The sequence below is a fragment of the [Erwinia] mediterraneensis genome (assembly GCF_900604315.1).
GTDB lineage: Bacteria > Pseudomonadota > Gammaproteobacteria > Enterobacterales > Enterobacteriaceae > Pantoea > Pantoea mediterraneensis_A.
The window spans coordinates 669,642-784,984 of record NZ_LR026978.1 but is presented as its reverse complement, the minus strand read 5'-3'; the positions used below and the strand labels follow the sequence as shown (position 1 = coordinate 784,984).

Genomic DNA, 115,343 nt, shown 5'->3' with positions numbered 1-115,343 from the left:
AGGACATCCAGCCACTGCCGATTGCCCCCACGGCGGCACCAAACATCATTGAGCTGACGATCCACTCCTGTTCATGCGCAGTCACGTTAAAATCTTTTGCAATAAAGGGCAGGGCACCGGCGATAACACCGATATCCAGTCCGAACAGCAGGCCAGCGAGCGCCGCCAGAAAGCAGACAAAGAAGGTCATCGCCTTGTTTGACGTCCTGCTTTTATGAGTATTGCCGGGCATTTTGCCTCCGAAATAGCCATCGTTGTTGTTATCAATGTTAAAAACCTGCTAACGGGTAAAAAGTGATCGCGATCACCTTGGTGTAATCGTTTACACACGCTGAAACCCTGAAATTCAGCATTTTTAGCCCGAGAAGGTTAAATAACCAGTGAGGTGTAGCACCTGAGAAGTGTCCGATAAGACATAACGCAGCCGCCATCAGACGACGCTGAAAATAACGCAATTTTATAAAAATAACTACGCAGTTATCTTTATAAGTCACAGAAAAATAGAAAGTTTCAAATTGTAAACGTTATCAGCCAGATGCCACTGTACGCGGATGAATTGTAGTTGATAAATTAAAAATTGCTTTTTTAAGCACGAGACAAAGACGCAAAACAGAACCCTGTGTGGTTATTTAATGTGATGTAGATCACATTAAATTTCGGGCAATGCTTTTTAGTGCGAAAATATATTTTCCGCTGGTGATTATCAGCAGACCATTTTGTTGCCAGCGCGGGTAACTCTTAATTGCACTTCTGGCATCAGGTCCTCAGCCTGGAAAGCTAAAACTCATTAATGATTATGGAGTATTGAAGATGGCGGCGGCAGAAATGTCTCAGGCACGCCAGAAAAGGCTGAGAAGTAAAAATCCGTCTTCATAGAAGGCGGCTTTGATTGCACCCCATAGGGGGTACCAAAAACCTTAAAAAGAAGTCTCTGCCTGTTCCGTAAGATTCAAATCCAGAGACGATAAGGCAGAGCCAAAACGTATTGATGACCACGCCCGCAGGACGTGGTTTTAAGCTGGCAATAAAAAGGGAGCCCTTGCGGGCTCCCTGATAAATAACCGGGTAGCGTCACGCCCGACGCTGCATTAAGCGCCGGGCAGAACCTTACTGCAGGCCAGCCGCATCGCGCAGCTGCTGCGCTTTATCGGTTTTCTCCCACGGGAAGTGCTCACGGCCAAAGTGTCCGTACGCTGCTGTCTCGCGGTAGATCGGCTGCAGCAGATCCAGCATCTGAATCAGGCCATAAGGACGCAGGTCAAAGAACTCACGCACCAGCAGCGTCAACTGCTCAGTAGCGATTTTCTCGGTGCCGAAAGTTTCCACCATGATGGAGGTCGGCTCTGCCACGCCGATAGCGTAGGAAACCTGAATCTCACAGCGGTCAGCCAGGCCCGCCGCCACGATGTTTTTCGCCACGTAACGCGCAGCGTAAGCGGCAGAACGGTCAACTTTCGAGGGATCCTTACCGGAGAACGCGCCGCCGCCGTGACGTGCCATACCGCCGTAGGTATCTACGATGATTTTACGACCGGTCAGGCCGCAGTCGCCCATCGGGCCACCGATCACGAAACGACCTGTGGGGTTAATGAAATATTTGGTGCTGCTGTTCAGCCATTCGGTCGGCAGTACCGGCTTGATGATGGTTTCCATCACCGCTTCCTGCAGATCTTTCTGCGCGATATCTTCAGCGTGCTGCGTTGACAGCACTACCGCGTCGATGCCGACGATTTTGCCATCGTCATACTGGAAAGTGACCTGGCTTTTCGCATCGGGGCGCAGCCACGGCAGGGTGCCGTTTTTACGCACTTCAGACTGACGCTGCACCAGACGGTGTGCGTAAGTAATTGGAGCCGGCATCAGCACATCTGTTTCGTTTGTCGCATAACCAAACATCAGGCCTTGATCGCCCGCGCCCTGTTCCAGCGGATCGGTGCGGTCAACGCCCTGGTTGATATCGGGAGACTGTTTACCGATAGCGCTCAGTACTGCACAGGAATTCGCATCAAAACCCATATCGGAATGGACATAACCGATATCACGTACGGTATTACGGGTAATCTCTTCAATATCTACCCATGCGCTGGTGGTGATCTCACCGCCTACCAGCACCATACCGGTTTTCACGTAAGTTTCGCAGGCCACACGCGCTTTCGGATCCTGCTCAAGGATAGCATCCAGTACGGCGTCAGAAATCTGGTCAGCGATTTTATCAGGATGTCCTTCCGATACAGATTCGGAAGTAAAAAGGTGTTTTGCCATTCTATTCTTTACCTTACTAAAATGGTTTAAATTCGACTGCATAGCGTAAGAGAGAGACATTGCCTGTCCCGACGCCCCTTCAGGCAAAGCCGCGAGCAGTTAAGAAAGTGCGAGCACATAAAGGCTGACGCAGCCTGGAAGTTAACCAGTTTAGATGGAAAACCATCTGGACGGCTATTTTAGGTTACACCTGAAATGAATTACCAGCCCTTTTTCTGTTACAGCATTTTAATGCAACTCTGCGGTGGAAAATTTTCCTGACAGTGTGGCACGGCGTCAGGAAACTTTTTGCTTTTTTCCCGGACAGAAGGTATAAAACGCCGCGGCATGTTTCATGCTGCAAAGGATAGCGCCACCGCGCGTTGCGCTCGTCAGTCAGGTAAGTTGCTTATCTGATTTTCACCCATGTCATTTATCCATATGCTCAGGCATAGGTGGAGGTGATAAGAGTAATGAACCACGTACAGGTCTTCTGTTCTCTGCGCTGTTCAGGCGCGCTGGCGATCCTTCCTCTCTCTTTACCTGTCTCTCTGTTCTGCCGAAGTTTGCCTTGTTACGGTCATGATCCCGTGACGAGTGCCGACTAATTTTTCACGACCATTCTGACCACGTATGATCTTTGCCTGCCGTTTGGGGGGAAAGATTCAGGCTATTTTTGTTCCGTAAAGCGGAGTCCGGCCAGGTGTTTTACACTTATAGCTTTGCAATAACCGCTCAGGCGGAGAGATCAGGGTTAGCGTTGGCGGCGAACAGGGTGAGGGAGTTCCTTCTCAGTTTAACTATGGCCAGGCCAGACAACTGTTTCATATCTCAACGGAAAATAGAGGTTCGCGATGTCTGACGACATGAAGAATATCAAGGGTTCGTCAGCAGGCGAACAGGGTGTACTCCGCTCCATGCAGGAGGTAGCGATGAACGATCAGGACGCCAGCAAAATGCTGCGGACATACAATATTGCCTGGTGGGGCAACAACTATTACGACGTAAACGAACTGGGGCATATCAGCGTCTGTCCGGATCCCGATATGCCGGACGTGCGCGTTGATCTGGCGAAGCTGGTGAAAGAGCGCGAAGCGGAAGGTCAACGCCTGCCTGCGCTGTTCTGTTTCCCGCAGATCCTGCAGCACCGTTTGCGTTCCATCAACGCAGCGTTCAAGCGTGCCCGTGAGTCTTATGGCTACAAAGGGGGCTACTTCCTCGTTTATCCGATCAAAGTGAACCAGCACAAGCGTGTGATCGAGTCCCTGATCCATTCGGGCGAGCCGCTGGGTCTGGAAGCGGGATCCAAGGCGGAGCTGATGGCGGTGCTGGCACACGCCGGACAGACCCGTTCGGTGATCGTCTGTAACGGCTATAAAGATCGTGAGTATATCCGTCTGGCGCTGATCGGCGAAAAGCTTGGTCACAAAGTGTATCTGGTGATCGAAAAAATGACCGAGGTGCGCCTGGTGCTGGAAGAGGCGGAACGTCTGAATGTGGTGCCTCGTCTGGGGATTCGTGCGCGTCTGGCGTCACAGGGCTCCGGTAAATGGCAATCCAGCGGCGGCGAAAAGTCGAAGTTTGGCCTGTCAGCGACCCAGGTGCTGCAACTGGTGGATATCATGCGCAAAGCGGATCGCCTCGACAGTCTGCAGCTGCTGCATTTCCATCTCGGTTCCCAGATGGCGAATATTCGCGATATCGCCACTGGCGTGCGCGAATCGGCGCGTTTCTATGTCGAACTGGCGAAGCTGGGCGTCAATATCAAATGTTTTGACGTGGGCGGCGGTCTCGGCGTGGACTATGAAGGCACCCGTTCACAGTCTGACTGCTCGGTGAACTATGGCCTGAACGAATATGCCAATAACGTTATCTGGGCGATTGGCGATGCCTGTGATGAGCACGGTCTGGAGCATCCTACGGTTATTACCGAGTCGGGACGTGCGGTTACGGCGCACCATACGGTACTGGTTTCCAATATCATTGGCGTTGAGCGTAACGAGTTCAGTACGCCGGAAGAGCCCGATGCCGAAGCGCCACGTCCTATCCTCAGCCTGTGGGAAACCTGGCAGGAGATGCATGAGCCGGGAAATCGCCGCTCACTGCGCGAATGGCTGCATGACAGCCAGATGGATCTGTTTGATATCCATACTGGTTACTCATCAGGGACTTATGATCTGAAACAGCGCGCCTGGGCTGAGCAGCTGTATCTGAGCATCTGTCACTATATTCAGCAGCATCTCGATCCGAGCAACCGCGCCCACCGTCCGATTATTGACGAACTGCAGGAGCGCATGGCAGATAAGATTTACGTCAACTTCTCGCTGTTCCAGTCGATGCCGGATGCCTGGGGTATCGATCAGCTTTTCCCGGTCTTGCCGCTGGAAGGGCTGCATCAGTCACCGCAACGTCGCGCCGTGCTGCTGGACATTACCTGTGACTCCGACGGCACCATCGACCACTACGTAGATGGCGATGGTATCGCCACCACCATGCCGATGCCGGAATATGATGTGGATAATCCGCCGATGCTTGGCTTCTTTATGGTCGGCGCCTATCAGGAGATCCTCGGCAACATGCATAACCTGTTCGGTGATACCGAAGCGGTCGATGTGTATGCGCGCCCGAACGGTAAGGTAGAAGTGCAGCTCTCGGATGAGGGCGACACCGTGGCGGATATGCTGCAATACGTGCAGCTGAACCCGGATGAACTGATGACGCTGTTCCGCAACCAGGTAAAAGAGACCGATCTGGACGAAGAGCTGCGCGCGCAATTCCTTGCCGAGTTTGAAAGCGGCCTGTACGGTTATACTTATCTTGAAGATGAGTAATGCCCGGTAAGTAGTAACAAAGCTGAGCGCCGGTGCGGTGCTCAGCTTTTTTTACACCGTTTTATGGAGCCACCCGGATTTACAGTTTTACCGCGTCCCCGACGCAGCGCACCGATGTCCAGCAGCTGTGTACATAATCGGTATCCGCATTTTTCTGGCACAGCGTGTTGACGACGCTGTCAGCATTCACCAGCGCGGCACGCATTTTCACCCCCTGAATAGCTTCACTGGCATCAATATCGGGTTCCTGATATTTGTTCCTGTTGCAGCTTAGCCCGGAAACGCTACTGAGCCGCCGCGCCTGGGGCCAGGGATTATTTTCGTGAACAGTAATGGTAGAGACTTTAGCGCGTTGTTCGGGCGTCAGACTTTCCACCGGTGGATTAAGCCCGCAACTGGCCAGAAAAAGTGCGCAGAAGGGAAGGATGAGTTTCTTCATAGTTTGCACCAGAACAGGCAGTGAGTCCGTTAAGTCTGGTTGGCCCGGATCAGAACAGCAATTTTCTCCGCTCATCAAAGGGATCTGCGTCATGCAATTTTTTCCGGGGCAGGGCTGAGCCAGCCAGAGATAAAGCGCTGCAGCGCGCAACGCTGTGCGGATCGGCCTACGGATAAGTGACGTCTGCCCGTTGCGGAGTAACGCTTTCTTCGCGATAATCAATGCCATCAATCCCTTCCTCGTCGGGTTCAACGACGCGGAGGGGATTTTTTTCATCTATACCTTAACAGGCATGCGGGCCTGGCCCGACTCTCAGACAGCAAGAGGATGATTTATGTATAACACCCTGGGCAATCAGTATGATAATTCCCTGGTCTCTAACGCCTTCGGTTTCATGCGTTTTCCGGTTAACTTTCAGCCCTACGACAGCGATGCTGAGTGGGTGATCACCGGGGTGCCTTTTGACGCAGCAACCTCAGGCCGTCCGGGCAGCCGTCTGGGGCCGGGCGCCATCCGTCAGATCTCTACTAACCTGGCGTGGGAAGGTTGCCGCTGGCCGTGGAACTTCGATCTGCGTCAGTGCCTGAATGTGGTGGACTGTGGCGATCTGGTATACGCCTTTGGCGACTCGCAGGATCTCTCTGACAAGCTGCAGGCACACGCAGAAAAACTGCTGGCGAACGGTAAACGTATGATGACCTTTGGTGGCGACCACTACGTGACGCTGCCGCTGCTGCGCGCGCACGCGAAACATTTCGGTAAGATGGCGCTGGTCCACTTTGATGCTCATACCGACACCTATTCCAACGGTCCGACATTCGACCACGGCACCATGTTCCATCATGCACCGGCGGAAGGGTTGATCGATCCGCAGCACTCTGTACAGATCGGGATTCGTACCGAGTTTGATGCCAGCCTGGGCTTTAACGTGCTGGATGCGGCGCAGGTTAACGATCGCAGCGTGGACGATATCCTCGCCCAGGTGAAACAGATCGTAGGCGATCTGCCGGTTTATCTGACCTTCGATATCGACTGTCTGGATCCAGCCCATGCGCCGGGTACCGGCACGCCGGTGATTGGCGGCCTGACCACTGACAAAGCCAGCAAACTGGTGCGCGGCCTGCAGGGAATGAATATTGTCGGCATGGATCTGGTGGAAGTGGCGCCGGGCTACGATCACGCCGATCTCACGGCACTGGCGGCCGCCAGCCTGGCGCTGGATATGCTGCATGTGCAGGCGGTTAACAAAAGCAACGCCTGAAGCCAATGAGCACGGGGAGTGGCGGCGCGCGTCGCATTACAGCGATTTAACGTGGATCTCTTCCTCTCCCCGATCGTTAATCAGGGCGTAACGGATCTGCACCGGTTTCTCGTCCAGCGCCTGTGGCAGAGGAAAAGAGTGGCTCGTAAAAGGGGCCACTATATCCATCTCTGCCAGCGGCACCGCTTTCCCTTTCTCTCCGATCACTTCGGCACCTGAGTAACTGATATAAAACGGTGTAGGGTTGGTGACCCGGAGTCGGCTTATCCCTGGCGCAAATTCAATACTGAATTGTTGCGCAGCTGCCTGACTACCCGCGCGCTTTTGCAGGCTGGCGGGGCGGTAGAACAACTTAAGCTGAATACGCACTTTCACTTTCAACAGCGCCTGCGCTTCTGGCGTGGAAGCGCCAGCAGGTACTTCCACCAGGTTCAGCCAGTAGAGCGATTCGCGATCCTGCGGCTGAGGAAGGTGCGTCGCCAGCAGGCGCAGGTAGCGGGTACGGGCAGCGTCAATACGAAACAGGGAAGGGATCGGGATCACCGGCGTCTCGCCAGCGGTTTCGGGTGTCCCTTGCGGCGCGCCATCATCGATCCAGGCCTGCACCACTATCGGCAGGTCACTGGCGTTCAGCAGGCGCAGCGTCGCTTCCTGCTGATCATCGGGAAAGATAATGCGCGAGCCTTCGATCGTCAGGGCAGCGTCGCAAGGCGAAACGGAAAGGACGCTTAGCAGTAAAAAAGAAAAGAGCTTTTTCATCACAGCACCTTGATCACCACCTGCAGGGTGGCGTGGTAGCGTCCTGCCGTCGCCTGTTTACCCGGCAGCTGCGCCAGCGTGGCGTAGTAGCGCGCATGATAATGCGTCAGACGCTGGCTGTTGCCCGCCTGGGTGGCGTTGGTCAACACCGGTAACCAGAAGGAGCCCGCGCCGCCTGTGGCATTGAAGTTACTGAACAGCGACAGGGCAGGACCTTGCGGAGCGGTGGAGATCTTAACCCCGACACCCGTGGGCGCGGCGGGATCGACGCCATAACCCTCTGACAGCAGCCAGTTTGAGCTGTCACCCTGGTTGCCCACTCCCTCTTTGATTGCCGTACTGAGACTGGCAGGGCCGATCACAAAGCCGATGGCCGTTTGCCCTGTCAGGTTGCCACTTATAAAGCCGCTGTAACCCTTATCGCCGGATACCGGCTGGCAGGAAAAATTAATATCCACAGGCTGGGTAAATTGCTCGCCCTGCCTCAGTTGCGCCACCGTTACCGTCGGGAAAATCACCTGCGGCGTGGACCAGGTTAAGCGGCAGGTATTAATCTTCGTTAAGGTCACGCGGTTATATAAATTAATCGCGCCCGGCCAGTATTCAGGCCAGCCGCTGGCATTCGCCGCGTGATCGGCGCCATCATATAACCCGCGACTGTATCCCCCGCCCTTAAAAGCGATATAACCCAGTGGCTGGCTACGCGAGTAGTTGCCGAGGCTCCTTCCTCCTTTAGACGCACTGTTTTTAAACAGCTCAATTTTCGTCTCTGAGAAGTTTTTGGCTTTTACCAGCAGCCAGCCTCTGGAATCCCGATCGAGCCCGGTGAGAGGGCGGCTTTTCCAGTAGCGGCTGTAATATTCGCCGGTGGCTAAGTTGGTCAGGCGCGAGGAGACCCCGCTAAACCAGGTCTGATAAACCTCATTTTTGCCGATAGCGCTGCCAACCTGGTTGCGGCCTGAATAAACATCGTCACCGTTGGTGGAGTAAAATTCAAACAGCTTGCCCGCCTCATCCGGGCTACAGCGGAACAGGATAGTTTCTGGCGTATATTTGACGCGCCCCATCTCCACAAACTGGACGCTGCTGCTGGCAAGCAGGCTACCGTCAGCCTGAAACGCGCCGCCATTACTCAGGACATCTTCCGCCGGAAGATTAATGCTGCCGGAAAGCGAGCCTGCGCTGCCTGAGGTATCCACCGCGCCGCCGGTCCAGTTGGCAATATCGCCTTTACCCGACTCGGTATACAGGGGGCTGGTTGGGGTATTGTTGAATTTTGTAATTTTATGGCAGGACGCCCAGCTGGCTGGCTGCCATAAAATAACCGTGAGAGTGCCCGTAAAATAATAAAACAGGATTTTCATGGCATATCCTTTGCGCTAATCACGCTGACAGGAAGCTTCCAGACGGTATAAAGGCTGCTTGTCGTGCCCGAGTTCCAGTGAATAAGGGATCCTGCAGGTACGATCTTTGCCTGCCCACAATATGCCGCGTGGCTGACTGACCCTGGCGTATATTTGATAACTTTGTCCTACCAGTCCGACCACGTTATCGTTTTCATCGATAACATCTGCATTCAGCGCGACCGCGTCACTATTACGCAGTTTAATTAACAGCGGATAACCGCGACGGGTTTTGAAACGGACTTTCAGCATGGCGCCAGCATAGCCCGCCACTTTTTTCTGGTTTTCATTGAGTTCACGGTATGGATCGCGCATCGTTTTAGCCTCTAAAGCAATATCGTTATAGCTGTAAGGGATCACGGAGGGGTAGATGGCATAGCCAGCGCGGTCGACTGTGGCGCCCATGCCGCTGGCCAGCGTGGCGCCTTCAGCCCCTTGCGCTTCAATCAGCGCAAAAGTTTCACTGGTATAAGGACCAAAAGTCAGGCCGCCGGCATGGGCCACCATACTGCCGCGCAGGCTGACGCTGCTCTGCAAAAAGGCCCGGTTCAGCGACAGGGTGCTGCTGGCGGTGGCAGCAGGAAACTGATGTGAGATCGCGGCGCCGATACTGTTGCCCTGCTGCTGACCATCCCAGCTGGCATTCAGGCTATAGGAGGAACGATACTGATCGCCCAGTACGCCGCTCACGCTGCTTTGCATCGCTGTCGTGCCCCCGGCATCGGGACGGTAATAGAGGCTGCTGGCAATGGCAGGGGCTGCAGTGCTGTTGCCCAGCGGCAGGCTGAACGAGAGCAGGAAGCGATTCTCCGCGCCAGGGCGGTTGTAGTCACTATCGCTGTTTAATCCGTAGTGGCGTGCTCCCTGATACTGACGACTGAACGAAAAGTCGTAGCTCAGCTGACGCCAGTGATGACTGTAACCCAGTTGCAACTGCAACTGACGAGCATCCTGCTGGTAAAACGTGCGCGAGCCTGCAACCCATAAGTTACCGTAGTCATGCAGTGATTGATTCAAGCTCAGGGTAAGCTGGCTGCTTTGTTGATAGCTATGCGAATACCACGTCTTGCTCTTTCGGGCTGCTTCTCTTAAACCCAGCACATCACTGAATTCACGGTAGCCGCCGCCAGAGTAGCGATAGCCAGCCAGGGCAACGCTGGTGGCACCCGCATTAAAGGTGCGACTCCAGCTGCTGCCCAGCCGCCAGCCGGTAAACGGCTGCGCGGCGATACTGGCCGTAGACCAGGCCGCCTCAAAGCCAAAAGCGCCAGCCGCACTGCTGTAAACCCCGCCGACAGGCAGCGATAAATAGCCAGGCGACAAACGCAATCCGCTGCTCACTGTGGTCTGATTCGTCAAACCGGAGCGCCAGATAAGATCGGTAAAAAAGGCGTTTGATGCGGAAAAATTGCGCGTTTTACCCGCCACAAAACTGTACCTGGTATCGCCCATGCGCAGCGAATCGGGTACGGATGAGAAGGGAACCGTAAAAGAAGTATGGCGGCCATCCGCCTCGTCCACGGTGACATCAATATCGCCCTGATAATTTGTCGCAGGCAGATCGTCGACAGAGAAGTTTCCTGGCGAAACAGTGGTCTGGTAAATGATTTTGCCGACCTGTCTCAGTGTCACCTTTGCCGTCGTGGCCGCCATTCCACGAATCACGGGCGCATAGCCGCGTTGTGGACTCGCTTTCATGCGCTGATCTGTTTCCAGTCGGATGCCGTTCAGGCCAAGGCCGCTGAAGAATTTACCGGAGGTAAAAATTTCTCCCAGCGTCAGTTGACTACCGAGCGTGACCAGAGGGCGTTGAACATAAGTCTGGAGCGGTTGCCAGCGCACACGATTAATGCCGTTCTTTTGCTGATACCAGCTGGCATTCCCCTGATGCCGCCACTGCCAGAGGCCAAAATTGATACCGCTGCTGAATGAGAACCAGGCGGCGTGGCTGGTGTGATATTTTGCATCACTGAAATAATAGTTGGCATCATAGTTAGTAAATAACGCCGTTTCTCCCGCTGACAGGTTATTTAACGCCGCCCCATTTTTATCAGCGCGCGCTATCAGCGCCTGGGGAATTAAAATAGCCAGCTTCTGGCTACTGACGTCGAATTCGGTACGACTATCTTTTAAATGCTGCTGCACGAAAAAACAGTCGCCGTGGTTTTTATCACGCCACGCCTCCGGTTTCAGCACGATAGCGCCAGCGTTAAACAGATCGGCAGGCAGGCAGGGTAGAACGGCACCGGTCTGGGTGGTCATAAACCGGACCGGGCGTCGTGTCAGGTAACTTTCGTTGACAAAAATATCGCTAATATAGTTACCGGGCGAGAACGCGTTTTTCTGGCTAAACCGCTTCAGGCTCTTTTTTTTACTGGCGGTTCCCACCAGTAATTCACTGTCAAATTCATAAAATTCATCGTCAACTTTCGCGGCTTTGACTGCGCGCTGGATATCCGACCTGACAACAGCGGGTTCGGCATAAAGCGTTTCCAGAGGAAAAATCGCCAGGCAGAGCAATAGATCGCTTTTTCTGATTCTGAATATGTCGTTAACGGTTGAAAAACGTTCCATGTTGCATGTTAACTTCATCATTTTATCCCTGATGTTGACTTACTGGCTTCCCTTTACAGGAAAGCTTATAAAGTTATCTGGTGTTTTATTTTCCTCCCGCTGTCGTTGATTAACGTATATTCTATTTCTAACGGTGCGCTGCTTTGCTGCGGTAGATGTTTCAGGGATAGCGACTGCCTGCTTTGCGGGGCGATCATATCAATTTCCACCGGCCAGCTGTTATCCGGGCCTTTAATCACCATGTGCGCAAAAGAGGCATAATAGCTGGCGCTGTTTTTAATCTGTAAAATCGCGTTCCCTTTTTCCCATGTGAGCTGGAATGTGAGGTGGTGGTCAATATCTGCCGGGCTGCCTTTAATACCCGGCGGCCGATAGAAGATTTTCACCCGACTTTTCAGGATAAGCAGTAGCTTATTGGTTTCTCCTCCGATATTGCCGGGAGGGATCTGGGTAAAGTTCAGATAGAACAGCGATTCACGATCCGGCGGCAATGCTTTACCAATATAGTGAAGTCGGGCTGATTGACCGGAGTGCGGTTCAATACGAAAAATAACCGGCGCAACAATAAAAGGCGCATCCGCATCATCCGGCGTGGAATCCGGATTACTGGTGTCAGTCCAGAGCTGCATGACATAAGGCACATTATCCTGATTGGAAAACTGAATAGTTTTGAACGGTTCAGTGGCCGGAAAGATAATACGGGTATTGGTCATGACTACGCTTGCGTTAACCGACGCAGATAATAACGCCGCCAGGGCGAAACAAAACCTTTTCATCACGGAAAATTCGCACAGGGCACCGGGCGATGATAGTCACCCCCGGTGCGCATAGAGTCAGAAACTTAACGGTAAGAAAGGGCGTACTGTACGCTTCCCGCTACCGAACCGGCCGTAGCGGCCCCTTCAGCGTAGTAACGCACCCCATAATCGTAAGCGGCTTCTGTGGCACCCGCAGGCAAAAACAATCCTGGCGCTGGCGTTATGCCGGTGTGATCGATGGTAACCGCGGCATTCCGGGGATCAAAAATTTCCAGCGATACATTACTGGCATCCCCGGTATTACCAATACGTTTTGAGGCCGTAAGATGATTAGCAATAAAACGCGCCTTGATCGCCTGATCATCGGGTTCCGCAGCGCAACCGGTGACTTTAATGGTAAAGCTGGCCGCGCCTGCCGTTTTGGCAGCTGAATTTAATTCAGATTTACTGACGGTGGGGAGTAAAACAACCGGTGAGTCATGGCTGCCATTTACCGAGACATTACAGGTCTGGTCGGCAATTTCGCCGATAAACTGAATCGTATTTGCGGAGAAGGCCTGAACAGCGCCAGAAAAAAACAGGCCAGCATAAAGCGCGGAGATGCTTACAGACGATAGCTTCATCAATATAATCCTTTATTTAATGAGGTAACGTAATTAATTAACGCTAACAATAACCAATAATAATTTTACTTCTGTCGGGAGAAGCGGGTTATGGTTTGTTTTAAAATGGAAGAGCAGGTTAACCCTCTCAGTATTCCTTTTTTGGCGTTATTTACGTGCGAATAAAACTCTTCCCTGGTGTCAGTGAGTGGAATAGTAACATCTAATAGTGCCAAGTCAATAAGCTGTGAATGATTTAAATGGCGTAATCTCTTGCGCTTTACTTGATGGTTACATGTTCAATGATTTTATCTTTAATTTGCTTCTCTTAGTGGGGAGGGTAAAAGAAAAGTTTTTCAGGGATTATTCTTCAGTAATAAAAATAATCGGGGGTTATTTTTTGAAAAGCTAATGTAAAGGCCAGAAACGGACCTGGCGTTTCAGATAAAAAGTCCGGGTTAATCGTTTTCGTTACGACCCGGGCGGCTTATTCGGACCTGCTTTCAGTCCCGACGCAGTGCCGTACGCCAGATAAAATAGGGATGTTTTAAAGAATATTATAACAGGGCCGGGTAATGCTGCCGCTTCCGGTGGTAAAAACAGTACGGCTGAAAAGGTTAGGTATAAAAATTAATGCGTTAATGATTGTTTTTAAAATTATTAAAATAAATTAAAGCAGAGGCTCAGGCCAGATAAAGCCGGATGAAGAAAAAACAGGACGAGCGGGGGAGGAAGAAGCCTGAGCCCCGCTGCGTTGACAGACAGGGCTCAGGAAAAGACTATTTCTGATCGGCAGCGATACGCTCACGAATATGTTGCGCACGTGCCTGAGAAGCGGGGTGGGAGTCGAACATTGAACTCTGACGACCCTCTTCCAGCTGCGCCAGCTTCTCAAAGCTGGTGACCAGACCGTTCGGACTGATGTTGCGTTTTTTCAGCAGATCGTAAGAGTAGTCATCCGCCTGTGATTCCTGCGTCTGCGAGAACTGGGCGTTCACCAGCGTCTCACCTAATTCGCCGAGCTGCGACTGCGATAAGGAACCGATAATGCCCCCTACTGAAGCCGCAGCCGTGCGGGCAGCGGTGGTCGCAAAAGCCACCTGCATCGCTTTGCGCGTATGGCCGAGCGCCACATGGCCCATTTCGTGGCCCAGTACACCCTCCACTTCCTCATCGTTCATCATGTCCATCAGCCCGCTGTAGACGCGGATACAGCCGTTAGCCATCGCCCAGGCGTTGACGTCTTTCGTCTGATAGACCTTATAGTTGGCTGGCGTGCCGTTAATGTTATCCCCCAGCGCGGCGGCAATTTTATTCAGCCGCTGCTGATAGTCGCTGTTGGCGGGGGCGATAGCGTTTTCTTTATCCATCTGCTGGCAGGACTGGTCGCTCAGCTGTTTCACCTGTTCATCACTGAGGGTGTAAGCCTGAAAAGCCTGAGTGCCAGATTGCAGTAGCGCGTTATTGTCAATGCCCTGACAGCCGCTGAGGAAAGCCGCCATGCTCAGGGCGAGTACGCGAGTTGGGATCTTCATTCCATTCATCCTGTTCAGTCATAAGGTAAATAAAGCTGGCACCTGCCATCACAGCCAGGTGCGCAAGTTTCTGGTTATAACGATTTGCCTGGCGCTTGCCTAGCAGACAACGCTGGTTTTGCAACCTTTTACTGACGATTTCCCATCGTACAGCATGTACTTTTGCCATGATTTTCATGTACATTGATGAGCAACTTTTTTCCGGCTTTGCCTGATAACTGATTAATTACAATAAGTTAGGGATGGCGAAGCCTTAATCCGACCTGGAGTAGAAAATGCCCTCTCGTAAAGAGCTTGCCAACGCCGTACGGGCGTTAAGTATGGATGCAGTACAGAAAGCCAAATCGGGACATCCGGGTGCCCCGATGGGCATGGCGGACATCGCTGAAGTGCTGTGGCGTGATTATCTGAACCACAGCCCCACCAATCCGCAGTGGGCCGATCGTGACCGTTTTATCCTGTCTAACGGCCACGGCTCGATGCTGATTTACAGCCTGCTGCATCTCACCGGTTACGATCTGCCGATGAGCGAGCTGCAAAACTTTCGTCAGCTGCACTCCAAAACTCCAGGCCATCCGGAATATGGCTACACCGTCGGCGTAGAAACTACCACCGGCCCGCTGGGGCAGGGCATCGCTAACGCCGTCGGCTTCGCCCTCGCTGAGCGCACCCTTGCGGCCCAGTTCAACCGTCCTGGTCATGAAATCGTAGACCACAATACGTATGTCTTCATGGGTGACGGCTGCATGATGGAAGGGATTTCCCACGAAGTCTGTTCACTGGCCGGCACCCTGAAGCTGGGCAAACTGGTTGCCTTCTACGACGATAACGGCATCTCCATTGATGGTCATATTGACGGCTGGTTCACCGATGACACTGCCGCGCGCTTTGAAGCTTACGGCTGGCACGTGGTGCGCGGCGTGGATGGTCACGACGCAGACGCCATCAAAAAAGCGATCGAAGAAGCCAAAGCGGTTTCTGACAAGCCTTCGCTGCTGATGTGCAAAACCGTGATCGGTTTCGGTTCGCCGAACAAAGCGGGCACCCATGATTCGCACGGCGCACCGCTGGGCGATGATGAAATCGCGCTGACCCGTAAGCAGCTGGGCTGGGAGCATGCACCTTTTGTCATTCCGCAGGAGATCTATGCCGAGTGGGACGCAAAAGAGCAGGGCAAAGCGAAAGAGTCCGCCTGGGATGAGAAATTTGCGGCCTATGCGCAGGCTTATCCGGAACTGGCTGCTGAGTTCAAGCGTCGTATGAGCAATGAGCTGCCAGCGAACTGGCAGGAAGAGTCACAGAAATTTATCGAACAGCTGCAAGCTAACCCGGCGAAAATCGCCAGTCGTAAAGCGTCTCAGAATGCGATTGAAGCTTTTGGTAAACTGCTGCCGGAGTATCTGGGCGGCTCTGCTGACCTGGCGCCGAGCAACCTGACTATGTGGTCCGGCTCTACGCCGATCAATGTCGACGCGGCTGGAAACTACATCCACTACGGCGTGCGCGAGTTCGGTATGACCGCTATTGCCAACGGTATTGCACTGCACGGCGGCTTCCTGCCATACACCGCGACCTTCCTGATGTTCGTGGAATATGCTCGTAACGCGGCGCGTATGGCGGCACTGATGAAGATCCGTCAGGTGATGGTATATACCCACGACTCCATCGGTCTGGGCGAAGATGGCCCGACGCACCAGCCGGTAGAACAGCTGGCCAGCCTGCGCACTACGCCAAACATGAGCACCTGGCGTCCCTGTGACCAGGTAGAATCTGCGGTAGCCTGGAAATACGCTATCGAGCGTAAAGATGGCCCGACGGCGTTGATCTTCTCCCGTCAGAATCTGGCTCAGCAGGATCGCAGCGCGGAGCAGCTGGCGAATGTGGCGCGTGGTGGTTATGTGCTGAAAGATTGCGACGGTACGCCTGAGCTGATCCTGATCGCTACCGGTTCTGAAGTAGAGCTGGCGGTGGCGGCGTATGATCGTCTCTCCAGCGAAGGACGTAAAGTGCGTGTGGTTTCTATGCCTTCTACCGACGCCTTCGACAAGCAGGACGCGGCGTATCGCGAATCCGTGTTGCCGAAAGCGGTAGCCGCGCGCGTGGCTATCGAAGCGGGTATCGCTGACTACTGGTACAAATACACCGGTCTGAACGGGGCGATTGTCGGCATGACTACCTTTGGTGAGTCAGCACCGGCAGAGAAACTGTTTGAGCTGTTTGGCTTCACCGTCGATAACGTGGTCAACACCGCCAAATCGATTCTTTAATTCTGTTGCACCGTCTGTCCGCCCTGGTGCGGGCAGGATGGGAAAACCTGAAGGGCGAGCTGTTCGCCCTTTTTTATTGCTGGCATTCAAGTTATTCCAGCAGTAATAATAGAATTTCAGCTTAAAATGTGACAAAGATCTAATTATTGGCAGCACAGTTGATTACCATTATTTCTGTTATTCCTGAGTTGTTTTATTCTGGCTGAAGCGTTTCAGTTAAGATCCTGACGGCAACGGGCCGCCCGCCAGCGTACAAGAATTTCCTGTACAAATTCTGGCGAAACGCTCAGGCTATTGGCATGTTTTATCAGGCAGTTACCGCAGGAGAAATATGACCGTTCGGGTTGCGATAAATGGTTTTGGCCGCATTGGACGCAACGTATTGCGTGCGCTGTACGAAACCGGCCGCCGGGCTGAAATCACCGTGGTGGCCATCAACGAACTGGCAAATGCCGCTGGCATCGCCCATCTGTTGAAATATGACACCAGCCATGGCCGCTTCGCCTTTGAGGTGCGTCAGGAGCGCGATCTGCTGCGTGTCGGCGATGATACCATTCGTCTGTTGCATCAGGCGGCGATCAGCGCGTTGCCCTGGCGTGAACTGAACGTGGATATCGTTCTCGACTGTACCGGCGTCTATGGCAGCCGCGTCGATGGCGTCGCCCATCTGCAGGCGGGTGCGAAGAAAGTGTTGTTTTCCCATCCGGGCGACAGCGATCTGGATGCAACTGTGGTGTTTGGCGTCAACGACCAGACGCTGAAACCCGCTGACCGCATTGTCTCCAACGCCTCCTGCACCACCAACTGTATTATCCCGATTATCAAGCTGCTGGATGACGCCTTTGGCATCGAAAACGGCACCGTTACCACTATTCATTCCGCGATGCACGACCAGCAGGTGATTGACGCCTACCACAGCGACTTGCGCCGTACGCGCGCCGCCAGCCAGTCGATCATCCCGGTAGATACCCGCCTTGCCGCTGGCATTGCACGCATTTTTCCGAAATTTCATGACCGCTTTGAAGCCATTGCTGTACGCGTTCCTACCATCAACGTCACCGCCATTGATCTCAGCGTCTCGGTGCGCCAGGCGGTGAAGGCGAGCGAGGTCAACGCCTTGTTGCAAAACGCGTCAGAGGGGGCATTTAGTGGTATAGTTGACTATACGGAATTACCGTTAGTCTCAGTCGATTTTAACCATGATCCGCACAGTGCCATAGTGGACGGCACGCAGACGCGGGTCAGCGGTCAGCACCTGATCAAGACCCTGGTCTGGTGTGACAACGAATGGGGCTTTGCTAACCGAATGCTCGATACGACGTTAGCCATGGCCGCACGCGGTTTCAGGTAAGACGCAGTTTGCGTCTGACAAAACTTATGAGAATCAACGAGAGGGTTCACCATGTCTGCAATTAAGATGACCGATCTGGATCTAGCTGGTAAACGTGTTTTGATCCGCGCCGATCTCAACGTGCCAGTGAAAGAAGGGAAAGTGACGTCAGACGCACGTATTCGTGCTTCTCTGCCTACCATCGAAGCGGCGTTAAAACAGGGCGCGAAAGTGATGGTTACCTCCCACCTGGGTCGTCCCACTGAAGGTGAATATAACGAAGAGTTCTCTCTGCTGCCGGTGGTTAACTACCTGAAAGAGAAGCTGAACGGCACTAACGTGACGCTGGCAAAAGATTATCTCGACGGCGTTGATGTGAATGCTGGCGAGCTGGTGGTGCTGGAGAACGTCCGCTTCAATAAGGGCGAGAAAAAAGACGATGAAACCCTCGCGAAGAAATATGCTGCGCTGTGCGACGTGTTTGTAATGGACGCGTTCGGTACTGCGCATCGCGCGCAGGCCTCTACCCATGGTGTTGGCAAGTTTGCGCCGATCGCCTGTGCCGGTCCGCTGCTTTCCGCTGAGCTGGAAGCGCTGGGCAAAGTGATGAGCAACCCGGAACGTCCGCTGGTGGCGGTGGTTGGCGGCTCCAAAGTTTCAACCAAATTTGACGTGCTGCAGTCGCTGGTGAAAATCGCCGACACCGTGATTGTTGGCGGCGGCATCGCCAATACCTTTGTGGCTATCGACAACAACGTCGGTAAATCTCTTTATGAGCCGGACTTTGTCGAAGCCGCGAAAAAACTGCGTGACGAGTACGGTATTCCGGTTCCGGTGGATTCGCGTGTCGGCACGGAATTCTCTGAAACTGCGCCAGCTACGGTGAAAAAAGCTTCCGAAGTAGCGGATAACGAAGAAATTATGGACTTCGGTGATGAAACCGCACAGGCGATGGCGAAACTGCTGAAAGAAGCAAAAACCATCCTCTGGAACGGTCCGGTTGGCGTGTTTGAGTTCCCGAATTTCCGTAAGGGTACTGAAATTATCGCCAACGCGATTGCTGACAGCGACGCCTTTTCCGTAGCGGGCGGCGGCGACACGCTGGCCGCAATCGACCTGTTTGGCATTGAAGATAAAATCTCTTACATCTCCACCGGTGGCGGTGCATTCCTGGAGTTCGTGGAAGGCAAAAAACTGCCCGCGGTAGCGATGCTGGAAGAGCGTGCCAAACAGTAATCTTTTGAGGGCGACGCGCAGCGTGTCGCCTGAAAAATTGCCCGGTGAAGGGCGTTGAATCCGTTATGCGGCCAACGAAACAGGACAAACAGGACTCAATCATGTCTAAAATTTTCGATTTCGTAAAACCCGGCGTTGTAACCGGTGATGATGTACAGAAAGTCTTCAAAGTGGCGAAAGAGAACAAATTCGCCCTGCCAGCAGTTAACTGCGTTGGTACTGATTCCATCAACGCCGTGCTGGAAGCGGCCGCAAAAGCCAAAGCGCCAGTCATCGTACAGTTCTCCAACGGTGGCGCTTCCTTTATCGCTGGTAAAGGCTTCAAAACTGACAAGCCGCAGGGCGCAGCCATTTTCGGCGCGATTTCTGGCGCGCAGCACGTTCATCTGATGGCTGAGCAGTATGGCGTGCCGGTGATCCTGCACACTGACCACTGTGCGAAAAAATTGCTGCCGTGGATCGATGGCTTGCTGGAAGCCGGTGAAGCACACTTCCAGAAAACTGGTAAACCGCTGTTCTCTTCACACATGATCGACCTCTCTGAAGAGTCGCTGGAAGAGAACATCGAACTGTGCGCTAAATACCTGGAGCGCATGTCCAAAATCAACATGACGCTGGAAATTGAACTGGGCGTCACCGGTGGTGAAGAAGATGGCGTGGACAACTCTGACGTTGACAGTTCAGCCCTCTACACTCAGCCGGAAGATGTGGATTACGCGTATACCAAACTGAGCGCTATCAGCCATCGTTTCACCATCGCTGCTTCCTTTGGTAACGTTCACGGCGTGTATAAGCCAGGTAACGTGAAGCTGACTCCGGTAATCCTGAAAAACTCTCAGGAATATGTCAGCAAAAAACATGGCCTGCCGCATAACGCTCTGGACTTCGTGTTCCATGGCGGTTCCGGCTCATCTGCTGCCGAGATCGAAGAATCTATCGGTTACGGCGTAGTGAAAATGAACATCGATACCGATACCCAGTGGGCAACCTGGGACGGTATCCTGCAGTATTACAAAAAGAACGAAGGCTACCTGCAGGCACAGCTGGGTAACCCGGAAGGCGATGATAAACCGAACAAAAAATACTACGATCCGCGCGTCTGGCTGCGTTCTGCTCAGTCGTCCATGGTGACGCGTCTGGAGCAGGCGTTTAAGGAACTGAACGCTATCGACGTACTGTAATTTTTTGTTACAGCATGCTAAAGGCCCTGCGGGGCCTTTTTTTATGCGGTTTTTCCGGGAAAAGCCAGCACATTCGAGGTTGTTAATAGCATTCTTCCACATTCTGTCTTAACCTTCTCTGAGCATTTGTTGGAACTTCCCGGACGATGCCGGGTCCTTTTCCTTGGGTAAAACAACACAGGGTTAACGAATGGAAGATTTAAACGTGGTTGATGGGATCAATAATGCCGGTAACTGGCTGGTGCGTAATCAGGCGCTGCTGCTCAGCTATGCCGTGAATATTGTGGCAGCCATTGCGATTATTATTATCGGGATGATAGCGGCGCGCGCCGTTTCTAACGGGATAAACCGTCTGCTGGTGACGCGGCATATCGATGCTACCGTCGCCGATTTTCTCTCGGCGCTGGTGCGCTACGGTATTATTGGCTTTACGCTGATTGCGGCGCTGGGCCGCGTCGGGGTGCAGACGGCGTCGGTGATCGCGGTACTGGGTGCCGCCGGTCTGGCGGTGGGCCTGGCCCTGCAGGGCTCGCTTTCCAACCTCGCCGCTGGCGTGCTGCTGGTCACTTTCCGTCCATTCCGCGCCGGTGAGTTTGTTGATCTGGGCGGTGTGATGGGCACCGTGCAGAGCGTGCAGATTTTCTCTACCACGCTGAAAACCGGTGATGGCAAAATCGTCATTGTGCCGAACGGTAAAATTATCGCCGGTAATATTGTTAACTTCTCGCGTGAACCGGTGCGTCGTAATGAGTTTATCGTCGGCGTCGCGTATGAGGCGGATGTCGATGAGGTTATTCAGCTGCTGCGTGAAGTGGTGGATGCTGACCCGCGTGTTCTGCAGGACCGGGGCGTGCAGATTGGCCTGAATGAACTGGGCGCCTCCTCACTGAACTTTGTGGTGCGCTGCTGGAGTCAAAGCAGCGTCCTGCAGGATGTGTACTGGGATCTGCTGAAAAACTTCAAGCGGGCGCTGGATGCGCGCGGCATCGGCATTCCTTATCCCCAGATGGATGTGCATCTGCATCAGGTCAAACAGCCCGACAACGACGCGCCAAAAATCGCACAACCAGAGTAACAGGGTGACAGCCAGGGCGGACTTTTCCGCCCTGTTTTATGCTTCCCATCATCAAGCTTGCTAATGACCAATTAGTTTTTCCCATTTCCGCTTATGATCCCCCTCCGTTACACTTAGCCTGTTCAATCAATGCTGAGGGTTAACCAGTGTTATCTGTTTATTTACAAGGGCTTGCCCTTGGCGCGGCGCTTATCCTGCCGCTGGGACCACAAAACGCCTTCGTGATGAATCAGGGCGTCAGGCGGCAGTACCATCTGATGACCGCCTCGCTCTGTACGCTCAGCGATATCCTGCTGATTTGTGCCGGTATCTTCGGCGGCAGCGCGCTGCTGAGTCAGTCGCCGTTGCTGCTGATGCTGATCACCTGGGCGGGTGTCGCATTCCTGCTCTGGTACGGCTGGGGCGCGCTGCGTACGGCGTTCAGCGGTAATATCGATCTGGCGGCCGCTGAAGATATGAAACAGGGACGCTGGCGTATTGTCGCTACCATGATGGCAGTTACCTGGCTCAATCCCCACGTTTATCTCGATACCTTTGTGGTGCTCGGCAGCCTGGGTGGCCAGATGACGCAAGAAGCACGCCCCTGGTTTGCGCTCGGATCAGTCAGCGCCTCGCTGATCTGGTTTTACGGGCTGGCGCTGCTCGCCGCCTGGCTCTCGCCCCTGTTACGCACGCGTAAAGCGCAGCGCCTCATTAACCTGCTGGTGGGGGCGGTGATGTGGTTTATTGCGTTGCAGCTGGCGTGGCAGGGCATTTCCGGTTTTCACTGATGATGCTGGTTTCCTGCTGACCGGGCTGGCAGGATGCGCCTGGTCAGTGGTGAAACGCCGGTTGTGCGGAAAATTCAGCGAACTTTTGCCAGAATCAACACTCAGAGCTACACGCATAGTAATCTGTTCCAGGCTTCGTCATAGTGGCAGCCGCTGAATTTAAATTTTCAAGGAGGACTTACCTGATGATGAAACCGCTGGCGCTGGCTGCAATGATGGGCATAGGCGCGTTTTCTTGCGCTGCACAGGCAGGTGAGGTGCCCAATGGCCCGCACGTTGTGACCTCTGGTCAGGCGACGGTTGATGCCCGCCCCGATATTGCGACTTTATCCATTATGGTCAACGTCTCGTCAAAAGATGCGGCGGATGCCAAGAAGCAGGCTGACGATCGTGTAGCGCAATATTTTGATTTTCTGCAGAAAAATGGCATTGAGAAGAAAGATATTGATGCTGCCAATCTGAGCACTCAGCCAGAATACGATTACACTAAAGAGGGCAAATCGGTTCTGAAAGGCTATCGTGCGGTGCGTCAGGTGCAGGTAACGTTACGCCAGCTGGATAAGCTTAATGAACTACTGGATGGCGCATTAAAATCGGGGCTGAACGAGATCCGCGCCGTGGAGCTGGGCGTGACGAATCCGGATCAGTACAAGGAGCAGGCGCGCAAAGCGGCGATGGATAATGCCACCAAACAGGCTTCCGCGCTGGCGGCAGGTTTTAATGCCTCACTGGGACCGGTGTACAGCATTCGTTACCACGTCGCTAACTATCAGCCGATGCCGATGGCGCGCATGTATAAAGCTGCAGGTGCAGCGGCAGAGACCTCAGCGCAACAAACCTATGAGCAGCAAAGCATTCACTTCGACGATCAGGTGGATGTGGTGTTTGAAATCAAACCCAACACGCCGTAAAAACGTAGGGTTGCCAGCCAGCAGCGGCTGGCAACCTGTTCCTCAGGCCGCCAGCGTATCCTGACGCAGCACGCGATGCCCATGTGCCAGCAGCGCATCGGTTACACGACGCATCAGCCGGCTCTCTGGCGCAAAACGGTGCCAGTAGAGCATACGGCGCTGATAAAGCCCCGGCGTTAAGTCGATCAGCTCCCCACTCGCCAGCTCGCGCTCAATCTGCAGATGCGGGATCATACAGCAGGTCGAGCCCTGACGCGCCATCTGCACAAAGGCTTCTGATGAGTTAACGATATGACAGGGGACGCTGCCTGGGGAGAGGTCAAAGTTCTGCTGCAAAAACGCCTGATGCATATCATCCAGATGGTCAAACGCCACGGCAGGCGCTTTCAGCAGGGCAGAACGCGTTACGCCGTTGGGGAAATAGCGGTCGGCGAATTCGCGTGACGCCACAAACAGGTAATCCAGCGCCCCCAGTTGATCCACCAGACAGCTGGGCAGCGGTTGCGGCTGAATACTCACCGCGCCGACAACCTCACCGCGCCGCAAGCGCTCCTGGGTACGGGTTTCATCCTCGACCTGCAGATTCAGACGCACCGGTGAGTCGGCCAGCACATCTTTCAGCGCGGGCAGCAGCCAGGTTGCGAGACTGTCGGCGTTCACCGCCAGCGACAGCAGGAGCGGCGTCGTCCCGCCGTTTTCATCGCCCAGCCACTCCTCTTCCAGTAACTCCACCTGATGCAACAGCGCCAGCAGCTTCTGTCCCTGCTCGGTTGGACGCGGCGGCACGGTGCGCACCAGCAACGGCTGGCCGAACAGGTTTTCCAGCTGCTTAATACGCTGAGAGACCGCCGACTGCGTGATACAGAGCTTCTGGGCGGCACGTTCAAAACCGCGTTCACGGATCACGGCATCCAGCGCCTGAAGCGTGCGATAGTCCGGGCGTTTCATTCTTTCTTACTCTCCTCAGAGGACATCAGGTTGCCCTTACCCTCAGCCCCGCATGCCAGAAAACGGGATGGGCAATGGTGCGTTTGTTTTGTGGGCTGGCTTCCAAAGCAGCGAAACCGCAATTAACACACGCGCTTTTTGCCAAAGCCTTGCTTTATACTACGCGCATTCCGTCGCAGCACAGGTTGTAAACATACCATGACCCAGGATGAACTGAAAAAAGCCGTTGGCTGGGCCGCACTGAAATATGTGCAGCCAGGCACCGTGGTGGGCGTTGGCACCGGCTCCACCGCCGCGCATTTTATCGATGCGTTAGCCACCATGAAGCAGCAAATTGAAGGTGCCGTTTCAAGTTCGGAAGCCTCGACGCTGAAGCTGAAAAGCCTCGGCATTCCGGTTTTCGATCTGAATGAGATCGACTCGCTGGCGATCTACGTGGACGGGGCCGATGAGATCAATCCGCAGATGCAGATGATCAAGGGCGGCGGCGCGGCCTTAACGCGGGAAAAAATCGTGGCGGCCGTGGCCGGGAAATTTATCTGTATCGCCGATGCCAGCAAAGAAGTGGATGTGCTGGGGCGTTTCCCGTTACCGGTCGAAGTTATCCCGATGGCGCGTGCCTACGTCGCCCGTGAGCTGGTTAAACTCGGCGGCCTGCCGGAGTATCGTCAGAATGTGGTTACCGACAACGGCAATATCATTCTCGACGTGCATAATCTGCGTATTCTTGACCCTGTCGCGCTGGAGAAAAGCATCAATGCCTTGCCCGGCGTGGTGACTGTTGGCCTGTTTGCTGCGCGCGGCGCCGATATCGCGTTGATCGGCACGGCGGACGGGGTGAAAACTATTGAGAAATGATCTCGCTGGCGTCCTCAGGACGCCCGTGATTTCTCTGATAAACCTGCTTTTCTTGTCGGGGCGAAATTCAGTGACTTATGTCACATAACTGTCGTCCGCTACCAGATCGTTCTTTTTGCGCTGCGCATATCCCGATTTTGTAGGGGAATGCACAGCCTGACAGCGGGCCCGTGCTGACAAGCGGGCAATCGTTTGTATTGATGCGCGCGTAATTTTTGATATTTTGACAGAAGACTGCCTTATGGCAGCCCTCGTTGAATTCTGAATAGGGTCGGGAAATGGCAAAGGTATCACTGGAAAAAGAAAAGATTAAGTTCCTGCTGGTGGAAGGTGTCCATCAGAGCGCGCTGGATAACCTGCACGCGGCAGGTTACACCAATATCGAATTCCACAAGGGTGCGCTGGATACGGAGACGTTAAAAGCGTCGATCCGTGATGCGCACTTTATTGGTATCCGCTCCCGTACCCATCTCACCGAAGAGGTGTTGGCTGTTGCTGAGAAGCTGGTCGCGATTGGCTGTTTCTGTATTGGTACCAACCAGGTGGATCTCAATGCGGCGGCGAAACGTGGCATTCCGGTATTTAACGCGCCGTTTTCCAACACCCGCTCTGTGGCGGAGCTGGTGATCGGCGAAATGCTGCTGATGCTGCGCGGTATCCCGGAAGCGAACGCCAAAGCCCACCGCGGTATCTGGAATAAAAATGCCCAGGGATCCTTTGAAGCGCGCGGTAAAAAACTGGGCATCATTGGTTACGGCCATATCGGAATGCAGCTGGGCGTGCTGGCAGAAAGCCTCGGGATGCACGTTTACTTTTACGATATCGAAAACAAGTTGCCGCTGGGTAACGCCACCCAGGTGCGTCATCTTTCCGACCTGTTGAACATGAGTGATGTGGTCAGCCTGCACGTGCCGGAAACCGCCTCTACGCAGAATATGATTGGTGCCGAAGAACTGGCGCTGATGAAGCCGGGATCGCTGCTGATTAACGCCTCACGCGGCACCGTGGTCGATATTCCTGCGCTGTGCGATGTGCTGGCTAACAAACATCTGGCGGGGGCGGCCATTGACGTCTTCCCGGTTGAGCCTGCTACCAACAGCGATCCTTTCATGTCGCCGCTGTGTGAATTCGATAACGTTATCCTGACGCCGCATATCGGGGGATCTACCCAGGAAGCGCAGGAAAACATCGGCCTGGAAGTCTCCGGCAAGCTGGTGAAATATTCGGATAACGGCTCAACGCTGTCTGCCGTGAACTTCCCGGAAGTGTCGCTGCCCATGCATGCAGCCAGCGCCAGCCGTCTGCTGCATATTCATGAAAACCGCCCGGGCATTCTGACCGCTATCAACCAGATTTTTGCCGAGCAGGGCATTAACATCGCTGCGCAGTATCTGCAGACTTCCCCTTATATGGGCTATGTGGTTATCGATATTGATGCTGAGCAGGATGTGGCCAATAAAGCGCTGCAGCTGATGAAGGCCATCCCGGGCACTATCCGCGCACGTTTGCTGTACTGACCGCGATGCGCGCCTGACCGCAGAAGCTTGTCAGGGCGCGCATCAGACGGGAGAGCGATTTGCTCTCCCGCTCTCCAACCGCCAACTTCTTACCATTGCCATAGCTTTGAGGGCGTCATTACCGCAGGTAACGGCACATCCCAGGCTGCGACAGGCAGCTTATCCACTAGCTGACAGTCATGCGCCACTCCTACCGGCAGAAAATCATGCTGCTGCCAGTGCTGCAAAGTGCGGTCATAAAACCCGCCTCCCATGCCCAGACGCTGTCCTTCACAGTCAAACGCCACCAGCGGCACCATCATCACGTCCAGATCGTCAAGGGTCGCCAGATGCCGGATATCCAGTGGCGGTTCGGGAATACGCAGTTTATTCGGCGTCAGCACGGTATCCGGGGTATAGCGTATAAAAAGCAGGTTTCCCGGCGAAAAAGGGTGCAGAATCGGCAAAAAGACGCGTTTTTTCTGCTGCCAGAGTTTGGCAATAAGCGGCCGGGTATTGAGTTCGCCATCCACAGACAGAAACAGCGCAATGTTTTCTGCAGCTGAGATGGGGGCGAAATTGACAGCATGTTCGGCCAGCAGATCGGCGGCCTGTTCCTGTTGTGTAGCACTCAGTGCCCGGCGTAAATGGCGGACGTGCTGACGAATCTCGTGGCGTTCAGGTAAAGAGGGAAGTGTCATGATATCCCCGTAAGGAGCCTGCTCAGAGCAGGGACTATATCATGCAGAAAAACAAACGAAAGGGGAGATCTCCGAGATGCCGCCGTAGGCTGTAACCCTTGAACCCTTGGTTCAAGGTGAGTATGCCGTCGCAACCATCAGGCTTCTCGGACGAACCGAGCATGCTCACAGGTTACGGAGCGTCACACTCTGTTTGTTTGAAATATCGGCTCAGGGGACTGGCCCACTTGCAAACATCTCAGAGAAAATTTGCTTCACCGTTACTTTAGCACAGTAACCATAAAGCGTTATTCAAACTTCGGACCCTGGCGTTCAGTAATACGACCTTGTTCGACTAATGCCTGTTCAATGGTCTGCTGCAGGATACGGATACGTTGTTCCATGTTAGCAGCATAATCGCGCGTTTTCACTTTCTCTTGCGCCAGTTCGTGGCAGATGTTTAACGCGGCGATGAACACCAGTTGTTCTGTATTTGTGACTCTAGTGCGAACTTTTAAATCTTGCAACCGTTGATTAAGATCTTCTGCCGCCGCATTCAGCGCATCCTGCTGTTCAGGCGGACAATTTACTCTTAATGAACGACCAAAAATTTGTATATCTACCGGTTGTGCAGACATGCCACCTTCCTGACTTATTCCTGCGCCCGCATCGCCCTTATCAGCCAAAGGTTCGGGAGGCGGGCAACTATATCGACCAGCGTAATAACTTACAACCCCTTTTCTGGAAACCTTGAGGCACCTGGTGGTAGCATAACACGAACTTATTCTGCCAACGATGATGAATGCTTATGTCTTTACAGAACGCAACCCCCGACTACAACGTGCTGGCTTCGGCGCTCTCACAGCAGGGTGTTGGAATGACGCCAGCAGAGATGCATGGCTTGCTCAGCGGAATCATCTGTGGCGGAAATCAGGATCACAGCTGGACCCGTCTGGTGCATGATCTGACCAACGAAGGCCTGGCGTTTTCGCAGAGCCTGGCGCAGCCGCTGCAGGCGCTGCATGAAAATATTATGACGACGCTGGAAGATGAAGGATTTATGTTCCAGCTGATGCTGCCGGACGATGAAGACATCACGGTCTTTGATCGCGCGGATGCCCTGGCGGGCTGGGTAAATCATTTTCTGCTTGGCCTCGGCGTCACGCAGCCGAAGCTCGACAAAGTCACCGGCGAAACCGGGGAAGCGATTGACGATCTGCGTACGATTGCCCAGCTGGGTTATGACGAAGATGAGGATCAGGAAGAGCTTGAGCAGTCGCTGGAAGAAGTTATTGAGTATGTACGCGTTGCAGCCTTGCTCTGCCATGACACTTTCACCCCGTCGCAGCCTGCCGCTCCCGAAGTCAGGAAACCCACGTTACACTAAGGGGAGCGCGTCTATCATTGCAGGGGCACTGAGATGCCTTCTTTAACAGGGAGTGAGCAACATGATCACACTGGATACCTTCCAGCAACGTCGCCAGGCGCTGTTAGCGCGTATGGCTCCCGGAAGTGCGGCGCTGATCTTCGCCGCGCCGGAAGTGACGCGCAGCAACGATACGGAATATCCGTTTCGCCAGAACAGTGATTTTTGGTACTTCACCGGTTTCAATGAGCCGCAGGCGCTGTTAGTGCTGATCAAAAGCGACGAGCATCACAACCACAGCGTGTTGTTTAATCGCGTGCGCGACCTGACGGCAGAGATCTGGTTTGGCCGCCGCCTGGGTCAGGAAGCGGCACCGGCGAAGCTGGGTGTCGATCGCGCTTTGCCCTGGGATGACATTGCTGAGCAGCTTTATCAGCTCCTGAACGGCCTGGATGTGATTTATCATGCGCAGGGGCTGTTTGCCGAGGCGGATACGCTGGTCTTCAGCGCGCTGGAGCGTTTGCGTCATGGCTTCCGCCAGAATCTGAGCGCACCCGATACCCTGACCGACTGGCGTCCCTGGGTGCATGAGATGCGTCTGTTTAAAGGGCCGGAAGAGATCGACCTTTTACGGCGCGCGGGCCGCATCAGTGCGCTGGCGCATACCCGGGCGATGCGGCTCTGTCGGCCCGGCATGTTTGAGTATCAGCTGGAAGGGGAAATTCATCATGAATTTAACCGTCACGGCGCGCGTTTTCCCGCCTACAACACCATCGTGGGCTCCGGTGAAAACGGCTGCATTCTGCATTACACGGAAAACGAGAGCGAACTGCGCGACGGAGATTTAGTGCTGATCGACGCGGGCTGCGAATTTCATGGCTACGCGGGCGATATTACACGCACCTTTCCGGTGAACGGCAAATTCAGCACGCCGCAGCGGGCCATTTATGACATCGTGCTGGCGTCGCTCTACAAAGCGCTGGCGCTGTTCCGCCCCGGCATCAGCATTCGCGCCGTGAACGATGAAGTGGTGCGTATCATGGTGAGTGGTCTGGTGGAACTGGGCATTCTGCAGGGCGAGGTGGACACCTTGATCGCCGAAGAGGCCCATCGTCAGTTCTATATGCATGGCCTGGGTCACTGGCTGGGACTCGATGTTCATGATGTAGGTCATTACGGTACGCCGAGCCGGGATCGTATACTGGAACCGGGCATGGTACTCACTGTGGAACCGGGCCTCTATATCGCGCCGGATGCGGATGTGCCCGCCGAGTATCGGGGCATCGGGATCCGTATTGAAGATGACATTCTGATCACTGAAACCGGTAACGAGAACCTGACGGACAGCGTGGTCAAAGATGCAGAGGCGATCGAAGCGCTGATGGCGGCAGCACGAAACTCATGAGCATTATCATTGCGGGCGGCGGCATGACTGGCGCAACCCTGGCGCTGGCGCTCTCTCACTTATCGCAGGGGAAGCTGGCGGTAACGCTGATTGAAAGCCGCGAGCCGGCCAGCCGTGCGCATCCGGGCTATGACAGCCGGGCCATCGCGCTGGCGGCCGGGACCTGTCAGCAACTGGCGGCGATCAACCTCTGGCCCGCGCTGGAAAGCTGCGCTACACCCATAACGGATATCCATGTCAGCGATCGCGGGCATGCCGGTTTTGTCTCCATAGCGGCGCGTGATTACGGACTGAACGCGCTGGGCAATGTGGTTGAACTGTTTGATGTCGGGCAGCGTCTGTTTAACCGGCTGAAAAGCGCGCCGGGTGTGACTTTGCGCTGTCCGGCACGCGTCATGACGGTGGTGCGTGAGCAGGATAAGGTGCAGGTGACGCTGGACAGCGGCGAACAGCTGGAAGCGGCGTTGCTGGTGGCGGCCGATGGCTCGCGCTCCTCGCTGGCCGCCTCCTGCGGCATGCAGTGGCAGCGTGACGACTATCAGCAGCTGGCGGTAATCGCTAACGTCTCTACCCGGTTGCCGCATCAGGGACGCGCCTTTGAGCGCTTTACCCGCAACGGTCCGCTGGCCCTGCTGCCGATGTCCGATCATCGCCTGTCGCTGGTCTGGTGCCATCCTCTGGCGGCGCGTGCTGAGGTAGAGCGCTGGAGCGAAGCGCAGTTCCTGAGCGAGTTACAACGTGCCTTTGGCTGGCGTTTAGGAGAATTTACCCATGCAGGTCAGCGCGAATATTATCCGCTGGCATTGCAGATAGCGACACAGATCGTATCGCACCGGCTGGCGCTGGTGGGCAATGCGGCCCAGACGCTGCATCCTATTGCGGGACAGGGGTTCAATCTCGGTCTGCGCGATGTGATGTCGCTGGCAGAGACTCTGGCCGCCGCCCATCGTCATCAGCAGGATGTAGGCAGCTATCCGGTTCTGCAGCACTATCAACAGCGGCGTCAGCCCGACAGGGAGGCGACCATTGGCATCACGGATGGCCTGGTACGGCTGTTTGCCAACAGCTATGCCCCGCTGGCGGTGGGACGAAATCTTGGGCTGATGGCGATGGATAATCAGCCGTGGCTGCGAAATCAACTGGCTGAACGCACTCTCGGGTGGGTCAGGCGTTAAAACAAGAGGCTCAGATGCAAAGTTTTGATGTAGTGATCGCTGGCGGTGGAATGACCGGGCTGGCGGTAGCCTGTGGGCTGCAGGGCAGTGGTTTGCGCGTCGCGGTGCTGGAGAAAGCGGCGGAGCCTCAGTTTGATGCTGCCGCACCCGCATCGATTCGCGTCTCAGCAATCAATGCGGCCAGCGAAAGGCTACTGCAAAAGCTGGATGTCTGGTCGATGATTCTCTCGCTACGTGCCAGCAGCTATCACGGCATGGAAGTGTGGGATCAGGATAGTTTCGGCAGCATCGCTTTTGATGACGAGCAGCAGGGGCTGACGCATCTCGGCCATATTATTGAAAACCCCGTTATTCATAGCGCGCTATGGCAACGAGCCAACGCCTGTAGCGATGTAACCTTGCTGGCACCGGCGCAGATTCAGCAGGTCGCCTTTGGTGATAACGAAGCTTTTGTCACTTTGCAGGACGGCAATATGATGAGCGCACGCCTGCTGGTGGCCGCTGACGGCGCCAACTCCTGGCTGCGTCATCAGGCAGATATTCCGCTCACTTTCTGGGATTATGATCATCATGCGCTGGTCGCCAATGTGCGTACCGATGTGCCGCACGATGCCATCGCTCGTCAGGTGTTCCACGGTGATGGCATCCTGGCGTTTTTGCCCATGCAGGATCCGCATCTCTGCTCTATCGTCTGGTCGCTTTTGCCGCAGGAGGCGAGTCGGCTGGAAGCCATGCCTGAAGCGTTGTTTAACCAACAACTCTCGGTGGCTTTTGATATGCGTTTAGGGCTTTGTCATCTGGAAAGCGAACGGAAAATATTCCCGTTGGTGGCGCGCTACGCCCGTAACTTTGCTGCCCACCGGCTGGCGCTGGTGGGGGATGCGGCGCATACCATTCATCCGCTGGCAGGCCAGGGTGCCAATCTCGGCTTTATGGATGCCGCCGAACTGATTGGCGAAATCCGGCGTCTGCATCAGCAGGGGAAAGATATCGGCCAGCACCTCTATCTGCGCCGTTATGAACGCAGCCGTAAACAGAGCGCGGCCATGATGCTGGCTGGCATGCAGGGCTTTCGCGAATTGTTTGCCGGCAATAACCCGGCGAAAAAATTGCTGCGCGATGTCGGCCTGAAACTGGCAGACACGTTGCCTGGCGTGAAGCCGATGCTGCTGAAACAAGCCATGGGACTCAACGATCTGCCTGCCTGGTTACGCCAGTAACCTTTTTCTGGCCGGGAAACCTACCGGCCAGAGCGCTCTCTTTCTTTTCCCGTAAACATTCCTGAAACCGCTGCTGCACCAGAAAAGGGCAGTGACGCACGCTTTTTGCGCCTCGTTTGATTTATTCTAATTTTACCTTCTTATTCGCATTAATATTTCTCATGCGTATGTGATTTTTCCCCCGGTTATTTTTTTCCCTCTTAGCCTGAGACTTGACTAATTTGCTACTTAACCGGCCAGACACTCTTTTTTATGTGCAATAAATCACAAAAAAGCAGTGAATTATCCTGCATCCTTTGCGGCGCTCGCCCGGCCTGAGATAATTCTTTCCCCCGGTTTTGCTTATGGTTAATTCGCTGGTTCGGTGATAACGTCATAGTAAAGAGAACGTTTGCGTCGGTTTCCGGAGCCGGTAAAAGGCCGCTTTAACTCACTTGTTTTTGCACAGGATGGTTATGACTCAACAAACGCCTTTGTTTGCCCAGCATCAAGCCTGCGGCGCCCGTATGGTGGACTTCCACGGCTGGATGATGCCGCTGCATTATGGCTCTCAGCTGGATGAACATCACGCGGTACGTAATGACGCGGGCATGTTCGATGTTTCCCATATGACGATTGTCGATCTGCAGGGTGCGCGCACGCGTGAATTTCTGCGTTACCTGCTGGCTAACGATGTTGCCAAACTGACCCAGCCTGGCAAAGCCCTCTACAGCGGCATGCTTAACGCCTCGGGTGGCGTCATCGATGATTTGATTGTTTACTTTATGACCGAAGACTTCTTCCGCGTGGTGGTTAACTCCGCCACGCGTGAGAAGGATCTGCAATGGATCGGTGAACATGCGCAGGCTTATGACGTCACCCTTCAGGAGCGTGACGATCTGGCTTTGATTGCGGTGCAGGGTCCCAACGCGCAGCAGAAAGCGCAGACGCTGTTCAGTGCTGAGCAGCAGCAGGCGGTAGCTGGTATGAAGCCGTTTTTTGGCGTTCAGACGGGTAATCTGTTTATCGCCACCACCGGCTATACCGGGGAAGCGGGCTATGAAATCGCGCTGCCAGCTGCGGAAGCGGCGGATTTCTGGCAACAGCTGCTGGCTGCAGGCGTGAAGCCTGCAGGCCTGGGCGCGCGTGATACGCTGCGCCTGGAAGCGGGCATGAATCTGTATGGTCAGGAGATGGACGAAAAAGTGTCACCGCTGGCGGCTAACATGGGTTGGACCATCAGCCGGGAGCCGACGGATCGCGACTTCATCGGTCGTGACGCGCTGGAAGCGCAACGCGCAGCAGGCACGGAAAAGCTGGTTGGCCTGGTGATGAAAGAAAAAGGCGTATTGCGCAACGGCCTGCCGGTGCGCTTTACCGATGCTCAGGGGCAAATGCGGCAGGGGATCATTACCAGTGGATCCTTCTCCCCCACGCTGGGTTACAGTATTGCGCTGGCACGCGTGCCGGCGGGCATTGGCGATCATGCCATTGTTGAAATTCGCAATCGCGAAGTCGCGGTTCAGGTCACCAAACCCGTATTCGTTCGCGCCGGCAAACCGGTCGCGCAGTAATTTTTTCAGGAGAAATGGCGATGAGCAATGTGCCTAATGAATTGAAATACCGTGAAAGCCATGAGTGGGTGCGTAAAGAAGAAGACGGCACTTACACCGTCGGCATCACCGAACATGCGCAGGAACTACTGGGTGACATGGTGTTTGTGGATCTGCCGGAACCCGGCACCACTTTTGCTGCCGGTGAAGAGTGTGCGGTAGCTGAATCGGTAAAAGCTGCCTCTGACATCTATGCCCCCCTCAGCGGTGAAATTGTTGCGGTAAACGAGGCGCTGGGCGATGCGCCAGAACTGGTGAACAGCGATCCTTACACCGATGGCTGGCTGTTCAGAATCAGCGCCAGCGACGCATCGGAACTTGAAGCATTGCTGGATGCGGACGCTTACAAAGCGTCGATCGACGAGTAACCGACGTGCTGAGCGGTGTGTTTCGGGAGCGTTGCGTTCCCGAACGCACCGCACTGCCCGGCATGTGTGCAGCTTTTTCTTACCCAGCCCGATTCAGGATTTACTGCTAATGACCCAGACTCTCAGCCAGCTTGAACACAACGGTGCATTTATCGAGCGCCATATCGGCCCTTCGCCTGAACAACAGGTCAGTATGCTGGAAACCATTGGTGCCAGCTCGCTGGAGGCGCTTATTGGCTCCGTTGTGCCTGCGGATATTCAGTTACCGAGCCCGCCTGCTATTGGTGAAGCTGTTACCGAACAGCAGGCGCTGGCGGAACTCAAGGCGATAGCCAGCCAGAACCAGCGTTACAAATCCTGGATCGGCATGGGCTACAGCGCGGTCATTACTCCGCCGGTGATCCTGCGCAACATGCTGGAAAATCCCGGCTGGTATACCGCCTATACCCCTTATCAGCCGGAAGTTTCGCAGGGGCGTCTTGAGGCATTGCTGAATTTCCAGCAGGTGACGCTGGATTTGACCGGTCTGGATGTTGCCTCCGCCTCGCTGCTGGATGAAGCCACGGCGGCGGCAGAAGCGATGGCGATGGCGAAGCGCGTCAGTAAGCTGAAAAACGCCAACAAATTTTTTATCGCCGAGGATATTCATCCACAAACCCTCGACGTGGTGCGCACCCGTGCCGAAACCTTTGGCTTTGACCTGATCATCGATCGTGCTGACAAAGCGTGCGATCACGATGATCTTTTCGGCGTACTGCTGCAGCAGGTAGGAACCACCGGTGAAGTGCATGATTACCGCGACCTGATTGCGCAACTCAAGAGCCGTAAGGTGATCGTCAGTGTGGCCGCAGATTTTATGTCGCTGCTGCTGCTGGAAGCGCCGGGCAAGCAGGGGGCTGATATCGTTTTCGGCTCGGCGCAGCGTTTCGGCGTGCCGATGGGCTACGGCGGCCCGCATGCCGCCTTCTTTGCCAGCCGCGATGAGCATCGTCGCTCCATGCCGGGCCGCATTATCGGCGTTTCCCGCGATGCCGCAGGCAATACTGCGCTGCGTATGGCGATGCAAACCCGTGAGCAGCATATCCGCCGCGAAAAGGCCAACTCCAATATCTGTACCTCGCAGGTGCTGCTGGCGAACATCGCCGGTCTCTATGCTGTGTTCCATGGCCCGCGGGGCCTGAAGCGCATCGCTTCGCGCATTCACCGCCTTACCGACATCCTGGCCGCTGGCCTGCAGCAGGGTGGTCTGAAGCTGCGCCATAACTGCTGGTTCGATACGCTGACCGTTGAAGTTGCCGATAAAGCAGCGGTGCTGAACCGGGCGCTGAGTTTCGGGGTTAACCTGCGCAGCGACATTCACCAGGCGGTTGGTATCACGCTGGATGAAACCACCGGACGCGACGATGTTGCGGCGCTGTTCGCTATCCTGCTGGGAGATGAGCATGGGCTGGATATCGACAATCTGGATGCCCGGGTCGCTGCTGGCAGCGACTCTATTCCGGCCAGCCTGCAGCGCAGCACGCCCATCCTGACCCATCCGGTATTTAACCGTCATCACAGCGAAACAGAGATGATGCGTTACATGCACAGCCTGGAGAAAAAAGATCTGGCGCTGAATCAGGCGATGATCCCGCTCGGCTCCTGCACCATGAAGCTGAACGCGGCCGCTGAGATGATCCCCATCACCTGGCCGGAGTTCGCGGAACTGCACCCGTTCTGTCCGGCAGAGCAGGCGACCGGCTATCTGCAGATGATCGCCCAGCTTTCGCAATGGCTGGTGCAGCTGACCGGCTATGATGCGCTCTGTATGCAGCCAAACTCCGGTGCCCAGGGCGAGTATGCCGGACTGCTGGCGATTCGCCGCTACCATGAGAGCCGCAACGAAGGTCAGCGTCATATCTGTCTGATCCCCAGTTCGGCGCACGGCACTAACCCGGCGTCGGCCCAGATGGCGGGCATGAGCGTGGTGGTGGTGGCCTGTGACAAACAGGGGAACATCGACCTGCACGATCTGCGTGAGAAAGCGGCGCAGGCAGGCGAACAACTCTCCTGCATCATGGTGACCTATCCCTCTACGCACGGCGTGTATGAAGAGACTATTCGTGAGGTATGCCAGATCGTGCATCAGTTCGGCGGCCAGGTTTACCTTGATGGCGCGAACATGAATGCTCAGGTGGGCATTACCACGCCAGGCTATATCGGAGCGGATGTTTCGCATCTGAACCTGCATAAAACTTTCTGTATCCCGCACGGCGGCGGCGGTCCGGGTATGGGACCGATTGGCGTGAAAGCGCATCTGGCGCCTTTCGTACCAGGGCACAGCGTTGTCCAGATTGATGGGGTACTGACGCAGCAGGGTGCTGTCTCCGCCGCGCCTTTTGGCAGCGCCTCTATCCTGCCGATCAGCTGGATGTATATCCGCATGATGGGCGCCGAAGGGTTGAAACAGGCGAGTTCGGTGGCAATTCTGAACGCCAACTATATCGCCCGCCGTCTGCAGTCCGCCTATCCCATCCTCTATTCAGGACGTGACGGGCGCGTGGCGCACGAATGTATTCTGGATATTCGTCCGCTGAAAGAGCAGTGCGGCATCAGCGAGCTGGATATCGCTAAGCGTCTGATCGACTATGGCTTCCATGCACCCACCATGTCGTTCCCGGTGGCCGGGACGCTGATGGTGGAGCCGACCGAATCGGAGAGCAAGATCGAGCTGGATCGCTTTATTGATGCCATGCTGTCGATCCGCATGGAGATCGATCGCGTCGCTGACGGCGTGTGGCCTGCGGATGACAACCCGCTGGTCAATGCGCCTCATACTCAGCGCGAACTGGTGGGCGAGTGGACGCATCCTTACAGCCGTGAGCTGGCAGTGTTCCCGGCGGGCTGTGACAATAAATACTGGCCGACGGTAAAACGTCTGGATGATGTGTTTGGCGATCGCAACCTCTTTTGTTCCTGCGTGCCGATCAGCGACTATCAGTAAGCATTCCGTTTGCATTGATATTTCAGGGGCCGCTTGCTGGCCCTTTTTTACAGGAGAAACAGCATGAAACTGGCACTGGTTACCGGCGGCAGCCGCGGCATCGGGCGCGCGACAGCCTTAAAACTGGCGGAAAAGGGTTATCTGGTGGCGGTGAACTACCGCCAGCGTGCAGAAGAGGCGCAGCAGGTAGTAGAAACTATCCAGCGCAGCGGCGGCAAGGCGCTCGCCATACAGGCGGACATCGCCGATGAGCAGCAGGTTATTGCGATGTTTCAGCAGCTCGATCAGCAGCCCGCGGCGCTGGCGGTGCTGGTTAACAATGCGGGCATCCTGTTTCAGCAGTGCAGGGTAGAGCAGCTGGACGCGGCGCGTATCAGCCGGGTATTTGCCACCAACGTCACCGGAACCTTTCTTTGCTGTCGCGAGGCGGTCAGGCGCATGGGGACGCAGCACGGTGGAAGCGGCGGTGCTATTGTTAACGTCTCATCCGCTGCGGCGCGTACAGGAGCGCCGGGCGAGTATGTGGATTATGCGGCCTCCAAGGGCGCAATGGACAGCCTGACCAAAGGTCTGTCGCTGGAAGTGGCCTCACACGGCATTCGCGTCAACAGCGTGCGGCCCGGTTGTATCTATACCGACATGCACGCCGATGGCGGCGAGCCCGATCGCGTTGACCGTCTGGCCAGCTCGATACCGATGGGGCGCGGCGGCCAGGCGGAAGAGGTCGCGGAGGCGATCGTCTGGTTAGCCAGCGATGCCGCCTCCTACGTGACCGGCAGCTTTATCGATCTGGCCGGAGGACGCTGAGCCGCGCCTCTCCGGCGATCTGAGGGGCCATGACTGGCGAGCGCCTGCCAAAGCGCGTTTGCTTTGTGCGGGCTGCTGCCGTGGTTTTATCTGCATTAGCGGTGACGCTGCAGCGCAAGGGAAGCAGAGACGCAAAGCCAGGGCAGCCTGTGATGTTGACAACGATTTACGCTTTTCTCCTGGCGTACAAGTGTACACTGAAACCGTTATTCGCTACTCTGGTGTACAGAAAAAACACAATCCCCCGCCATGATTTGCAGGAACCCACCTATGTCACAGCATCGTATCATTACCCAGGGCTACTGCCTGGCAGAGGAGATTGCAAACAGTATCAGCCATGGTCTTGGTTGCCTGTTTGGTATCGTCGGCCTGGTGCTGCTGCTGACGCAGGCAGTAGAAATGCGCGCCGACGCGCTGGCCATCACCAGCTACAGCCTTTACGGCGGCAGCATGATTCTGCTGTTTCTCGCCTCAACGCTTTATCACGCCATTCCCCAACAGAAAGCCAAACGCTGGCTGAAAAAATTTGACCATTGCGCCATCTACTTACTGATTGCCGGCACCTATACTCCTTTTCTGTTGGTGGGATTAAAGTCGCCGCTGGCGCACGGCCTGATGGTCGTTGTCTGGAGCATGGCGCTGCTGGGCATTATTTTTAAACTGACCATCGCGCACCGCTTTAAAGTGTTGTCACTGGCTACCTATCTCACTATGGGCTGGTTGTCGCTGATTGTGATCTACCAGCTGGCGCTGAAACTCGAAGCAGGGGGAATCTGGCTGCTGTCAGCCGGAGGGATCATCTATTCGCTCGGGGTGATTTTCTATGTGGCGCGCCGTATTCCTTATAACCACGCTATCTGGCATGGATTTGTGCTGGGCGGCAGCGCCTGTCACTTCTGCGCTATCTACTTCTATGTGTAAAACAACGGGCCGCCGCTGCGGCCCGTGATGACATTACGCCTCGTCCAGCGTATAAGGCAGCGGCTGAATAGTCAGTGTGCTGCCTTCATCGCCTTCCACACGCAGCACGCTGTCCGGCTCCAGATCGTTATTCAGCACCGCCTGCACCCAGACAGCGCCATCATCCAGCTGAACGGCCGCCAGCACGGTGCCGGTACGCCGCCATCTTTCCCCCATCTGCAGCTCCAGAGAGTCGTTAACGGCAGGCAGGCGTGTAGCTTTGCCCGCCAGCCACCACAGGGCGCGCTTGTTGGCACCCCGGTATTTGGCGCGCGCTACCATCTCCTGACCGCTGTAGCAGCCTTTTTTAAAGCTGATGGCGTTCAGCGCCTGCAGGTTAGTGGCCTGCGGAATAAACTGGGCGCTGGTGGCGCTGTCGATAACCGGCAGACCCGCTTCAATATCCAGTGCCAGCCACTGGGTGCTGTCATTCAGCTGGGCATCCCCTGCCAGTTTTTGCTGCAGTGCCTGCGCCTGCTCAGCAGTGGTGACCAGCAGAAAGCGCTCGGCGGGCTGATCAAACCACAGCAGGGTCGTTTCGCCCTGCTGCACCACCGGGGTGTCACTGTCCGGCAGGGTGGTAAACAGACTGGTCAATGCCGCGCGCGCCTGAAAACCGGCAACGCCAAGCAGCACTGCATCATCATCAGCGGTAAAGGTCACTTTGGAAAATACTGCGTACTTTTTCAGCTCGGCCAGCTGACTGTCGCGTACGCTGCGACGCACCAGGTAAGCAAAACCTTCACCGCGATGGAACAGGCGCAGGTTGCTCCACATTTTGCCTTTGGCATCACAATGGGCTGCGGGCAGATGCCGGGTCGCCGTCAGCGCAGATACGTCAAGGGTAAGCTGTCCCTGCAGGTAGCTGAGGCTGTCGGCACCCTGTACCCTGACCAGCGCCCACTCATCAAGCGAGATCAGCGTTAACGGCAGGCGGGCAGAAGCGGCTGGCTGACGTGGCGGTAATGTAAAAATAGGCATGGAGGTATCCTGATTAAGAGGTTCATGCGAAACAATGCTACCAATGTTAAAAGAGCAGTGCGGCTTTGCAACCTGTTTACGGAAGCGGGCGCACAAATCGTGTGATAACCCTGCCTGTAACAGCATCTCTTTGCGTAACCGCGCTCAGCGCGGGCGTCGTGGCCTGCAGCCTGTGAAAAACCAGGTTACACTAGCCGCCACTGTTTGAACTGTGGAAACCCGAAACATGGATATTCATGATAAATCCCGCATTCACTGGGCTTGCCGTCGCGGCATGCTGGAGCTGGACATCGCCATCATGCCGTTCTTTGAATATGAATATGACACGCTGAGCGACAACGACAAAAGAGTCTTTATCGCGCTGCTACAGAGTGACGATCCCGATCTGTTTAACTGGCTGATGGATCATGGCGAACCGGCCGATCCTGAACTGAAACGTATGGTAAAACTGATTCAGCAGCGTAACCGTGAGCGCGGTCCGGTGGCAATGTGATCTCAAACCGTCGCTGACGGCGCGCTGGCTGCAGGGCGGACTTCAGGGGGCGGTGATTGCCGCGCTGCTGCTGTCCCCCTGGGCAAGCCCCGGAGCCTGGGTAAAGCCAGCGCTGTTGCTGATGGTACTGCGGGAAGCGTGGGGCAAGGCACAACAGCTGAAGGCACGTCAGGGGGAGCTCTGCATCGAGTCAGCGACAACCTGGCGCTGGTGCGGCAAACGCTGGCAGCTGCAGCGACCGCTGCGCGGGCTGCCCTGGGGCGTAAGGGTCGTGCTGCGCAACACAGAAGGCCAGACTCTGCGTTTCTGGCTGATGCGCGATGCGATGACGCCTGCGGCCTGGCGCGCGTTGCGCGCCTTCTGGCTCAGCCGCTGAGGCGTTTCAGAGCAGTGCTGCGGTTTCGGTCAGTATCTGTTCGCACCACTGGGCGATGCGTTCATCACTCTGTTCGTACTGGTTGACATCATCCAGTGCCAGACCAACAAACTGTGTGCCATCGGCCGTCAGCGGCTTCGGACTGGTGAACTCATAGCCTTCCCGCGGCCAGTAGCCGACAAACTGCACGCCCATTGGCAGCAGCAGTTCATGCAGCATACCCAGCGCATCCAGGAACCATTCGCCATAGCCGAACTGATCGCCCATGCCATACAGCGCCACAATTTTGCCCTGCAGATTCAGCCCTGGCAGTTGCGGCCAGATCGCTTCCCAGTCTTCCTGCAGCTCGCCAAAATCCCAGGTCGGAATGCCGAGGATCAGCAGGTCATACTGCTCCATCAGGGCAGGATCGTCATCTTTCAGGTTATGCAGCGTGACCAGCTCTTCGCCAATAACGTCGCGGATCTTCTCCGCTGCCATCTCGGTGTAACAGGTGCTGGAACCGTAAAATAGGCCGATTTTCATGCAAATAATGCTCTGTTTTTGCTGACTCTGGCGCAATTGTATCAGATGCGCGCTGAAATCAGGCATAATGAGCACGATTTCACAGCGGTGAGCGAGGGAAAAGTGCAAGACAGCGATCTGACAGAACAGTTTCTCGATGCGCTCTGGATTGAGCGTAACCTGGCGCAAAACACGCTCTCCTCCTACCGTCAGGATCTGCAACATCTTGCTGCCTGGCTGGCCCATCATGATTTGACGCTGCTTACGGTAAGCGCCATGGATCTGCAAGCCTTTCTGGCGGAGCGATTCGATGGCGGTTACAAAGCCAGCAGTTCGGCGCGCCTGCTCAGCGCTATGCGACGCCTTTTCCAGTACTGCTATCGGGAAAAGCTGCGCTCAGACGATCCCAGTGCTCTGCTGGCGGCGCCAAAACTGCCGCAGCGGCTGCCGAAAGATCTTTCCGAAGCGCAGGTTGAGCGCCTGCTCCAGGCGCCCAGCGTGGAGATCCCGCTGGAGCTACGCGATAAGGCGATGCTTGAACTGCTCTACGCCACCGGCCTGCGCGTTTCCGAGCTGGTGGGACTGACGCTGAGCGATATCAGCCTGCGTCAGGGGGTGGTGCGGGTGATCGGTAAAGGCAACAAAGAGCGTCTGGTGCCGCTGGGAGAAGAGGCGGTACACTGGCTGGAGCAGTATATGGAATATGGACGTCCCTGGCTGCTGAATGGCGAGACGCTGGATGTTCTGTTTCCCAGCAATCGCGCCCGGCAAATGACCCGGCAAACCTTCTGGCATCGGATTAAACACTATGCCACGCTGGCCGGGATCGACAGCGAAAAGCTATCGCCGCATGTGCTGCGTCATGCATTTGCCACCCATTTGCTGAACCACGGCGCCGATCTCCGTGTCGTACAGATGTTGCTGGGACACAGCGACCTTTCGACGACGCAAATCTATACGCATGTCGCCACCGAGCGGCTACGTCAGTTACATCAACAGCACCATCCACGCGCCTGAGACGTGGAAATAAGGAAATAAGATGAAAAAGCATTTTGCGATGATGGCCCTGCTGGCCAGCACCTTTTCCGCTCTGGTTCATGCCGACGACAGCGCGATTCAACAATCCCTGAAAAAACTGGGACTGCAGCAGGTCGAGATTCAGCCATCACCGCTGGCGGGAATAAAAACGGTGCTCACCGAGAGTGGCGTCCTTTACGTGACCGAAGACGGCAAGCATATGATTCAGGGGCCGTTGTATGACGTCAGCGGCGCGCAGCCGTTCAATGTTACCAACAAGCTGCTGGATAAGAAGGTCGAGGCGCTGGCGTCACAGATGATCGTGTATAAAGCGGCAAAAGAGCAGCATGTGATTACGGTGTTCACCGATATTACCTGCGGCTATTGTCGCAAGCTACATGAGCAGATGGCGGATTACAATGCGCTGGGCATTACGGTGCGTTATCTCGCCTTCCCGCGCGAAGGGCTGCAGGGCCAGGTGGCGGGGGCGATGAAATCGATCTGGTGCGCAGCCGATCGTAACAAGGCTTTTGATGAAGCGATGAAGGGGAATACCCCGGCTGCCGCGTCCTGTGATCTTTCTCTCGAACCGCACTATCAGCTGGGCATTCTTTACGGTATTCAGGGCACGCCAGCGATCCTGACCGACAGCGGGATGATGATCCCGGGTTATCAGGGACCGCAGGAGCTGAAACAGGTGCTTGACGGGCAAAAACGTGGTGGTTAATTGGCAGTGATAAAACAGGTTGAACTGCGGCGGCGTGTGGCGCTGAGCCCGGAAGCGTTACCCGGTGATTTACATCCGCTGCTGCGCCGGCTTTACAGCCAGCGCGGCGTTCAGAATGCGGCGGAGCTGGAGCGCGGGGCGAAACATCTGCTGCCGTACCATACGCTGAGCGGCATCGATAAAGCGGTCGCGTTGTTGCATCAGGCGCTGCTGGATGGCCGGCGCATTATGGTAGTAGGCGATTTTGATGCCGATGGCGCCACCAGCACCGCGTTAACGGTACTGGCGTTGCGCAGTATGGGCGGCAGTAACGTGCAGTACCTGGTGCCGAACCGTTTTGACGATGGTTATGGCCTCAGCCCCGAGGTGGTAGAGCAGGCGCGTGCGCGCGGTGCCGAACTGATCCTGACGGTAGACAATGGGATCTCTTCTCATGCCGGGGTGATCTCTGCCCATCAGTACGGGATCCCGGTGCTGGTTACCGATCACCATCTGCCGGGCGAGACGCTGCCGGAAGCGGACGCCATGGTCAACCCGAATCTCAGCGACTGCGCTTTTCCCTCCCGTGCACTGGCGGGGGTTGGCGTTGCCTTCTATCTGATGCTGGCGCTGCGCGCTTTCCTGCGTGAGCAGGGCTGGTTCAATGAAGGGCGCGCCATGCCTAATCTGGCCGAGCTGCTTGATTTGGTAGCGCTTGGCACGGTGGCGGACGTGGTGCCGCTCGACGTCAATAACCGTATTCTGGTCTGGCAGGGGCTGAGCCGCATTCGCGCCGGAAAATGCCGGCCAGGCATCCGGGCGCTGCTGGAAATCGCCAACCGTGATGCGCGCCAGCTGGTCGCCAGCGACCTGGGGTTTGCCCTCGGGCCGCGTCTGAACGCCGCTGGTCGTCTGGATGATATGTCGGTAGGGGTTGCGTTGCTGCTGACAGAGGACATCGCACAGGCGCGTATGCTCGCCAGCGAACTCGATGCCCTGAACCAGACGCGTAAAGAGATTGAGCAGGGGATGCAGAGTGAGGCGCTGGCGCTCTGTCAGACTCTGGAGCGTCAGCATAAAGAGCTGCCGCTTGGCCTGGCGTTCTACCATCCCGAATGGCATCAGGGGGTGGTGGGCATTCTCGCCTCGCGCCTGAAGGAACGCTTTCACCGTCCGGTTATCGCGTTTGCCCCGGCGGGCGACGGTACGCTCAAAGGCTCTGGCCGTTCTGTTGCCGGACTGCATATGCGTGATGCGCTGGAGCGGCTGGATACGCTTTATCCCGGCCTGATGTTGAAGTTTGGCGGTCACGCGATGGCTGCCGGGCTCTCTCTGCAGGCGGATCGTTATGAAGAGTTTCGCCAGCGTTTTGCCGATCTGATGGGCGAATGGCTGGACAGCGAAGCGCTGCAGGGGGTGGTCTGGTCCGATGGCGAGCTGCATCCCATGGAATTTACCCTGCAAACGGCTGAGTTGTTGCGCGAAGCGGGCCCGTGGGGACAAGCCTTTCCCGAACCGGTATTTGACGGCAAGTTCAGGTTGTTGCAGCAACGGCTGGTAGGTGAACGTCATCTGAAGGTGATGCTGGAGCCGCTGGGCGGCGGGCCGCTGCTGGATGGCATCGCGTTTAATGTGGATACCACCCTCTGGCCCGACACCAGTGTGCGTCAGGTTGAGATGGCTTATAAGCTGGATATCAACGAGTTCCGCGGCAACCGTACGCTGCAACTGATTATCGAGCAACTCTGGCCGCTGGCCTAATCCGTTTCCCCACTCCCACTGGAGCGGGCCAGCTCCGTTTCCCCCTCTCCCTCCGGAAGAGGGCCGGGGTGAGGGAAGAGGCGCACGGTGCCATCTTTCCCCCTCTCCCTCCGGGAGAGGGCCGGGGTGAGGAAAGAGGCGCACGGTGCCATCTTTCCCGCACTCCCTCCGGAAGAGGGCCGGGGTGAGGGAAGAGGCGCACGGTGCCATCTTTCCCCCTCTCCCTCCGGGAGAGGGCCGGGTTGAGGAAAGAGGCGCACGGTGCCATCTTTCCCCCACTCCCTCCGGAAGAGGGCCGGGGTGAGGGAAGAGGCGCACGGTGCCATCTTTCTCCCACTCCTTCCGGGAGAGGGCCGGGGTGAAGGAAGAGGCGCACGGTGCCATCTTTCCCCCACTCCCTCCGGGAGAGGGCCGGGGTGAGAGAAGAGGCGCACGGTGCCATCTTTCCCCACTCCCTCCGGGAGAGGGCCGGGGTGAGGGAAGAGGCGCACGGTGCCATCTTTCCCCTCTCCCTCCGGGAGAGGGCCGGGATGAGGGGAAGGATGAACGCATCTGTTCCCCTACAATCTCAGCGCTATTTCAGTTAAACTGCCGCGTTACACTATCGACATTCCGCGAAAAGAATCTAAAACCATGTTTGAAATAAATCCGGTTAAAAATCGTATTCAGGATCTCACGGAGCGCAGCGACGTTCTTAGGGGGTATCTTTGACTACGATGTCAAAAAAGAGCGCCTCGAAGAGGTAAATGCAGAACTGGAGCAGCCTGACGTCTGGAATGAACCAGAACGCGCGCAGGCGCTCGGAAAAGAGCGTGCGTCGCTGGAAGCGATCGTCAGTACGCTTGACCAGATGGCACAAGGCCTGGAAGACGTTCAGGGACTGCTTGAGCTGGCAGTAGAAGCCGACGACGAAGAGACCTTCAACGAAGCCGTGGTTGAGCTGGATGGCCTGGAAAGCAAACTGGGCGAACTGGAATTCCGCCGCATGTTCTCCGGCGAATATGACAGCGCCGACTGCTACATCGATATTCAGGCAGGTTCCGGCGGCACCGAAGCGCAGGACTGGGCCAGCATGCTGGTGCGTATGTACCTGCGCTGGGCTGAAGCCAAAGGCTTTAAAACCGAAATTATCGAAGAATCTGAAGGCGAAGTGGCTGGCACCAAATCGGCGACTATCCGCATCTCTGGCGACTACGCTTTTGGCTGGTTGCGTACTGAAACCGGCGTCCATCGCCTGGTGCGCAAGAGCCCCTTCGACTCCGGTGGCCGTCGCCATACCTCCTTCAGTTCCGCCTTTGTCTATCCGGAAGTGGATGAGGATATCGATATTGAGATCAACCCGGCCGACCTGCGTATCGACGTTTATCGTGCCTCGGGGGCGGGTGGTCAGCACGTTAACCGAACCGAATCAGCGGTACGTATTACCCATATTCCTACCGGTACGGTAACGCAGTGTCAGAACGACCGTTCACAGCATAAGAACAAAGATCAGGCGATGAAGCAGATGAAGGCGAAGCTGTACGAGCTGGAGATGCAGAAGAAAAACGCTGAGAAACAGGCACTGGAAGATAACAAATCAGATATCGGCTGGGGCAGCCAGATTCGTTCCTACGTACTGGATGATTCGCGCATCAAAGATTTGCGTACCGGTGTAGAAACCCGTAACACGCAGGCAGTGCTGGATGGCGATCTCGACCGATTCATTGAAGCAAGCTTAAAAGCAGGGTTATAAGGAACCGACATGTCTGAACAACAACCGCAGAGCGCTGACGCCGCCCTTGAGTTAAACAATGAACTGAAAACGCGTCGTGAAAAACTCAGCGCGCTGCGTGCCAGCGGCGTGGCGTTTCCTAACGATTTCCGTCGTGACACCACTTCTGACAAGTTGCATGCCAGCTATGATGACAAAAGCAACGAAGAACTGACCGATCTCGGCATCGAAGTGAGCGTGGCGGGCCGTATGATGACGCGCCGCATTATGGGCAAAGCCTCTTTTGTTACGCTGCAGGATATGGGTGGCCGTATCCAGCTGTATGTGGCGCGCGACGATCTGGCGGAAGGGGTTTACAACGAGCAGTTCAAAAAGTGGGATCTCGGGGATATCCTCGGCGCACGCGGTAAGCTGTTCAAAACCAAAACCGGTGAGCTGTCGATCCACTGCAGCGAACTGCGCCTGCTGACCAAAGCGCTGCGCCCGCTGCCGGATAAGTTCCACGGTCTGTCCGATCAGGAGACGCGCTATCGTCAGCGCTACCTGGATCTGATCGCCAATGATGAATCACGTCATACCTTCCAGGTGCGCTCCCGCATCATGGCGGCGATTCGCCAGTTCATGGTAGGCCGCGACTTCATGGAAGTCGAAACCCCGATGATGCAGGTGATCCCGGGCGGCGCCTCCGCACGTCCTTTTATCACCCATCACAATGCGCTCGATATCGATATGTATCTGCGCATCGCGCCTGAGCTTTATCTGAAGCGCCTGGTGGTAGGGGGCTTCGATCGCGTCTTTGAAATCAACCGTAACTTCCGTAACGAAGGTATTTCGCCGCGCCATAACCCTGAGTTCACCATGATGGAACTCTATATGGCCTATGCGGATTACAACGATCTGATCGAGCTGACCGAAAGCCTGTTCCGTACCCTGGCGCAGGATGTGCTGGGCAACACGCAGGTGGTGTATGGCGAGCAAACGTTCGATTTCGGTAAGCCGTTTGAGAAGCTCACCATGCGCGAAGCGATCAAAAAATACCGTCCGGAAACCGATCTGGCCGATCTCGACGATTTCGACAAAGCGGTCGCCATTGCCCGCAGCCTCGGCATCAAAGTCGAGAAGAGCTGGGGGCTGGGCCGCGTGGTAACGGAGATTTTCGAAGAGACTGCAGAAGCGCATCTGATTCAGCCGACCTTTATCACCGAATATCCGGCAGAAGTCTCGCCGCTGGCGCGCCGTAACGACCAGAACCCGGAGATCACCGATCGCTTTGAATTCTTTATCGGTGGCCGTGAAATCGGTAACGGCTTCTCGGAGCTGAACGATGCGGAAGATCAGGCGGAGCGTTTCCAGCAGCAGGTTAATGCGAAAGATGCTGGTGACGACGAAGCGATGTTCTACGATGAAGATTATGTGACCGCGCTGGAGCATGGCTTACCGCCAACCGCTGGCCTCGGTATCGGTATCGATCGTCTGGTCATGCTGTTCACCAACAGCCATACCATTCGCGACGTGATTCTCTTCCCGGCACTGCGTCCGAGCGGAAAATAATTGCCTGATACACCTCTGTTAAGGCCGACAGCAGTCGGCCTTTTTTATTACCAACTTAAAACCACGTCCTGCGGGCGTGGTCATCAATACGTTTTGGCTCTGCCTGTCGTCTCTGGATTTGAATCTTACGGAACAGGCAGAGACTTCTTTTTAAGGTTTTTGGTACACCCCTATGAGGTGCAATCAAAGCCGCCTGCTAAGAAGGCGGATTTTTACTGGCTGCGATCAGGATTTCAGAGCGTTTTCCAGCCAGCTCTGGAAGCGGGCATAGGGCACATAGAGCGCCACATTCTTATACAACGTTTTACCGCTCTGATTGTCATTGATGCGCTTGCTGTAGCCAACAATAACGCCTGCCAGGGTGTCGTCGGAGGCGTTGTAAACCGCGCCGCCCGACATGCCTTGCACCACACCGGCATTGGTGGCGACTACCACGCAACTCGCTTTGTTCCAGTCATTCGCCAGCGAGGTGTTGACCAGGTTATGGCCGCTGGAAGCGACCGGCAGCGCAGAAAGGAAACTGTAGCCATAGAAATTCACCCGCTCGCCGATATAGCTGTTGCGAAACGCGGCAGGCAGTTCAGCTGGCTGGTTTTTATGATAAACCAGCGCGATATCGCATTCGGGATGGTAAGCCTTCACCCGGTAAAGGGAATACTTCGCCACATGGGCAGCGGTCAGGCTGTATTGTTCAGTGAGCGGAATGGTGGTGCCCAGCGTGCCCAGACCCAGCACGGTGGGAATGCCGGTCACTGTCATATCGACCCGCTTATGCGCCTCGCGGCTCACTTCATAATGACCAACAGAACAGCCGCTTAGCCAGCACGCCAGCAGAATAATGAGTGATCGCATGCCTTCTCCCGTGAAAGATGATCACGAATCGGCCGTGAATTGCGGGCCATTCATGGAGGTATCGTCAGTAAGAAGCTTACTTTACCGCGAAATTTGCGTGCAAATGGGGGCAAAACAGCAGCAAAAACACCCTATTTCCGGGCGGTTCCGCCACCGGGTGTCAGATACAGCCCTGGCGCGGCAGAAGAAAACTACCGCAGATTATTGCGCTGGCCGCAAGGGTCACTTGCGGGTAACAGGCTGTATGCCGCTTCATGGCTATGATTTAATACCCACCGTGACGCAGATCAAATTTTAATAAGCGTCCCTTGCACCGCTTTGTTGTCGCAAAGCGGTCCGCCTGCGTTTTTTCATCTGTTTGGGAGAGTGTGTTATGCCTGTTGCATTACTGGCACTGGCGCTGAGTGCGTTCGCTATCGGCACCACGGAATTTGTCATTATGGGGTTACTGCCGGAAGTGGCAGGGGATCTGCAGGTGACCATTCCTTCTGCGGGCTGGCTGATCAGCGGCTATGCGCTGGGCGTGGCCATCGGTGCGCCGGTCATGGCGCTGCTGACAGCGAAGCTGCCGCGGAAAAAAACCTTAATACTGCTGATGAGCATTTTTATCATCGGCAATATCCTTTGTGCGCTGGCGTACAGTTATAACCTGCTGATGCTGGCGCGCGTAGTGACGGCGCTCTGTCACGGTGCCTTTTTTGGCATTGGCGCGGTGGTGGCTGCCAGCCTGGTAGCACCGGGTCGTCAGGCCTCTGCGGTGGCGCTGATGTTCACCGGTCTGACGCTGGCGAACGTACTGGGCGTACCGCTCGGCACCTGGTTTGGTCAGCTGTTTGGCTGGCGCGCCACCTTCTGGGGCGTAGCCATTATCGGCGTGCTGGCGTTTGTCGCGCTGATTGTCAACCTGCCAACAAATAAAGAAGAGAAGCCGGTGCATCTGGCGAGCGAAGTGAGCGCGCTGGCAAACGGCAAGCTGTGGCTGTCGTTGCTGATGACCGTCTGCTTTGCCGCAGCGATGTTTGCGCTGTTCAGCTATATCGCTCCGCTGCTGCTGCAGGTGACCGGCATCAGCAACCGTGGCGTCAGCTGGACGCTGTTCCTGATTGGCGCAGGTCTGACGGTGGGGAATATTCTCGGCGGCAAACTGGCGGACTGGAAAGTCTCTTTCAGCCTGATGCTGAGCTTTGCCCTGATCGCGCTGTTTTCGCTGCTGTTCAGCTGGACCAGCCACGGCTTCTGGCTGGCCGAAGTCACGCTGTTCCTCTGGGCGATGGCGACGTTCGCCACCGTACCCGGCCTGCAAATCAACGTGGTACGTCACGGCAAAGAGGCACCGAACCTGGTGTCAACGCTCAATATCTCCGCTTTTAACGTGGGTAATGCGCTGGGGGCCTGGGTGGGCGGCGCGGTGATTGAGCGCAGTTATGGTCTGACCTCGGTGCCGGTGGCGGCAGCCGTGCTGGCAGCGCTCGGCCTGATTGTTTGCGCCATTACTTTCCGCAACACCGGCGGCCAGGCACAGACGGCGCGCGCTTAAGCCAGCGTTTCCGTAATGCGTGGATAAAACTGCGTTGCCTGCTGTTGCAGATGGGCAACAAAGGCATCCACCAGCGCGGAAGCGGGGCGATGCCGTGGTCGCACCAGACTAACGGTAAAAGGTATCGCCACGCTAAAGCGGCGCATCACCACCCCGCTGTCGGCGTAATCGAGCGCCGTCAGCGGGTTGACCACTGAAATGCCCGCCCCGGCCTTGACCATGGCGCACACCGAAGCTGCGCTGTGCGTCTCCACCACCAGCCGTCTTTCCACATTTTGCTCCTGAAACAGCGTGTCCAGCAGCTGGCGATAGCTGTCGCTGCGCGACAGGCTGACATAGTTCTGCCCGTGAAAATCGTGCGGGGTCAGCACCTCGCGCTGCGCGAGGGGATGCGCAGCGGGCAGCACGCACACTTCATCGCAGGTGAGGAGTTCCAGCCGGTCGGTCCCGGCGGGGGCGTGGCGGGTTTCCGTCAGGCCCAGATCGTAGCGCTGCGCCGACAGCCACTCCTCCAGTAATGGCGACTCTTGCGGGATAATATTCATACTGACATCGGGATAGCGCTGCAGAAAGGGCTGGCAGAGCGGCGGCAGTAGTGACTGTGAGAAGACGGGCAGGCAGGCGACAGAGAGTTCCCCCTGGCGGAACTGACGCAGTCCCGCGGCGGTATCCATAATACGGTCAAGGCCATACCAGGAGCGTTGTACTTCCTCAAACAGACGGAGCCCCTGCACGGTAGGCTGTAAACGGCCACGTACCCGTTCAAACAGCATCATGCCCAACTGTTTTTCAAAACGCGCCAGCTCGCGGCTTACGGTGGGTTGTGACGTATGCAGCAGAGCCGCCGCCTGCGTCAGGTTGCCGCTGGTCATTACCGCATGAAAAATTTCGATTTGTCGCCAGTTTATTTTTGCCATGATCGCTCCTGCCCATATCATATTTGCATAGCTGGCGTTAAAACAGATATTTTTCAGCATGGCAGGGCTGTGGCTAAATAGTCCCATCGCAACTGGAGAAATTGTTATGCCACGTCCGTTAAACCAACCCGCTACTGCGCTCAGCGCCCGGAACCTGCTGCCGCTGGCCCACCATTATCAGGGGCCGTTCTGGGCTTATGATGCCGCCATTATTCAGCAGCGTATTGCTCAGTTAAACGCGTTTGATGTGGTACGTTTTGCGCAAAAAGCCTGCTCAAATATCCATATTCTGCGTCTGATGCGCGCCGCTGGCGTCAACGTCGATTCTGTGTCGACCGGTGAGATCGAACGTGCGCTGGCGGCAGGGTATCAGGCGGGCGGGGATGAGATCGTCTTTACTGCGGATGTTTTCGATCAGGCCGGGCTGGCGCGTATTGTAGAGCTGCAGGTGCCGGTCAATGCCGGTTCGGTGGATATGCTGCATCAGCTGGGTGCTGTTTCACCGGGTCATGGGGTGTGGCTGCGCGTCAATCCGGGCTTTGGTCATGGTCACAGCCAGAAAACCAATACTGGCGGAGAAAACAGCAAGCACGGTATCTGGCACGCCGATCTGCCGCTGGCGCTGGCGGCGATTCAGCAGTACGGCCTGAAACTGGTGGGCATCCATATGCATATTGGCTCTGGCGTCGATTATGGTCATCTGGAACAGGTGTGTGACGCCATGGTCAATCAGGTGGTGCAGTTTGGTCAGGATCTCAGCGCGATTTCTGCGGGAGGTGGTCTGTCGATTCCTTACCGGTATGGCGAAGAGGCGATTGATACCGGGCACTATTTTGGCCTGTGGAACGCGGCGCGTAATCGTATTGCAGCCCATTTGGGACATGAGGTGAAGCTGGAGATCGAACCTGGGCGTTTCCTGGTAGCCGAAGCCGGAGTTCTGGTGTCGCAGGTGCGTGCCGTGAAAAACATGGGCAGTCGTCATTTTGTGCTGGTGGATGCTGGCTTCAGCGACCTGATGCGTCCTGCCATGTATGGCAGTTATCACCATATTTCCCTGCTGGCGGGCGATGGCCGCACCCTGGATGAGTCTCAGACCCGGGAAACCGTGGTGGCGGGGCCGCTGTGTGAGTCAGGAGATGTGTTCACTCAACTGGAAGGCGGCAAAGTAGAAACCCGCGCCTTACCGGCTGCGCAGGTGGGTGATTATCTGGTGTTCCATGACGCCGGCGCTTATGGCGCTTCGATGTCATCAAATTACAACAGCCGCCCGCTGATACCTGAAGTGCTGTTTGAAAATGGCCAGCCGCGCGAGATCCGTCGTGCTCAGACGATTCAGGAGTTGCTGGCGCTGGAGATGGGCTGAGCGCCCTGACAGGGACAGGAAAGATGACCATTAAGATTGTGCCGCTGACCGAGGCACCGCAGCATGCAGAGCAGCTGACCGGCTGGCTGTGGCGCGCCTTTGGCAGTGAAGACAGCCGCGATTTTTTTGCCAGTATTATCCAGAGCAGCTTGCTCGGCGCTGAGTTTCCGGTGACCTTTGTGGCGACGGAACAAGGCAGAGCCCTGGGCACCGTGGGCTTCTGGCGTTGCGATCTCATCAGCCGTCAGGATCTTTTCCCCTGGCTGGCGGCGCTTTACGTTGATGAAGCGGCGCGCGGCAGGGGCCTGAGCGAAGTGTTGCAGCAGCACGTTATCCGCTGGGCGCACGAGCGCGGCTACCCTGAGCTCTGGCTCTGGTCAACGTTCGGCGGCTATTATGAACGCTTCGGCTGGCGTTATCAGGGCGAGGCGCTGGAATACCCGGATAAGCAGGTACGGTTGTATCAGAAGAGACTTGCACTGACAGCTGAGCCCGCCTGACGATGAGCCGCGCTGCACTTTTCCCCTCACCCTGACCCTCTCCCGGAGGGAGAGGGGATTGTTCCGTGCGGCCTTCCCCTCACCCTGACCCTCTCCCGGAGGGAGAGGGGAATAGTCCGTGCGGCCTTCTCCTCACCCTGACCCTCTCCCGAAGGGAGAGGGGGTTGTTCCGTGCGGCCTTTTTTCTCCATGCTTTCAGACCGGCACTCTTTTCCCCTCTCCCGGAGGGAGAGGGGATTGTTCCGTGCGGCCTTTTTTTCTCCATGCTTTCAGACCGGCACTCTTTTCCCCCTCTCCCTCCGGGAGAGGGCTGGGGTGAGGGAAAAAACGCACTGACTCAACGCATTAACAACCTTTCAGACCACACCACATACAAAGAAAGAAGCAGGGACCTGCAGACGGCTCCCCGGTTCCGGCTTCCGGGGCGCTGAGGATTGTTCCGTGCGGCCTTCCCCCTCACCCTGACCCTCTCCCGGAGGGAGAGGGGAATAGTCCGTGCGGTCTTCCCTCTCATCCTGACCCTCTCCCGCAGGGAGAGACAGCTGACACCTCAGCCGGGGCCACTTACGGAATGGCGTCTCACCAGCGTGGGGCTGAACATATTGGTCACTTCAGGCAAGGGATGATTGCTGGCCAGCGCCAGCGCCAGCTCTGCCGCCTGCTGCGCCATGGTCACAATGGGATAACGTACCGTTGTCAGGCGGGGGCGTACGTAACGCGAAACCAGAACATCATCAAAACCAATCAGCGACATTTCTTCCGGAACGCGTACGCCGTTGTCGCTTAAGACCGCCAGCGCACCGGCCGCCATGGAATCGTTATAACAGGCGGCGGCAGTAAAGCTTTTACCGCGGCCCAGCAACTCGGTCATGGCCTGTTCACCGCCTACCTCATCCGGCTCGCCCCAGGCAACCAGACGCTCATTGCACGGCAGGCCATGTTCTTTCAGCGCATCGTAATATCCCTGCAAGCGCTCCTCAGCATCGGAAATGGTATGGGTGGAACAGACAAAAGCGATCTGACGATGGCCGAGCTGGATCAAATGCCGTGTCGCCAGCCAGGCGCCATAACGATCGTCAAGCGCAATACAGCGCTGTTCAAACCCCTTCAGCTGGCGGTTCAGCAACACCATCCCCGGCACTTGCTTCATCAGCAGCTCCAGTTCCGCATCAGGGATCTTTTTGGCGTGCACTACCAGCGCCGCGCAGCGATGACGCATCAACTGCTCAATCGCTTGCCGCTCTTTTTGCTCATTATGGTAACCGTTACCAATCAGTAAAAAGTTGCCGGTCTGGCCCGCCACTTCATCAACCGCTTTCACCATGGCACCAAAAAAAGGATCGGAAACGTCGCCGACCACCAGACCCAGCGTCTCGGTGGATTGCTGCGCCAGGGCACGTGCATTGGCATTGGGATGATACTGGAGCTGCTCCATCGCGCTGGTTACCGCCTGGCGTGAGCTCTCGCTGGCCTTGGGTGAATGATTAATTACGCGTGACACCGTGGCGACGGAGACGCCCGCCAGTCTGGCAACATCCTTTATAGTAGCCATTCGCTTACCTGCTTCCGGGGAAAACGTTTACACATGTGTTCAGTGTTACGGAAAACAGGGGGCACATCAAGCCAACAGAATGCCAGCGGTGTCGCAAAAGAGAGGGAAAATCGGAGCTGAGTCGCAGAGATGCGTACAGCCTTCTGCTCATGTTATGCTGCGGTTTCTATTATTCTCCCCTGCCGGACCCAATAAAATGATCAAGAAAGTGCCACACCTGGCGCACTGGGGTGCCTTTACGGCCGTTACGGAAAACGATCGCCTGACTGGCTGCGAACCCTTTTTTGCCGATGCCGATCCTTCCCCGATGCTCAACACCATTCCTGAGCTGGTTTACTCTGACAAACGTATTCGTCAGCCGATGGTACGCCGTTCATGGCTAAAGTCGCGTGAAAACAGCGACCGTACCCTGCGCGGACGGGAAGATTTTGTCGCCGTTGACTGGGAAACCGCCCTTGATCTGGTCGCCGAAGAGAACCGGCGCGTACGCGATCGCTACGGTGCGGCAGGCATTTTTAACGGCTCTTACGGCTGGTCGTCGGCCGGACGCGTTAACCATGCGCGTACCCTGGTGCGTCGATTCTATAATCTGGGCGGCGGCGGCGTCGATCAGCAGGGCAACTACAGCTGGGGCGCTGCGCAATTCTTTCTGCCGTATGTGATCGGCACTTATATGCCGCTCACCGGACGCGTTACCGACTGGCCGGACGTGGTGGAACATGCGGAGATCTTTATCGCATTCGGTGGGCTGGCGCTGAAAAATGCCCAGGTCGCCTCTGGCGGTGCCGGACAGCACAGCCTGAAGCCCGCGCTGGAGCAGCTGGCCGCCAAAGGCACGCCGGTGATCAATATCAGCCCGATGCGCGACGACTGTCCCGCCTTCGTTAACGCCGAGTGGATCCCGATTCGCCCCAATACCGATGTGGCGTTAATGCTGGCGCTCGGTTATGAAATCGCCCAACGCGGTGCGGTTGACGAGGCGTTTCTCTCGAGCCACTGCACCGGCTGGCCGCAGCTGCGCAGCTATCTGTTCGGCGAGCAGGATGGCGTGGCGAAAACGCCCGCCTGGGCCAGCGCAATTACCGGCATTCCTGCGGCACGCATTGCACTGCTGGCGCAGCAGTTGCTCGGCAAGCGCAGCTTTATCACCTGTTCCTACTCGGTACAGCGTGCCCATCGCGGCGAGCAACCTTACTGGATGATGATTGCGCTCTCGTCGATGCTGGGGCAACCGGGGCTGCCAGGAGGCGGCTTCTCGTTTGGTCACGGCTCGATGAACAGCGTCGGCAATCCGCGTATTGAGGGGCCAGCGCCCATGATGTCTGCCGGTACTAACCCTTCCGGGCTGTCGATTCCGGTGGCGCGTATCAGCGATATGCTGCTTAATCCGGGTCAGCCCTACAGCTTCCAGGGGGAAACGCTGCACTATCCCGATATTCAGTTGGTGCACTGGGCGGGCGGCAACCCGTTCCATCACCATCAGCAGCTCAACCGGCTGGTTGAGGGATGGCAGAAGCCGCAAACCGTGGTGGTGCAGGATATTGTCTGGACGCCAGCGGCGCAGATGGCTGATATCGTACTGCCGGCTACCACCACGCTGGAGCGCAACGACATCGGCGGCTCCTCGCGCGATCGCTTTGTGCTGGCCATGCATCAGGCGATTAAACCGCAGTACCAGGCGCGTAACGATTTCGACATTTTTGCCGACCTGGCGGAGCGTCTCGGCTACCGCGACGCCTTTACCGGGCAGCGTAACGAGCGTGAATGGATTATCCATCTCTATCAGCAGTGCGCGCTGGCGCATGCGCGTAAAGGCATCCACTGGCCGGAGTTTGACGAGTTCTGGCAACGGGGTTACGTTGAGGTGCCGGAAGGGGGCGAACCTTATATCTTTATGGATGCCTTCCGTGCCGACCCGCTGGCCAATCCGATTAAGACCGCCAGCGGTAAGATTGAGCTTTTCTGCCAGACCATTGCGGATTATCAGCTGGAGGATATGGCGGGTCATCCCGAGTGGCGTGAGCCGCAGGAGTGGCTGGGTTCGCCATTAAGCCAGGCTTATCCGCTTCATATGATCTCCATTCAGCCTGCCGATCGTTTGCACAGTCAGCTGGATGCGACCGCCAGCGTTCAGCACAACAAAACCGCAGGTCACGAAACGCTGTATATGCACCCGCAGGATGCAGCGGCGCGTGACATTGAGGATGGCGATGAGATTCTGGTCAGTAACGCGCGCGGCGCAATGCTGGCTGGTGTGCGCCTGACCGACGGATTAACCCCGGGCGTGGTGACTATTGCCACCGGGGCCTGGTTTGATCCGGGCTTTGGCGCCGACTGGCAGCCGGTTGACCGGGCAGGTAATCCGAACGTACTGACGCTGGATATTGGCACCTCTTCTCTGACCCAGGGACCGAACGCCATGAGCTGCCTGGTAGAGATTAAAAAGCACAGCCGTAGCAAAAATGCATAGAAATCACATGGCTGGTTACATTTTGCTGGTAACTGTTGCTTTTGTTTGATGGCAGCCCAACCTGCTGGCTTGCTACAGTCAGGATCCCAGAGGTATTGATGGGTGAACATCAAAAATTTCTTGATTACACCAACCTGCGCAGATGCGCAGGTTTTTTTTGCCCTGATTTTGTTGCGGCCAGTCAATCATCTCTTTTCATCTTTATTGCAGCGGAACGCCATGTCACGGATAAAAAAACTGCAGAGAAAAGCCCCGGGTACAAGCGCCTTTAATCCCTTTCGCTTTCGTCTGATGTGCCTCGGCGTGCTTGGTTGTCTCGGCGTGTTGCTGGCGCGTGTGGGCGATCTGCAACTGATCAATCATCCGATGCTGGAGCACGAAGCGGATCAGCGCTCGCTGCGTACCGTCCCGCTGCCCACTAACCGCGGCTCGCTGCTGGATCGTAATGGCGACGCCCTGGCTATCAGCGTGCCGTCGCGCGATATCGTTGCCGATCCGCAACGCGTGCTGGAAGCGCAGCCCGATTTTACCAGCGACCGCTGGGCGTACCTGGCGGCGGCGCTGAATATGCGTCCGGAACAGATAGCCGCGCAAATCAGCGCCAACCCGAAAAAGCGCTTCCTCTATCTGGGACGTAAAATCGAACTGGGCATTGCGAAAGATATCGTCCGGCTGCATCTGAAGGGGATCAGCGCCATTTATGATGACAGCCGTTTCTATCCGATGAGCGAGGCGGCGGCACCGCTTATCGGCATTGTTGGCGCAGATAATAGCGGCCTTAACGGGCTGGAAAAAGGTTTCGATAAGCTGCTGCAGGGCCAGCCGGGTAAAGAGGTCTATCGTCAGGATCGCCAGGGCAATATCATCGCGATGATCGATTATCAGCCGCCCCGTCAGCCACCAACGGTGCAGCTCAGTATCGATAAGTTTGCGCAGTACACGCTATACAGCAAGCTGCGCGACGGGGTTTTACGCAATAAAGCGGACTCGGGCGCGGCGGTGCTGGTAAAAATCGATACCGGCGAAATCCTTGCCATGGCCTCTTATCCCTCCTTTAACCCGAATAATTATGAGGGTGCCACGCCGGTACAGATGCGCAACGTGGCGATCAATGACAGCTTTGAGCCAGGCTCTACGGTGAAACCGCTGGTGATTGTCGAGGGACTGGAACGTCATCTGGTGCGCCCGGATTCGGTGATCGATACCACGCCATACAGCGTCAATGGTCACCTGATACGCGATGTGGGCCACTGGCCGCGTCTGACAATGACCGGCATTTTGCAGAAGTCGAGCGATATCGGCGTGTCCCATATTGCGCTGGCGATGCCTGCGGAAGCGCTGGTCAATATCTATCATGCGTTTGGTCTTGGTAAGGCAACCGGGCTGGGGCTCACTGGCGAAAGCGTCGGCTATTTCCCGCTGCATCGCGAACGCTGGGCAGATATCGAACGCGCTACTTTCTCGTTTGGCTACGGACTGCGGGTCACCCCACTGCAGATTGCCCGTGAATATGCCACCCTCGGCGCCTTTGGGGTCTATCGTCCGCTCTCCATTACGAAGGTGACGCCGCCAGTGCTGGGTAAACAGGTGGCAAATGCGGAAACGGTAAAAACCGTGGTGCATATGCTGGAGAGCGACGTGCTGCCAGGAGGTACCGGCATTAAAGCAGCGGTGCCGGGTTATCGTCTGGCGACCAAAACCGGCACCGCAGAAAAAATGGGGGCCAGCGGCAAATATGATGGCGGTTACGTGAACTACACCGCCGGGGTCGCGCCGGTCAGCCATCCGGAAGTGGCGCTGGTGGTGATGATTAACCATCCTACGGCGGGCGATCACTTTGGCGGATCGGTAGCGGCACCCGTTTTTGGCAGCATTATGGGACCGGTGCTGAAACATATGAATATCGCTCCCGATGCCATCGATCGCAGTCCGGCAGAGAGGTCCCTTTAATCGCGCCTCGCGGCCTTGCCGGGCAAGCGCTCATTTCTGCTGCGTGGCCGCCTGCTTTTTTCGTCACGGCCAGCGCCACATCCGGTGTGTGGCGAAATGACTCAGTTTATTTTCCAGAACTTTTCCAGCATCTGCTCCAGTTTTCTCTGCTGCAGAAATGCCTCGGTGAGAGCCACATCGCTTTCCTGCATCATCTCATCCATCACCTGTTTACCGATAATGCGCAAGGCATCTTCATCACCCGTGAGCTTTTCGGCAGCCAGACGCGCGTTAACCTTTTGCTGATAATCATGTTCTAATTTTTCCTGTAATTCACTGGCCGCTTTGTTGTACAGCGCAGGATCGATCCGCTTCAGCGCCTGCTTCCAGGGAGCCCATTGCGCCAGCCAGGTGCGGAACTCATTATTTTCGCGGTTTTTTACCAGCAGAGTAGCCTGGCGCAGATCATCTTCCGTAACCCAGGAGACGTCGAAGAAGCGCATCGCGGCTACGCCGGTTTGCAGTTTCAGCACCTGATGTAATTTCACCTGATAGGCGAGATAGACTTCTATTTCATCGACAAAATGCAGCGTGGCGACCTTATTGCGGGCAACCTGCTCCAGCAGCGCCAGACGAAACATTTCCCGGGCAGCAAATATCAGATCGGGCAGATTATCATCGTAAGCCCCGCTTGCAACCTTATGTTCCAGCGCCGCTTTTTGCATCTCATTATAGGTCAGCGCCACCCGGTCTTCGCAGGTTGCCGTGGCGTCCTCCGCCAGCAGAAAGGTGTTTTTACGCAGTTCAGCGGCCTCAGCCAGCTGCTTCAGCCAGACGGCAACCTGCGATTTAAATTCCGGTGCATTTTTTGCCCCCACTGTATCTGCCAGACGGCTCAGGAAGGCGCTGAACTGGACAGCGTACTCCTCCTGAGCAATGGTTTTCCACCGCTCCTCCTGGTTCTCTTCCTGCTCCCCGGATAGCCAGTCAGCCACCACTTCATTCAGCGGCGGGACCGGTGAGGAGAAGCCGTTTTGTGCCATAGAGAAGTAAATCTGCGGCCCCTGATAATGCGGGTCGTTATTAAAGGCGATCAAGGTCTCCAGGGTGCGCCGGGATAGGGGATTCTCATCCAGATAAACCACTAAATGACGGGGCGCACGTACGATAGACTCCGGAAGGGTGGAAATTTGATTATGCCGGGCATCGATTAAGCGCAGCAGGGCCGGTAAGTGTTCCGGCAACGTATGTAACTGGTTGAAGGAAACGTAAATACGTTCTATTGAATCTGGCAGACTGGCTGGCAGGGATTCCAGCATGTTATTACTGATAAAAAGGATTTTCAGGCGTGCGGGTAAGCTGGCCGGGAAAAAAGTGATACTGTTAACTGACAGGGATAATAGCTCCAGCGCTGCCGGTAACTGATGAGGAATTGCCGTCAGAAAATTATTGGAGACATCCAGTGCGAGCAACCCGGCGGGCAGATTGTCGGGCAAGGTACTAAGAAAGTTTGTTCTTAAAATAAATTTCTTCAGATGAGAGGGCAGTTTTGCCGGGAGTTCCGAAATGCGGTTATCTTCCAGATAAATTTCCTCCAGCTGGTCAGGTAAGTTATTCGGCAATATCTGCAGGTAATTATCATTGGCGGCGAGGATTTTCAGGCCGGCAGGGAGACGGGCGGGTAAGGCATCCAGAGCATTACTGCTGATATATAATTTTATCAAATCTTTTGGCAGCCTCTGGGGCAACTTAGCCAGACGGTTAGCCGAGATATCCAGCATCATAATGCTGTCAGGCAATTCGTCAGGCAGGACCCTTATTTTATTATAACTTAATACCAGTTTTTTCAGCGATGCGGGGAATTTCTTCGGCAGTACAGACAGCTGATTTTCTCCGGCTAACAAGGTGATTAAGCTGTCAGGTAAAGTGGCGGGTAAATATTTGATGCGGTTTTGCGAGATATCGAGCGTTTTCAGACCGGGGGGTAAATTATCGGGCACTCTTTGCAGATGATTATCCTGTACATAGAGTTTCTGCAGCGAGTCCGGTAACTTTTTAGGGAGTTTCTTCAGGCGACATCCGGTGGCGACAATAATTTTTAATCCCTCAGACAGATTTTCGGGCAGGGCTTCCAGTTTTGCCTGACCATGCAGATATAAAACCTCAACAGGGGGTAATACCTCAGGTAATGACGAGAGTTCACCGACCACGCTGTATTTTAAGCTCAACATACAGGGCCCGCTGGCGTCCAGACACTCCTGCATTCTGTCCATGGTTTGTTTACGCGCTGCCCGTTCCCAGACCGGGGCGCTGTCCAGCCATTTCTGCCAGCTGGCAATATAATCTTCTCTGCGCAGAGGGGCGTCCGCTGCCCGCTGTATGCCGCTGGGACCTGCCTCTTCCTCCGCCCAGCTCTTCGCGGCCTGTTTTGAGCCTTTTCCCCCTAATCCCTGTTTCTGTATACGCCCGAGGCGATCGCCCAGGGATGCGGCTACTTTTCCGGCAGGCCTTTTTTTGTCAGGGGAGAGGGGAACTTCGCTACTTTTAGCGCTGGCCATTCCCTCCTTCACCTGATAAATAAAGTCATAACCCTCAGTATTAAATTTTATCATTTTATCCATTATTAATAATAAGGCGAAATCGATGATATCAGAGGTAATTTTTTCCCATTCCGCTTTGCGTTCTTCATTGGTATCGCTGTTAAATGCATGCTCCAGATGAAAAGCGAGCGACAAAAAAGGAGAAAACGGGTTAGGAATAATATTTGAGGCGTCAACATACTTCTCCAGCATATCGTGTCTGACCTCAGCATCCGATTTAATGGCGACATCGAGGTCGATGAAGGCTCTTTCTTTCATGCGGGTAAAAAAGAAGTGAAAAAATTTATCAGGCTTAATGCCGCTATCCTGCAATCCTATCTTTTCATTGTAATCGGGGTGGTTGAAAAAATAGCGCAGCCAGCTCTCTACGCCAGAAAAGAGTATGCCATCCTGGCGCAGTTTCAGATCAAAATGGGCGGCAAGCATCGCCTGATGCTCCCGATCGGCGCAGTTATTTACTATCCAGGCGCGTAAATCAAACAGGGTATTAAAGGCGATAAAGCGGATTTCATGGCCCGGCAGATAAAGGGTCAGCTTCCGGCTGGTCTGGTTCTCGAAGATAAACGCATTGCTGGCCCGGTAACCGTTAATGCTCAGCAGCGAAATCTTCACCTCTCTGTCGCTCAGTAAACCACAGCCGTTTAGCACATCTCTGGCTGCGTCTGCATCAAGCTGACTCATGCCTGCGGCCAGAATAAAATCGATGAAATATTTCTTTATATGATCTTTTTCGTCGGCAAAGGAGCGTTGAACCTCCTGAACGGCAAGATTATAAAAATCCAGATCCCAGATCAGTTTGATAAAGGCGGCGGGCAGGATTTTTATTTCATTACTGGCACCAAATTTACTGGCTGCGTCGGGTGCGCTATTATAGAGACCGGTGATGGAGTTCAACGAGATAAGATTATCCTGAGCGGCGAAATTAGTGAATAACATTTCAGTGAGAGTAAAGGCTTCAATCGGCTTATCGTTATGTTCCCAGCCGGTGAAGCTCTTATCACTGCTGCTGCCGCTATTAAAATGCATAAACCAGCTGTTATCCGGATCGATATCCAGATTAAATTGCGCTTTCAGCGCCTTTTTTAACGTCGCTGAAGCAAAGGTTTTTAAATCAGGATGCTGGCTGGCGTATGAATCATAAAAATTCCGTATCGCCTGTTTCCCTTTTTCTAAATCAAATTTATTGATATTGAGATTGATGATCTCACCATCTTTATCTTTTATAACGATATGGCTTTCCTGCGGCAGGCCATTAGACATCAGCGCATTGTCGGACAGCACGGCGCGCTCAGGATAATTAACCGGTACAGCGGCAGCGCCGGGCAAAAAAGCAGGGAGCAGACTGAGCGGGTCATAAGCGGCCAGAGGAAGAGAGGGGAGTTCAGGTAAAACCGGCATCACCGCTGCGTGTTGCGCTGCGGTTTCTGCAGGGGTTGCATCGCTGACCGGATCAGCAGGAAGAGGATAAGCGGCATAGAAAAGGCCTGCGCTACGCATCTGCGCCAGCGCTTGTGCGGAGAGCTGCCGGTCGCAACGTGTCTCCGGCTTCAGGTAATATCCGGTTGTATGCGCGGGAAATTCGGAGCAGGTCCACAGTTGCCGGTCACTGACTGACGGGGGCGTCTGCTGCGCGGGAAGTTTTTCTCTGACGCAGCGATAACGTTGGGTGTCTTTGCTCTGCATCACGCAGCTTTCAGCGGAAGCCTGCGCCATCCGGCAAAGCTTATTCCAGTAACAGTCCGCGCGCAGCAGTAAATGAAAAATGAATTTCGGTAGCCGTAATGGCAGACGCCGGGGCGCGGCAACATCGTTCATCCGGTAACCGATAACAATGGCCAGCAGACCGATTGCGGTAAATATCTGCGAGCCGGGATGACTTTCATCCTGACGCAAAAACTGCGCGAGATAGCCCTCCCCGAGATAATAGATTATCGTCTCTTTCAGGTAATCAGCCAGCCGGGCAAGCAGATTCCCATCAGGAAGCAGGTGCGTGGAGATAAGGCCCAGGCTGTTTAACAGCGCCAGGTCGATACTTTTTTTCTCCCTGATCGCCGTGTAAAGGCTCTGTGCCGTCAATGTTAGCTCCACAGGCAAGCCGGGAATCAGTTTGTTCAGGGCAGAAAACAAATATTCATGCTGTTTTAATTCCGCAAACTGGCGAATAAGCTGCCTGATACAGCGCAGGCAGTCTTCGGTCAGGGGGACTTGTTGCTCAATCTCTTTTTCTGAGGTAGCCGCATTTACGGTTGACAGCTGCTCTTCAGCGTCAAACCATTCCAGGGCATCAATCTCAATATCGTCAGCTTCTTTATTTACGGAGGCAGGATTATTATTAACGCAGCTATTATTGATGGAATCAGTGATTATCATGGGCATAATAAATATCCTCTTTGTGATGAAATTAATTCCTTTTGCCCTTTCTGGACAGGATTGACATTATCGGGATTATTTATCTCCGCGGCTGGCTGGTCGTGGGTTTATACTCTGGCAAGGTATATTTTATAAAATTGAGGTGCTAGCAAATTTCAATCAATTTTATTTACTGTGCGGGGGGATTTTAATCAGAAAAAATAATATTGATAAAGCATTATTGCCCGGTGTGACGCCGGTAAACAGGGCGCGCTGTCATTAGCGCATCGGCAGGTTTACTCTGTTGATGCACTTTACGCCTGTTGCGCCACATATATCTGCTTCTGCACTTGTCGAAAACCTTTTGATCCTGCATCGTTATAGGCTATTTTCACTGTGCTATGGAGCTGGCATGTTATTTAAACTGTTGCGTCTGCTATGCCGCCTGCTGTGGGGAGTGAAACTCCGCGGCGATCTTTCGGGTCTGTACAAAGAGAAAGTGCTGATCACGCCGAACCATGTCTCTTTTCTGGATGGCATCCTGCTGGCGCTGTTTTTGCCGGTTAAGCCGGTGTTTGCTGTTTATTCCAGCATCGGTGAACAGTGGTATATGCGTCTGTTAAAACCGCTGATCGATTTTGTGCCGCTCGATCCCATGAAGCCGATGTCGATCAAATTTCTGGTGCGTACCATCAATACCGGACGTCCGGTGGTGGTCTTTCCGGAAGGACGCATCACCGTGACTGCATCGCTGATGAAAATCTACAGCGGCGCAGGTTTTCTGGCGGCAAAATCGCAGGCCAGCGTGGTGCCGGTGCGTATTGAAGGGGCAGAATTTACCCCCTTCGGTCGGCTGGGCGGTGTTTTTAAGCGTCGACTTTTCCCGCGCATCACCCTGAGCGTACTTCCGGCGACACGTATTCCGATGCCGGATGCGAAACGGGCGCGTGAGCGCCGTGCGCTGGCCGGAGAGTATCTGCATCATGTGATGATGGAGGCACGCATGGCGGTACGGCCGCGCGAGACGCTGTTCGAGGCGTTTCTGAATGCGCGTACGCGCTACGGCTGGTTTAAGCCCTGCATTGAAGATGTCAACCTGAAGCCTGACAGCTACAGTGGCCTGCTGAAGAAAGTGCTGGGGGTAGGGCGCATTCTGGAGCGTTACAGTCGTCAGGGTGAGTACATTGGCCTGCTGCTGCCTAACGCGACCGTTGCCGCTGCTGCCATTCTGGGCGCGTCGATGCGCGGTCGTGTACCGGCGATGCTTAACTATAGTGCTGGCGTCAACGGCTTGCGTGCCGCCCTCACGGCGGCGCAGATCAAGACGGTGTTTACCTCGCGTCAGTTTCTCGATAAGGGCAAACTCTGGCACCTGCCGGAGGCGCTGACGGAAGTGCAGTGGATCTATCTGGAGGATCTGCGCGCCACCGTGACGCGTCAGGATAAGCTCTGGGTCCTGGTTCACCTGCTGCTGCCGCAGCGCGCGCAGGTGGCGCAGCAGCCGGAAGAGGCGGCGATGGTGCTGTTTACCTCCGGCTCGGAAGGGCAGCCGAAAGGGGTGGTGCATTCCCATAAAAGCCTGCTGGCGAACGTCGAACAGATTCGCACCGTGGCGGATTTCACGCCGCGCGACCGTTTTATGTCGGCGCTGCCGCTGTTCCACGCCTTTGGTCTGACGGTGGGGTTATTCACACCCCTGTTCACCGGTGCCCAGCTATTTCTCTATCCCAGCCCGCTACACTATCGCATAGTGCCGGAGCTGGTCTATGACCGTAACTGCACGGTGCTGTTTGGCACCTCGACCTTTCTCGGCAACTACGCGCGTTTTGCTAACCCCTATGATTTTGCCCGCCTGCGCTACGTGGTGGCCGGGGCTGAAAAGCTGCAGGAGAATACGCGCCAGCTCTATATGGATAAGTATGGTATCCGCATTCTAGAGGGCTATGGCGTGACGGAATGTGCGCCTGTTGTGGCGATCAACGTGCCGATGGCGGCAAAACCGCATACTGTAGGGCGCATTCTGCCAGGTATGGATTCACGGCTGATCAACGTGCCCGGCATTGAGCAGGGCGGCCGTCTGCAGCTACGTGGCCCGAACATCATGAACGGCTACCTGCGGGTGGAAAATCCTGGGGTGCTGGAGCCGCCTGCGGCTGATAACGGGGAGGGGGTGATGGAACCGGGCTGGTATGACACCGGAGATATCGTCAGCTTTGACGAGGGCGGCTTTGCCCGTATTGAGGGACGCGTGAAACGCTTTGCGAAAATCGCCGGCGAGATGGTATCGCTGGAGAGCGTGGAGCAGATCGCCCTCAGCGCCTCGCCCGATAAGCAGCACGCCGCTTCCGTGCGGCCGGATGGCAATCGCGGCGAAGCGCTGGTGCTGTTTACCACCGACAAGGATCTGAATCGTGAGCGGCTGCAACAGGCGGCGCGTCAGCTGGGCGCAGCGGAGCTGGCCTTGCCGCGCGATATTCGCGTTGTAGCGCAGCTGCCGCTGTTAGGCAGCGGTAAGCCTGATTACGTCACCCTGAAGAAAATGGCGGAAGAGGAGCGAGCATGAGTGTGGTGCCCAACCCGGAAAGTCCGCTCCTTTCACGCAGCATGCTGGCAGTGATTGTCGCGCAGTTTTTCTCGGCTTTTGGTGACAACGCACTGCTGTTTGCCACCCTGGCGCTGTTAAAAAACCAGTTCTACCCCGACTGGAGTCAGCCGGTACTGCAGATGTTGTTTGTCGTGGCCTATATTCTGCTGGCCCCTTTTGTCGGGCAGATGGCGGACAGTTTCGCCAAAGGCCGGGTGATGATGGTGGCGAACAGCCTGAAGCTGTTGGGTGCGCTGGCGATCTGCGTAGGGCTGAACCCGTTTCTCGGCTACACCCTGGTAGGCATTGGCGCGGCGGCCTATTCGCCCGCCAAATATGGCATTCTGGGGGAGCTTACCCGCGATGAAACTCTGGTGAAGGCCAATGGCCTGATGGAGGGATCGACCATTGCGGCGATTCTGCTGGGATCCGTGGCAGGGGGCGTGCTGGCCGACTGGCATCTGCTGGCGGCACTGACGATCTGCGCGCTGACCTATGCGCTGGCGGTGGTAGCTAACCTGTTTATTCCGGCACTGCCCGCCGCGCGTGCCGGACAAAGCTGGCAATTTGCCGCGATGCTGCGCCGTTTCTTTCATGCCTGCGCGCTGCTGTGGCGTAATGGTGAAACCCGTTTCTCACTGCTGGGTACCAGTCTGTTCTGGGGAGCGGGGGTGACGCTGCGCTTTCTGCTGGTGCTCTGGGTGCCGGTTGCGCTCGGCATCAGTGATAACAGTACGCCTTCGACCCTGAACGCCATGGTGGCGGTGGGCATCGTGCTGGGCGCGGGCGTTGCCGCCAGAGTGGTGACGCTGAAAACGGTCAGCCGCTGTATGCCTGCCGGGATCCTGATCGGCGTTATGGTGGTGCTGTTTTCCCTGCAGCACAGCCTGATCAACGCTTATCTGCTGCTGGTGGTTATCGGGGCGCTGGGCGGCTTTTTTGTGGTGCCGCTCAATGCGCTGCTGCAGGCGCGCGGTAAACAGACGGTAGGCTCCGGCAATGCCATTGCGGTACAGAATCTTGGCGAGAACAGCGCCATGCTGCTGATGCTGGGGTGCTATACGCTGGCGATCAAAGCGGGCGCGTCCGCCGTTGCCACCGGCGTGGGCTTTGGCGTGCTGTTTGCCGTGGCGATCGCTCTGCTGTGGGGCTGGAAACGCACGCCAGGCGGCTGAGCTTTTGCTCTGAGCTTAAATAAACGAACATCTTTTCCCCTCCTTGTTCGACTTAAGGCGCTAACACAACGGCGCCTTTTTATTGCTAACTGAAAACCATGTTCTGTGAACGTGGACATCAAAAGGCTTTGGCTTTGCTTTAATTGTTTTTGAATTTAAAGTTTATAAATCAGAAGGATGTTCTTTTCAGGCCATTTTATCCACCCTTAAGTGGTATTTAAAAAGTCCTTCTATGAGGTGGCTTTTTTACTTGCTCTGACAGACCCATTTTCATCCGGTTATGGCATTTTCAATTCATAACCGAAGATTTTTCACAACCAGAAATGGCTTGTTTTATATTATTGTCTGCAAAGTTTTCTTTTATTATTTCTTCACTAACTATTAAACCTTGCAAATTAAGCGTTGCCTGATATTTTCTGGTTTCTCAGGGTGTTATTTATTGCTTTTCAATATGATGTGCCCAGCCTGGGCTGCATTTTTTTCGTGTAGAAGCAACAGGGAACTTGTTATGAATAGCTCACCGCTAAATTCCTCCAGTCCTGACTCTATTTATAGACCCACCTGGGAAACCGTTGATAACCAGAATAATCTGGCTAAAAAATCAGACGGTTTCCTGGCAAAAGTGTGCACAGTCGTTAATAGCGCTAAAAGAGCCATTTTCTTCAACAGGCAGGCCCCTCTTTCCGTTGAGAAAGCGCCCGCAGGAATAGATTTTGTGGATGTGCTTGTTGTAGCGAAGGAGGAAGAGGCGAAGCAATCTTTCCCGGCGCGGCAAGAATACGCTGCTGTAGAGGCGTCAGACTTACAGCAGAATACCGCAGAAGAAATGAAAGAGTTGCTTGACGCAGGACATGTTAACCAAACAGTGGCGCAAGCCCTCTCTGACCAGTTAAACAGCCGTGGAAAATTGCAGCCTGTCAGCGCGCGCCTGTGTAATAAAAAAGTGGCATATGGCGCGGCAGGATTTAGCCTGCTTGGGTCGCTGGCCTACTGGCTCGCCGGGGAAAAACAAGCGGCCAATATCCACAGCCCCGGCTCTGCCATACAGGATTTTCCTGTTAGCGGCTCGGCTGAATTGGGACCAAGGACGGCTGAACTGAAAATTGCGCCTGACGTACGGCCAGGCGCAGCCGGTCAACCGCTTAACCCTACCATGTCTCCTTTCCAGACACCGAATGGCATAACCGTTATGCCGATATCACTTCAGCCGACGTTGGTTTCTGCCAGTACGATTCAGAAGCTGATTTTTGAAGATCAGACTCGCCGCCTACAGTCATTACTCCTTACAGCAGCGGTTTCTGAAGCTGATCGGTTGCATAACGACAGCGAACTGCATCTGAAATTTTATCAGGATCAACAACTGAAACCGCTGCGCAGTCTGGCTAGCCAGGTAATCAACTTTCTTAACCAGAATGATGATAACGCTTCGCTGATTGCCGCTCAGTTGTTAGCCTCGAAGGGTGAATATGGTTCCGGTAAGAACGAAACGATTTCTGCTGAGCGTAAAATGGCGGTCATTAACGACTGGCTAATGCATGCGGTGCTGGGTAAGCCTCTGGAACAGTGGGTACTGGAACAGGTTAAAGATATGCAAAAGCGGGATTATTCCCTGTTCCATCACGCCCATCTTCAGCGCCGCCTGTTTAACCTCATAAACAGCAGTACAAAACAGGGAAAGTTGACCCCTGTAGCGCGCAAGTTTTTACAGGAGCAGGTGATAGCCAATGCCTTGCCGACCCTTCTGCTGAAAGGACAGCCGGAACTGGCAAAAAAAGATATTACCCAACCGCCGTGGGGATTTAAACATGCGGGTACTCTGTTGCTCAGAGAAGCCGGCGCAGACCTGAAAGGGCTTAGCGCAGAGGAGATTACTGAAGCCGGGATGCTGCTCGATATTCTGCTTCGTCAGGAAGCTTTGCCTGCCGAATGGATGGAATATTTCCGCTTGCCCGCTTTGATCCATGAAGCCTGGGTAAGCGAGAAAGCACGGCCGGTTAAAATAGCGGCGCAGAATACAGCGAAGAGTTATCCGCAATATGCTGAATTTGCAGAACAATGGTTAAGGGAAAACAATCCCTTTTTACACTTCTCTTACGAGGCGGAACGGTGGAAAACCCGGCCAGAACTGGCGCTTCAGCAACTGGAGAAGCATAGAGTCCCGGGAAAGTGGCTGAATAACTACCTGAACCAGCGGGGAGCAACGGAGTACATCGTTAAAAAAGAAAGAGTAACCCTGCCCGATATCGACAATCTCTTTGATCAGCAAAATGAAAGGCTGGCCGGGATCTTCTATCAAACGGATATCATTCTTTTACCTGCCGCGTTTAGTCAGCTCGATGACGAAGAGCAGCGCTTTATTGCCAGTGCGGATATCAGGCGGGTGCATGTCCGGTTTGATGCCAGCAAAAAGCTCTATGGTGTTCCCCTTTCGCCAGCCGTAAGGCAAGGCATGCAAAATGCCAAAGCACTTAAATATCCGCTGCCTGATTCGGTCGATCTGCTGGAGTGTAAGCGAGGAGATGAAAAGCATATTTACGCACTGGAAAAAGATGCCGAAACAGGCGGCTATTCAGTAAGGTGCGTCGACGAAAGAGAGGATATGCTCGCTCTGCTTGCCGACAGCAAAGTACCTCGCAGTGATAGTGATTATGAATTGATCATTACGCATGATCAGCCGCTGAAAGCAACTGACGAGACGCAGGAACAGTTGATCGATAAACTTGCCAGCCTGCATCGTACACACTTGCGTGATGCGCTTAAGGCTGAAGGTTATGTAAAAACGACAGAGCAAAAGATAAAAGAGTTTTTCCTCAGCCTGGTGCCCTTCTATGACTGCATAGAAAGAAGCCGTAGGGGCGACGAGCAAGCCTTTGGGGCCTGCATGTTAGATATTGCCAATATCATTCCTTTTTTTGGGCAGGCAAGTAAGGTGGGTATTAATTTCTCGCTGAAACTCGGCTCTGCGGCAGAGGTTGCATTACGGCGTGCCGTCGCGCAGGCAACCTTAAACCAGATGATGAAGGAAGGAGGAAAACAATTTATCAAACAATTCCCCCGTATAGCTGAAGAAATCTCGCCAGCTGTTATCAGGGAAATGGGGGTAAGCCTGGCACGGAGTATCGATCCCGGCGTTGAGATTCTGGCTAGTGGCGGTGTAAAGGGAATTCAGGCGCTGCAAAACATCCTTACCAGACTGGAGAATAAGGGACCGGCATTACTGCGTCTGGCTGAAGCGCTGGAGAAAAGAGGAGTACCGGCAGCCGTGCAGCCGGTGCGTGAAATAGCAAATGGCTCGATGATAAAAAAAGAGGCGTTTGATCCGTTACTCAATAAAGAGGTACAGATTGCTCAGGTCGGTAGGGATGAAAGCGGACGCGAGCTGTGGGTAAGAGTTCATCCAGAAACCGGGGAACTGGCGGGCAAAAGATACTATCTGGAAGCTGGCGGAATGCTTGTTTCTGCCCCGGTTAATCTGGGCGGTCGTTTGTACAGGCAAGCCCAACAAGGGCTGGGTGGAAGAGGGGCGCCGAAAGCAGCGGCAGAAAATCCGGGATTAAAGAGGCCACCAGCCGTAGATGAGTCAGAAAGCGCGAAGAAAAGTCGGTTATCCCCCGATGAGCCCGGAACCTCCGGTAGCGCTGTTGTAGAAAATCTGGCAATACCCGGGACATCAGGCAAAACTGTTGCAGACATTGTGGCCCGACCCGGGACATCGGGCAAAGCTGTTGCAGAAAATCTGGCAATACCCGGGACATCGGGCAAAGCTGTTGCAGAAAATCTGGCAATACCCGGGACATCAGGCAAAACTGTTGCAGACATTGTGGCCCGACCCGGGACATCAGGCAAAACTGTTGCAGAAAATCTGGCCATACCCGGCACTTCAGGTCAATCCGCTACGAAAGAGCTGGCAGCACCCAAAACAGCCGGAAAATCTATCGTAGCGGAAGCTACCTCATGGAAAGAGCAGGACTATTTTATCAATGGCATCCCTGTAAAAGTATTTAATGTAGGTGAAGAGCAAAATATTTGTCTGTTATATCCAGAGGCCGCAAACATACTCCTTGTGAAACATGAAAATAACGAACTGAAAGTATATCCGCAAGTCACAGGTATGGAGCTGAGACAAGAGGAGCTTGATGCAACAGAATATGAGCGCGCAGTTGCAGCACTTACTAAGAAACAAAGAGATGGGTTAAGAACCTGGACGGCTATTGAATCTTCAAGTGGGTTTTACAGTAATGGTGAGCGCGTAATTACAGACGGGCATAATTACGAAGTGAATGACAAGAAATCCACAGGAGAGAAACTCACGCCAGCAGAACAAAATGTCTATGATGCATTAAGTGAAGTGTATGAAAAGAACCTGCTGCCCACCGTGAAAGGCGATTTTGTAAGAGTCAGTGAATATTTTGCCGGTATGAGAGATCCCTGGGGGGATGGCGCGATAGTTTTGGGTGATTATGTGACAAATGCTGAGCGAATTATGAGCGTCTCCTCAGGCATGGATTATGCGAAAGCAATTGCTGCGGATGCATCAGGCATAAGCGAGGCGTTTTTAGGAAAAAGAAAACGCATTGTGACCTACTTTTTTGTTGGTCTTGAGAAGGCGGTACCTTTGCTTCCTCTGGCTGTTTCAAAAAGCGGAAAGGAGTTTGAACATACTATTGGACCAGGACAAATTTTTAAAGTTGAAGCTTTAGCTACCTCTTATCCCTGGGACAGGTACACTGACTGGAAGTATTCAATATTTACTCCCAGAGCAAGTGCCACTCTGAGACAGGTGGTTGATCCTGAAGAACTGAACAAGATCACCGAAGCGAAAAATATACATACCGGCAGGTTAGTCTATTTCGACAGAAAAGCGGAAAAGCCTGACGAGCCCGGGCCATCTGGCAGTAGTCTTAAGTAAATTAACTGGCCCCGTTTATTGGTAAGGGGCCAGATAGCAGTCTGACAGATAACCATCAGACCTTAACGGGAGGTCGCTACTCTGTCGTTATAGCGTGCTGTTCCCGTGCGGAAAACAGCACGCTTTCGCGGGATAAAACCAGAGGTTCTAAGGCGCCGGGTAGGTATACTGGCGGTGAATCGCTTCCAGCTCTTCCAGAATATCGGCATTCAGCGTCAGGTCAAAACTGTCGATATTCATTTTTAATTGCTCAAGGGTGGTCGCACCCAGCAGCGTACTGGCGACAAAGGGTTGCTGACGCACGTAGGCCAGCGCCATCTGCGCAGGATCCAGCTGGTATTTTTGCGCCAGCGCCACATAGGCGGCGATCGCTTTTTCTGCCTGCGCGCCGCTGTAGCGCGTAAAGCGACTGAACAAGGTATTACGCGCCCCGGCAGGCTGCGCACCGTTCAGATACTTACCGCTCAGGGTGCCAAAAGCCAGGCTGGAGTAGGCGAGCAGCTCAACGCCCTCATGCTGGCTGATCTCCGCCAGCCCCACTTCAAAGCTGCGATTCAGCAGGCTGTAAGGGTTCTGAATCGTCACAATGCGCGGCAACTCATGTTTTTCCGCCAGTTGCAGATAACGCATCACTCCCCAGGCAGTCTCATTGGAGACGCCGATATAGCGGATTTTACCGGCACGCACCTGTTCAGTCAGCGCTTCCAGGGTCTCCAGCAGCGTGACCGTGGCGGTGGTTTCGCTGTACTGATAGCCCAGCTTGCCGAAATAGTTGGTCTGACGCTGCGGCCAGTGCAGCTGGTAGAGGTCGAGATAATCGGTATTAAGGCGTTTCAGGCTGGCATCCAGTGCTTCGCGAATATTCTTGCGATCCAGCGCCTGCTGCGGGCGAATGGAGGCATCGCTGCCGCGCGACGGGCCAGAGACTTTACTTGCCAGCACGATTTTGTCACGGCTGCCGCGCTTCTTCAGCCAGCTGCCGATATAACTTTCGGTTAAACCCTGGGTTTCCGGACGCGGCGGTACCGGGTACATTTCCGCAGTATCGATCAGATTGATACCGCGACTGACCGCCAAATCCAGTTGGGCATGAGCGTCGGCTTCGCTGTTCTGCTCACCAAACGTCATGGTTCCCAGTCCCAGCTGACTCACTTCCAGCGTGCTATGAGGGATACGGTGATAATGCATTGCCGGCTTCCTTTTTTTATGGAATGGAATGTTATGTCTTATGGGACTATAGCGCGTGCCATAGCGGAGAATAAAGGGGGGAAAGTTCGGGAAATCGCCTCCCGGAACGGAAAACAGGGCAGGCGATAAAAAAGATGCTTAGCGCTCAATCATGGTAGAGACTTCATCACCATTAATCTGCATTTCATGGCCGGCCTGATCGGTATATTTTACCAGGCCTGTCTCTTCATCAATGGTAGGTTTGCCTTGCGTCATGATCATACGACCATCCTTTGTCGCCATCACATAATTACTGCTGCATCCACTCAACACTAAACCTGCTGCCAGTAACACTACGCCAGCCAACCCTTTCATCCCGCTTCTCTCCCCAGTTACGCTTATCACCTCAAAAGAGTAGTAATAGTGCGTTTTACCGTTAAGATTAATCGCAGGATTCTGAAAATCAGGGGCGAGCACGGCCCGCCCTTGACTTTATCAGGCCTGGCTTTTCTTGCTGCGCATCAGGTTCAGGCTTTCCACCGCGATAGAGAAGAACATTGCAAAGTAGATGTAACCTTTCGGCACATGCACATTGAAGCTTTCCAGGATCAGGGTAAAGCCCACCAGAATCAGAAAGGCGAGTGCCAGCATCTTCACTGAAGGGTGACGGTCAACAAACTCGCCGATAGTGCGCGCTGCGAACATCATAATCAGTACAGAAATGATTACCGCCGCCATCATAATAAACAGATGATCGGAGAGGCCAACCGCCGTGATCACTGAATCCAGGCTGAAAATAATATCCAGCATCATGATCTGCACGATGGCACCGAGAAAAGAGTGCACATTGGACTGATGCTCTTCCGCTCCGCCTTCAATGGTTTCATGGATCTCCATGCTCGACTTCCAGAGCAGGAAGAGCCCGCCGCCGAGCAGAATCAGATCGCGCAGCGAGAAAGGATGATCCATCACGGAAAACAGCGGATGCGTCAGACGCACGACCCAGGCGATAGAGGCCAGTAGCAGCAGGCGCATCATCATCGCCCCTATCAGGCCGATACGGCGGGCGCTGGCCTGCTGTTTTTGCGGCAGTTTGGCGACAACCAGGGAGAGGAAAATAATATTATCGATGCCCAGAACGATTTCCAGAAGGGTTAACGTGCCCAGCGCTAACCAGGCATTGGGATCAGCAATCCAGTCGAACATACTTACTTCAATCCTAAACGAAAATTAAACAAGGATTATAGGCCCGCCATCCGCTTTTCTTACAGTAAAAAATGACGTGCCAGCAGCGGACCGGTAAAGCTCTTCTTCAGATAAAAGCCGCGCGGCAAGGTCATTACCGGTCGACCATCGGCGCCGATCCCTCTGGTCAGCGCCTTACTGTTCGCTGCTTTCGGGCGAATTTGCAGATAAGCGCCGTGACGGGCGCTGATCCGCTCAACCTGGCCCAGCACAATCATATCCATCAGCTCTTCCCAGTCCTGGCGCAACATCTGCTCTTCTTCTGCGCTGGGACTCCACAGCAGCGGCGCGCCGACACGCCGTGCCGCCAGCGGGATGGTGCGCTCGCCTTCTACCGGGATCCAGAGCACCCGGGCCAGCTTATGACGCACATGGCTGGTTTCCCAGGTTACACCGCTGTTGCCGGTCAGCGGCGCCACACAAACAAAGGTGGTTTCCAGCGGGCGACCGGCGCTGTCTATCGGGATGGTTTTTAGCTCAATGCCCAGATGGGCGAAATCCTGCTCCGCTTTGCTGCCCGCGCTGGCACCCAGATGCAGTTCCAGCAGCATACCGACCCAGCCTTTATCCCGTTTCAGACTGGCGGGCATGCCAAGGCCAATCTGCTGCGCCAGCGCTTCCAGAGTAAAGCCAGCCAGTCCCCGGGCGCGTTGCAGCAGAGTGGCTTCATCTTCAGGTGGCGCAGGAAGGCTCATATTTTCACACATACACTGTCCTGAATTGCTTAAAATTTGAGCTATTGTAAACCGGGATAATTGCTCACAACCGGCAGCTGACGATTGCCAGAATAATAACATGATAAATCATGGCTTTTTATCCGTACCGGCATGATGCGAATGCGCCAGGCGTCAGGTTATCCCTGTTTGTTAGCGACAATGAACAGGATCTTAAACCAGGTTATCCACAGAAAGTCGGGATAACCCGACGGAAAGGCCACTACTGTGTTGATTTACAGCCTTGACTTTGCAAATTTTGCGGCGGGTTTTGCGTGTTGTGCATAACCTTACCGCATATTCTGTGGATAAAAACGGCGATGTTCGATCTTTAGCCAGTCGCCGGATCCCGGTGCTCACAGCGCCATGCCTGTAACGCGATCCTTACAGGATCAATAAATTATCTTTTTGTTTATTAATGATAAATTTAGCATATCGCCCAGTGGGTATCAGATTTATCCTGATTGCTTATTCATAAAATTCCCGCGTTCTTCACAAAGCTATCCACAGAAAAGGTGAATAAAATCGCTGGCGCTCGCTATCCTCTGTTTATAACTTTATGTAAGGCTGTGAGTTATCCAGGGGGTATTCCCGTTAAACTGCCCTAACCAGTGGTTTACCGCCTGGAAGGAGTGTGAAACAATCAAGCCATCTGAATTTAGCTTTGAGGTAGTCCGGTGATCGATGATGATGGCTACCGCCCGAATGTTGGTATCGTAATCTGTAACAGGCAAGGACAAGTTTTATGGGCCAGGCGCTTTGGACAGCACTCCTGGCAGTTTCCTCAGGGAGGCATCAATCCCGGTGAAACCGCTGAACAAGCGATGTATCGCGAGCTGTTTGAGGAAGTCGGATTACACCGTAAAGATGTTCGTATCCTTGCTTCTACCCGTAACTGGTTACGCTACAAGTTGCCAAAACGTTTGGTGCGTTGGGACACAAAGCCGGTATGTATCGGCCAGAAACAAAAGTGGTTTCTTCTGCAGTTGATGTGCAATGATGCGGATATTAATGTGCAACGCAGCAGCACGCCAGAGTTTGATGGCTGGCGCTGGGTCAGCTTCTGGTATCCGGTTCGTCAGGTTGTCTCCTTTAAGCGTGATGTTTACCGACGCGTCATGAAGGAATTCGCTGGCGTAGTAATGTCTATGCAGGAGAGTGCGGTGCAGCGGAATACGCCTGCCAGTCGACGTAAAAGAGGATAGGCCACGCCCCTTATGCTCACTCAGTTGCGTGAAATAGTAGAGAAAGTGGCGAGTGCGCCACGCCTGAATGAAGCACTCGGCATTCTGGTCAATGAAATCTGCCTGGCGATGGATACGGAAGTGTGCTCGGTTTATCTGGCCGATCACGATCGCCGCTGTTATTACCTGATGGCGACGCGTGGGCTGAAAAAACCGCGCGGTCGCACCGTCACGCTGGCCTTTGACGAAGGGATCGTCGGCCTGGTCGGACGCCTCGCCGAACCGATCAACCTTGCCGACGCGCAAAGTCATCCCAGTTTCAAATTTATTCCTGCAGTTAAAGAGGAGCGCTATCGTTCCTTCCTCGGCGTGCCGATCATCAGCCGGCGCCAGTTGCTGGGCGTGCTGGTGGTGCAGCAGCGGGAACATCGTCAGTTCGATGAGAGCGAAGAATCCTTCCTGGTGACGCTGGCGACGCAGATGGCGGCGCTGTTATCACAATCGCAAATGAGCCAGCTGTTCGGTCAGTTCCGCCAGACCCGGGTACGCGCCATTGCTGCCGCACCTGGCGTAGCGATAGCGCCAGGCTGGGTTGATGAAACGCAGCCGGTGCTGGAACAGGTATCTGCGGCCTCGACGCTGGATGCGCAACGGGAGCGTGAGCGCCTGACGCTGGCCATGGGGGAAGCAGCTAACGAGTTCCGCCGTTTCAGCAAGCGCTTTTCTGCCAGCGTGCAGAAAGAGAGCGCCGCTATTTTCGATCTCTACTCCCACCTGCTTTCCGATGCGCGCCTGAAAAAAGATCTCTTTGCCGAGATCGAAAACGGTTCAGTGGCAGAGTGGGCGGTCAAAACGGTTATTGAAAAATTCGCCGCGCAGTTTGCCAGTCTGCAGGACAGCTATTTGCGTGAGCGCGCAGGGGACCTGCGTGTACTCGGGCAGCGTCTGCTGTTTCATCTCGATGATTCGCTGGTCAGCACCAGCGCCTGGCCTGAACGTTTCGTGCTGGTGGCGGATGAGCTTACCGCGACCACCCTGGCGGAGCTGCCTCATGAGCGGCTGGCGGGGATCATAGTACGCGACGGCGCAGCTAACTCTCATGCCGCCATTCTGACGCGTGCTATGGGTATCCCCACCGTAATGGGGGCGGATATTCTGCCGGAGCAGCTGAACAAACGGCTGCTGATTGTCGATGGCTATCGCGGCGAGCTGCTTATCGATCCGGAGCCGGTGCTGATCCAGGAGTATCAGCGACTTATCAGCGAAGAGCATGCGCTGACGAAAGTGGCGGAAGGGGAAGTTGACCAGCCAGGCCGGTTAAAAAGCGGTGAGCGCGTGCAGGTAATGCTTAACGCCGGTCTCAGTGCGGAACATGAGCAGGCGCTCGACAGCTGGGTCGATGGCGTGGGACTCTACCGTACCGAAATTCCCTTTATGTTGCAGAGCGGCTTCCCCTCCGAGGAGGAGCAGGTTGCGCAATATCAGGGGATGCTGCAACTGTTCCACCACAAGCCGGTAACGCTGCGTACCCTGGACATTGGCGCAGACAAACAGCTGCCCTATATGCCCATCAGCGAAGAGAACCCTTGCCTGGGCTGGCGTGGCATCCGTCTGACGCTGGACCAGCCAGAAATCTTTCTTATCCAGGTACGCGCCATGCTGCGTGCTAACGCCGCGTCCGGCAATCTCAGCATTCTGCTGCCGATGATCACCAGCATTGATGAGATTGACGATGCGCGCCAGTTGATCGATCGCGCCGGACGGGAAGTAGAGGAGATGCTGGGGTACGCCATTCCACGGCCGCGTATTGGCGTGATGATTGAAGTACCGTCGATGCTGTTTATGATCCCGCATCTGGCACCCCATATCGATTTTGTGTCAGTGGGCACAAATGACCTGACGCAGTATCTGCTCGCGGTCGATCGTAACAACACGCGTGTGGCTAACCTTTACGACCCGCTGCATCCGGCGATGCTGCATGCTCTGCAGGCGATCGCCCGGGCCAGCCAGCAGACGGGACTGGAGCTCTGCCTGTGCGGCGAAATGGCGGGCGACCCCATGTGCGTTGCGCTGCTGATCGGCATGGGCTATCGCCATCTCAGCATGAACGGCAAAAATGTGCCGCGCGTTAAGTACCTGCTACGTCATCTCGATCAGGAGGAGACGCAGCGCTTATGCGCGCAAGGTCTGCAGGCGCGTACCGCTGGCGAGGTCCGTCAGCTGGTTGCCCTGTTTATGGAGCAGCGCGGGCTGGGCGGCCTGATTCGCGGCGGGCGTTAGGGAATACGAGCGTTTACATTTCCGCGTCCCGTGAGAAAACCGGCTGTGCTATGATGCGCAGCCTTAAGCGCTCGGCAGTTCTGAGCTTGCGTTGCAGCCGCCCACATTTTCAGGGCAGAAAAATGAATGGTGAAAGATGAGTAACGGCTATATCGCTTTTCCCCAATTTGATCCGGTAATTTTTTCCATTGGACCGGTTTCTCTTCACTGGTACGGCCTGATGTATCTGGTGGGCTTTGTCTTCGCCATGTGGCTGGCGGTACGTCGCGCCAATAAGCCCGGCAGTGGATGGAAAAAAGAGGAAGTGGAGAACCTGCTCTACGCCGGTTTCCTCGGGGTTTTTCTCGGTGGGCGTATCGGCTATGTGTTGTTCTATAACCTGCCGCTGTTCCTTGATAACCCGCTCTATCTGTTTAAGGTCTGGGATGGCGGCATGTCCTTCCATGGCGGCCTGCTGGGTGTGATCGCAGTGATGTTCTGGTATGCCCGCCGCACCAAACGCACCTTCTTCCAGGTGGCCGATTTTATCGCTCCGCTGATCCCCTTCGGACTGGGAGCGGGACGGCTGGGTAACTTTATTAATGGCGAACTCTGGGGCCGTGTGGCACCGGACCTGCCCTGGGCGATGCTGTTCCCTGGCTCACGCAGTGAAGATGTGGCGCTGACGGTAGCCCACCCTGAGTGGCAGGGGCTGCTGGATACCTGGGGCGTATTGCCGCGTCATCCATCGCAGCTCTATGAGTTGTTGCTGGAAGGGGTGGTGCTGTTCATTATTCTGAACCTGTTTATCCGCAAACCGCGTCCGATGGGCAGCGTCTCCGGCCTGTTCCTGATCGGTTACGGCGCGTTTCGTATTATCGTCGAATTCTTCCGTCAGCCGGATGCGCAGCTTGGCCTGTTTGGCGTCATCAGCATGGGACAAATTCTGTCGATCCCGATGATTCTGGCAGGTATTGCCATGATGGTCTGGGCGTATCGTCAGCGCCCGCAGCAACAATTTCGTGAGGAAAAATGAAACAGTATCTGGACCTGATGCAAAAAGTGCTGTCTGAAGGTACGCCCAAAAATGACCGCACCGGCACCGGTACGCTGTCTATTTTTGGCCACCAGATGCGCTTCAATTTGCAGGAGGGTTTTCCCCTTGTCACGACAAAAAAATGCCATTTGCGTTCGATCATCCATGAGCTGCTGTGGTTTCTGCAGGGTGACACCAATATCGGTTACCTCAAAGAAAACAAGGTCAGCATCTGGGATGAGTGGGCCGATGAGAATGGCGATCTGGGCCCGGTTTACGGCAAACAGTGGCGTAGCTGGGGAACCGCCAGCGGCGCAGAGATCGACCAGATGGCGAAGGTTCTGCAGCAGCTGAAAACCGATCCCGATTCGCGTCGTATCATCGTCTCCTCATGGAACGTGGGGGAACTGGACCAGATGGCGCTGGCGCCCTGCCACGCCTTTTTCCAGTTCTACGTGGCGGACGGCAAACTCTCCTGTCAGCTCTATCAGCGCTCGTGCGACGTCTTCCTTGGCCTGCCGTTTAACATTGCCAGCTACGCGCTGCTGGTGCATATGATGGCGCAGCAGTGCGACCTGGAGCCCGGCGATTTTGTCTGGACCGGCGGGGATACCCATCTCTACAGCAACCACCTGGAGCAGGCGCGTCTGCAGCTGACGCGTGAACCACGGCCGCTGCCGAAGCTGGTGATCAAGCGCAAGCCAGCCTCCCTGTTTGACTACCGCTTCGAAGACTTTGACATTGAGGGCTACGATCCTCATCCCGCCATCAAGGCGCCGGTCGCGATCTGATTCGCGACCTGTCACTCCTCAGCCAACCCCGGTGTGTATCCGCCACCGGGGTTTTTTATTGTCAGTCGGCCAATGACGGAAGCGCTGTCACAAAACAGTGAAAAGCCAGGCAAGCGCACGCATCTGCATGGAAGCCTGCTTCAGAAGGTAAAAGCTGACCCTTGTTGCCCCCCCGGCGGCACGGCAAAGTAGCGCCATGAAAACATCTTCAGCAACGGGTTTTACCCTGATGGAACTGCTGATTGTGCTGCTGATCGCGGGCGTATTAAGCCTTGGTGCATTGCAGGGCTGGCAACGCTGGCAGCACTGGCAACAGTTGCGCGACACCGCATTTCAACTGCAGGGATTTTTAATTCAGCTGCGTGCCCGCGCCAACTGGCAGAACCGCGACTATCCCCTCTGGTATCAACCCGGGGAGCGCTGGTGTCTGGGCAGCGGCGTCAGGCCGCTGCAGGGCTGTGTGACCGGCCAGCGTCTGATGCTGCAGGCGCCGTATCCTGGCGTAAAAATTTATGCCGTCAACGGCGAGCCGGGTTTTTATGGACGGCGCAACGTGGCCAGAGCGGGCAGCATTGAGTTTGGCAATGAGGCTGGCCGCTGGCGTCTGATTATTTCCGCCCGCGCCCGTATCCGGTTATGCCCGGCGAGCGAGGAGGGGTGTGAATGAAGACAGCGGGGTTCAGTCTGCTGGAAATGGTGGTGGCGCTGGCCATCAGCGGGATACTGATGCTGAGCCTGGGCCGCTTTTTGCCGCTGTTGCAGCAGGAAAGTTTGCGACTGCAGCAGCGCGTGCAGCTCCAGCGGGAACTGCAGCAAATCATGATGACTCTGGAGAAAGCGGTGCGGCGTGCCGGTTACTGTCATGGTCATTGCGTCGGCAGCGGACTGACAATTGCGGCGCAGGGCGCATGTCTGCTGGTGAAGTGGGATGAAAACAGCAATGGCAAATGGGAAGGGCCTTTGCACAGCGACAGTGAAAGCTATGGCTACCGGCTGCGTCAGCAGCAGCTGGAGATGCAGCGAGGCGTAGAGCATTGCGACGGCAGCGGCTGGGAACGGCTCTCCGATCCCGCCTTTCTGCGTATCGACGCTTTTCAGGTGCGCCAGCAGGGGAGGCTATTCAATATTCTCCTGAGCGGGCGCGCCGGATCGCAGCAGGTCAGTCTGGAAAGCTGGATCGAGGGCGAGAACCTGTGAGGCAAAATGGCAACAGTGCGCTCGGCATGGTGATTATGGTGCTGCTGATGGGCAGCGCGACATTATACGCCAGCCGACAACAGCTGGCGCAGGGCATGGCGCTGCTGGCGGATGAACGCCACTATATTCTGGACTATCACCAGGCCCAGTCGGCGCTGCGCTGGGGAGCCACCCTGAACTGGCCCGTCGGCGTGGGCTGGCAGTGTCAACAGGAGAAAACATTTGGCTGGCAAAGCTGTTTATGGCGGGGAGAGAAGGCGCAGGCCCTGTTACGGGGTCAGGGCGCAGGGCGGGAACTGGCATTGTGGCACTGGGTGGAGGAGAGCGGAAACCAGCTGCGTCTGCTGCCCCACGGCTGGATCGATTACTGCCCGCTTGCCCTCCCTGAGCTGTGTGCATAAATCATCCGCAGAGCAGGGATTCAGCCTGGCGGAAACCCTGTTTGCCATCCTGCTGCTGGCGATGAGCATCAGCGCACTGCTCAATTATCATCGTGCGCTCAGCCTGGGCTTCAGCCAGCAATGGTATCAGCAACAGGCCTGGCGGGTAGCGGCACAGCGCGTGCTCGGGCAGGAAACAGCGGGCTGGCGCAGCTATGTCAGCCGATACAGCGGACCGGGAGGGTGCGAGCTGGAAAAGATTGAAGTGAGCGGGCCTTATCAACGCCGCGCCACGTTGAATGTGCTGCGCTGTCGATAATGGTCAAAAAAATAGCATGGAAGAGGCTATCGCGCTTGCAAGCCCGGCGATAAGCGGTAGAGTGACCGGGCTGCAATATCCCTACGTTTTACCACAGGAGTCCCCATGTTCAGGGTGTACCATTCCAATCAGCTCGACCTGCTAAAAACCCTGGCGGCGACTATTATCGAACTCGATCCCTTAACCGATCCGTTCGACTCTGAAGTGGTGCTGGTGCAAAGTCCCGGCATGGCGCAGTGGTTGCAGATGGAGCTGGCGCAGAGTTTTGGCATCGCAGCTAACATCCGCTTTCCCTTACCTTCCGGTTTTATCTGGGAGATGTTTCGCTGCGTGCTGCCCGACATTCCCGAAGAAAGCGCCTTTACCAAAGCCAGCATGAGCTGGAAACTGATGAATCGTCTGCCTGCGCTGCTGGCGCATGAAGAGTTTGTCTCGCTGCGCCACTACCTCAACGATGACAGCGATAAACGCAAGCTGTTTCAGCTCAGCTCACGCGTCGCCGATCTGTTTGACCAGTATCTGGTTTACCGGGCTGACTGGCTGAGTCGCTGGGAGCAGGGCGAAACGATTGAAAATCTGGGTGAGGCGCAGCAGTGGCAGGCCGCCTTATGGCGTGATCTGGTGAACTATACTCGCGAACTGGGCCAGTCAACCTGGCATCGCGGCAACCTCAATACGCGCTTTATCCAGACGCTGGAACAGGCCCGGAGCGTACCGCCCGGTCTGCCGAAGCGGGTCTTTATATGCGGCATCTCCGCGTTACCCCCGGTCTATTTGCAGGCCTTACAGGCGTTAGGCCAGCACATTGATATCCATCTGCTGTTCACTAATCCCTGTCGCGATTACTGGGGCGATATTCAGGATTACGCCTTCCTGGCGAAATTGCAGAGCCGCCGCCGCCGACTGCACGATTCCAGTCAGGAGCGCGCGTTGTTCAGCGATCCCGATCATGCTGCCGGGCTGTTTAATGACGCCGGTGAGCAGCAGCTGACCAATCCGCTGCTCGCCTCCTGGGGCAAACTCGGGCGCGATAACCTCTTCCTGCTCAGCCAGATGGATGTGTCAGATAATGACATCGATGCCTTTGTTGAGGTTGAGCCCGATAACCTGCTGCATACCATGCAGTATGATCTGCTGAACCTGCAGGATAACGCGGTGATCGGACTGAGCCAGGCGGATCTGGAAAACAGTCGTAAAAAACGTCGCCTCGATCCCGCCGATCGCTCCATCTCGCTGCAGGTCTGTCACAGCGCGCAGCGCGAGGTAGAAGTGTTGCAGGATCACTTACTGGCGATGATGGAAGCGGATCCGGCGCTCAAGCCGCGCGATATCATCGTCATGGTGGCGGATATTGATGCCTACTCGCCCTTTATTCAGGCGGTCTTTGCCAACGCGCCGCGCGAGCGCTATCTGCCCTTTGCCATTTCTGACCGGCGCGCCAGTCAGGCGCACCCGGCCATTACCGCTTTTCTTAGCCTGCTTGCGCTACCGGAGAGTCGCTTTGCTTCCGAAGAGGTGCTGGCGCTGCTGGAAGTGCCGGCGCTGGCGAAACGCTTCTCAATTGATGAAGAGGGGCTGCGCCTGTTACGCCGCTGGGTGATGGAGTCCGGCGTGCGCTGGGGGCTGGATGACGCCAGCGTTGAAGAGCTGGCGCTGCCGGTGACCGGCCAGCACACCTGGCGTTTTGGCCTGCAACGCATGCTGCTGGGCTACGCGCTGGAGAGCCACAACGGGGACTGGCAGGGGATATTGCCGTATGACGAAGCCAGTGGGCTGACCGGTGAGCTGGCGGGGCATCTGGCGGAGTTGCTGATGCAGCTGGATCAGTGGCGTCAGCGGCTGGCCAGGTCGCGTACCATGGAAGCGTGGCTGCCGCTCTGCCGCGAGATGATGAGCCAGTTTTTCACTGGCGATGCCGATACCGAAGCGGCCCTGCTGCTGATTGAGGAGCAATGGAAAGAAATCATTGAGCATGGCCGCGAAGCGCGCTATGAAGAGGCGATTCCGGTCACCCTGCTGCGCGACGATCTGCGCGGACGGCTTGATCAGCAGCGCATCAGCCAGCGTTTCCTTGCGGGGCAGATTAACTTCTGTACCCTGATGCCGATGCGTTCTATCCCGTTCAAAGTCGTTTGTCTGCTGGGCATGAACGATGGTGTCTATCCGCGTACGCTGCCGCCGCTGGGCTTTGATTTGATGCAGCAGCAACCGCGCCGTGGCGATCGCAGCCGCCGCGATGATGACCGCTACCTCTTCCTGGAGGCGTTGGTTTCCGCGCAGCAGCAGATTTACATCAGTTATATCGGGCGCGATATTCAGGATAATACGGAACGCTATCCCTCAGTACTGGTCACAGAGCTGATGGATTATATTGCGCAAAGCTTTTGCCTGCCGGGCGATGAAAAGCTGGAAGTTGATGAAAGCGCGCGGCGTGTGCTGCGCCATATGCATCATCTGCATAGCCGGATGCCGTTTGCGCCAGAAAATTTCCATCCCGGCGCGCATTGCCGCAGCTTTGCCCGTGAATGGCTGCCTGCCGCACTGGGCCACGGCGAGCCGCAGCAGGATTTTGTCCAGCCGCTGCCTGCGGTGCCGCTTACGGAACTGACGCTGGAGCAGCTGCTGCGCTTCTGGCGCCATCCGGTCCGGGCCTGGTTCGCCCAGCGCCTGGGCGTCAGCTTTCAGCTGGAAGAGAGCGAGCTGCCAGACAGCGAGCCCTTTTCCCTGGAAAATCTCGATCGCTACCAGATCAATACGCAGCTGTTAAATGCACTGGTGGCGGGGGAGGATACGCAAAAGCTTTATGCGCATCATCGCGCCGCCGGCAATCTGCCCTATGGCGCTTTTGGCGAGCTTTTCTGGCAGGCACAAACCGAAGAGATGCAGGAAGTGGCGCAGGAAGTGATTGCGCAGCGCAGCGCAGGGGAGAGCCAGGAGATCCATCTGCCGCTGGGCGAGGTATTGTTGACCGGCTGGCTGGCCCAGGTGCAAGCTGATGGCCTGTTGCGCTGGCGTCCCGGGGTGCTCAATATGAACGACGGATTGCTGCTGTGGCTGGAGCATCTGGTCTATTGCGCGCAGGGCGGCACCGGCACCAGCCGTATGTATGGACGTAAACAGAGCTGCTGGCGCTTTACCGCCTTGCCGCAAACAGAAGCGTTAGCGGAACTGCAACGCTTTGTCGCAGGCTATCAGGCGGGCCTCTGCCAGCCACTGATGCTGCTGAATAAAAGCGGCGGTGCCTGGCTGGAAGCGAGTTTTGACGCCAGAAGCGGCGAGCTGCAATGGGATGAAGCCACGCAACAAAAAGCGCGGAATCGTCTGCTGCAGGCGTGGCAGGGCGGTTATCAGGTTGAGGGCGAGGGCAACGATCCCTACCTGGCACGCCTGTGTCGCGTGCTTGACGAAGCGCGCCTGCAGGAAATTATTGCTGCTGCGCAGCAGTGGTATCTGCCGCTGCTGCGGGCACACAAAGATGATGAATAGCACACAATAAGTGAGCCTCAGGCGGCCATTAGCCCGCTGAGGCTGATAACTGATGATGTGATGTTTTGTGGTACTTTCGGCTGCGATTGCACAGCATGGCAGCGTTAAGGGTAATGTAAGGGGTTTAAATGCGTATATATGCGCGCTGGGTAGCGACTACCCTGCTGTGCTTTATCACTGCCGCTACTGTGGCGCGGGCAGAGAGCGGCTGGCAACCTGTTAATGAAACCATTCGTAAGAGCGATCATGATCCTCGTGACTATCAGGCTATCAGGCTGGATAACGGTATGACGGTATTACTGGTATCCGATCCGACAGCGCCGAAATCGCTGGCGGCGCTCACCCTGCCGATTGGTTCGCTGGACGATCCGGAGCAGCAGCCCGGGCTGGCGCACTACCTGGAGCATATGGTGCTGATGGGATCAAAACGTTACCCCCAGCCCGATAATCTGGCGGAGTTCCTGAAAAAGCATGGCGGCAGCCACAACGCCAGCACCGCGTCGTATCGCACTGCTTTCTATCTGGAAGTAGAAAACGCGGCGCTGCAGCCTGCCGTTGACCGCCTGGCCGATGCGGTAGCAGAACCGCTGCTCGATCCTGTCAATGCCGACCGCGAGCGTCATGCGGTGAATGCGGAACTCACCATGGCGCGCTCCCGTGACGGCCTGCGTATGGCCCAGGTGGGGGCAGAAACCCTTAACCCGGCCCATCCTGGCGCGCGTTTTTCCGGTGGTAATCTGGAAACCCTGCGCGATAAGCCGGGCAGCAAACTGCATCAGGCGCTGCTGGATTTTTACCAGACCCACTATTCTGCAAACCTGATGAAGGCGGTGATCTACAGCAACAAACCGCTGACAGAGATGGCGACCATCGCGGCGCAAACTTTTGGCCGCGTGGCTAATCGCGATGCCACGGTGCCGTCGATCACTGTGCCGGTGGTGACTGATGCGCAAAAAGGGATCATTATTCATTACGTCCCGGCCCAGCCGCGCAAACAGCTGAAAATCGAATTCCGCATCGATAACAACAGCGACCGATTCCGCAGCAAAACCGATACCCTGATCTGCTATCTGCTCAGTAACCGCAGCAAAAATACCTTAACCGACTGGCTGCAAACGCAGGGGCTGGCCGATGGCGTGAATGCAGGCGCCGATGCCATGACCGAGCGCGATAGCGGCGTGTTTTCCATCTCGGTATCATTAACCGACAAAGGACTGGCGCAACGCGATGAAGTGGTCGCCGCCGTATTCCGCTACATTGCGCTGCTGCGCGAAAAAGGGATCGACAAAGCCTACTTTGATGAAGTCTCGCATGTACTGGCGCTCGATTTCCGCTATCCCTCTCTGACGCGCAACATGGATTATATCGAATGGCTGGCAGATACCATGCTGCGCGTGCCGGTCGCCCATACGCTGGATGCGCCCTATCTGACGGACCGCTACGATCCTGAGGCGATCCGTGCCCGTCTGGACGCCATGACGCCGCAAAATGCCCGCCTCTGGTATATCAGCCCGCAGGAGCCGCACAACAAGCAGGCCTATTTTGTTAATGCGCCTTATCAGGTCGATAAAATCAGCGAGGCCCGCTTCAGCGACTGGCAGCAGCGCGCCGCCGCTATCCGCCTTGAGATGCCGACTCTGAATCCTTACATTCCTGATGATTTTTCGCTGATCCCGCCAGACGGGAAACGCTATGCGCATCCAGTGAAGCTGGAGAATGGAGAGGGTATGCCTATCTGGTGGATGCCTTCTCAACACTATGCCAGCGAGCCGAAAGCCAGCATCACGCTGGCGCTGCGTAACAAAGGAGCGATCAGCGATGCGCGCCAGCAAGTGTTGTTTGGCCTGAATGACTATCTTTCCAGTCTGGCGCTGGATGAGCTCGACTCTCAGGCATCAGTGGGCGGCATCAGCTTTTCCATCAGCGAAAATGAGGGGCTGCAACTTACCGCCAGTGGTTTTACCCAGCGTCTGCCCGCGTTGCTGAAGACGTTGCTGACAGGGTATGCCAGCTTTACGCCGGATGCGCAGCAGCTGGAACAGGCGAAATCCTGGTATCTGGAAAAGCTGGCTGCGGCGGAAAAAGGCAAAGCTTTTGAACAGGCGATTCAGCCGATGCAGATGTTGTCACAACTGCCCTATACCCAGCGTGATGTCAGACGCAAGCTGGTGAGTTCCGTGACGCTGCAGGAGGTGATGGACTATCGTGACAGCCTGCTGAAAAACGCCGCGCCGGAAATGTTGGTGGTGGGAAATCTCTCTGCACAGCAGGTGGCGCAGCTGGGAGAAGAACTGAAGCAACAGTTGCAGAACAGCGGCACACGCACCTGGCACCGCGACTATGTTGCCATTGATAAGCCGATCCGGGCGAATATGCAGCAGCCGGGCAGCAGCACGGATTCGGCGCTGGCCGCACTCTATGTGCCGCTGGGCTACAGCGAACATGAGAGTATGGCCTACAGCACGCTGCTCAGTCAGATTATCCAGCCGTGGTTCTATAACCAGCTGCGCACTGAGGAGCAACTGGGGTATGCGGTATTTACCTTCCAGATGCCTGTTGGTCGTCAGTGGGGGCTCGGTTTCCTGCTGCAAAGCAACAGCAAGCAGCCCGCCTATCTGCTGCAACGCTATCAGGCCTTTTATCCGCAGGCAGAAAAACGTCTGCGTGAAATGCAAACGGAAGATTTTAAGCAGTATCAACAAGCGATGATCAACGAACTGAAACAACGACCGCAAACGCTGGATGAAGAGGCGGGCCGCTTCAGCCGCGACTTTGACCGGCAGAATTACGCGTTCGATACGCGACAGAAGGTGATTGCCGAGATCAAGAAACTGACGCCGGTCGGTATGGCGGATTTCTTTCATCAGGCGGTTATCGCCCATCACGGCATGGCGATGATCTCACAAATTGCCGGTAACGCCGCTGACAAGCCGGACTACGCCGTCCAGCCGGGCTGGAAAACCTGGCAGGAAGTGGCTCAGCTGCAACGTTCGCTGCCGGTGAAGAGCGAAGCGCAATGACGTCCCCGATACCTGAGCGGCTGAACCCGCTCACGTTGCCCTTGCGCGGCGAACGGCTGATTGAAGCCTCCGCCGGTACAGGGAAAACTTTTACTATCGGCCTGCTTTACCTGCGTTTGCTGTTGGGACTGGAGGGCGAGGGCACCACTGGCCGTCCGCTGTCGGTGGAGGAGATTCTGGTGGTGACCTTTACCGAGGCCGCCACCGCAGAGCTGCGTGGTCGTATTCGTGAAAATATTCATGAGTTACGCCTGGCCTGTGTCCGTGGCACCAGCAGCAGCCCAATGCTGAATTTGCTGCTGGAAGAGATTGCCAGCCCGGCAGACGCCGCTTCGTTGCTGCTGGCTGCCGAGCGCCAGATGGATGAGGCCGCCATCTTCACTATCCACGGCTTTTGCCAGCGGATGCTCAACCTGAACGCCTTTGAATCGGGGATGTTGTTTGAGCAGCAGCTGATCGAAGATGAACAGATGCTGCTTAAACAAGCGGCGGCCGATTTCTGGCGTCGCCACTGCTATCCGCTCACCCTGGACGTCGCGCGTGTGATCGTTACGGAATGGAGCGGGCCGGAACAACTGCTCGCAACGCTGCTGCCGTGGCTGCAGGGCGAATCACCCGCTTTAAAGCTGCCACCGGACCAGGAAGAGACACTGCAGTCGCGCCATGAACGTAATCTGGCGCGTATCGCGGAGTTAAAAAGTCGCTGGCGCGCAGTGGCGAATGATGTTGAGGGAATGATCAGCGCCTCGGGCGTGGATAAGCGCAGCTACAGCAGTAAATACCTGCCGCTCTGGGTCAGCAAAGTGAGCGAATGGGCGCAGAGCGACACGCTGGATTATCAGTGCCCGAAAGAGCTGGAACGCTTTACGCAGCGTGTGCTGACAGAGAAAACCAAAAAAGGTGAAGCGCCACGGCATGCGCTGTTTGAGGCGGTCGAAGCTTTTCTGGCGGAACCGCTCTCCCTGCGTGATGTGATTATCGCCCGGGCGCTGGTGGACGTACGTCAGACGGTACGCAAAGAAAAACGCCTGCGTGCGCTGCTCGGCTTTGATGATCTGTTAAGTCGCCTGGACGAGGCGTTACAACAGCCTGGCGGCGGACTGCTGGCGACCACTATCCGTACCCGTTTTCCTGTTGCGCTGATTGATGAGTTTCAGGATACCGATCCCCTGCAGTACCGCATTTTCCGCACGCTCTATATCAATCAGCCGGAACATGCCCTGTTGCTGATCGGCGATCCGAAACAGGCGATTTACGCCTTTCGCGGCGCGGATATTTTTACCTACATTCGTGCCCGCAAAGAAGTGAGCGCCCACTATACGCTCGACACTAACTGGCGCTCCTCACCGACGATGGTTAACAGTGTGAATCAGCTGTTTTCACGCCTTGATTCGCCTTTTCTGTTTGCCGATATTCCCTTTCTGCCGGTGAAGCCCGCGCCGTCGAATCAGACGCTGCACCTTGTCTTCAATGGCGTGGCGCAGCCCGCACTACGCTTCTGGCTGCAGCCGGGTGAGGGTGTGAGTGTAAGTGATTACCAACAATATATGGCGCAACAGTGTGCGGCGGATATTAGCCGCTGGCTGCAGGCGGGACAGCAGGGCAAAGCGCTGCTGGGGAAAGGAGAGAACCTGCGGCCGGTGCAGGCCTCCGATATCACGGTGCTGGTGCGCAGCCGCAATGAGGCGGGCATCATTCGTGATGCCCTGAATGCGCGCTCAATCCCCTCGGTCTATCTGTCGAACCGTGACAGTGTCTATACCACGCCAGAAGCGCGCGAGCTGCTCTGGCTACTGCGGGCGGTGCTGGCGCCAGAGCAGGAGCGCTTGCTGCGCAGCGCGCTGGCAACGTCGATTTTCGGCGTTGACGCCGCGGCGCTGGACGCCATGAGCCAGGATGCGCGCGCCTGGGATGCGCTGGTAGAAACCTTTGCCGGCTGGCAGCGCCTCTGGTATCAGCGTGGTGTGCTGCCGATGCTGCGCGATATTATGATGAAACGGCAGCTGGCGGAAAACCTGCTCGCGTCGGAGAACGGCGAACGCCGCCTGACCGACCTGATGCATCTTGGCGAGCTGCTGCAGGAGGCCTCGGCGCAGCTGGACAGTCCCCATGCGCTGGTACGCTTTCTGGCTCAGCAGATTGCCCGGCCCAACAACCAGGCGGCAAACCAGCAGCTCCGTCTGGAAAGCGATCGCCACCTGGTGCAGATCGTCACTATTCATAAATCGAAAGGCCTGCAATATCCGCTGGTCTGGCTGCCGTTTGCCGCCGGTTTTCGCGAAGCGACCACGGCGCTCTATCACGATCGCGACAGCTTTGCCGCCGTGCTCGATCTGCATGGTGATGAACAAAGCATGGCGCTGGCGGAGCAGGAGCGGCTGGCGGAAGATTTGCGTCTGCTCTATGTGGCGCTGACCCGCTCGGTTTATCACTGCAGCGTAGGCGTTGCGCCACTGATTAAAGGCACGCGCAAAAAAGAGGGCGACAGCGATCTGCATAAGAGCGCGCTGGGTTTTCTGTTACAACGTGGAGAGCCTGCCAGCGCCACGCAGCTGGCAGCTTACCTCAGAGAGATCGCGGTTGATGGCGTTGAGCTGATCAGTGAGCCCTTACCTGAAGCGGCAAGCTGGCAGGATGAACTGCCGGTCAGCGATGATCTGGACAGCCGTTGTGTGACGCGTAATCTGAGCGACGCCTGGCGCGTCACCAGCTACTCCGGCTTACAGCAGCATGGCGGCAGCCGGTTGCTGGATGTGATGCCGGGCTTTGATATCGACGCCGCCGGGGAACATGATCATGAGACAGAAAGCGCGCTGACGCCGCATCATTTTCCCCGCGGGGCCGCTCCCGGCACCTTTCTGCATACGCTGTTCGAATCGATCGATTTTCACCGGCCGCCCGACAGCGCCTGGCTGGAAGCGCAACTGGTCCAGAACGGTTATCCGCCCGCCTGGCTACCGGTGCTGGAAAGCTGGATTGGCCGCGTCATTCAGACCCCGCTGAACAGCACCGGGCTGCGGCTGGGCGCGCTGAACAGTCAGGATCGGCTGGTAGAGATGGAGTTTTATCTGCCCATCGACGCCCGCCTGAGCGCCTCTGCGCTGGATGCGCTGCTGCGCCAGCATGACAGCCTCTCCGGGCGGGCGCCCGCGCTCGACTTTCAGCAGGTGCAGGGAATGCTGAAGGGCTTTATCGATCTGGTATTCCGCTGGCAAGGCAAATATTATCTGCTGGATTACAAGTCCAACTGGCTCGGCGAGAGTCATGAGGCCTACACGCCACAGGCGATGGAGCAGGCGATGATCGACCACAGGTACGATCTGCAGTATCAGCTCTACAGTCTGGCGTTGCACCGTTACCTGGGACACCGGCTGACGGATTATGACTATGAGCGCCACTTCGGCGGCGTGTTCTACCTCTTTCTGCGCGGTATGGATGGCAGTTCGCCAGCCAACGGTGTCTTCAGCACGCGCCCCTCTGCCACCTTAATCAGCCAGCTGGATCAGCTTTTTCGTGGAACCGGGGAGGATTCATGACGGAATTCAATGCGCTACTGATGCAGGCGGTGGAGAAGCGCCTGATGCGTCCACTGGACATTCAGTTTGCGCGCCTGCTGGCGGATGAGAGCCAGCCCGCCCGTATGCTGGCCGCCGCCTGCGTCAGCGCCGAGGCGGGAGAAGGGCATGTATGCCTGCCGCTGGAGCATCTGACGGTGGACGGGCTGTTTGCCGGGCGCCATCCGGCGCTGGCCGAAGCCTTATGGCAGGCGGCAGGAGCGCCACAGGACTGGCAAAGCCATCTGCAGGCGTGGAATGCGGTGAGCGATGGCCGTCTGGCGACGCCGCTGGTGCTGAGCAATCAGCGCCTCTATCTGCATCGCCTCTGGCACAGTGAAGGACGGGTCGCGCAGTTTTTTGCCACCCAGGAGAGCGCGCACAGCTTCGATCACCAGGCGGTGCGCCATGTGCTGGACACGCTGTTTGGCAATCATCCCGAAGACTGGCAAAAAATTGCCGCGGCGGTGGCGATGACGCGCAAAACCACGGTGATTTCCGGCGGGCCGGGCACCGGCAAAACCACCACGGTGGCGAAGCTGCTGGCGGCGATGATCCGCCTGAGCGAGGGCTCGCTGCGTATTCAGCTGGCGGCGCCGACCGGTAAAGCGGCGGCGCGCCTGACAGAGTCGCTGGGCAAGGCGTTACAGGCGCTCTCCATGAATGAAACGGAGCGCCGGCTGTTCCCGGCCGAGGCGATGACCCTGCACCGTCTGCTGGGCGCGCAGCACGATACCCAGCGCCTGCGCTATCACGCCTCAAACCGGCTGCATCTTGATGTGCTGGTGGTGGATGAAGCCTCGATGGTGGATCTGCCGATGATGGCTAATCTGATTGCCGCCTTACCGCCGCATGCGCGTGTGATCTTTCTGGGCGACCATGAACAGCTCGCCTCGGTGGAGGCTGGAGCAGTGTTGGGAGATATCTGTCGCTGTGCAGAAACGGGCTACAGTGCGCCGCGCGCCGCGCAGCTGGTGGATTTAACTGGCTGTAAACTGGCTGGGCTGGATGATGCGCTCGCCCCGCCGGTGCGTGACAGCATCTGTCTGCTGCGCAAAAGTTATCGCTTCGATGCGCAGTCGGGTATCGGTCAGCTGGCGAAAGCGGTAAACCTCGGCGATGTGCAGCGCGTGGAAGAGATTTTTGCCGCGCCCTGGAGCGATATCCGTCGTCAGCCGTTACATAATGCTGACGCTTATCAGGCGATGCTGGCGGAAGTGGCGGAGGGCTACCGCGATTTTCTCAGCCTGATTCGCCGTCAGGCCGATCCTGCGGCGATTATTGCCGCCTTCAGCGGCTTTCAGCTGCTGTGCGCGCTGCGTGAAGGGCCGTTTGGCGTCCATGGTCTGAACCAGCGCATTGAACAGATGCTGGTCCAGCAGCGTCTGATTCGTCGTCCGTCGGGCGGCAGCCGCTGGTATGTCGGACGGCCGGTGATGGTGTCGCGTAACGACAGCGCACTCGGCCTGTTCAATGGCGATATCGGTATTACGTTGCTGGATAACGAAGGCACGATGAAGGTTTATTTCCCGCTGCCGGACGGCTCTATCAAGGCGGTGCAGCCGAGTCGTTTGCCGCCCCATGATACTGCCTGGGCGATGACGGTGCATAAATCACAGGGTTCAGAGTTCGACCACACCGCGCTGGTGATGCCGGGACAATTTGTGCCGGTGCTGACGCGTGAGCTGGTCTATACGGCGATTACGCGTGCGCGCAATCAACTGACGCTCTACTGTGACAGTGCGGTGTTTCATCGCGCCGTGGCGCTGCGGACCCGCCGTCGTAGCGGATTAGTCGATCGCCTTACCATGGCGTAATGCCGCGGGCGGGAAGTCTCCCGCCCGCGTCTCTCTGCGACAGATTATCCCAGGTCGGCCATCAGCACTTTGGAACGGCGCTGATAGTTGTACATCTTTTTCTTGCTCTCGGGCAGCAGCTCAATATCCACCGGCGTAAAGCCGCGCTCCTGGAACCAGTGAATACTGCGCGTGGTCAGCACGAACAGCTTTTTCAGCCCCATCTGACGCGCCTGCAACGCAACGCGCTGCAACAGCATTTCGCCACGGGAGGAGCTGCGATAGTCGGGATGCACCGCCACACAGGCCATCTCGCCAATCTGCTCTTCGGGGAACGGATAGAGTGCGGCACAGGCGATGGTAAGATTATCGCGTTCAATAATCGTGAACTTATCGATCTCCATCTCCAGCTGCTCACGCGAACGCCGAACCAGAATGCCCTGTTGCTCCAGTGGCCGAATCAATTCCAGAATGCCGCCAATATCGTTGATGGTGGCACGGCGAATCTGCTCGGCGGACTCCATCACAATCTGGGTGCCGATGCCGTCACGGGAGAAGAGCTCCTGCAGCAGCGCGCCATCTTCCTGATAACTGATCAGATGGCTGCGCCGTACACCGCTGCGACAGGCTTTCACCGCGCCGCGTAAAAAACGCACCGTTCCCGACAGGAAATCGCCTTCACGCTCCATCTCTTCAATACGCGCCTGCGCGTCGTTGGGGAACAGCTCGGAAATAATATTGCCCGCGCCGTCGGTCACGCCCTGCTCCGAGCAGAAACCGATCATCTTCTCCGCTTTCAGCTTGATGGCGAGTTGCGTCGCCACCTCTTCCGAGGTCAGGTTAAAACTTTCGCCGGTCACTGACACTGCAACCGGCCCCAGCAGCACAATCGCACCATTATCAAGCTGACGATGGATCGCCTCTTCATCGATGCGGCGAATGCGGCCGCTGTGACAGTAGTCAACGCCATCATCAACGCCCAGCGGTTGTGAAATGATGAAGTTGCCGCTCACGACGTTGATATGCGCGCCCTGCAGCGGGGTATTGTTCAGGCTCATTGAGAGGCGTGCCGTGATATCCAGTTGTAGCTGACCGGCGGCCTGCTTGACCAGTTCCAGCGATTGCGCGTCGGTAACGCGGGTATGCTTATGATAAACCGGTGCCAGCTGGTGAGCGGCGAGGCTGGCATCGATCTGCGGACGGGCGCCGTAAACCACCACCAGGCGAATCCCGAGGCTGTGCAGTAAGCCAATGTCATTTACGATGCTGGAAAAGTTTTCATGCTCTATGGCTTCACCGCCAAGCATGATGACAAAGGTTTTGCCCCGGTGGGCATTAATATAGGGAACGGTATGACGAAAACCCTGAACCAGCTCGGTACTACGTTCCTTCACGGCAAACCCTCAGTGAATGTTTATTCGATATTTTTGTATTTTTATGCTTTTATGCGCGCTTTTGCAAGCGGCAATCCTGAGGTTAATCTGTGTTTTTCAGGCGGCAACGCTGGCGGAACGCTTGCATTATCTGGCCCTGGCGGGATGACAGGAAAGCGGGGATTGAGTAAAGTTTGCCTTATCCCATTAATTATCTGGCGTTTTTTAGACATACAACAGCAACTGGAGCGGCATGTCCGAAGCAAATCCCCTTTTATCCCGACGACGATTGTTACAGAGCGCGGGCGCCTTATGGTTACTGAGCGTCAGTCCGGCAGGTCTGGCTGCCAGCAGTCATATCGTCGCTGTGCGTATCTGGCCTTCCTCCACCTATTCACGCGTGACGCTGGAATCGAATCTTCCTCTTCACTATAAGCAGTTTGCGCTGAGCAATCCCGATCGGCTGGTGATCGATATTGACAACCTGCACCTGAATCAGGTCCTGAAAGGGGTCGCGAAACTGGTGCGCGCTGATGATCCCTTTATTAAAAACGCGCGCGTCGGCCAGTTTGATGCCAATACGGTGCGGATTGTTTTTGAACTGAAGCGTAACGTCGCGCCACGCACCTTTACCCTGGCGCCGGTAGCTGGCATTAAAAACCGTCTGGTGATCGATCTCTATCCCAGCCAGCAGAGCGTGGAAGACGATCCGCTGCTGGCGCTGCTGAAAGATTACAACCAGGGCGATTTGGAAAGATCGCAGCCCTCCCAGGCGGCGCTGCCAGGCAAAGCGGGACGCGATCGTCCGATGATCATCATGATCGATCCGGGACATGGCGGGGAAGATCCCGGCGCACATGGCAAGGCCAACACGCGCGAAAAGGATATCGTATTAAAGATTGGCCGACGCCTGAAGGCGCTGATCGATAAAGAAACCAATATGAAAGCCTATATGACGCGCAACGAGGATGTCTTTATCCCGCTTAAGGTCAGGGTGGCTAAGGCGCGTAAGCAGCGTGCCGATCTCTTTGTCTCTATTCATGCGGATGCCTTTACCAGCCGCGCGGCGCGCGGCTCCTCAGTATTTGCCCTGTCAACCAAAGGGGCAACCTCTGCGGCGGCGCGTTTTCTTGCCCAGACCCAGAATGAATCGGATTTGATCGGCGGCGTCAGTATGAGCGGCGATCGTTATCTTGATCATACGATGCTGGATATGGTGCAGCGGCAGACCATTCAGGACAGCCTGAAGTTTGGCCAGGAAGTGCTGAAACAGATGGGCAAGATCAACCATCTGCATAAAAGCAGCGTGGATCAGGCGGGATTTGCGGTACTGAAAGCGCCCGATATTCCTTCCATTCTGGTGGAAACGGCCTTTATCAGTAACGTGGCGGAAGAGCGTAAGCTGCGCACGGCGCGTTATCAGCAGCAGGTTGCCGAGGCGATTCTGGCGGGAATCAAGGGGTATGTCAGGAATGGCGCGGTGCTGGCGCCGCGTTGAGCAGGGCAGGCGGCAGGGAAGCCGCGCTGCTTCTGGCGGACGCCAGAAACAAAAAAACACCCGAAGGTGTTTAAATGATTGGTTGCGGGGGCCGGATTTGAACCGACGACCTTCGGGTTATGAGCCCGACGAGCTACCAGGCTGCTCCACCCCGCGTCCGTCTCGTCACTTTAAGCGACACTTCACATTGTCTCTCCCTCAGGAGAATTGGTTGCGGGGGCCGGATTTGAACCGACGACCTTCGGGTTATGAGCCCGACGAGCTACCAGGCTGCTCCACCCCGCGTCCGTGGAAGCGCACTATACTCTCCATGCGTTTTGATGCAACCCCTTTTTGCGTGAAAAAGGCAATTAATCGGTTACTTGCTGAATTATTCCACCAGTTGGTTGTTTATTGCACAGCTGTGGCCCCGGAAGGGCGGGATGGATTTAATTCTCGTCGCCCCTTTGCTATCTTCGCCCTGCAAAACACTGATGAAAAGAGACGGCAATGAAAGGATGTTGGGCGAAGTGTGCACTTACTGGCGTGTTTCTGGCGCTGCTGGCTGGCTGTACTTCCAAACCGACCGATCGCGGTCAACAGTATAAAGATGGCAAGCTGGAACAACCGCTGGCACTGGTGAATCAACCTAATGCCAAAGGGCGTCCGGTCAACGGCAAAGATTTTGGCGACCAGGTGCGCGAGATCCAGTACGCCTCATCCGGGCTGTTTGGCCGTCATAACGGTACCTACAGCGCCGTGCAGAACTGGCTACTGGCTGGCGCCGATACCCGTCAGCTGCGCCAGTTCGGCCTCAATGCGTTCCAGATGGAAGGCACGGATAACTACGGCAACGTACAATTTACCGGCTACTATACGCCGGTGGTGCAGGCGCGTTATACGCGTCAGGGCGAATTTCAGTATCCCATCTACCGCCTGCCGCCGCGTAAGCGCGGACAAAAGCTGCCGAGCCGGGCCGCTATCTATAGCGGCGCGCTGGAAGAACGTTATGTTATCGCCTGGAGCAACTCGCTCATTGATAATTTTATGATGGATGTGCAGGGCAGCGGCTATATCGATTTTGGTGACGGACGCCCTCTCAACTTCTTCAGCTACGCCGGGAAAAATGGCTGGGGCTATTACAGCATCGGTAAAGAGTTGATCGACCGGGGCGAAGTGAAGCGGGAAGATATGTCGATGCAGGCGATTCGTCAGTGGGCAGAGGAGCATTCGCCCGCCGAAGTGCGCGCGCTGCTGGAAACCAATCCCTCGTTTGTGTTCTTCAAGCCACAGAATTTCGCGCCGGTGCGCGGCGCCAGCGCTGTGCCGCTGATTGCCAAAGCCTCGGTGGCCTCTGATCGTTCGCTGATCCCGCCGGGCACGGTGTTGCTGGCTGAGGTGCCGCAGCTGAATGAGAAGGGCAAGTTTAACGGTAAATATGAGATGCGCCTGATGGTGGCACTGGATGTGGGCGGTGCCATCAAGGGGCAGCACTTCGATATTTATCAGGGCATCGGTCCCGATGCCGCCCATCTGGCGGGCTTCTATAATCACTATGGCCGCGTCTGGGTACTGAAGGCTGCGCCGGGCACCGGACAGCCGTTGTTCAGCAGCAATAATGCCTTGCTGAGCGCCAACTGACTCTCTTCTGCGGGCCGTCAGGCCCGCACGGTTTTATAAGGTTTGCTATGAATGTGGTTACTGACGCCTGGCGGCAACGCTTTGGCGGCACCGCGCGTCTTTATGGGCAGGACGCGCTGCAACGTTTTGCTGACGCCCATTTTTGTGTAATCGGTATTGGCGGCGTGGGCTCCTGGGCAGCGGAAGCGCTGGCGCGCACCGGCATTGGCACCATTACGCTGATCGATATGGATGATGTCTGTATCACCAATACCAACCGGCAGATCCACGCGCTGCGCGATAATGTCGGCAAAGCGAAAACGGAAGTCATGGCCGCGCGTATCCGCGAGATCAACCCGGAGTGTCAGGTGATTTGCGTGGATGATTTTATTACGCCGGATAATACTGCGGAGCTGCTGGCCGCGAAGTTCGATTATGTAATTGATGCCATTGACAGCGTGCGTCCCAAAGCGGCGTTGATTGCCTGGTGTCGCCGCAACAAGATCCCACTGATTACTACCGGCGGGGCGGGCGGGCAGATCGACCCCACGCAAATTCAGGTGGCCGACCTGGCAAAAACCATTCAGGATCCGCTGGCGGCTAAACTGCGCGAGCGCCTGAAACAGCAGTTCGGCATTGTAAAAAGCAGCAAGGGCAAGCTGGGGATCGATTGCGTGTTTTCGACCGAAGCGCTGGTCTATCCGCAACCGGACGGTAGCGTCTGCGCCTCACGCAGCACGGCGGAAGGACCAAAACGTATGGACTGCGCCTCGGGTTTTGGCGCGGCCACCATGGTGACCGCTACGTTTGGTTTTGTCGCGGTTTCGCACGCGCTGAAAAAATTCCTCGCGAAAGCGGCACGCCAGCAGGCGTAATCCCCTCAGCGCGCGGCGTGACGGGCGGCGCGCTGCACTGCATCAGCCAGTGCCTGCAGACCGCTACTGCGTGAGGCGCTGAGCTGCGCGCGTAATCCCAGCTCGTCGAAAATCTGTAACGGATCGCTCGCCAGCAGCATCTGCGGCGTTTTTCCTTCCACTGTCGTTAACAGTACCGCCAGCAAGCCGCGCACAATGCGGCCTTCGCTGTCGCCATAAAAGTGCAGCGTGCCGTTAGCTAATGGCTGACTGCTCAGCCAGACGCGATTTTCACAGCCGCTGAGTTCGATTTCCGGAGATTTCAGCGCTTCCGGCAACGCGGGCAGCTGGCGGCTGAGCTGAATCAGCTGCCGGTAACGATCTTCCCACTGATGAAAGTGGGCAAATTTCTCTTTCAGGCTCGCTTCGGTGATCAGATCGCCAAAGGGATGCGGAGCTAAAGGCGTTGTATTCATAACATTTACTCAGCTAGTAAGCGGATAGCGCTGTGCATGGCTCGTACCAGCGCGTCGACGTCCTGCAGATTATTATAGGGGGCGAAAGAGGCGCGCAGCGTGCCGTTGACGCCCAGCGCGGCCAGCAGCGGCTGAGCGCAGTGCTGGCCGGCGCGCAGCGCAATGCCGTGCTCGGCGAGCAGGGTAACGATATCGCTGTGGTGAATTCCTTCGATATCAAACGACAGCAGGCTGGAAGCGCCGCAGCGGAAACTGCGAAAGCCGGGCAGCTCCGCCAGCTGCTCCTCCGCAAGACTGGCCAGTTGCTGGCTCCAGCGTTCCGCTGCCTGCTGATCCTGTTGCATCAGCCAGGTGAGCGCCGCGCTCAGGCCCACCACGCCCGCCACGTTGGGCGTACCGGCTTCAAAGCGCCAGGGTACCGGTTGTGGCGTAAATCCGTTGAAGTCGACCTGGGTCAGCATTTTGCCGCCACCGTGCCAGGGCGGCATCGCTTCCAGCAGTTCCGCTTTACCGTAAAGCGCGCCGATGCCCATCGGACCATACAGCTTGTGTGCTGAAAATGCGTAGAAATCGATATCGGCCGCCTGCACATCAGGGGCGCAATGCACGACACCCTGAGCGCCATCCACCATCACTTTCGCCCCTGCGGCGTGCGCCAGCTGAATCGCCGTCGTTAAATCAGGGCAGCCGCCGGTGACGTTAGACATCTGACCGATAGCCAGCAGCCGTGTTCTGGCGTTCAGCAGCGCGGGAAGCTGACGGATATCGGGGAGGCGATCGGCTCCGATCGGCCATTTCACCACTTTTGCCCCTTTCGCCTGCGCCACCATCAGCCAGGGTACCAGGTTGGCATGATGTTCCGCTTCGCTGACGACAATCTCATCACCTGCCTGCAAACGCGGCGCCAGCCAGCTCTGCGCCACCAGATTAATGGCTTCGGTGGTTCCGCGCGTCCAGACAATTTCCCGGTCATCAGCGGCGTTCAGCCAGTGCGCCACCTGTGAGCGCGCGCGTTCATAGCGTTCGGTGAGCTGACGCGCAGCCGTAAACTGGCTACGGTGAACGGTGCCGGCGCTCAGACTGTAGAACTGCTCGCTGGCGTCAATCACGGCCTGCGGTTTCAGGGCGGTGGCGGCGCTATCGAGATAGACGCCCGCATCGGCTAAGGCAGGAAACTGCTGGCGAAAAGCGGTTGGGTTGAATGCATTCATGCTCGGCTCGTGGTTAGAAATCAGACCCTGTTCATTGTGGCCTGGCAAAGCTGGAAAAGCGCGTTATGCTAATTATTGCAAGGTTTGAACCCTGGCCCGCACTTCTACGCGGCTGAAATGAGTCGATTTTTCTTCCAGCTGCCTCTGGTCAGCGTAACGCGGGTGGTTTGATGCAATTCAATCTACAAGGAGATAGAAGATGAAAAAACTCGCCGCAGTGTTGGCCGCTTGTACTATGGCCTTTACCTTAGCTGCCTGTTCCAGCAACTATGTGATGCATACCAATGACGGACGCACCATTGTTTCTGAAGGCAAGCCAACGGTAGATGATGAAACCGGTATGATCAGCTATAAAGATGCCAATGGCAACAAGCAGCAGATCAACCGTTCTGACGTGAAAGAGATGGTGGAAATCGATCAGTAATTGCGAGAAAAGCCTAAAAAAAAGCACCGCAATTGCGGTGCTATTTAAAATCACTATGGACAGACAGGTAAATCTACAGCAAGAAATGTCGATCTGAAAAAGGTCAGATCAATTGCAAACACAACATCACGACCACAAGCCAAAAGCTCTTCAGAAAACTGCGCAAACTTGCGCCCATTCCAGAAAACTTTTCGTTCCGGCTCAGGAAGTGCGGCAACTATAGGTATTTGCTGGAGCTTCCTCAACGGACAATTTATAATGTATCGGATTAAAAAATCTAATACGTTAACACATTGTAGTGGCTAACGTATTTTACTCTTATCCGGATCTCGGGAACTATGTCGAAACGCCTTCCTCCTCTCAATGCCCTGCGGGTTTTTGATGCCGCCGCGCGCCATTTAAGCTTCACAAAAGCCGCTGAAGAGCTGTTTGTCACCCAGGCAGCTGTCAGCCATCAGATTAAATCTCTGGAAGATTTTCTGGGGTTAAAGCTGTTTCGACGGAGGAATCGTTCGCTTTTACTCACAGAAGAGGGTCAAAGCTACTATCTGGACATTAAGGAGATTTTCTCGGCGCTGAATGACGCAACGCGTAAACTGCAGGCACGCAGCGCCAGGGGGGCACTGACCGTCAGCCTGCTGCCCAGTTTCGCCATTCAGTGGCTGGTGCCACGTCTCTCCAGCTTTAATCTGGCTTATCCGGGTATCGACGTGCGCATCCAGGCGGTCGACCGTGAAGAGGAGAAGCTGGCGGATGATGTCGACGTAGCGATTTTCTATGGCCGGGGTAACTGGCCAGGCCTGCGCGTGGAGAAACTTTATGCAGAGTATCTGCTGCCGGTCTGCTCTCCTGTGCTGCTGACCGGGGATAATCCGCTGAAATCCCCCGCCGATCTGACGAAGTTTACCCTGCTGCACGATGCCTCGCGTCGTGACTGGCAATCTTATATCCGTCAGCTAGGCTTGCAGCACATTAATGTGCAGCAGGGGCCGATCTTCAGCCATAGCGCCATGGTGCTGCAGGCGGCGATCCATGGCCAGGGCGTGGCGCTGGCGAACAATGTGATGGCGCAAAGCGAGATTGAGGCCGGTCGTCTGGTCTGCCCCTTTAATGATGTGCTGGTAAGTAAAAACGCTTTTTATCTGGTTTGTCATGACAGCCAGGCAGAACTGGGTAAAATAGCCGCCTTTCGACAGTGGATCCTGGCGAAAGCCGCAAGCGAACAAGAAAAATTCCGCTTTCGTTACGACCACTAAGTCTGGGATCGCTGCGCAGTGAAGCGCAGAGGTATTTGAGGATAGGTTAATGTCCAGTCGTGCCATGTTTATCTTTGCAGCTATCAGCGGCTTTGTACTGGTGGCTTTCGGCGCTTTCGGCGCGCATGTATTAAGTCAGTCGTTAGGCCAGACGGAAATGGCGTGGATCCATACCGGTCTGGAATATCAGGCGTATCATACGCTGGCGATGATCGGCCTCGGGGCAGCCATGTTGCGTCGGGCCAATATCTGGTTTTACTGGAGCAGCGCTTTTCTGGCTTTAGGCACCGTGCTGTTCAGCGGCAGCCTTTATTGTCTGGCGCTATCGCATCTGCAGTTTTGGGTATTTGTAACGCCAGCTGGCGGCTTTTGCTTCCTGATCGGTTGGTTTTTGATGTTGATTGGCGCGCTGCGTCTGAAACGAAGGGCAGAACGCCATGAATAAAGTTTTGTTGTATTGTCGTCCCGGTTTTGAAAAAGAGTGTGCGGCAGAGATAACCGCCAAAGCGGCGGAGCGGGAAATCTACGGCTTTGCGCGGGTGAAAGAGAACGCCGGGTATGTGCTGTTCGAATGCTATCAGCATGAAGAGGCCGATAAGCTGGTGCGCCAGCTGCCGTTCCGCGAGCTGATCTTTGCCCGTCAGATGCTGGTGGTGGGCGAACTGCTGCGCGATCTGCCGCCGGAAGATCGCATTACGCCGATTGTTGGCATGCTGACCGGGGTAGTAGAGAAGGGGGGCGAATTGCGTGTCGAAGTGCCTGACACCAATGAGGCCAAAGAGTTGACGAAATTCTGCCGCAAGCTCACCGTGCCGCTGCGCGCCAGTCTGCGTGCCAGCCAGATTCTGCTCAATTATGAAAGTACGAAGCGTCCGGTGGTGCATGTCTTCTTTATCGCGCCCGGCACCTGCTATGTAGGTTACTCCTGTGCCGATAACAACTCGCCTTTCTATATGGGCATCCCCCGCCTGAAGTTTCCTGCCGATGCGCCGAGCCGCTCGACCCTGAAGCTGGAAGAGGCGTTTCACGTTTTTATTCCCGCTGATGAGTGGGAGGAGCGTCTGGCTGGGGGCATGCAGGCGGTGGATCTGGGCGCCTGTCCCGGCGGCTGGACATATCAGCTGGTGAAACGCAGCATGATGGTGTACGCCGTGGATAACGGTCCGATGGCCCCCAGCCTGATGGAAACCGGCCAGGTCACCCACTGTCGTGAGGATGGTTTTAAATTCCGTCCGCCGCACACTAATATCAGCTGGCTGGTGTGCGATATGGTGGAAAAACCGGTGCGCGTTGCCAGCCTGATGACGGAATGGCTGGTGAACGGCTGGTGCCGTGAGGCGATTTTTAACCTCAAACTGCCGATGAAGAAACGCTATGAAGAGGTGACGCAGAACCTGGCGATGATCGATGAAAAGCTGCGAGAGCAGGGGATTAACGCTCAGATCCAGGCGCGTCAGCTTTATCACGATCGCGAAGAGGTGACGGTACATATTCGCCGCATCTGGGGCGCAGTGCCCGGTCGTCGCGACGAACGTTAACCCGCAGACTGAGGCATATGCGCCTCAGCCCGGATAGCGCAGCGTTTTCAGATTGCCCTGCAGCAGCAGGTCCCGTTTGAGGGTAGCCACCTGGCGACAGCGGGTCGCCATCTCCTGCTGGCTCTGCAGTTTTGCGCGCCACTTTTCCGGCACCGCTGCCAGGTTCTGATAGATGGCGTCCAGTGAGCCAAACTGCACCAGTAGCTCGCGCGCGCTTTTCGGTCCGATACCGGCGACGCCGGGGATTTTGCTGCTGCTGATGCCGCAAAGCCCCCAGTAATCGGGCAGCTGCTGCGGCGTGACGCCAAACTCTTTGTCGATAAAGTCGAGATCGAGCCAGCGCTTCTGAAAGTAGTCGCGGATGCGAATCGCCGGAGCCAGCAGCTGACAGTAACCTTTGTCAGTCGAGACGATGGTGGCCTGATGGCCTGTTTCCGCCATTTTTACCGCCAGAGTAGCCGCCAGGTCATCCGCCTCGTCGCTTTCTGCGATCCAGTTGCCGATCCCCACAGCCTGAAAGGCCGCCTGCAGCGCGGGCATTTCCGCCAGCAGATCGTCCGGCATCGGCGGCCGACCCGCTTTATAGTCGGGCAGCAACTGATGACGCCAGCCGTCATGCCTGGCCGGACTGTCAAAAACCGCCACCGCATGGGTTGGCTGTGTATGTGCCAGCAGCTGGCGCAGCGCTGCCACGCAACCTTCCTGGCAGGGCGATCCCTGAACGGCATGGATGCGGCGGATCAGGTTCAGCGCATCCACAATAAGAAGATGAAAAGCCATAGGTAAAAAGGGCAGCCAGCGGCTGCCTCCTGAGTTATTTAATGATTTCGTAGCAGGGGATGTAGGCAGTACCCGGCAGCTTCATACGATGCTGGGCGACAAAGCCCTGCAGCAGTTCATCCATACGGTGCATCAGATCTGCATCGCCATTCAGGCGGTAAGGACCTTTTTCGCGAATTTCACGAATGCCAATCTCTTTGACGTTACCTGCCACAATGCCGGAAAAGGCGCGGCGCAGATCTGCGGCCAGCTTCTCTGCCGGCTGGTTGGGATGCAGATTGAGGTTGGCCATATTTTCATGGGTCGGCAGGAAGGGCTGCTGCAAATCCGGCACAATGCGAATTGACCAGTTAAAGCTGTAGGCGTCGCCGGTTTCACGGCGATACTCTTTCACCTGCGGCATCGCCTGTTTCATCTGGCGCGCCACTTCCGCCGCGTCATCAATGATGATGGTGTAGTGCCGTCTGGCCCGCTCGCCGAGCGTGCTGATGATAAAGTCATCCAGCACGCGGAAATAGTCAGCGCTCTCTTTCGGGCCGGTGAGAATCAGCGGCATCACCTGGTCGCTGTTATGAGGATTCAGCAGAATCCCCAGCAGGTACAGCAGTTCTTCTGCGGTGCCGACGCCGCCCGGGAAGATCACGATGCCGTGCGCAATACGTACAAAGGCTTCCAGACGTTTCTCAATGTCCGGCATGATGATTAGCTCATTCACCAGTGGATTCGGCGGCTCAGCGGCGATAATCGAAGGTTCGGTCAGACCGATAAAGCGTCCATCACGATAACGCTGCTGCGCATGACCCACGGCGGCGCCTTTCATCGGCGCTTCCATTACCCCCGGCCCGCAGCCAGTGCAGATATTCAGCTCACGCAGACCGAGCTGCGTACCGACATTGCGGCAATACTGATATTCCGTGGCGTTAATCGAGTGTCCACCCCAGCAGACCACGGTATTGGGATACTCCCCGACATGCAGCGCACGGGCGTTACGCAGGATGGAAAACACCAGGTTGGTGATCTGGGCCGAGTCTTCCGGATCGGTATACTGAAAGCGACCGCTGCTGGAAAGCTGACCGTTTACGAACAGAATATCGCGCAGCACCGCAAACAGGTTCGCCTGCAGCGAGCGAATGATGCGCCCGTCAACAAAGGCCTCTTCCGGTGGGTTAATCAGTTCAAGCTTCACGCCACGCTCACGACGCAGCACGTTAATATCGAAGTTTTCGAAGCGGGAGAGCAGTTCGTGACTACTGTCAGTCTGGCTACCGGAATTAAGCACGGCAAGTGAACAGTTACGAAACAGCTGGTAAAGGTCGCTGCTGGCCGTGCGTTTCAGCATGTCGACTTCCAGCTGGGATAGCAGATCCATCGAGCCCAGTGGGCTGATATGTGTAATCAAGTGAACTCCTTTACACCCGCCAGGGTGACTGATGACGCGGCGTCCTGCCTCAGGCAGGCGCAGCGACGAAAATCCCTGGTCGGCGGTCAGTAACGACCGCCGCCTTCATCAGAGTAGCCTTCCCGGTTGTTGTTGCTCAAGTTAATCTGCCTGCCAGTCCACCAGCCTGCGAGAAGTCTCGCAAATGTTACTGGCGGACCAGGCGGGAAAAGCCCGGCGAGAAGGGTACATTGCTGCGCCAGGGGTTGATATCCAGACCGCCGCGCCGCGTATAGCGCGCATAAACCGTTAACGCCTGCGGCTGGCAGAAGCGCTGCACATCATGGAAAATACGCTCCACGCACTGCTCATGAAACTCATTGTGCTGGCGGAACGAGATGATGTAGCGCAGCAGGGCTTCGCGATCGATACGCGCCCCGCGGTAGCGAATCATCACCGAGCCCCAGTCGGGCTGATGGGTGATCAGACAGTTCGATTTCAGCAGATGACTCACCAGCGTCTCTTCGACCACCTCCGGGCCGCTGGCGTTCTCCAGATAGTGGGCATTAAAACGATAGTCATCCACCGTAATGTCCTGCTCGTCAATGCAGTGACCGCTGAACTGACCGATGGGCTGTCCTTCAATTTCACTCAGACGGAACAGCGCCACGCGCACTTCGCCCCGGGCGCAGGCGCTGAGATCGCGCTCCAGCGTCTGGCGTACTTCGCCCCAGTCAGTGAATTTTGTCTGGTTAAAGCTGTTAAGATAAAGCTTAAAGCTTTTCGACTCGATGAGGTTCAGGCTGCTCGCGCTGAGCGTCACTTCGCCTACGGCGACCTGGGGCACGCCTTTGCTGTTCAGCCAGGAGAGCTCATAGAGCGTCCAGATGTCGGCACCCTGAAAGGGCAGATTATCGGGATAAAGGCCCAGCGGCTCACGGTTCAGGCTACGCGGCACTGCCTGCAACAGCGCGCTGTCGTATGAGTCATGATAGGCTGTCGGTTTGCCCAAAGTCAGGCCGCTCAGCGCCTGATGCCGATCGTAAGAAGACATAACGGTTACCACAAAGTTGATCAAAGTGGATAGTGTAACCCACCAGACGTGAGAATATGAATGATGCAGCAGACTGCTGATGCATTGCGCGACTTTACGTTGCGCTACCTTGAACACTGGCAGCACACCCGGGGGCATCTGCCTGCCAGTGCCGACCTTTTTGGCATCCCCTCTCCCTGCATCAGCGAAACGCGCGCTGAGCAGGTGCTCTGGCAGCCGCAACCTTTCTCGCTACCGGCGTCGCTGGACGCGGTCGAGCGGGCGCTGGATATCCGTTTACAGCCCGCCATCACTGCCTTTTATACCAGCCAGTTTGCCGGTGATATGGGAGCGCAACTGGGGGAATGCCGCCTGACGCTGCTCCAGGCGTGGAGCGAGGCGGATTTTGTGCGGCTGCAGGAGAACCTGATCGGTCATCTGGTGATGAAACGGCGTTTGAAAGAGGCACCCACATTGTTTATCGCCACTACTGAATCTGAGATGGATATTATCTCGGTGTGTAATCTCAGCGGCGAAGTGATTGTTGAACAGCCGGGCAGCAAAAAGCGCGAAGTGCTGGCACCGGAAATTAAGACATTTCTTGAATTTTTACAACCAGTTAGTGAATGAATTGCAGAGATGGTCCTCTGGCTTTGTGAGATATCTCTTACGCGCCGTGTAAGAGATTGTCATTTCTTTTATCTGACTTTCAAAAAGCGATTATGTAAAAATATTGTGAATCATAAACTTAGTAAAATATACAGGCTTTCCGGCTGATAAAAGGTTTTGTAACACTTATAAGTATCTTGTTTAGCGGACGATTTTTGTCAGAATAGGCATCGCTGGCAGGAAGCCACAGGATTGAGACGCTCTTCAGAAGAGAGCGAGTCAGGACGACGGGAACGTAACGGAGCTTACGGCACAGGGAAGGCTTCAGGAAGAAGCAGGACGCTCAGGCACGAGTCAGGGACACCTCCAGGAGGGAGAAAGAGAGCTACGCAGGACGCGTAGTGGGACAGGATGCCAAAGGACGAACGTCATGACGACAACAGAGAGGATCTCGCACAGGACAAGTTTTCATGGATGAGCAGGGAGCATCAGGGTAGCCGGATAGCTGCAAACGAACCGGGAGCACTGTTTTACAGTGCTCCCTTTTTTATGTGTTTTTTTTGCCCCTGTCGGGACAAGTGATATGCTTGCCGCCCGATTTTCCTGCTATCCGGAGGTGGCGTATGACGCCGGAACAACTGATTACTCAACGGCTGGAGCAGCTTGAACAGGTAATGCGCGAGCACGATCTCTGGCAGAGTGAGGCGCCCGCCGCGCAGGCGTTTAACAGCACGGCACCTTTCTGTCTTGATACGCTGCAACCGCTGGAATGGCTGCAATGGGTACTGATTCCGCGTATGCAGGCGCTGCTGGCGGCGCGTGCGCCATTGCCCACAACGTTTGCCGTCGCGCCCTATTTTGAAGTGGCGCTGGCACAGGAGACGCCGGGCCGGGCGCTGCTGCTGCTCACTCTGAGCCAGCTGGACGCGCTGTTTATGGAAGCCCCTGAGTGATGCTGGAGATTATTTACCAGGACGAGTGGCTGGTGGCGGTGAACAAACCTGCCGGCTGGCTGGTGCACCGGAGCTGGCTCGATCGCAAAGAAAAAGTGGTGGTGATGCAAACGGTACGTGACCAGATTGGGCAGCACGTGTTTACCGCGCATCGCCTGGACCGTCCTACCTCCGGCGTGCTGTTAATGGGATTGTCGAGTGAGGTGGGGCGCTTGCTGGCACAGCAGTTTGAGCAGCACCAGATACAAAAAACTTACCATGCGGTGTTGCGCGGCTGGCTGCAGGAGAGCGGCACCCTGGATTATCCGCTGATGGAAGAGCTGGATAAGATTGCCGATAAGTATGCCAGCGCAGCGCGCAGCGCACAGCCAGCGGTAACCGATTATCGCGCGCTGGCCTGGACTGAAATGCCGGTCGCAATTGGCCGCTACCCCTCAGCGCGTTACAGCCTGGTCGAACTCTCGCCGCGCACCGGGCGCAAACATCAGCTGCGCCGCCATATGGCGCATCTGCGTCATCCGATTATTGGCGATACCACCCACGGCGATTTACGCCAGAACCGCGGCGCGGCTGAGCATTTTGGCTGCCAGCGGCTGATGTTGCACGCCAGCGCGCTGGCGCTGAACCATCCGGTCACCGGCGAACCTTTGCTGATCCGCGCCGGACTGGATGCGTGCTGGCAAACGATGATGCAACAGTTTGGCTGGCAGGCGGCGCTCCCGGATGTTCCCGGGGTTGAGTTTGTGTCGACGCCGGGTCAGGATAACCTTTCAGAATAAGGAGAGTGCAAATGGCGAAAATTGGCATTTTTGTCGGTACGGTATACGGTAACGCCCTGCTGGTGGCAGAAGAGGCGGAGCCTGTGTTGCAGGGGCAGGGCCATGACGTCGCCATCTTTGAAGATGCGACCCTGGCAGACTGGCAGGCATACAGCAACGATGTGGTGCTGGTGATCACCTCGACCACCGGTCAGGGCGATTTTCCGGACACGATCGCCGGACTGTTTCATGCAGTGAAAGATCAGCTGGGCCATCAGCCTGCGTTGCGCTACGGCGTGATTGCGCTGGGCGACAGCAGCTATGACCATTTCTGCGGCGCGGGTAAAACGTTCGATGCGCTGCTGCAGGAGCATGGCGCACAACGTGTCGGCGAAGTGCTGCTGGTGGATGCCAGCGAGCATCCGGAGCCGGAAAGCGTCACCTCTCCCTGGGTCGACGCCTGGGGCCAGCAGCTGTAACTGCCGCGCGGCCTGCAGCTGTTGCGATCTTCCCCCGGCCGTGGCGGGAAGATCGCAGCATGATCAGGTTACTGGCGCAGGGTTAAACACCGCCAGCTGATTGCGGATCCCCCAGCGATCTGACCAGGTTTGCTGGCGTCCGCTGGCGATATCCAGGATCAGTTCAAACAGTCGCCAGCCGACCTGCTCAATGGTTTCCTCGCCGGTGGCAATGGTGCCCGCATTAATATCCATCAGATCGTGCCAGCGCTCGGCCAGCGCATTGCGCGTCGCCATTTTAATCACCGGGATCGCCGCCAGGCCGTACGGGGTGCCGCGTCCGGTCGTAAACACCTGCAGCGTAATGCCCGAGGCCATCTGCTGCGTGCCGCAAACGAAATCGCTGGCAGGCGTTGCGGCATAGATCAGCCCGCGTCTGGTTGGCCGCTGCCCCGGCGACAGCACCTCGACAATCGCGCTGCGTCCCGATTTGGCGATGGAGCCCAGCGCCTTCTCCACCACGTTGGCGAGCCCGCCCTTTTTATTGCCGGGCGAGGGGTTGGCGCTGCGATCGGTTTGTCCCTGATTAAGATAACTGTCGTACCAGGCCATCTCTTCCAGCAGCCGTCTTCCTACTTCTTCATTGACCACCCGTGGCGTCAGCAGATGAATTGCATCGCGCACTTCGGTGACTTCAGAGAACATGACCGTTGCGCCACAGCGCACCAGCAAATCGGAGGCGAAGCCGACGGCGGGATTGGCGGTCACGCCGGAGAAGGCATCGCTGCCGCCGCACTGCATTCCTACAATCAGCTCCGAGGCGGGGCAAGTTTCACGCTGGCGCTGGTTCAGCCGTTGCAGATGACGTTCCGCCACCTGCAAAATCTCCTCCACCATAGCGCCAAAGCCCACCAGGCGTTCATCCTGCAGGCGCACCACATCCTCATCACCCAGCGAAATCGGCTGAACATCGGGCGTTCCGGTTAGCAGGCGTTCAGGCTGCAGTTTTTCACAGCCCAGACTGACCACCATCACTTCGCCGCCGAAATTAGCGTTCAGCGCCAGATTGTGAATGGTGCGAATGGGCACCACCGCGGCCGGTGCGTTAATCGCCACGCCGCAGCCATACAGGTGATTCAGCGCCACCACGCCATCCACGTTGGGGTATTTGGGCAGCAGGTCGCGCTCAATGATCTGCACAACATAGTCCACCACACCCGCCACGCAGTGCACGCTGGTGGTAATGCCCAGCAGGTTACGGGTGCCGACACTGCCATCCGCGTTGCGATAGCCTTCAAAGGTGTAACCCTCCAGTGACGGCAGCGGCGCTGGAACGTTATTCGCCAGCGGCAGGCTGGCCAGCGGCGGCGCTTCCGGCAGCGCAACCAGCGACTCATCGATCCAGCTGCCGCGGGCAATATCGCGCAGCGCATAGCCGATCACTTCACCATAACGAATAATTTCAGCCCCGCGCGCAATGGCCTGCAGTGCCACCTTATGTCCCTGCGGGATATGTTCAGTGAGCTGGAGCCCATCGGCAAAGGTGGTGCCTGCAGGCAGTCCCTGATTGTTGACCACGATGGCCACATTGTCGGCCTCGTGCACTTTAATAAAGAGCGGTTTTTCCGTCACAGTTCGCTTCATTGCTCGCCTTCCCGTGATTCGCGCCGTGCAACGCGGCGCGTTAATAAGGGTTACTGGTCTGACGCCCAGGATTGCCCGATTGAGTATAAGGAGGGGGTAAGCGCGGCGCATTGTGCAATTGACTTACATTAAAGCGTTTTCGCGCTGCTTTTTGCGACTTTTATCCAAAAGCAAGCGAAGGGAATCACAAAGCGGCTAAATGCTGCTCAATTCATGCGCGATTTCGCCGCTTAAACACGCGTTCCGTGAGCCATGCCGCAGCGTTATGGGCAAATGACCTAAAAACAGCTTTTCTGTCGCTTTATTCTCAGGCGTTCCTCCAGTGCCTCGCCACAAACCAGTTCCTATACTGGCTCTCGTTTACCCAACGTCAGGTTATTCGTCACGACGCATCAGCGGATTGCTTATTACAAAATCGCCGTGTTTAACCCAACTTCATTCTGATACCCAACGCGATGTGTATGCAGTCAGAGTGGATGTAGCGAACGCTATATTTCAGGAGTGCATCATGAATACTTTTAGCCAGACGGCAGAGGCGGTGCAGAAACGCACCAATGCCCGTTACTGGATTGTGGTGATGTTGTTTATCGTCACCTCGTTTAACTACGGGGACCGCGCCACACTCTCCATTGCCGGTTCGGCGATGGCCAAAGATATCGGCCTCGATCCGGTCGGTATGGGTTACATTTTCTCTGCGTTCTCCTGGGCCTACGTGATCGGTCAGATCCCGGGCGGTTGGCTGCTCGATCGCTTCGGCTCAAAACGCGTCTACTTCTGGAGTATTTTCACCTGGTCGCTGTTTACCCTGCTGCAGGGTTTTGTCGATATCTTCAGTGGCTACACCGTGGTGGCAACGCTGTTTCTGCTGCGCTTCCTGGTGGGCTTTGCGGAAGCGCCCTCTTTTCCCGGCAACAGCCGCATTGTTGCCGCCTGGTTTCCGGCCCAGGAGCGCGGCACCGCCGTGGCGGTGTTCAACTCGGCACAATATTTCGCCACGGTGATCTTTGCTCCCATCATGGGCTGGCTCACCTCGGAGATAGGCTGGTCGCATGTCTTCTGGTTTATGGGCGGGCTGGGCATCATTATCAGCTTTATCTGGCTGAAAGTGATTTACGATCCCAATGAGCATCCGCGGGTGAACAAGGCGGAGCTGGAATACATGGAGCAGGGCGGCGCGCTGATCAACATGGATCAGAAAAAAGAGCAGCGCAAAGTCAGCTGGCGTGAAAAAAAGTATCAGATCAAACAGCTGATCGGCTCGCGCATGATGGTTGGCATCTATCTCGGACAGTACTGCATCAACGCGCTGACCTACTTCTTTATCACCTGGTTCCCGGTCTATCTGGTGCAGGCGCGCGGCATGTCGATCCTGAAAGCGGGGATGGTGGCATCGATTCCGGCCATCTGCGGCTTTGTCGGCGGGGTGTTGGGCGGAGTGATCTCCGACTGGCTGATGCGCAGAACCGGCTCGCTGAATATTGCGCGTAAAACGCCTATTGTGCTCGGCATGCTGCTCTCCATTTCCATGGTGGTATGTAACTACGTTGAAACCGAATGGGTGGTGGTGTTCTTTATGGCGCTGGCGTTCTTCGGCAAGGGTATCGGCGCGCTCGGCTGGGCGGTGATGGCGGATACCGCACCGAAAGAGATCAGCGGTCTGAGCGGCGGGCTGTTCAATATGTTCGGCAACATCTCCGGCATCGTCACGCCGATCGCCATTGGCTACATTATCGCCGCCAGCGGCTCCTATAATGGCGCGTTGATCTACGTGGGCATCCACGCCTTTGTCGCCGTCCTCAGCTATCTGGTGCTGGTCGGCGATATCAAACGCATCGAACTGAAACACCTGCCTGAGGAGCGTTCATGAACACGCAAAGTACCCCCGTTATTACCGATATGCAGGTGATCCCGGTTGCCGGTTACGACAGCATGCTGCTCAACATTGGCGGCGCGCACAGCGCCTGCTTTACGCGCAATATTGTCATCCTTACTGACAGCGCCGGGCAGACCGGGCTGGGCGAGGCGCCGGGCGGTGAAACCATTTACCAGACGCTGGTAGAGATGATCCCGCAGGTCAAAGGACAGCAGGTGGCGCGCATGAACCGCCTGGTGCAGCAGGTGCACAAAGGCAACCAGTCGGCTGATTTCGATACATTCGGCAAAGGCGCCTGGACCTTTGAGCTGCGCGTCAATGCGGTGGCGGCGCTGGAAGCGGCGCTGCTGGATCTGCTCGGTCAGACGCTGGGCGTGCCGGTGGCCGAGCTACTGGGACCAGGTCAGCAGCGTGATGAAGTCACGGTGCTGGGCTACCTGTTCTATATCGGCGACCGCCGTAAAACCGATCTGCCGTATCTCAGCGGCGAGCAGGCGAGTCATGAGTGGTATCACCTGCGTCATCAGGAAGCGCTGGACAGCGCCGCCGTGGTGCGTCTGGCGGAAGCGGCGCAGGATAAATATGGCTTTAAGGATTTCAAGCTGAAGGGCGG

At 55.9% G+C, this 115,343-nt stretch carries 90 protein-coding genes, 2 tRNA genes and 1 other RNA gene (2 of these 93 cut by a window edge); 61 read left to right on the top strand and 32 right to left on the bottom strand.

Annotation, left to right across the window (positions count from 1 at the left end):
• Both E0E17_RS03630 and metK read right to left on the bottom strand, forming a co-directional pair.
• Window positions 1-232, bottom strand: the start of a protein-coding gene (locus tag E0E17_RS03630; RefSeq protein WP_130831621.1) for a sugar porter family MFS transporter. Its footprint begins 1,166 nt before the window's first position; the window shows 232 of its 1,398 coding nt (coding positions 1-232); its start codon is at window positions 230-232; the stop codon falls past the left edge of the window.
• 875 nt (window positions 233-1,107) lie between these two features.
• Window positions 1,108-2,262, bottom strand: a complete 1,155-nt coding sequence (gene metK, locus E0E17_RS03625) for a methionine adenosyltransferase (protein WP_130831619.1) — start codon at window positions 2,260-2,262, stop codon at window positions 1,108-1,110.
• An 833-nt stretch (window positions 2,263-3,095) separates the two neighbouring features.
• Here metK and speA point away from each other — a divergent pair.
• Entirely contained in the window at window positions 3,096-5,072 is a 1,977-nt protein-coding gene (gene speA, locus E0E17_RS03620) for a biosynthetic arginine decarboxylase (protein WP_130831617.1), read from the top strand.
• Window positions 5,073-5,151: 79 nt separating this feature from the next.
• Here speA and E0E17_RS03615 read toward each other — a convergent pair whose 3' ends face one another.
• The gene (locus tag E0E17_RS03615) at window positions 5,152-5,511 is read right to left on the bottom strand and encodes a hypothetical protein (protein WP_130831615.1); all 360 of its coding nucleotides are present in this window, start codon (window positions 5,509-5,511) and stop codon (window positions 5,152-5,154) included.
• Window positions 5,512-5,845: 334 nt separating this feature from the next.
• Between E0E17_RS03615 and speB the strand changes: the two genes are divergently transcribed.
• Window positions 5,846-6,772: an agmatinase gene (speB, locus tag E0E17_RS03610; RefSeq protein WP_130831613.1), complete on the top strand. Its 927-nt coding sequence runs from the start codon at window positions 5,846-5,848 to the stop codon at window positions 6,770-6,772.
• A gap of 36 nt (window positions 6,773-6,808) precedes the next feature.
• Here speB and E0E17_RS03605 read toward each other — a convergent pair whose 3' ends face one another.
• The 6 genes from E0E17_RS03605 to loiP form a co-directional block, all read right to left on the bottom strand.
• Window positions 6,809-7,531 carry a fimbrial biogenesis chaperone gene (locus E0E17_RS03605; RefSeq protein WP_130831611.1) on the bottom strand — a complete coding sequence of 241 codons (723 nt, stop codon included), beginning with the start codon at window positions 7,529-7,531 and terminating at the stop codon, window positions 6,809-6,811.
• Window positions 7,531-8,895: a fimbrial protein gene (locus tag E0E17_RS03600; RefSeq protein ID WP_130831609.1), complete on the bottom strand. Its 1,365-nt coding sequence runs from the start codon at window positions 8,893-8,895 to the stop codon at window positions 7,531-7,533. The genes E0E17_RS03605 and E0E17_RS03600 overlap by 1 nt, the downstream gene beginning before the upstream one ends.
• Before the next feature lie 15 nt (window positions 8,896-8,910).
• Window positions 8,911-11,529: a fimbria/pilus outer membrane usher protein gene (locus E0E17_RS03595; protein ID WP_130831607.1), complete on the bottom strand. Its 2,619-nt coding sequence runs from the start codon at window positions 11,527-11,529 to the stop codon at window positions 8,911-8,913.
• Window positions 11,530-11,573: 44 nt separating this feature from the next.
• Window positions 11,574-12,221, bottom strand: a complete 648-nt coding sequence (locus E0E17_RS03590) for a fimbrial biogenesis chaperone (protein WP_165446200.1) — start codon at window positions 12,219-12,221, stop codon at window positions 11,574-11,576.
• 128 nt (window positions 12,222-12,349) lie between these two features.
• Complete coding sequence (locus E0E17_RS03585; RefSeq protein WP_130831603.1) at window positions 12,350-12,889, bottom strand: fimbrial protein; 540 nt, start codon at window positions 12,887-12,889, stop codon at window positions 12,350-12,352.
• A gap of 758 nt (window positions 12,890-13,647) precedes the next feature.
• A complete protein-coding gene (gene loiP / locus E0E17_RS03580) occupies window positions 13,648-14,403 on the bottom strand; it encodes a metalloprotease LoiP (protein ID WP_130831601.1) in 756 nt (251 codons plus the stop codon).
• Window positions 14,404-14,678: 275 nt separating this feature from the next.
• On the opposite strand from loiP, the gene tkt reads away from it, so the two are divergent.
• From tkt to E0E17_RS03545, 7 genes are all read left to right on the top strand, one after another.
• Window positions 14,679-16,670, top strand: coding sequence for a transketolase (gene tkt, locus E0E17_RS03575; RefSeq protein WP_130831599.1), 1,992 nt, complete (start codon window positions 14,679-14,681; stop codon window positions 16,668-16,670).
• Window positions 16,671-17,001: 331 nt separating this feature from the next.
• Window positions 17,002-18,021 carry an erythrose-4-phosphate dehydrogenase gene (gene epd / locus E0E17_RS03570; RefSeq protein WP_130831597.1) on the top strand — a complete coding sequence of 340 codons (1,020 nt, stop codon included), beginning with the start codon at window positions 17,002-17,004 and terminating at the stop codon, window positions 18,019-18,021.
• A gap of 51 nt (window positions 18,022-18,072) precedes the next feature.
• Window positions 18,073-19,236: a phosphoglycerate kinase gene (gene pgk, locus E0E17_RS03565; RefSeq protein ID WP_130831594.1), complete on the top strand. Its 1,164-nt coding sequence runs from the start codon at window positions 18,073-18,075 to the stop codon at window positions 19,234-19,236.
• A 101-nt stretch (window positions 19,237-19,337) separates the two neighbouring features.
• Window positions 19,338-20,417, top strand: a complete 1,080-nt coding sequence (gene fbaA / locus E0E17_RS03560; protein ID WP_130831592.1) for a class II fructose-bisphosphate aldolase — start codon at window positions 19,338-19,340, stop codon at window positions 20,415-20,417.
• Window positions 20,418-20,607: 190 nt separating this feature from the next.
• The gene (gene mscS / locus E0E17_RS03555) at window positions 20,608-21,492 is read left to right on the top strand and encodes a small-conductance mechanosensitive channel MscS (RefSeq protein ID WP_130831590.1); all 885 of its coding nucleotides are present in this window, start codon (window positions 20,608-20,610) and stop codon (window positions 21,490-21,492) included.
• 146 nt (window positions 21,493-21,638) lie between these two features.
• Window positions 21,639-22,262 (top strand): arginine exporter ArgO, encoded by a 624-nt coding sequence (gene argO, locus E0E17_RS03550; protein WP_130831588.1) that lies wholly within the window; start codon window positions 21,639-21,641, stop codon window positions 22,260-22,262.
• A 182-nt stretch (window positions 22,263-22,444) separates the two neighbouring features.
• Window positions 22,445-23,173 (top strand): oxidative stress defense protein, encoded by a 729-nt coding sequence (locus tag E0E17_RS03545; protein WP_130835456.1) that lies wholly within the window; start codon window positions 22,445-22,447, stop codon window positions 23,171-23,173.
• Between the two features lie 42 nt (window positions 23,174-23,215).
• On the opposite strand, the gene E0E17_RS03540 is transcribed toward E0E17_RS03545, so the two are convergent.
• Window positions 23,216-24,121, bottom strand: coding sequence for a LysR family transcriptional regulator ArgP (locus E0E17_RS03540; protein ID WP_130831586.1), 906 nt, complete (start codon window positions 24,119-24,121; stop codon window positions 23,216-23,218).
• A gap of 198 nt (window positions 24,122-24,319) precedes the next feature.
• On the opposite strand from E0E17_RS03540, the gene rpiA reads away from it, so the two are divergent.
• Entirely contained in the window at window positions 24,320-24,979 is a 660-nt protein-coding gene (gene rpiA, locus E0E17_RS03535) for a ribose-5-phosphate isomerase RpiA (protein ID WP_130831584.1), read from the top strand.
• Between the two features lie 278 nt (window positions 24,980-25,257).
• Window positions 25,258-26,496: a phosphoglycerate dehydrogenase gene (gene serA / locus E0E17_RS03530; protein ID WP_130831582.1), complete on the top strand. Its 1,239-nt coding sequence runs from the start codon at window positions 25,258-25,260 to the stop codon at window positions 26,494-26,496.
• Between the two features lie 89 nt (window positions 26,497-26,585).
• On the opposite strand, the gene E0E17_RS03525 is transcribed toward serA, so the two are convergent.
• From E0E17_RS03525 to zapA, 3 genes are all read right to left on the bottom strand, one after another.
• Complete coding sequence (locus E0E17_RS03525; RefSeq protein ID WP_130831580.1) at window positions 26,586-27,176, bottom strand: 5-formyltetrahydrofolate cyclo-ligase; 591 nt, start codon at window positions 27,174-27,176, stop codon at window positions 26,586-26,588.
• A gap of 64 nt (window positions 27,177-27,240) precedes the next feature.
• Window positions 27,241-27,424, bottom strand: a non-coding RNA gene (gene ssrS / locus E0E17_RS03520) — 6S RNA.
• A 39-nt stretch (window positions 27,425-27,463) separates the two neighbouring features.
• Window positions 27,464-27,793 (bottom strand): cell division protein ZapA, encoded by a 330-nt coding sequence (gene zapA, locus E0E17_RS03515; RefSeq protein ID WP_130831578.1) that lies wholly within the window; start codon window positions 27,791-27,793, stop codon window positions 27,464-27,466.
• Between the two features lie 170 nt (window positions 27,794-27,963).
• On the opposite strand from zapA, the gene E0E17_RS03510 reads away from it, so the two are divergent.
• The 9 genes from E0E17_RS03510 to trhA all read left to right on the top strand — a co-directional run bounded on the left by E0E17_RS03510 (window position 27,964) and on the right by trhA (window position 38,992).
• On the top strand, window positions 27,964-28,542 hold the full coding sequence (locus E0E17_RS03510; RefSeq protein ID WP_165446199.1) for a YecA/YgfB family protein: 579 nt from the start codon (window positions 27,964-27,966) through the stop codon (window positions 28,540-28,542).
• 61 nt (window positions 28,543-28,603) lie between these two features.
• The gene (pepP, locus tag E0E17_RS03505) at window positions 28,604-29,926 is read left to right on the top strand and encodes a Xaa-Pro aminopeptidase (protein ID WP_130831574.1); all 1,323 of its coding nucleotides are present in this window, start codon (window positions 28,604-28,606) and stop codon (window positions 29,924-29,926) included.
• A complete protein-coding gene (gene ubiH / locus E0E17_RS03500) occupies window positions 29,923-31,101 on the top strand; it encodes a 2-octaprenyl-6-methoxyphenyl hydroxylase (RefSeq protein ID WP_130831572.1) in 1,179 nt (392 codons plus the stop codon). Before pepP ends, ubiH begins: the two co-directional genes overlap by 4 nt.
• 14 nt (window positions 31,102-31,115) lie before the next feature.
• The gene (gene ubiI / locus E0E17_RS03495) at window positions 31,116-32,321 is read left to right on the top strand and encodes an FAD-dependent 2-octaprenylphenol hydroxylase (protein ID WP_130831569.1); all 1,206 of its coding nucleotides are present in this window, start codon (window positions 31,116-31,118) and stop codon (window positions 32,319-32,321) included.
• 455 nt (window positions 32,322-32,776) lie between these two features.
• On the top strand, window positions 32,777-33,874 hold the full coding sequence (gene gcvT, locus E0E17_RS03490) for a glycine cleavage system aminomethyltransferase GcvT (RefSeq protein ID WP_130831567.1): 1,098 nt from the start codon (window positions 32,777-32,779) through the stop codon (window positions 33,872-33,874).
• A gap of 20 nt (window positions 33,875-33,894) precedes the next feature.
• Window positions 33,895-34,281, top strand: coding sequence for a glycine cleavage system protein GcvH (gene gcvH / locus E0E17_RS03485; RefSeq protein ID WP_130831565.1), 387 nt, complete (start codon window positions 33,895-33,897; stop codon window positions 34,279-34,281).
• 109 nt (window positions 34,282-34,390) lie between these two features.
• Complete coding sequence (gcvP, locus tag E0E17_RS03480) at window positions 34,391-37,264, top strand: aminomethyl-transferring glycine dehydrogenase (RefSeq protein WP_130831558.1); 2,874 nt, start codon at window positions 34,391-34,393, stop codon at window positions 37,262-37,264.
• A gap of 63 nt (window positions 37,265-37,327) precedes the next feature.
• Window positions 37,328-38,071 carry an SDR family oxidoreductase gene (locus E0E17_RS03475; protein ID WP_130831556.1) on the top strand — a complete coding sequence of 248 codons (744 nt, stop codon included), beginning with the start codon at window positions 37,328-37,330 and terminating at the stop codon, window positions 38,069-38,071.
• A gap of 270 nt (window positions 38,072-38,341) precedes the next feature.
• Window positions 38,342-38,992, top strand: coding sequence for a PAQR family membrane homeostasis protein TrhA (gene trhA / locus E0E17_RS03470; protein ID WP_130831554.1), 651 nt, complete (start codon window positions 38,342-38,344; stop codon window positions 38,990-38,992).
• A 33-nt stretch (window positions 38,993-39,025) separates the two neighbouring features.
• Here trhA and ygfZ read toward each other — a convergent pair whose 3' ends face one another.
• Window positions 39,026-40,012: a tRNA-modifying protein YgfZ gene (ygfZ, locus tag E0E17_RS03465; RefSeq protein WP_130831552.1), complete on the bottom strand. Its 987-nt coding sequence runs from the start codon at window positions 40,010-40,012 to the stop codon at window positions 39,026-39,028.
• 226 nt (window positions 40,013-40,238) lie between these two features.
• Between ygfZ and sdhE the strand changes: the two genes are divergently transcribed.
• Together sdhE and E0E17_RS03455 are read left to right on the top strand one after the other, a co-directional pair.
• Window positions 40,239-40,505 carry an FAD assembly factor SdhE gene (gene sdhE, locus E0E17_RS03460; protein ID WP_130831550.1) on the top strand — a complete coding sequence of 89 codons (267 nt, stop codon included), beginning with the start codon at window positions 40,239-40,241 and terminating at the stop codon, window positions 40,503-40,505.
• Window positions 40,480-40,881, top strand: coding sequence for a protein YgfX (locus tag E0E17_RS03455; RefSeq protein ID WP_130831548.1), 402 nt, complete (start codon window positions 40,480-40,482; stop codon window positions 40,879-40,881). Before sdhE ends, E0E17_RS03455 begins: the two co-directional genes overlap by 26 nt.
• 6 nt (window positions 40,882-40,887) lie before the next feature.
• On the opposite strand, the gene fldB is transcribed toward E0E17_RS03455, so the two are convergent.
• Window positions 40,888-41,406: a flavodoxin FldB gene (fldB, locus tag E0E17_RS03450; RefSeq protein WP_130831546.1), complete on the bottom strand. Its 519-nt coding sequence runs from the start codon at window positions 41,404-41,406 to the stop codon at window positions 40,888-40,890.
• Window positions 41,407-41,508: 102 nt separating this feature from the next.
• On the opposite strand from fldB, the gene xerD reads away from it, so the two are divergent.
• The 5 genes from xerD to lysS all read left to right on the top strand — a co-directional run bounded on the left by xerD (window position 41,509) and on the right by lysS (window position 48,131).
• Window positions 41,509-42,402: a site-specific tyrosine recombinase XerD gene (xerD, locus tag E0E17_RS03445; RefSeq protein WP_130831544.1), complete on the top strand. Its 894-nt coding sequence runs from the start codon at window positions 41,509-41,511 to the stop codon at window positions 42,400-42,402.
• Between the two features lie 22 nt (window positions 42,403-42,424).
• Window positions 42,425-43,129: a bifunctional protein-disulfide isomerase/oxidoreductase DsbC gene (gene dsbC, locus E0E17_RS03440; protein ID WP_130831542.1), complete on the top strand. Its 705-nt coding sequence runs from the start codon at window positions 42,425-42,427 to the stop codon at window positions 43,127-43,129.
• Window positions 43,130-43,135: 6 nt separating this feature from the next.
• The gene (gene recJ, locus E0E17_RS03435) at window positions 43,136-44,869 is read left to right on the top strand and encodes a single-stranded-DNA-specific exonuclease RecJ (RefSeq protein WP_130835455.1); all 1,734 of its coding nucleotides are present in this window, start codon (window positions 43,136-43,138) and stop codon (window positions 44,867-44,869) included.
• 633 nt (window positions 44,870-45,502) lie between these two features.
• Window positions 45,503-46,601 (top strand): peptide chain release factor 2 gene (gene prfB / locus E0E17_RS03430; protein ID WP_130831540.1). Its coding sequence is split into 2 segments (ribosomal slippage): window positions 45,503-45,577 and window positions 45,579-46,601, totalling 1,098 coding nucleotides; the frame shifts between segments, so codons are not numbered across the junction.
• 9 nt (window positions 46,602-46,610) lie between these two features.
• Window positions 46,611-48,131 (top strand): lysine--tRNA ligase, encoded by a 1,521-nt coding sequence (gene lysS, locus E0E17_RS03425; RefSeq protein WP_130831538.1) that lies wholly within the window; start codon window positions 46,611-46,613, stop codon window positions 48,129-48,131.
• A gap of 225 nt (window positions 48,132-48,356) precedes the next feature.
• Here lysS and E0E17_RS03420 read toward each other — a convergent pair whose 3' ends face one another.
• On the bottom strand, window positions 48,357-48,983 hold the full coding sequence (locus tag E0E17_RS03420; RefSeq protein WP_130831536.1) for a S1 family serine peptidase: 627 nt from the start codon (window positions 48,981-48,983) through the stop codon (window positions 48,357-48,359).
• On the opposite strand from E0E17_RS03420, the gene E0E17_RS03415 reads away from it, so the two are divergent.
• Complete coding sequence (locus E0E17_RS03415) at window positions 48,970-49,281, top strand: hypothetical protein (protein ID WP_130831534.1); 312 nt, start codon at window positions 48,970-48,972, stop codon at window positions 49,279-49,281. The two genes, E0E17_RS03420 and E0E17_RS03415, sit on opposite strands and share 14 nt — an antisense overlap.
• Window positions 49,282-49,356: 75 nt before the next feature.
• Complete coding sequence (locus tag E0E17_RS03410; protein WP_130831532.1) at window positions 49,357-50,520, top strand: MFS transporter; 1,164 nt, start codon at window positions 49,357-49,359, stop codon at window positions 50,518-50,520.
• Here E0E17_RS03410 and E0E17_RS03405 read toward each other — a convergent pair.
• Window positions 50,517-51,437: a LysR family transcriptional regulator gene (locus E0E17_RS03405; protein ID WP_130831530.1), complete on the bottom strand. Its 921-nt coding sequence runs from the start codon at window positions 51,435-51,437 to the stop codon at window positions 50,517-50,519. The two genes, E0E17_RS03410 and E0E17_RS03405, sit on opposite strands and share 4 nt — an antisense overlap.
• A gap of 106 nt (window positions 51,438-51,543) precedes the next feature.
• Here E0E17_RS03405 and lysA point away from each other — a divergent pair, with 106 nt between their 5' ends.
• Window positions 51,544-52,800: a diaminopimelate decarboxylase gene (lysA, locus tag E0E17_RS03400; RefSeq protein WP_130831528.1), complete on the top strand. Its 1,257-nt coding sequence runs from the start codon at window positions 51,544-51,546 to the stop codon at window positions 52,798-52,800.
• 23 nt (window positions 52,801-52,823) lie between these two features.
• Window positions 52,824-53,300: a GNAT family N-acetyltransferase gene (locus tag E0E17_RS03395; protein ID WP_130831526.1), complete on the top strand. Its 477-nt coding sequence runs from the start codon at window positions 52,824-52,826 to the stop codon at window positions 53,298-53,300.
• Between the two features lie 550 nt (window positions 53,301-53,850).
• Here E0E17_RS03395 and galR read toward each other — a convergent pair.
• On the bottom strand, window positions 53,851-54,852 hold the full coding sequence (gene galR / locus E0E17_RS03390; RefSeq protein ID WP_130831524.1) for an HTH-type transcriptional regulator GalR: 1,002 nt from the start codon (window positions 54,850-54,852) through the stop codon (window positions 53,851-53,853).
• A 196-nt stretch (window positions 54,853-55,048) separates the two neighbouring features.
• Between galR and E0E17_RS03385 the strand changes: the two genes are divergently transcribed.
• Window positions 55,049-57,322 (top strand): molybdopterin guanine dinucleotide-containing S/N-oxide reductase, encoded by a 2,274-nt coding sequence (locus tag E0E17_RS03385; protein WP_130831522.1) that lies wholly within the window; start codon window positions 55,049-55,051, stop codon window positions 57,320-57,322.
• Window positions 57,323-57,541: 219 nt separating this feature from the next.
• Window positions 57,542-59,272 carry a penicillin-binding transpeptidase domain-containing protein gene (locus E0E17_RS03380; protein WP_130831519.1) on the top strand — a complete coding sequence of 577 codons (1,731 nt, stop codon included), beginning with the start codon at window positions 57,542-57,544 and terminating at the stop codon, window positions 59,270-59,272.
• Window positions 59,273-59,373: 101 nt separating this feature from the next.
• Here the strand turns inward: E0E17_RS03380 and E0E17_RS03375 are convergent, their stop codons facing one another.
• The gene (locus E0E17_RS03375) at window positions 59,374-64,227 is read right to left on the bottom strand and encodes an NEL-type E3 ubiquitin ligase domain-containing protein (protein WP_130831517.1); all 4,854 of its coding nucleotides are present in this window, start codon (window positions 64,225-64,227) and stop codon (window positions 59,374-59,376) included.
• A 385-nt stretch (window positions 64,228-64,612) separates the two neighbouring features.
• On the opposite strand from E0E17_RS03375, the gene aas reads away from it, so the two are divergent.
• The 3 genes from aas (at window position 64,613) to E0E17_RS03360 (ending at window position 72,868) form a co-directional block, all read left to right on the top strand.
• Window positions 64,613-66,763 (top strand): bifunctional acyl-ACP--phospholipid O-acyltransferase/long-chain-fatty-acid--ACP ligase, encoded by a 2,151-nt coding sequence (aas, locus tag E0E17_RS03370; RefSeq protein WP_130831515.1) that lies wholly within the window; start codon window positions 64,613-64,615, stop codon window positions 66,761-66,763.
• Window positions 66,760-67,959, top strand: a complete 1,200-nt coding sequence (gene lplT, locus E0E17_RS03365; RefSeq protein ID WP_130831513.1) for a lysophospholipid transporter LplT — start codon at window positions 66,760-66,762, stop codon at window positions 67,957-67,959. The genes aas and lplT overlap by 4 nt, the downstream gene beginning before the upstream one ends.
• Before the next feature lie 508 nt (window positions 67,960-68,467).
• Entirely contained in the window at window positions 68,468-72,868 is a 4,401-nt protein-coding gene (locus E0E17_RS03360; RefSeq protein ID WP_130831511.1) for a hypothetical protein, read from the top strand.
• A gap of 147 nt (window positions 72,869-73,015) precedes the next feature.
• On the opposite strand, the gene E0E17_RS03355 is transcribed toward E0E17_RS03360, so the two are convergent.
• The 4 genes from E0E17_RS03355 to mutH all read right to left on the bottom strand — a co-directional run bounded on the left by E0E17_RS03355 (window position 73,016) and on the right by mutH (window position 75,987).
• Window positions 73,016-74,056: an NADP(H)-dependent aldo-keto reductase gene (locus E0E17_RS03355; protein ID WP_130831509.1), complete on the bottom strand. Its 1,041-nt coding sequence runs from the start codon at window positions 74,054-74,056 to the stop codon at window positions 73,016-73,018.
• Between the two features lie 138 nt (window positions 74,057-74,194).
• On the bottom strand, window positions 74,195-74,410 hold the full coding sequence (locus E0E17_RS03350) for a YgdI/YgdR family lipoprotein (protein WP_130831507.1): 216 nt from the start codon (window positions 74,408-74,410) through the stop codon (window positions 74,195-74,197).
• A gap of 120 nt (window positions 74,411-74,530) precedes the next feature.
• Window positions 74,531-75,241, bottom strand: a complete 711-nt coding sequence (locus E0E17_RS03345) for a TerC family protein (protein ID WP_130831505.1) — start codon at window positions 75,239-75,241, stop codon at window positions 74,531-74,533.
• A 59-nt stretch (window positions 75,242-75,300) separates the two neighbouring features.
• Window positions 75,301-75,987, bottom strand: a complete 687-nt coding sequence (mutH, locus tag E0E17_RS03340) for a DNA mismatch repair endonuclease MutH (RefSeq protein ID WP_439654628.1) — start codon at window positions 75,985-75,987, stop codon at window positions 75,301-75,303.
• A 683-nt stretch (window positions 75,988-76,670) separates the two neighbouring features.
• Here mutH and rppH point away from each other — a divergent pair.
• The 12 genes from rppH (at window position 76,671) to recD (ending at window position 95,036) form a co-directional block, all read left to right on the top strand.
• On the top strand, window positions 76,671-77,198 hold the full coding sequence (rppH, locus tag E0E17_RS03335; RefSeq protein WP_130831503.1) for an RNA pyrophosphohydrolase: 528 nt from the start codon (window positions 76,671-76,673) through the stop codon (window positions 77,196-77,198).
• Window positions 77,199-77,210: 12 nt separating this feature from the next.
• Entirely contained in the window at window positions 77,211-79,457 is a 2,247-nt protein-coding gene (gene ptsP, locus E0E17_RS03330; RefSeq protein WP_130831501.1) for a phosphoenolpyruvate--protein phosphotransferase, read from the top strand.
• Window positions 79,458-79,593: 136 nt separating this feature from the next.
• On the top strand, window positions 79,594-80,472 hold the full coding sequence (gene lgt, locus E0E17_RS03325) for a prolipoprotein diacylglyceryl transferase (RefSeq protein ID WP_130831499.1): 879 nt from the start codon (window positions 79,594-79,596) through the stop codon (window positions 80,470-80,472).
• The gene (gene thyA, locus E0E17_RS03320) at window positions 80,469-81,263 is read left to right on the top strand and encodes a thymidylate synthase (RefSeq protein WP_130831497.1); all 795 of its coding nucleotides are present in this window, start codon (window positions 80,469-80,471) and stop codon (window positions 81,261-81,263) included. The genes lgt and thyA overlap by 4 nt, the downstream gene beginning before the upstream one ends.
• A 196-nt stretch (window positions 81,264-81,459) precedes the next feature.
• The gene (locus E0E17_RS03315) at window positions 81,460-81,930 is read left to right on the top strand and encodes a prepilin-type N-terminal cleavage/methylation domain-containing protein (RefSeq protein WP_130831495.1); all 471 of its coding nucleotides are present in this window, start codon (window positions 81,460-81,462) and stop codon (window positions 81,928-81,930) included.
• Window positions 81,927-82,460, top strand: a complete 534-nt coding sequence (locus E0E17_RS03310) for a prepilin peptidase-dependent protein (protein WP_130831493.1) — start codon at window positions 81,927-81,929, stop codon at window positions 82,458-82,460. Before E0E17_RS03315 ends, E0E17_RS03310 begins: the two co-directional genes overlap by 4 nt.
• Window positions 82,457-82,861, top strand: coding sequence for a DUF2509 family protein (locus E0E17_RS03305; protein ID WP_130831491.1), 405 nt, complete (start codon window positions 82,457-82,459; stop codon window positions 82,859-82,861). The genes E0E17_RS03310 and E0E17_RS03305 overlap by 4 nt, the downstream gene beginning before the upstream one ends.
• Window positions 82,854-83,159: a prepilin-type N-terminal cleavage/methylation domain-containing protein gene (locus E0E17_RS03300; protein ID WP_237680755.1), complete on the top strand. Its 306-nt coding sequence runs from the start codon at window positions 82,854-82,856 to the stop codon at window positions 83,157-83,159. The genes E0E17_RS03305 and E0E17_RS03300 overlap by 8 nt, the downstream gene beginning before the upstream one ends.
• A 105-nt stretch (window positions 83,160-83,264) precedes the next feature.
• On the top strand, window positions 83,265-86,645 hold the full coding sequence (gene recC, locus E0E17_RS03295; RefSeq protein ID WP_130831489.1) for an exodeoxyribonuclease V subunit gamma: 3,381 nt from the start codon (window positions 83,265-83,267) through the stop codon (window positions 86,643-86,645).
• A gap of 128 nt (window positions 86,646-86,773) precedes the next feature.
• Window positions 86,774-89,665, top strand: a complete 2,892-nt coding sequence (ptrA, locus tag E0E17_RS03290) for a pitrilysin (RefSeq protein ID WP_130831487.1) — start codon at window positions 86,774-86,776, stop codon at window positions 89,663-89,665.
• Window positions 89,662-93,201, top strand: a complete 3,540-nt coding sequence (gene recB, locus E0E17_RS03285; protein WP_130831485.1) for an exodeoxyribonuclease V subunit beta — start codon at window positions 89,662-89,664, stop codon at window positions 93,199-93,201. Before ptrA ends, recB begins: the two co-directional genes overlap by 4 nt.
• The gene (gene recD / locus E0E17_RS03280) at window positions 93,198-95,036 is read left to right on the top strand and encodes an exodeoxyribonuclease V subunit alpha (protein WP_130831482.1); all 1,839 of its coding nucleotides are present in this window, start codon (window positions 93,198-93,200) and stop codon (window positions 95,034-95,036) included. The genes recB and recD overlap by 4 nt, the downstream gene beginning before the upstream one ends.
• Before the next feature lie 44 nt (window positions 95,037-95,080).
• Here the strand turns inward: recD and argA are convergent, their stop codons facing one another.
• Entirely contained in the window at window positions 95,081-96,409 is a 1,329-nt protein-coding gene (gene argA / locus E0E17_RS03275; protein ID WP_130831480.1) for an amino-acid N-acetyltransferase, read from the bottom strand.
• Window positions 96,410-96,641: 232 nt separating this feature from the next.
• Here argA and amiC point away from each other — a divergent pair, with 232 nt between their 5' ends.
• A complete protein-coding gene (amiC, locus tag E0E17_RS03270) occupies window positions 96,642-97,886 on the top strand; it encodes an N-acetylmuramoyl-L-alanine amidase AmiC (RefSeq protein WP_130831478.1) in 1,245 nt (414 codons plus the stop codon).
• A 79-nt stretch (window positions 97,887-97,965) separates the two neighbouring features.
• Here the strand turns inward: amiC and E0E17_RS03265 are convergent.
• Window positions 97,966-98,042: transfer RNA gene (locus E0E17_RS03265), tRNA-Met, on the bottom strand.
• 52 nt (window positions 98,043-98,094) lie between these two features.
• A tRNA-Met gene (locus E0E17_RS03260) sits at window positions 98,095-98,171 on the bottom strand.
• Between the two features lie 204 nt (window positions 98,172-98,375).
• Between E0E17_RS03260 and mltA the strand changes: the two genes are divergently transcribed.
• Together mltA and tcdA are read left to right on the top strand one after the other, a co-directional pair.
• Window positions 98,376-99,506: a murein transglycosylase A gene (mltA, locus tag E0E17_RS03255; RefSeq protein WP_130831476.1), complete on the top strand. Its 1,131-nt coding sequence runs from the start codon at window positions 98,376-98,378 to the stop codon at window positions 99,504-99,506.
• A gap of 47 nt (window positions 99,507-99,553) precedes the next feature.
• Entirely contained in the window at window positions 99,554-100,360 is an 807-nt protein-coding gene (gene tcdA / locus E0E17_RS03250; RefSeq protein WP_130831474.1) for a tRNA cyclic N6-threonylcarbamoyladenosine(37) synthase TcdA, read from the top strand.
• Between the two features lie 5 nt (window positions 100,361-100,365).
• Here the strand turns inward: tcdA and csdE are convergent, their stop codons facing one another.
• Both csdE and csdA read right to left on the bottom strand, forming a co-directional pair.
• A complete protein-coding gene (gene csdE, locus E0E17_RS03245; protein ID WP_130831472.1) occupies window positions 100,366-100,815 on the bottom strand; it encodes a cysteine desulfurase sulfur acceptor subunit CsdE in 450 nt (149 codons plus the stop codon).
• A 5-nt stretch (window positions 100,816-100,820) separates the two neighbouring features.
• Window positions 100,821-102,026 (bottom strand): cysteine desulfurase CsdA, encoded by a 1,206-nt coding sequence (gene csdA / locus E0E17_RS03240; protein ID WP_130831470.1) that lies wholly within the window; start codon window positions 102,024-102,026, stop codon window positions 100,821-100,823.
• 199 nt (window positions 102,027-102,225) lie between these two features.
• Between csdA and E0E17_RS03235 the strand changes: the two genes are divergently transcribed.
• The 4 genes from E0E17_RS03235 to rlmM all read left to right on the top strand — a co-directional run bounded on the left by E0E17_RS03235 (window position 102,226) and on the right by rlmM (window position 105,244).
• Window positions 102,226-102,450: a YgdI/YgdR family lipoprotein gene (locus E0E17_RS03235; protein WP_130831468.1), complete on the top strand. Its 225-nt coding sequence runs from the start codon at window positions 102,226-102,228 to the stop codon at window positions 102,448-102,450.
• A 338-nt stretch (window positions 102,451-102,788) separates the two neighbouring features.
• A complete protein-coding gene (locus E0E17_RS03230; protein WP_130831466.1) occupies window positions 102,789-103,706 on the top strand; it encodes a transcriptional regulator GcvA in 918 nt (305 codons plus the stop codon).
• Window positions 103,707-103,755: 49 nt separating this feature from the next.
• On the top strand, window positions 103,756-104,151 hold the full coding sequence (locus E0E17_RS03225; RefSeq protein ID WP_130831464.1) for a DUF423 domain-containing protein: 396 nt from the start codon (window positions 103,756-103,758) through the stop codon (window positions 104,149-104,151).
• Complete coding sequence (rlmM, locus tag E0E17_RS03220) at window positions 104,144-105,244, top strand: 23S rRNA (cytidine(2498)-2'-O)-methyltransferase RlmM (protein ID WP_130831462.1); 1,101 nt, start codon at window positions 104,144-104,146, stop codon at window positions 105,242-105,244. Before E0E17_RS03225 ends, rlmM begins: the two co-directional genes overlap by 8 nt.
• Before the next feature lie 24 nt (window positions 105,245-105,268).
• Here the strand turns inward: rlmM and xni are convergent, their stop codons facing one another.
• The 3 genes from xni to queF form a co-directional block, all read right to left on the bottom strand.
• The gene (gene xni / locus E0E17_RS03215; protein ID WP_130831460.1) at window positions 105,269-106,024 is read right to left on the bottom strand and encodes a flap endonuclease Xni; all 756 of its coding nucleotides are present in this window, start codon (window positions 106,022-106,024) and stop codon (window positions 105,269-105,271) included.
• 34 nt (window positions 106,025-106,058) lie between these two features.
• Window positions 106,059-107,423, bottom strand: a complete 1,365-nt coding sequence (gene ppnN, locus E0E17_RS03210) for a nucleotide 5'-monophosphate nucleosidase PpnN (protein ID WP_130831457.1) — start codon at window positions 107,421-107,423, stop codon at window positions 106,059-106,061.
• 187 nt (window positions 107,424-107,610) lie between these two features.
• A complete protein-coding gene (gene queF, locus E0E17_RS03205; RefSeq protein WP_130831455.1) occupies window positions 107,611-108,456 on the bottom strand; it encodes an NADPH-dependent 7-cyano-7-deazaguanine reductase QueF in 846 nt (281 codons plus the stop codon).
• A gap of 60 nt (window positions 108,457-108,516) precedes the next feature.
• On the opposite strand from queF, the gene syd reads away from it, so the two are divergent.
• From syd to E0E17_RS03185, 4 genes are all read left to right on the top strand, one after another.
• Window positions 108,517-109,065, top strand: a complete 549-nt coding sequence (syd, locus tag E0E17_RS03200) for a SecY-interacting protein (RefSeq protein ID WP_130831453.1) — start codon at window positions 108,517-108,519, stop codon at window positions 109,063-109,065.
• A 602-nt stretch (window positions 109,066-109,667) separates the two neighbouring features.
• Window positions 109,668-109,997, top strand: a complete 330-nt coding sequence (locus E0E17_RS03195; protein ID WP_130831451.1) for a YqcC family protein — start codon at window positions 109,668-109,670, stop codon at window positions 109,995-109,997.
• Window positions 109,997-110,776 carry a tRNA pseudouridine(65) synthase TruC gene (gene truC / locus E0E17_RS03190; RefSeq protein ID WP_130831449.1) on the top strand — a complete coding sequence of 260 codons (780 nt, stop codon included), beginning with the start codon at window positions 109,997-109,999 and terminating at the stop codon, window positions 110,774-110,776. Before E0E17_RS03195 ends, truC begins: the two co-directional genes overlap by 1 nt.
• Window positions 110,777-110,787: 11 nt before the next feature.
• Window positions 110,788-111,234 (top strand): flavodoxin, encoded by a 447-nt coding sequence (locus E0E17_RS03185; protein ID WP_130831447.1) that lies wholly within the window; start codon window positions 110,788-110,790, stop codon window positions 111,232-111,234.
• A 63-nt stretch (window positions 111,235-111,297) separates the two neighbouring features.
• On the opposite strand, the gene garD is transcribed toward E0E17_RS03185, so the two are convergent.
• Window positions 111,298-112,857 (bottom strand): galactarate dehydratase, encoded by a 1,560-nt coding sequence (gene garD / locus E0E17_RS03180; RefSeq protein WP_130831444.1) that lies wholly within the window; start codon window positions 112,855-112,857, stop codon window positions 111,298-111,300.
• A gap of 508 nt (window positions 112,858-113,365) precedes the next feature.
• Here garD and E0E17_RS03175 point away from each other — a divergent pair.
• Both E0E17_RS03175 and E0E17_RS03170 read left to right on the top strand, forming a co-directional pair.
• On the top strand, window positions 113,366-114,724 hold the full coding sequence (locus E0E17_RS03175; protein ID WP_130831442.1) for an MFS transporter: 1,359 nt from the start codon (window positions 113,366-113,368) through the stop codon (window positions 114,722-114,724).
• Window positions 114,721-115,343, top strand: partial view of an enolase C-terminal domain-like protein gene (locus E0E17_RS03170; protein WP_130831440.1) — the start only. Its footprint extends 724 nt past the window's final position; only the first 623 of its 1,347 coding nucleotides appear in the window; it begins with the start codon at window positions 114,721-114,723; its stop codon lies beyond the right edge, outside the window. The genes E0E17_RS03175 and E0E17_RS03170 overlap by 4 nt, the downstream gene beginning before the upstream one ends.

What these genes read in the sequence shown, in the direction of transcription:
- csdE (WP_130831472.1), bottom strand. Translation starts at nt 100,815, where the DNA reads ATGAATACAACGCCTTTAGCTCCGCATCCCTTTGGCGATCTGATCACC.
- gcvT (WP_130831567.1), top strand. Translation starts at nt 32,777, where the DNA reads ATGACTCAACAAACGCCTTTGTTTGCCCAGCATCAAGCCTGCGGCGCC.
- gcvH (WP_130831565.1), top strand. Translation starts at nt 33,895, where the DNA reads ATGAGCAATGTGCCTAATGAATTGAAATACCGTGAAAGCCATGAGTGG.
- speB (WP_130831613.1), top strand. Translation starts at nt 5,846, where the DNA reads ATGTATAACACCCTGGGCAATCAGTATGATAATTCCCTGGTCTCTAAC.
- E0E17_RS03415 (WP_130831534.1), top strand. Translation starts at nt 48,970, where the DNA reads ATGAGTGATCGCATGCCTTCTCCCGTGAAAGATGATCACGAATCGGCC.
- E0E17_RS03225 (WP_130831464.1), top strand. Translation starts at nt 103,756, where the DNA reads ATGTCCAGTCGTGCCATGTTTATCTTTGCAGCTATCAGCGGCTTTGTA.
- recD (WP_130831482.1), top strand. Translation starts at nt 93,198, where the DNA reads ATGACGGAATTCAATGCGCTACTGATGCAGGCGGTGGAGAAGCGCCTG.
- mltA (WP_130831476.1), top strand. Translation starts at nt 98,376, where the DNA reads ATGAAAGGATGTTGGGCGAAGTGTGCACTTACTGGCGTGTTTCTGGCG.
- tcdA (WP_130831474.1), top strand. Translation starts at nt 99,554, where the DNA reads ATGAATGTGGTTACTGACGCCTGGCGGCAACGCTTTGGCGGCACCGCG.
- E0E17_RS03375 (WP_130831517.1), bottom strand. Translation starts at nt 64,227, where the DNA reads ATGCCCATGATAATCACTGATTCCATCAATAATAGCTGCGTTAATAAT.
- thyA (WP_130831497.1), top strand. Translation starts at nt 80,469, where the DNA reads ATGAAACAGTATCTGGACCTGATGCAAAAAGTGCTGTCTGAAGGTACG.
- fldB (WP_130831546.1), bottom strand. Translation starts at nt 41,406, where the DNA reads ATGAAAATCGGCCTATTTTACGGTTCCAGCACCTGTTACACCGAGATG.
- pepP (WP_130831574.1), top strand. Translation starts at nt 28,604, where the DNA reads ATGATCACACTGGATACCTTCCAGCAACGTCGCCAGGCGCTGTTAGCG.
- E0E17_RS03405 (WP_130831530.1), bottom strand. Translation starts at nt 51,437, where the DNA reads ATGGCAAAAATAAACTGGCGACAAATCGAAATTTTTCATGCGGTAATG.
- metK (WP_130831619.1), bottom strand. Translation starts at nt 2,262, where the DNA reads ATGGCAAAACACCTTTTTACTTCCGAATCTGTATCGGAAGGACATCCT.
- lgt (WP_130831499.1), top strand. Translation starts at nt 79,594, where the DNA reads ATGAGTAACGGCTATATCGCTTTTCCCCAATTTGATCCGGTAATTTTT.
- E0E17_RS03230 (WP_130831466.1), top strand. Translation starts at nt 102,789, where the DNA reads ATGTCGAAACGCCTTCCTCCTCTCAATGCCCTGCGGGTTTTTGATGCC.
- E0E17_RS03510 (WP_165446199.1), top strand. Translation starts at nt 27,964, where the DNA reads ATGTCTTTACAGAACGCAACCCCCGACTACAACGTGCTGGCTTCGGCG.
- csdA (WP_130831470.1), bottom strand. Translation starts at nt 102,026, where the DNA reads ATGAATGCATTCAACCCAACCGCTTTTCGCCAGCAGTTTCCTGCCTTA.
- garD (WP_130831444.1), bottom strand. Translation starts at nt 112,857, where the DNA reads ATGAAGCGAACTGTGACGGAAAAACCGCTCTTTATTAAAGTGCACGAG.
- epd (WP_130831597.1), top strand. Translation starts at nt 17,002, where the DNA reads ATGACCGTTCGGGTTGCGATAAATGGTTTTGGCCGCATTGGACGCAAC.
- rpiA (WP_130831584.1), top strand. Translation starts at nt 24,320, where the DNA reads ATGACCCAGGATGAACTGAAAAAAGCCGTTGGCTGGGCCGCACTGAAA.
- E0E17_RS03360 (WP_130831511.1), top strand. Translation starts at nt 68,468, where the DNA reads ATGAATAGCTCACCGCTAAATTCCTCCAGTCCTGACTCTATTTATAGA.
- E0E17_RS03475 (WP_130831556.1), top strand. Translation starts at nt 37,328, where the DNA reads ATGAAACTGGCACTGGTTACCGGCGGCAGCCGCGGCATCGGGCGCGCG.
- E0E17_RS03385 (WP_130831522.1), top strand. Translation starts at nt 55,049, where the DNA reads ATGATCAAGAAAGTGCCACACCTGGCGCACTGGGGTGCCTTTACGGCC.
- E0E17_RS03235 (WP_130831468.1), top strand. Translation starts at nt 102,226, where the DNA reads ATGAAAAAACTCGCCGCAGTGTTGGCCGCTTGTACTATGGCCTTTACC.
- syd (WP_130831453.1), top strand. Translation starts at nt 108,517, where the DNA reads ATGATGCAGCAGACTGCTGATGCATTGCGCGACTTTACGTTGCGCTAC.
- E0E17_RS03615 (WP_130831615.1), bottom strand. Translation starts at nt 5,511, where the DNA reads ATGAAGAAACTCATCCTTCCCTTCTGCGCACTTTTTCTGGCCAGTTGC.
- E0E17_RS03410 (WP_130831532.1), top strand. Translation starts at nt 49,357, where the DNA reads ATGCCTGTTGCATTACTGGCACTGGCGCTGAGTGCGTTCGCTATCGGC.
- mutH (WP_439654628.1), bottom strand. Translation starts at nt 75,987, where the DNA reads ATGTGTGAAAATATGAGCCTTCCTGCGCCACCTGAAGATGAAGCCACT.
- serA (WP_130831582.1), top strand. Translation starts at nt 25,258, where the DNA reads ATGGCAAAGGTATCACTGGAAAAAGAAAAGATTAAGTTCCTGCTGGTG.
- E0E17_RS03355 (WP_130831509.1), bottom strand. Translation starts at nt 74,056, where the DNA reads ATGCATTATCACCGTATCCCTCATAGCACGCTGGAAGTGAGTCAGCTG.
- E0E17_RS03350 (WP_130831507.1), bottom strand. Translation starts at nt 74,410, where the DNA reads ATGAAAGGGTTGGCTGGCGTAGTGTTACTGGCAGCAGGTTTAGTGTTG.
- amiC (WP_130831478.1), top strand. Translation starts at nt 96,642, where the DNA reads ATGTCCGAAGCAAATCCCCTTTTATCCCGACGACGATTGTTACAGAGC.
- xni (WP_130831460.1), bottom strand. Translation starts at nt 106,024, where the DNA reads ATGGCTTTTCATCTTCTTATTGTGGATGCGCTGAACCTGATCCGCCGC.
- truC (WP_130831449.1), top strand. Translation starts at nt 109,997, where the DNA reads ATGCTGGAGATTATTTACCAGGACGAGTGGCTGGTGGCGGTGAACAAA.
- ptrA (WP_130831487.1), top strand. Translation starts at nt 86,774, where the DNA reads ATGCGTATATATGCGCGCTGGGTAGCGACTACCCTGCTGTGCTTTATC.
- ubiI (WP_130831569.1), top strand. Translation starts at nt 31,116, where the DNA reads ATGCAAAGTTTTGATGTAGTGATCGCTGGCGGTGGAATGACCGGGCTG.
- tkt (WP_130831599.1), top strand. Translation starts at nt 14,679, where the DNA reads ATGCCCTCTCGTAAAGAGCTTGCCAACGCCGTACGGGCGTTAAGTATG.
- E0E17_RS03420 (WP_130831536.1), bottom strand. Translation starts at nt 48,983, where the DNA reads ATGCGATCACTCATTATTCTGCTGGCGTGCTGGCTAAGCGGCTGTTCT.
- galR (WP_130831524.1), bottom strand. Translation starts at nt 54,852, where the DNA reads ATGGCTACTATAAAGGATGTTGCCAGACTGGCGGGCGTCTCCGTCGCC.
- rlmM (WP_130831462.1), top strand. Translation starts at nt 104,144, where the DNA reads ATGAATAAAGTTTTGTTGTATTGTCGTCCCGGTTTTGAAAAAGAGTGT.
- lplT (WP_130831513.1), top strand. Translation starts at nt 66,760, where the DNA reads ATGAGTGTGGTGCCCAACCCGGAAAGTCCGCTCCTTTCACGCAGCATG.
- zapA (WP_130831578.1), bottom strand. Translation starts at nt 27,793, where the DNA reads ATGTCTGCACAACCGGTAGATATACAAATTTTTGGTCGTTCATTAAGA.
- aas (WP_130831515.1), top strand. Translation starts at nt 64,613, where the DNA reads ATGTTATTTAAACTGTTGCGTCTGCTATGCCGCCTGCTGTGGGGAGTG.
- E0E17_RS03540 (WP_130831586.1), bottom strand. Translation starts at nt 24,121, where the DNA reads ATGAAACGCCCGGACTATCGCACGCTTCAGGCGCTGGATGCCGTGATC.
- ubiH (WP_130831572.1), top strand. Translation starts at nt 29,923, where the DNA reads ATGAGCATTATCATTGCGGGCGGCGGCATGACTGGCGCAACCCTGGCG.
- recB (WP_130831485.1), top strand. Translation starts at nt 89,662, where the DNA reads ATGACGTCCCCGATACCTGAGCGGCTGAACCCGCTCACGTTGCCCTTG.
- E0E17_RS03395 (WP_130831526.1), top strand. Translation starts at nt 52,824, where the DNA reads ATGACCATTAAGATTGTGCCGCTGACCGAGGCACCGCAGCATGCAGAG.
- E0E17_RS03185 (WP_130831447.1), top strand. Translation starts at nt 110,788, where the DNA reads ATGGCGAAAATTGGCATTTTTGTCGGTACGGTATACGGTAACGCCCTG.
- recC (WP_130831489.1), top strand. Translation starts at nt 83,265, where the DNA reads ATGTTCAGGGTGTACCATTCCAATCAGCTCGACCTGCTAAAAACCCTG.
- E0E17_RS03315 (WP_130831495.1), top strand. Translation starts at nt 81,460, where the DNA reads ATGAAAACATCTTCAGCAACGGGTTTTACCCTGATGGAACTGCTGATT.
- E0E17_RS03525 (WP_130831580.1), bottom strand. Translation starts at nt 27,176, where the DNA reads ATGACACTTCCCTCTTTACCTGAACGCCACGAGATTCGTCAGCACGTC.
- pgk (WP_130831594.1), top strand. Translation starts at nt 18,073, where the DNA reads ATGTCTGCAATTAAGATGACCGATCTGGATCTAGCTGGTAAACGTGTT.
- gcvP (WP_130831558.1), top strand. Translation starts at nt 34,391, where the DNA reads ATGACCCAGACTCTCAGCCAGCTTGAACACAACGGTGCATTTATCGAG.
- trhA (WP_130831554.1), top strand. Translation starts at nt 38,342, where the DNA reads ATGTCACAGCATCGTATCATTACCCAGGGCTACTGCCTGGCAGAGGAG.
- E0E17_RS03585 (WP_130831603.1), bottom strand. Translation starts at nt 12,889, where the DNA reads ATGAAGCTATCGTCTGTAAGCATCTCCGCGCTTTATGCTGGCCTGTTT.
- mscS (WP_130831590.1), top strand. Translation starts at nt 20,608, where the DNA reads ATGGAAGATTTAAACGTGGTTGATGGGATCAATAATGCCGGTAACTGG.
- lysA (WP_130831528.1), top strand. Translation starts at nt 51,544, where the DNA reads ATGCCACGTCCGTTAAACCAACCCGCTACTGCGCTCAGCGCCCGGAAC.
- E0E17_RS03380 (WP_130831519.1), top strand. Translation starts at nt 57,542, where the DNA reads ATGTCACGGATAAAAAAACTGCAGAGAAAAGCCCCGGGTACAAGCGCC.
- loiP (WP_130831601.1), bottom strand. Translation starts at nt 14,403, where the DNA reads ATGAAGATCCCAACTCGCGTACTCGCCCTGAGCATGGCGGCTTTCCTC.
- E0E17_RS03345 (WP_130831505.1), bottom strand. Translation starts at nt 75,241, where the DNA reads ATGTTCGACTGGATTGCTGATCCCAATGCCTGGTTAGCGCTGGGCACG.
- E0E17_RS03175 (WP_130831442.1), top strand. Translation starts at nt 113,366, where the DNA reads ATGAATACTTTTAGCCAGACGGCAGAGGCGGTGCAGAAACGCACCAAT.
- E0E17_RS03590 (WP_165446200.1), bottom strand. Translation starts at nt 12,221, where the DNA reads ATGACCAATACCCGTATTATCTTTCCGGCCACTGAACCGTTCAAAACT.
- sdhE (WP_130831550.1), top strand. Translation starts at nt 40,239, where the DNA reads ATGGATATTCATGATAAATCCCGCATTCACTGGGCTTGCCGTCGCGGC.
- E0E17_RS03605 (WP_130831611.1), bottom strand. Translation starts at nt 7,531, where the DNA reads ATGAAAAAGCTCTTTTCTTTTTTACTGCTAAGCGTCCTTTCCGTTTCG.
- E0E17_RS03600 (WP_130831609.1), bottom strand. Translation starts at nt 8,895, where the DNA reads ATGAAAATCCTGTTTTATTATTTTACGGGCACTCTCACGGTTATTTTA.
- E0E17_RS03195 (WP_130831451.1), top strand. Translation starts at nt 109,668, where the DNA reads ATGACGCCGGAACAACTGATTACTCAACGGCTGGAGCAGCTTGAACAG.
- ptsP (WP_130831501.1), top strand. Translation starts at nt 77,211, where the DNA reads ATGCTCACTCAGTTGCGTGAAATAGTAGAGAAAGTGGCGAGTGCGCCA.
- lysS (WP_130831538.1), top strand. Translation starts at nt 46,611, where the DNA reads ATGTCTGAACAACAACCGCAGAGCGCTGACGCCGCCCTTGAGTTAAAC.
- ygfZ (WP_130831552.1), bottom strand. Translation starts at nt 40,012, where the DNA reads ATGCCTATTTTTACATTACCGCCACGTCAGCCAGCCGCTTCTGCCCGC.
- fbaA (WP_130831592.1), top strand. Translation starts at nt 19,338, where the DNA reads ATGTCTAAAATTTTCGATTTCGTAAAACCCGGCGTTGTAACCGGTGAT.
- E0E17_RS03310 (WP_130831493.1), top strand. Translation starts at nt 81,927, where the DNA reads ATGAAGACAGCGGGGTTCAGTCTGCTGGAAATGGTGGTGGCGCTGGCC.
- dsbC (WP_130831542.1), top strand. Translation starts at nt 42,425, where the DNA reads ATGAAAAAGCATTTTGCGATGATGGCCCTGCTGGCCAGCACCTTTTCC.
- queF (WP_130831455.1), bottom strand. Translation starts at nt 108,456, where the DNA reads ATGTCTTCTTACGATCGGCATCAGGCGCTGAGCGGCCTGACTTTGGGC.
- speA (WP_130831617.1), top strand. Translation starts at nt 3,096, where the DNA reads ATGTCTGACGACATGAAGAATATCAAGGGTTCGTCAGCAGGCGAACAG.
- E0E17_RS03595 (WP_130831607.1), bottom strand. Translation starts at nt 11,529, where the DNA reads ATGATGAAGTTAACATGCAACATGGAACGTTTTTCAACCGTTAACGAC.